The organism is Streptomyces sp. TRD_SC_5 (assembly GCF_056836825.1).
In genome coordinates, this window is sequence record NZ_JBWZZS010000001.1 from 5,567,717 (window position 1) to 5,683,059 (window position 115,343).

The 115,343-nt window shown below is 70.4% G+C and carries 98 protein-coding genes, 6 pseudogenes and 1 riboswitch (2 of these 105 running past the window's edge); of the genes and pseudogenes, 63 read left to right on the forward strand and 41 right to left on the reverse strand.

What is annotated here, in order from left to right:
* Positions 1-711: the 5' portion of a transcriptional repressor LexA gene (lexA, locus tag AC1P0E_RS25590; RefSeq protein WP_482744459.1), read on the reverse strand. 75 nt of this gene lie to the left of the window's left edge; only the first 711 of its 786 coding nucleotides appear in the window; the start codon lies at positions 709-711; its stop codon lies off the left edge, out of view.
* 422 nt (positions 712-1,133) lie between these two features.
* On the opposite strand from lexA, the gene nrdR reads away from it, so the two are divergent.
* The 3 genes from nrdR to AC1P0E_RS25605 all read left to right on the forward strand — a co-directional run bounded on the left by nrdR (position 1,134) and on the right by AC1P0E_RS25605 (position 5,669).
* Complete coding sequence (gene nrdR / locus AC1P0E_RS25595; protein ID WP_482744460.1) at positions 1,134-1,652, forward strand: transcriptional regulator NrdR; 519 nt, start codon at positions 1,134-1,136, stop codon at positions 1,650-1,652.
* 127 nt (positions 1,653-1,779) lie between these two features.
* Entirely contained in the window at positions 1,780-4,680 is a 2,901-nt protein-coding gene (locus tag AC1P0E_RS25600; RefSeq protein ID WP_482744461.1) for a vitamin B12-dependent ribonucleotide reductase, read from the forward strand.
* A gap of 248 nt (positions 4,681-4,928) precedes the next feature.
* Positions 4,929-5,669, forward strand: coding sequence for a class I SAM-dependent methyltransferase (locus AC1P0E_RS25605; RefSeq protein WP_482745896.1), 741 nt, complete (start codon positions 4,929-4,931; stop codon positions 5,667-5,669).
* A gap of 108 nt (positions 5,670-5,777) precedes the next feature.
* Here AC1P0E_RS25605 and AC1P0E_RS25610 read toward each other — a convergent pair whose 3' ends face one another.
* The gene (locus AC1P0E_RS25610; protein WP_482744462.1) at positions 5,778-6,308 is read right to left on the reverse strand and encodes a TerD family protein; all 531 of its coding nucleotides are present in this window, start codon (positions 6,306-6,308) and stop codon (positions 5,778-5,780) included.
* Between the two features lie 161 nt (positions 6,309-6,469).
* Between AC1P0E_RS25610 and AC1P0E_RS25615 the strand changes: the two genes are divergently transcribed.
* Positions 6,470-7,075, forward strand: a complete 606-nt coding sequence (locus AC1P0E_RS25615; protein ID WP_482744463.1) for a YdbC family protein — start codon at positions 6,470-6,472, stop codon at positions 7,073-7,075.
* On the opposite strand, the pseudogene AC1P0E_RS25620 reads toward AC1P0E_RS25615, so the two are convergent.
* Positions 7,076-7,686 (reverse strand): annotated as a pseudogene (locus tag AC1P0E_RS25620) (TetR/AcrR family transcriptional regulator); the annotation flags it as partial.
* A 402-nt stretch (positions 7,687-8,088) separates the two neighbouring features.
* Here AC1P0E_RS25620 and AC1P0E_RS25625 point away from each other — a divergent pair.
* The 4 genes from AC1P0E_RS25625 (at position 8,089) to AC1P0E_RS25640 (ending at position 12,496) form a co-directional block, all read left to right on the forward strand.
* A complete protein-coding gene (locus AC1P0E_RS25625) occupies positions 8,089-8,682 on the forward strand; it encodes an ATP-binding cassette domain-containing protein (RefSeq protein ID WP_482744464.1) in 594 nt (197 codons plus the stop codon).
* Between the two features lie 33 nt (positions 8,683-8,715).
* Positions 8,716-9,390, forward strand: a complete 675-nt coding sequence (locus tag AC1P0E_RS25630) for a histidine phosphatase family protein (RefSeq protein WP_482744465.1) — start codon at positions 8,716-8,718, stop codon at positions 9,388-9,390.
* Positions 9,387-10,295 (forward strand): ADP-ribosylglycohydrolase family protein, encoded by a 909-nt coding sequence (locus AC1P0E_RS25635; protein WP_482744466.1) that lies wholly within the window; start codon positions 9,387-9,389, stop codon positions 10,293-10,295. The genes AC1P0E_RS25630 and AC1P0E_RS25635 overlap by 4 nt, the downstream gene beginning before the upstream one ends.
* Positions 10,296-10,762: 467 nt before the next feature.
* Positions 10,763-12,496, forward strand: coding sequence for a DUF4153 domain-containing protein (locus AC1P0E_RS25640; protein ID WP_482744467.1), 1,734 nt, complete (start codon positions 10,763-10,765; stop codon positions 12,494-12,496).
* Positions 12,497-12,568: 72 nt separating this feature from the next.
* Here AC1P0E_RS25640 and AC1P0E_RS25645 read toward each other — a convergent pair.
* Positions 12,569-13,156 (reverse strand): annotated as a pseudogene (locus tag AC1P0E_RS25645) (MFS transporter); the annotation flags it as partial.
* Here AC1P0E_RS25645 and AC1P0E_RS25650 point away from each other — a divergent pair.
* The 3 genes and pseudogenes from AC1P0E_RS25650 to AC1P0E_RS25660 all read left to right on the forward strand — a co-directional run bounded on the left by AC1P0E_RS25650 (position 13,062) and on the right by AC1P0E_RS25660 (position 15,103).
* Positions 13,062-13,638: pseudogene (locus AC1P0E_RS25650) on the forward strand (TetR-like C-terminal domain-containing protein). The pseudogenes AC1P0E_RS25645 and AC1P0E_RS25650 sit on opposite strands and share 95 nt — an antisense overlap.
* 61 nt (positions 13,639-13,699) lie before the next feature.
* Positions 13,700-14,410, forward strand: coding sequence for a ribonuclease HII (locus AC1P0E_RS25655; protein WP_482744468.1), 711 nt, complete (start codon positions 13,700-13,702; stop codon positions 14,408-14,410).
* Between the two features lie 60 nt (positions 14,411-14,470).
* Complete coding sequence (locus AC1P0E_RS25660; RefSeq protein ID WP_482744469.1) at positions 14,471-15,103, forward strand: hypothetical protein; 633 nt, start codon at positions 14,471-14,473, stop codon at positions 15,101-15,103.
* A gap of 138 nt (positions 15,104-15,241) precedes the next feature.
* Here the strand turns inward: AC1P0E_RS25660 and AC1P0E_RS25665 are convergent, their stop codons facing one another.
* On the reverse strand, positions 15,242-15,871 hold the full coding sequence (locus AC1P0E_RS25665; RefSeq protein WP_482744470.1) for a hypothetical protein: 630 nt from the start codon (positions 15,869-15,871) through the stop codon (positions 15,242-15,244).
* Between the two features lie 250 nt (positions 15,872-16,121).
* Entirely contained in the window at positions 16,122-18,284 is a 2,163-nt protein-coding gene (locus tag AC1P0E_RS25670; protein WP_482744471.1) for a RecQ family ATP-dependent DNA helicase, read from the reverse strand.
* Between the two features lie 111 nt (positions 18,285-18,395).
* Here AC1P0E_RS25670 and AC1P0E_RS25675 point away from each other — a divergent pair, with 111 nt between their 5' ends.
* The 7 genes from AC1P0E_RS25675 (at position 18,396) to AC1P0E_RS25705 (ending at position 28,632) form a co-directional block, all read left to right on the forward strand.
* Positions 18,396-19,703, forward strand: coding sequence for a DUF4192 domain-containing protein (locus AC1P0E_RS25675; protein WP_482744472.1), 1,308 nt, complete (start codon positions 18,396-18,398; stop codon positions 19,701-19,703).
* A 108-nt stretch (positions 19,704-19,811) separates the two neighbouring features.
* Positions 19,812-21,812: a glycogen debranching N-terminal domain-containing protein gene (locus AC1P0E_RS25680; protein ID WP_482744473.1), complete on the forward strand. Its 2,001-nt coding sequence runs from the start codon at positions 19,812-19,814 to the stop codon at positions 21,810-21,812.
* 99 nt (positions 21,813-21,911) lie between these two features.
* Entirely contained in the window at positions 21,912-22,676 is a 765-nt protein-coding gene (locus AC1P0E_RS25685; RefSeq protein WP_482744474.1) for an NUDIX hydrolase, read from the forward strand.
* 197 nt (positions 22,677-22,873) lie between these two features.
* Positions 22,874-24,628 (forward strand): ATP-binding cassette domain-containing protein, encoded by a 1,755-nt coding sequence (locus AC1P0E_RS25690; protein ID WP_482744475.1) that lies wholly within the window; start codon positions 22,874-22,876, stop codon positions 24,626-24,628.
* Between the two features lie 160 nt (positions 24,629-24,788).
* Positions 24,789-25,676, forward strand: coding sequence for a FadR/GntR family transcriptional regulator (locus AC1P0E_RS25695; protein WP_482744476.1), 888 nt, complete (start codon positions 24,789-24,791; stop codon positions 25,674-25,676).
* Positions 25,677-26,072: 396 nt separating this feature from the next.
* Positions 26,073-27,647, forward strand: a complete 1,575-nt coding sequence (locus AC1P0E_RS25700) for an RNA polymerase sigma factor (protein ID WP_482744477.1) — start codon at positions 26,073-26,075, stop codon at positions 27,645-27,647.
* Positions 27,648-27,801: 154 nt separating this feature from the next.
* The gene (locus AC1P0E_RS25705) at positions 27,802-28,632 is read left to right on the forward strand and encodes a S1 family serine peptidase (RefSeq protein WP_482744478.1); all 831 of its coding nucleotides are present in this window, start codon (positions 27,802-27,804) and stop codon (positions 28,630-28,632) included.
* Positions 28,633-28,739: 107 nt separating this feature from the next.
* On the opposite strand, the gene AC1P0E_RS25710 is transcribed toward AC1P0E_RS25705, so the two are convergent.
* Positions 28,740-28,970: a DUF7455 domain-containing protein gene (locus AC1P0E_RS25710; protein ID WP_028814168.1), complete on the reverse strand. Its 231-nt coding sequence runs from the start codon at positions 28,968-28,970 to the stop codon at positions 28,740-28,742.
* 431 nt (positions 28,971-29,401) lie between these two features.
* Between AC1P0E_RS25710 and AC1P0E_RS25715 the strand changes: the two genes are divergently transcribed.
* The 5 genes and pseudogenes from AC1P0E_RS25715 (at position 29,402) to AC1P0E_RS25735 (ending at position 34,216) form a co-directional block, all read left to right on the forward strand.
* Positions 29,402-31,522 carry a DNA gyrase/topoisomerase IV subunit B gene (locus AC1P0E_RS25715; protein WP_482744479.1) on the forward strand — a complete coding sequence of 707 codons (2,121 nt, stop codon included), beginning with the start codon at positions 29,402-29,404 and terminating at the stop codon, positions 31,520-31,522.
* Between the two features lie 154 nt (positions 31,523-31,676).
* Positions 31,677-31,895 (forward strand): annotated as a pseudogene (locus AC1P0E_RS25720) (sensor histidine kinase); the annotation flags it as partial.
* Positions 31,896-31,903: 8 nt separating this feature from the next.
* A pseudogene (locus AC1P0E_RS25725) lies at positions 31,904-32,044 on the forward strand (LuxR C-terminal-related transcriptional regulator); the annotation flags it as partial.
* 97 nt (positions 32,045-32,141) lie between these two features.
* Entirely contained in the window at positions 32,142-32,627 is a 486-nt protein-coding gene (locus tag AC1P0E_RS25730) for a DUF485 domain-containing protein (protein WP_482744480.1), read from the forward strand.
* Entirely contained in the window at positions 32,624-34,216 is a 1,593-nt protein-coding gene (locus tag AC1P0E_RS25735; RefSeq protein ID WP_482744481.1) for a solute symporter family protein, read from the forward strand. Before AC1P0E_RS25730 ends, AC1P0E_RS25735 begins: the two co-directional genes overlap by 4 nt.
* 67 nt (positions 34,217-34,283) lie before the next feature.
* On the opposite strand, the gene AC1P0E_RS25740 is transcribed toward AC1P0E_RS25735, so the two are convergent.
* Both AC1P0E_RS25740 and AC1P0E_RS25745 read right to left on the reverse strand, forming a co-directional pair.
* Positions 34,284-34,964: a response regulator gene (locus tag AC1P0E_RS25740; protein WP_482744482.1), complete on the reverse strand. Its 681-nt coding sequence runs from the start codon at positions 34,962-34,964 to the stop codon at positions 34,284-34,286.
* A complete protein-coding gene (locus AC1P0E_RS25745; protein ID WP_482744483.1) occupies positions 34,961-36,760 on the reverse strand; it encodes a sensor histidine kinase in 1,800 nt (599 codons plus the stop codon). Before AC1P0E_RS25745 ends, AC1P0E_RS25740 begins: the two co-directional genes overlap by 4 nt.
* Before the next feature lie 139 nt (positions 36,761-36,899).
* Between AC1P0E_RS25745 and AC1P0E_RS25750 the strand changes: the two genes are divergently transcribed.
* Positions 36,900-38,009, forward strand: coding sequence for a CobW family GTP-binding protein (locus AC1P0E_RS25750; RefSeq protein WP_482744484.1), 1,110 nt, complete (start codon positions 36,900-36,902; stop codon positions 38,007-38,009).
* A 26-nt stretch (positions 38,010-38,035) separates the two neighbouring features.
* On the opposite strand, the gene AC1P0E_RS25755 is transcribed toward AC1P0E_RS25750, so the two are convergent.
* Entirely contained in the window at positions 38,036-40,492 is a 2,457-nt protein-coding gene (locus AC1P0E_RS25755; RefSeq protein ID WP_482744485.1) for a DNA gyrase/topoisomerase IV subunit A, read from the reverse strand.
* A 262-nt stretch (positions 40,493-40,754) separates the two neighbouring features.
* Here AC1P0E_RS25755 and AC1P0E_RS25760 point away from each other — a divergent pair, with 262 nt between their 5' ends.
* The 4 genes from AC1P0E_RS25760 (at position 40,755) to AC1P0E_RS25775 (ending at position 45,635) form a co-directional block, all read left to right on the forward strand.
* Positions 40,755-42,134, forward strand: coding sequence for a M16 family metallopeptidase (locus tag AC1P0E_RS25760; protein WP_482745897.1), 1,380 nt, complete (start codon positions 40,755-40,757; stop codon positions 42,132-42,134).
* A 20-nt stretch (positions 42,135-42,154) separates the two neighbouring features.
* A complete protein-coding gene (locus AC1P0E_RS25765; RefSeq protein WP_482745898.1) occupies positions 42,155-43,522 on the forward strand; it encodes a M16 family metallopeptidase in 1,368 nt (455 codons plus the stop codon).
* 223 nt (positions 43,523-43,745) lie between these two features.
* A riboswitch (cyclic di-AMP (ydaO/yuaA leader) is annotated at positions 43,746-43,914 on the forward strand.
* Between the two features lie 12 nt (positions 43,915-43,926).
* A complete protein-coding gene (locus AC1P0E_RS25770) occupies positions 43,927-44,754 on the forward strand; it encodes a M23 family metallopeptidase (RefSeq protein ID WP_482744486.1) in 828 nt (275 codons plus the stop codon).
* A gap of 167 nt (positions 44,755-44,921) precedes the next feature.
* Complete coding sequence (locus AC1P0E_RS25775) at positions 44,922-45,635, forward strand: GntR family transcriptional regulator (protein WP_482744487.1); 714 nt, start codon at positions 44,922-44,924, stop codon at positions 45,633-45,635.
* Positions 45,636-45,802: 167 nt separating this feature from the next.
* Here the strand turns inward: AC1P0E_RS25775 and AC1P0E_RS25780 are convergent, their stop codons facing one another.
* Positions 45,803-46,084: an HPr family phosphocarrier protein gene (locus AC1P0E_RS25780; RefSeq protein WP_482744488.1), complete on the reverse strand. Its 282-nt coding sequence runs from the start codon at positions 46,082-46,084 to the stop codon at positions 45,803-45,805.
* Positions 46,085-46,243: 159 nt separating this feature from the next.
* Between AC1P0E_RS25780 and AC1P0E_RS25785 the strand changes: the two genes are divergently transcribed.
* The 4 genes from AC1P0E_RS25785 (at position 46,244) to AC1P0E_RS25800 (ending at position 52,018) form a co-directional block, all read left to right on the forward strand.
* Positions 46,244-49,423, forward strand: coding sequence for a bifunctional acetate--CoA ligase family protein/GNAT family N-acetyltransferase (locus AC1P0E_RS25785; protein ID WP_482744489.1), 3,180 nt, complete (start codon positions 46,244-46,246; stop codon positions 49,421-49,423).
* A 73-nt stretch (positions 49,424-49,496) separates the two neighbouring features.
* Complete coding sequence (locus AC1P0E_RS25790) at positions 49,497-50,084, forward strand: DUF5998 family protein (protein WP_482744490.1); 588 nt, start codon at positions 49,497-49,499, stop codon at positions 50,082-50,084.
* Positions 50,084-51,271, forward strand: coding sequence for an alkaline phosphatase family protein (locus AC1P0E_RS25795; RefSeq protein WP_482744491.1), 1,188 nt, complete (start codon positions 50,084-50,086; stop codon positions 51,269-51,271). Before AC1P0E_RS25790 ends, AC1P0E_RS25795 begins: the two co-directional genes overlap by 1 nt.
* A gap of 54 nt (positions 51,272-51,325) precedes the next feature.
* Positions 51,326-52,018, forward strand: coding sequence for a thymidine kinase (locus AC1P0E_RS25800; RefSeq protein WP_482744492.1), 693 nt, complete (start codon positions 51,326-51,328; stop codon positions 52,016-52,018).
* Here AC1P0E_RS25800 and AC1P0E_RS25805 read toward each other — a convergent pair.
* Positions 51,990-52,781, reverse strand: coding sequence for a VOC family protein (locus AC1P0E_RS25805; protein WP_482744493.1), 792 nt, complete (start codon positions 52,779-52,781; stop codon positions 51,990-51,992). The two genes, AC1P0E_RS25800 and AC1P0E_RS25805, sit on opposite strands and share 29 nt — an antisense overlap.
* Before the next feature lie 243 nt (positions 52,782-53,024).
* On the opposite strand from AC1P0E_RS25805, the gene AC1P0E_RS25810 reads away from it, so the two are divergent.
* Positions 53,025-53,852, forward strand: coding sequence for a sulfurtransferase (locus AC1P0E_RS25810; protein WP_482744494.1), 828 nt, complete (start codon positions 53,025-53,027; stop codon positions 53,850-53,852).
* A 65-nt stretch (positions 53,853-53,917) separates the two neighbouring features.
* Here the strand turns inward: AC1P0E_RS25810 and sepH are convergent, their stop codons facing one another.
* Positions 53,918-54,979: a septation protein SepH gene (gene sepH, locus AC1P0E_RS25815; protein WP_482744495.1), complete on the reverse strand. Its 1,062-nt coding sequence runs from the start codon at positions 54,977-54,979 to the stop codon at positions 53,918-53,920.
* Between the two features lie 475 nt (positions 54,980-55,454).
* On the opposite strand from sepH, the gene AC1P0E_RS25820 reads away from it, so the two are divergent.
* The gene (locus AC1P0E_RS25820; RefSeq protein ID WP_482744496.1) at positions 55,455-56,312 is read left to right on the forward strand and encodes a hypothetical protein; all 858 of its coding nucleotides are present in this window, start codon (positions 55,455-55,457) and stop codon (positions 56,310-56,312) included.
* Between the two features lie 24 nt (positions 56,313-56,336).
* On the opposite strand, the gene AC1P0E_RS25825 is transcribed toward AC1P0E_RS25820, so the two are convergent.
* Together AC1P0E_RS25825 and AC1P0E_RS25830 are read right to left on the reverse strand one after the other, a co-directional pair.
* Positions 56,337-57,674 (reverse strand): D-arabinono-1,4-lactone oxidase, encoded by a 1,338-nt coding sequence (locus tag AC1P0E_RS25825; protein ID WP_482744497.1) that lies wholly within the window; start codon positions 57,672-57,674, stop codon positions 56,337-56,339.
* Positions 57,625-58,881 carry an MFS transporter gene (locus AC1P0E_RS25830; RefSeq protein WP_482744498.1) on the reverse strand — a complete coding sequence of 419 codons (1,257 nt, stop codon included), beginning with the start codon at positions 58,879-58,881 and terminating at the stop codon, positions 57,625-57,627. The genes AC1P0E_RS25825 and AC1P0E_RS25830 overlap by 50 nt, the downstream gene beginning before the upstream one ends.
* A 108-nt stretch (positions 58,882-58,989) precedes the next feature.
* Between AC1P0E_RS25830 and AC1P0E_RS25835 the strand changes: the two genes are divergently transcribed.
* Positions 58,990-60,120: a ferrochelatase gene (locus tag AC1P0E_RS25835; protein ID WP_482744499.1), complete on the forward strand. Its 1,131-nt coding sequence runs from the start codon at positions 58,990-58,992 to the stop codon at positions 60,118-60,120.
* Positions 60,121-60,134: 14 nt separating this feature from the next.
* Positions 60,135-60,935 (forward strand): inositol monophosphatase family protein, encoded by an 801-nt coding sequence (locus tag AC1P0E_RS25840; RefSeq protein WP_482744500.1) that lies wholly within the window; start codon positions 60,135-60,137, stop codon positions 60,933-60,935.
* 145 nt (positions 60,936-61,080) lie between these two features.
* Here AC1P0E_RS25840 and AC1P0E_RS25845 read toward each other — a convergent pair whose 3' ends face one another.
* Positions 61,081-61,254 (reverse strand): hypothetical protein, encoded by a 174-nt coding sequence (locus AC1P0E_RS25845; RefSeq protein ID WP_167518296.1) that lies wholly within the window; start codon positions 61,252-61,254, stop codon positions 61,081-61,083.
* Between the two features lie 301 nt (positions 61,255-61,555).
* Between AC1P0E_RS25845 and AC1P0E_RS25850 the strand changes: the two genes are divergently transcribed.
* From AC1P0E_RS25850 to AC1P0E_RS25865, 4 genes are all read left to right on the forward strand, one after another.
* On the forward strand, positions 61,556-62,209 hold the full coding sequence (locus tag AC1P0E_RS25850; protein WP_028814147.1) for a response regulator transcription factor: 654 nt from the start codon (positions 61,556-61,558) through the stop codon (positions 62,207-62,209).
* A 6-nt stretch (positions 62,210-62,215) separates the two neighbouring features.
* Positions 62,216-63,460, forward strand: a complete 1,245-nt coding sequence (locus tag AC1P0E_RS25855; protein WP_482744501.1) for a sensor histidine kinase — start codon at positions 62,216-62,218, stop codon at positions 63,458-63,460.
* Positions 63,461-63,853: 393 nt separating this feature from the next.
* On the forward strand, positions 63,854-64,150 hold the full coding sequence (locus AC1P0E_RS25860) for a DUF4193 domain-containing protein (RefSeq protein ID WP_482744502.1): 297 nt from the start codon (positions 63,854-63,856) through the stop codon (positions 64,148-64,150).
* A 12-nt stretch (positions 64,151-64,162) separates the two neighbouring features.
* Positions 64,163-65,026, forward strand: a complete 864-nt coding sequence (locus AC1P0E_RS25865; RefSeq protein ID WP_482744503.1) for a hypothetical protein — start codon at positions 64,163-64,165, stop codon at positions 65,024-65,026.
* Here the strand turns inward: AC1P0E_RS25865 and AC1P0E_RS25870 are convergent.
* Positions 65,023-65,481 (reverse strand): DUF3093 domain-containing protein, encoded by a 459-nt coding sequence (locus AC1P0E_RS25870; protein ID WP_482744504.1) that lies wholly within the window; start codon positions 65,479-65,481, stop codon positions 65,023-65,025. The genes AC1P0E_RS25865 and AC1P0E_RS25870 overlap by 4 nt on opposite strands.
* A gap of 124 nt (positions 65,482-65,605) precedes the next feature.
* Between AC1P0E_RS25870 and AC1P0E_RS25875 the strand changes: the two genes are divergently transcribed.
* From AC1P0E_RS25875 to AC1P0E_RS25915, 9 genes are all read left to right on the forward strand, one after another.
* Complete coding sequence (locus tag AC1P0E_RS25875; RefSeq protein ID WP_482745899.1) at positions 65,606-66,148, forward strand: PaaI family thioesterase; 543 nt, start codon at positions 65,606-65,608, stop codon at positions 66,146-66,148.
* Positions 66,145-66,660 carry a dUTP diphosphatase gene (gene dut / locus AC1P0E_RS25880; RefSeq protein ID WP_482744505.1) on the forward strand — a complete coding sequence of 172 codons (516 nt, stop codon included), beginning with the start codon at positions 66,145-66,147 and terminating at the stop codon, positions 66,658-66,660. The genes AC1P0E_RS25875 and dut overlap by 4 nt, the downstream gene beginning before the upstream one ends.
* Before the next feature lies 1 nt (position 66,661).
* Positions 66,662-67,432, forward strand: coding sequence for a DUF3710 domain-containing protein (locus tag AC1P0E_RS25885; RefSeq protein WP_482744506.1), 771 nt, complete (start codon positions 66,662-66,664; stop codon positions 67,430-67,432).
* A gap of 294 nt (positions 67,433-67,726) precedes the next feature.
* Positions 67,727-67,816 (forward strand): K(+)-transporting ATPase subunit F, encoded by a 90-nt coding sequence (gene kdpF, locus AC1P0E_RS25890; protein WP_482744507.1) that lies wholly within the window; start codon positions 67,727-67,729, stop codon positions 67,814-67,816.
* A gap of 92 nt (positions 67,817-67,908) precedes the next feature.
* Positions 67,909-68,553 (forward strand): potassium-transporting ATPase subunit C, encoded by a 645-nt coding sequence (locus AC1P0E_RS25895; protein ID WP_482745900.1) that lies wholly within the window; start codon positions 67,909-67,911, stop codon positions 68,551-68,553.
* 101 nt (positions 68,554-68,654) lie between these two features.
* Positions 68,655-71,198: an ATP-binding protein gene (locus AC1P0E_RS25900; RefSeq protein ID WP_482744508.1), complete on the forward strand. Its 2,544-nt coding sequence runs from the start codon at positions 68,655-68,657 to the stop codon at positions 71,196-71,198.
* A gap of 56 nt (positions 71,199-71,254) precedes the next feature.
* A complete protein-coding gene (locus AC1P0E_RS25905; RefSeq protein WP_482744509.1) occupies positions 71,255-71,938 on the forward strand; it encodes a response regulator in 684 nt (227 codons plus the stop codon).
* A gap of 34 nt (positions 71,939-71,972) precedes the next feature.
* On the forward strand, positions 71,973-72,371 hold the full coding sequence (locus AC1P0E_RS25910; protein ID WP_450262011.1) for an OB-fold nucleic acid binding domain-containing protein: 399 nt from the start codon (positions 71,973-71,975) through the stop codon (positions 72,369-72,371).
* Between the two features lie 3 nt (positions 72,372-72,374).
* A complete protein-coding gene (locus AC1P0E_RS25915) occupies positions 72,375-73,154 on the forward strand; it encodes a DUF3159 domain-containing protein (protein WP_482744510.1) in 780 nt (259 codons plus the stop codon).
* Between the two features lie 78 nt (positions 73,155-73,232).
* Here the strand turns inward: AC1P0E_RS25915 and AC1P0E_RS25920 are convergent, their stop codons facing one another.
* Both AC1P0E_RS25920 and AC1P0E_RS25925 read right to left on the reverse strand, forming a co-directional pair.
* Positions 73,233-73,910 (reverse strand): potassium channel family protein, encoded by a 678-nt coding sequence (locus AC1P0E_RS25920; protein WP_482744511.1) that lies wholly within the window; start codon positions 73,908-73,910, stop codon positions 73,233-73,235.
* Entirely contained in the window at positions 73,907-74,578 is a 672-nt protein-coding gene (locus tag AC1P0E_RS25925) for a potassium channel family protein (protein WP_482744512.1), read from the reverse strand. Before AC1P0E_RS25925 ends, AC1P0E_RS25920 begins: the two co-directional genes overlap by 4 nt.
* Positions 74,579-74,828: 250 nt before the next feature.
* On the opposite strand from AC1P0E_RS25925, the gene AC1P0E_RS25930 reads away from it, so the two are divergent.
* Positions 74,829-76,880, forward strand: a complete 2,052-nt coding sequence (locus AC1P0E_RS25930; protein WP_482744513.1) for an APC family permease — start codon at positions 74,829-74,831, stop codon at positions 76,878-76,880.
* A gap of 102 nt (positions 76,881-76,982) precedes the next feature.
* Positions 76,983-78,323 carry a class I SAM-dependent RNA methyltransferase gene (locus AC1P0E_RS25935; protein ID WP_482744514.1) on the forward strand — a complete coding sequence of 447 codons (1,341 nt, stop codon included), beginning with the start codon at positions 76,983-76,985 and terminating at the stop codon, positions 78,321-78,323.
* Between the two features lie 192 nt (positions 78,324-78,515).
* Here the strand turns inward: AC1P0E_RS25935 and AC1P0E_RS25940 are convergent, their stop codons facing one another.
* The gene (locus AC1P0E_RS25940) at positions 78,516-78,839 is read right to left on the reverse strand and encodes a hypothetical protein (protein WP_482744515.1); all 324 of its coding nucleotides are present in this window, start codon (positions 78,837-78,839) and stop codon (positions 78,516-78,518) included.
* Between the two features lie 402 nt (positions 78,840-79,241).
* Here AC1P0E_RS25940 and AC1P0E_RS25945 point away from each other — a divergent pair, with 402 nt between their 5' ends.
* Positions 79,242-81,437, forward strand: coding sequence for a hypothetical protein (locus AC1P0E_RS25945; RefSeq protein ID WP_482744516.1), 2,196 nt, complete (start codon positions 79,242-79,244; stop codon positions 81,435-81,437).
* Positions 81,438-81,503: 66 nt separating this feature from the next.
* Positions 81,504-87,680, forward strand: a complete 6,177-nt coding sequence (locus AC1P0E_RS25950) for a hypothetical protein (protein WP_482745901.1) — start codon at positions 81,504-81,506, stop codon at positions 87,678-87,680.
* 351 nt (positions 87,681-88,031) lie between these two features.
* Here AC1P0E_RS25950 and AC1P0E_RS25955 read toward each other — a convergent pair whose 3' ends face one another.
* Together AC1P0E_RS25955 and AC1P0E_RS25960 are read right to left on the reverse strand one after the other, a co-directional pair.
* Positions 88,032-88,700, reverse strand: a complete 669-nt coding sequence (locus tag AC1P0E_RS25955; protein ID WP_482745902.1) for a nucleotidyl transferase AbiEii/AbiGii toxin family protein — start codon at positions 88,698-88,700, stop codon at positions 88,032-88,034.
* A gap of 5 nt (positions 88,701-88,705) precedes the next feature.
* A complete protein-coding gene (locus AC1P0E_RS25960) occupies positions 88,706-89,098 on the reverse strand; it encodes a hypothetical protein (RefSeq protein ID WP_482744517.1) in 393 nt (130 codons plus the stop codon).
* A gap of 350 nt (positions 89,099-89,448) precedes the next feature.
* Here AC1P0E_RS25960 and AC1P0E_RS25965 point away from each other — a divergent pair.
* Positions 89,449-89,613 (forward strand): annotated as a pseudogene (locus AC1P0E_RS25965) (NlpC/P60 family protein); the annotation flags it as partial.
* Positions 89,614-89,713: 100 nt separating this feature from the next.
* Here the strand turns inward: AC1P0E_RS25965 and AC1P0E_RS25970 are convergent.
* The 13 genes from AC1P0E_RS25970 to AC1P0E_RS26030 form a co-directional block, all read right to left on the reverse strand.
* Complete coding sequence (locus AC1P0E_RS25970) at positions 89,714-90,409, reverse strand: AfsR/SARP family transcriptional regulator (protein WP_482744518.1); 696 nt, start codon at positions 90,407-90,409, stop codon at positions 89,714-89,716.
* A 118-nt stretch (positions 90,410-90,527) separates the two neighbouring features.
* Positions 90,528-92,330 carry an ABC transporter ATP-binding protein gene (locus tag AC1P0E_RS25975; RefSeq protein ID WP_482744519.1) on the reverse strand — a complete coding sequence of 601 codons (1,803 nt, stop codon included), beginning with the start codon at positions 92,328-92,330 and terminating at the stop codon, positions 90,528-90,530.
* A 47-nt stretch (positions 92,331-92,377) separates the two neighbouring features.
* Positions 92,378-92,809: an ester cyclase gene (locus tag AC1P0E_RS25980; RefSeq protein WP_482744520.1), complete on the reverse strand. Its 432-nt coding sequence runs from the start codon at positions 92,807-92,809 to the stop codon at positions 92,378-92,380.
* Positions 92,806-93,276, reverse strand: a complete 471-nt coding sequence (locus AC1P0E_RS25985; RefSeq protein ID WP_482744521.1) for an ester cyclase — start codon at positions 93,274-93,276, stop codon at positions 92,806-92,808. The genes AC1P0E_RS25980 and AC1P0E_RS25985 overlap by 4 nt, the downstream gene beginning before the upstream one ends.
* Positions 93,273-93,881, reverse strand: a complete 609-nt coding sequence (locus AC1P0E_RS25990; protein WP_482744522.1) for a flavoprotein — start codon at positions 93,879-93,881, stop codon at positions 93,273-93,275. The genes AC1P0E_RS25985 and AC1P0E_RS25990 overlap by 4 nt, the downstream gene beginning before the upstream one ends.
* On the reverse strand, positions 93,878-94,735 hold the full coding sequence (locus AC1P0E_RS25995; RefSeq protein ID WP_482744523.1) for a T3SS effector HopA1 family protein: 858 nt from the start codon (positions 94,733-94,735) through the stop codon (positions 93,878-93,880). The genes AC1P0E_RS25990 and AC1P0E_RS25995 overlap by 4 nt, the downstream gene beginning before the upstream one ends.
* Entirely contained in the window at positions 94,732-95,691 is a 960-nt protein-coding gene (locus AC1P0E_RS26000) for a phosphotransferase family protein (RefSeq protein ID WP_482744524.1), read from the reverse strand. The genes AC1P0E_RS25995 and AC1P0E_RS26000 overlap by 4 nt, the downstream gene beginning before the upstream one ends.
* A complete protein-coding gene (locus AC1P0E_RS26005; RefSeq protein WP_482744525.1) occupies positions 95,688-96,707 on the reverse strand; it encodes a methyltransferase in 1,020 nt (339 codons plus the stop codon). The genes AC1P0E_RS26000 and AC1P0E_RS26005 overlap by 4 nt, the downstream gene beginning before the upstream one ends.
* 143 nt (positions 96,708-96,850) lie before the next feature.
* Positions 96,851-97,024: a hypothetical protein gene (locus tag AC1P0E_RS26010; protein ID WP_170198261.1), complete on the reverse strand. Its 174-nt coding sequence runs from the start codon at positions 97,022-97,024 to the stop codon at positions 96,851-96,853.
* Positions 97,025-97,198: 174 nt separating this feature from the next.
* Positions 97,199-97,657 (reverse strand): MaoC family dehydratase, encoded by a 459-nt coding sequence (locus AC1P0E_RS26015; RefSeq protein ID WP_482744526.1) that lies wholly within the window; start codon positions 97,655-97,657, stop codon positions 97,199-97,201.
* Positions 97,658-97,696: 39 nt separating this feature from the next.
* The gene (locus tag AC1P0E_RS26020) at positions 97,697-99,259 is read right to left on the reverse strand and encodes an acyl-CoA synthetase (RefSeq protein ID WP_482744527.1); all 1,563 of its coding nucleotides are present in this window, start codon (positions 99,257-99,259) and stop codon (positions 97,697-97,699) included.
* Positions 99,260-99,269: 10 nt separating this feature from the next.
* Positions 99,270-100,157, reverse strand: a complete 888-nt coding sequence (locus tag AC1P0E_RS26025) for an amidohydrolase family protein (RefSeq protein WP_482744528.1) — start codon at positions 100,155-100,157, stop codon at positions 99,270-99,272.
* Between the two features lies 1 nt (position 100,158).
* A complete protein-coding gene (locus AC1P0E_RS26030) occupies positions 100,159-101,079 on the reverse strand; it encodes an SDR family oxidoreductase (protein ID WP_482744529.1) in 921 nt (306 codons plus the stop codon).
* Between the two features lie 159 nt (positions 101,080-101,238).
* On the opposite strand from AC1P0E_RS26030, the gene AC1P0E_RS26035 reads away from it, so the two are divergent.
* The gene (locus AC1P0E_RS26035; protein WP_482744530.1) at positions 101,239-101,694 is read left to right on the forward strand and encodes a MarR family winged helix-turn-helix transcriptional regulator; all 456 of its coding nucleotides are present in this window, start codon (positions 101,239-101,241) and stop codon (positions 101,692-101,694) included.
* A gap of 49 nt (positions 101,695-101,743) precedes the next feature.
* Here AC1P0E_RS26035 and AC1P0E_RS26040 read toward each other — a convergent pair whose 3' ends face one another.
* Positions 101,744-102,205 carry a DUF3237 domain-containing protein gene (locus AC1P0E_RS26040; protein WP_482744531.1) on the reverse strand — a complete coding sequence of 154 codons (462 nt, stop codon included), beginning with the start codon at positions 102,203-102,205 and terminating at the stop codon, positions 101,744-101,746.
* A gap of 423 nt (positions 102,206-102,628) precedes the next feature.
* On the opposite strand from AC1P0E_RS26040, the gene AC1P0E_RS26045 reads away from it, so the two are divergent.
* Positions 102,629-104,275 carry an ABC transporter substrate-binding protein gene (locus AC1P0E_RS26045; RefSeq protein ID WP_482744532.1) on the forward strand — a complete coding sequence of 549 codons (1,647 nt, stop codon included), beginning with the start codon at positions 102,629-102,631 and terminating at the stop codon, positions 104,273-104,275.
* Positions 104,276-104,306: 31 nt separating this feature from the next.
* Entirely contained in the window at positions 104,307-105,755 is a 1,449-nt protein-coding gene (locus AC1P0E_RS26050; protein ID WP_482744533.1) for an amidase, read from the forward strand.
* Positions 105,756-105,912: 157 nt separating this feature from the next.
* Here the strand turns inward: AC1P0E_RS26050 and AC1P0E_RS26055 are convergent, their stop codons facing one another.
* Genes AC1P0E_RS26055 through AC1P0E_RS26075 form a run of 5 tightly spaced genes read right to left on the reverse strand, consistent with a single transcriptional unit; the run spans position 105,913 to position 111,196 of the window.
* Positions 105,913-106,701 carry an ABC transporter ATP-binding protein gene (locus tag AC1P0E_RS26055; protein WP_482744534.1) on the reverse strand — a complete coding sequence of 263 codons (789 nt, stop codon included), beginning with the start codon at positions 106,699-106,701 and terminating at the stop codon, positions 105,913-105,915.
* Positions 106,694-107,689: an ABC transporter ATP-binding protein gene (locus AC1P0E_RS26060; protein WP_482744535.1), complete on the reverse strand. Its 996-nt coding sequence runs from the start codon at positions 107,687-107,689 to the stop codon at positions 106,694-106,696. The genes AC1P0E_RS26055 and AC1P0E_RS26060 overlap by 8 nt, the downstream gene beginning before the upstream one ends.
* Positions 107,686-108,567: an ABC transporter permease gene (locus AC1P0E_RS26065; RefSeq protein WP_482744536.1), complete on the reverse strand. Its 882-nt coding sequence runs from the start codon at positions 108,565-108,567 to the stop codon at positions 107,686-107,688. Before AC1P0E_RS26065 ends, AC1P0E_RS26060 begins: the two co-directional genes overlap by 4 nt.
* Complete coding sequence (locus tag AC1P0E_RS26070; RefSeq protein WP_482744537.1) at positions 108,564-109,514, reverse strand: ABC transporter permease; 951 nt, start codon at positions 109,512-109,514, stop codon at positions 108,564-108,566. Before AC1P0E_RS26070 ends, AC1P0E_RS26065 begins: the two co-directional genes overlap by 4 nt.
* Positions 109,511-111,196, reverse strand: a complete 1,686-nt coding sequence (locus AC1P0E_RS26075) for a CocE/NonD family hydrolase (RefSeq protein ID WP_482744538.1) — start codon at positions 111,194-111,196, stop codon at positions 109,511-109,513. The genes AC1P0E_RS26070 and AC1P0E_RS26075 overlap by 4 nt, the downstream gene beginning before the upstream one ends.
* A 100-nt stretch (positions 111,197-111,296) precedes the next feature.
* Between AC1P0E_RS26075 and AC1P0E_RS26080 the strand changes: the two genes are divergently transcribed.
* The 6 genes from AC1P0E_RS26080 to AC1P0E_RS26105 form a co-directional block, all read left to right on the forward strand.
* Positions 111,297-111,863 (forward strand): TetR/AcrR family transcriptional regulator, encoded by a 567-nt coding sequence (locus AC1P0E_RS26080; RefSeq protein WP_482744539.1) that lies wholly within the window; start codon positions 111,297-111,299, stop codon positions 111,861-111,863.
* 189 nt (positions 111,864-112,052) lie between these two features.
* Entirely contained in the window at positions 112,053-112,442 is a 390-nt protein-coding gene (locus AC1P0E_RS26085; protein ID WP_482744540.1) for a cell division protein SepF, read from the forward strand.
* Positions 112,443-112,497: 55 nt separating this feature from the next.
* A complete protein-coding gene (locus AC1P0E_RS26090; RefSeq protein WP_482744541.1) occupies positions 112,498-113,664 on the forward strand; it encodes an AAA family ATPase in 1,167 nt (388 codons plus the stop codon).
* Positions 113,661-114,011: a nucleotide pyrophosphohydrolase gene (locus AC1P0E_RS26095; RefSeq protein ID WP_482744542.1), complete on the forward strand. Its 351-nt coding sequence runs from the start codon at positions 113,661-113,663 to the stop codon at positions 114,009-114,011. Before AC1P0E_RS26090 ends, AC1P0E_RS26095 begins: the two co-directional genes overlap by 4 nt.
* Positions 114,012-114,151: 140 nt before the next feature.
* On the forward strand, positions 114,152-114,670 hold the full coding sequence (locus AC1P0E_RS26100; protein WP_482744543.1) for a DUF6099 family protein: 519 nt from the start codon (positions 114,152-114,154) through the stop codon (positions 114,668-114,670).
* Positions 114,671-114,839: 169 nt separating this feature from the next.
* Positions 114,840-115,343 carry the 5' portion of an LLM class F420-dependent oxidoreductase gene (locus AC1P0E_RS26105; RefSeq protein ID WP_482744544.1) on the forward strand. Its footprint extends 420 nt past the window's final position, so the window shows 504 of its 924 coding nt (coding positions 1-504); the start codon lies at positions 114,840-114,842; the stop codon falls past the right edge of the window.

Below are 115,343 nucleotides of genomic sequence, written 5' to 3' on the forward strand. Positions count from 1 at the left end.
GTTGTGCGGGAGCAGCCACACATGGCCGTCCTCGCGCTTGAACCGCTTCACCGTCGCCTCACCGTCCAGCATCGCGGCCACGATGTCGCCGTTCTCGGCGACGGGCTGGCGGCGAACCGTCACCCAGTCGCCGTCGCAGATCGCCGCCTCGATCATCGAGTCACCGACGACCTTGAGGCAGAACAGCTCTCCGTCGCCCACGAGCTGCCGGGGGAGCGGAAAGACGTCCTCCACCGACTCCTCGGCGAGGATCGGTCCGCCGGCCGCGATCCGGCCGATGAGGGGGACGTACGACGCGGCAGGCTTGCCGGTCGTGTCGGTGGGCTGGGTGCTCGGCTGGTCCGAGCCCCGCACCTCGTACGCCCGGGGGCGGTGCGGGTCACGGCGCAGGAAGCCCTTGCGCTCGAGGGCCATCAGCTGATGGGCCACGGAAGAGGTACTGGAGAGGCCCACCGCCTGACCGATCTCGCGCATGGACGGCGGGTATCCTCGCCGTTGCACCGAGTCCCTGATGACTTCGATGACTCGTCGTTGCCGATCAGTGAGGCCGGAACTGTCCGCCCGGATTCCTGGAGGTCGGCCGGGCAGCGAGCGTGAGGGCTTGGGGCCCTCAGGATGTGTGGCTGCTTCATTCATGGCATGCACCGGCTCGAGTCGGCTCTGGGATCGGTCCTGGGCAGTGATAGTTGCACTGTCAGCGGTGGTGGTCACGTCGGCCCCTCTCGAGATGTTCTCTCTCCCTGGTTGGACAACGGTAGTAGCTTTCGAAAGGTTGCGCCAAACACACGTTCGAGTGAAAAAGCGCAGAATGCCTTTCTCGAACGCGCAGCGGGGTGTATGAGGGGCCGTTTTGAGCCGAATGGCAATTCGGGCCATTACGGTAACGTTCCCGGCCGGGCCGGAAGGTGGCGGGGTGCCGTCAGCGTGTCGCCCGCGCGGCGGGCATCGCGACACGCGCGGAGTCTCAAGGGCGTACAGACCCAAGATCTAGTGGTCGCACGGCCGCAGCCACCCACATGTGGTCCCCAGTGCCATCAGGAGTCACGCGATCGCCTATGCTTGGGGCTGCTTCTGAGGGCCCAGGTGGGGCTGATGAGGCTATTCAGTCGTGCTGTGAAGGAGGGTTGGGATCCATGCACTGCCCCTTCTGCAGGCACCCCGACAGTCGCGTCGTCGACAGTCGCACCACCGACGACGGAACGTCGATCCGCAGGCGCCGTCAGTGTCCCGACTGCTCCCGCCGTTTCACCACGGTGGAGACCGCCTCACTGATGGTGATCAAGCGCAGCGGTGTCACGGAACCCTTCAGCCGTACCAAGGTCATCTCCGGCGTGCGCAAGGCGTGCCAGGGGCGGCCGGTCACCGAGGACGCCCTCGCCAAGCTCGGCCAGCGGGTCGAGGAAGCGGTGCGCGCCACCGGAAGCGCCGAGCTGACCACCCACGACGTGGGGCTGGCCATACTCGGCCCGTTGCGGGAACTCGATCTTGTCGCGTACCTGCGCTTCGCGTCCGTGTACCGGGCGTTCGACTCACTCGAAGACTTCGAGGCCGCCATCGCGGAGCTCCGCGAAGAGCGGCCGCCCGGAAGTGATTGTGGCTGCGGGCCCGGCGCGACCCCTGAGGTCCCCGTGCCCGCCGCTGCCGCCGACTGACCGATCGGCGGGAAGACCAGACCTGTTCCGGCCGCTGTTTTTGGGACGTCCGGAACATCAGACACACAACGTGCCCTGGGAAGAACTGGGCACGTCAGAGCGTTTTTGTACGTATATGGGAGGCGGCATGACAGAGACGGCGAGCGGCCCGGCACGAGGTTCTCGTACCAAGGGATCCAAAGCGGCTGCGGCTCGACAGGGCTTGCGCATCGAGCGCATCCACACCACGCCCGGCGTGCATCCGTACGACGAGGTGGTCTGGGAGCGCCGTGACGTCGTCATGACCAACTGGCGCGACGGCTCGGTCAATTTCGAGCAGCGTGGCGTCGAGTTCCCCGGCTTCTGGTCGGTGAACGCGGTCAACATCGTCACCAGCAAGTACTTCCGTGGGGCTGTAGGTACGCCTCAGCGCGAGACCGGTCTGCGGCAGCTGATCGACCGGATCGTGAAGACGTACCGGAAGGCCGGCGAGGAGTACGACTACTTCGCCTCTCCCGCGGACGCCGAGATCTTCGAGCACGAGCTGGCGTACGCCCTCCTGCACCAGGTCTTCAGCTTCAACTCGCCGGTCTGGTTCAACGTCGGTACGCCCCAGCCGCAGCAGGTCTCCGCCTGCTTCATCCTGGCCGTCGACGACTCCATGGAGTCGATCCTCGACTGGTACAAGGAAGAGGGCATGATCTTCAAGGGCGGCTCCGGCGCCGGCCTGAACCTCTCCCGTATCCGCTCCTCCAAGGAGCTCCTCTCCTCCGGCGGCAACGCCTCCGGTCCGGTGTCCTTCATGCGGGGCGCCGACGCCTCCGCAGGAACGATCAAGTCGGGCGGCGCCACCCGACGCGCGGCCAAGATGGTCGTTCTCGACGTCGATCACCCCGACATCGAGGACTTCATCGAGACCAAGGTCAAGGAGGAGGAGAAGATCCGCGCCCTGCGCGACGCGGGCTTCGACATGGACCTGGGCGGCGACGACATCACGTCCGTCCAGTACCAGAACGCCAACAACTCGGTCCGCGTGAACGACGAGTTCATGAACGCGGTCGAGGCCGGCGGCAAGTTCGGCCTCCGCGCCCGTATGACGGGTGAGGTCATCGAGGAGGTCGACGCCAAGTCGCTCTTCCGCAAGATGGCCGAGGCCGCCTGGGCCTGCGCCGACCCCGGCATCCAGTACGACGACACCATCAACAACTGGCACACCTGCCCCGAGTCCGGCCGGATCACCGCGTCGAACCCGTGCAGCGAGTACATGCACCTGGACAACACCTCGTGCAACCTGGCCTCGCTGAACCTGATGAAGTTCCTCAAGGACGACGGCAAGGGCAACCAGTCCTTCGAGGCCGAGCGCTTCGCCAAGGTCGTCGAGCTGGTCATCACCGCGATGGACATCTCGATCTGCTTCGCGGACTTCCCGACGCAGAAGATCGGTGAGAACACTCGCGCCTTCCGTCAGCTGGGCATCGGTTACGCCAACCTCGGCGCCCTGCTCATGGCGACCGGTCACGCGTACGACAGCGACGGCGGCCGTTCGCTCGCCGGCGCCATCACCTCGCTGATGACGGGTACGTCGTACAAGCGCTCCGCCGAGCTGGCCGCGGTCGTCGGTCCGTACGACGGCTACGCCCGCAACGCCGAGCCGCACAAGCGCGTCATGAAGCAGCACTCCGACGCCAACGCCACCGCCCCGCGCGTGGACGACCTGGACTCGCCGATCTGGGCGGCCGCCACGGAGTCCTGGCAGGACGTGCTGCGCCTCGGCGAGAAGAACGGCTTCCGCAACGCGCAGGCCTCGGTCATCGCGCCCACCGGCACCATCGGTCTCGCGATGTCGTGCGACACCACCGGTCTTGAGCCCGACCTCGCGCTGGTCAAGTTCAAGAAGCTGGTCGGCGGCGGCTCGATGCAGATCGTCAACGGCACGGTGCCGCAGGCGCTGCGTCGCATGGGCTACCAGGAGGAGCAGATCGAGGCGATCGTCGCCCACATCGCCGAGAACGGCAATGTGATCGACGCTCCCGGTCTGAAGCAGGAGCACTACGAGGTCTTCGACTGCGCGATGGGCGAGCGTTCCATCTCCGCGATGGGCCACGTCCGCATGATGGCGGCCATCCAGCCGTGGATCTCCGGCGCGCTCTCCAAGACGGTGAACCTGCCGGAGACGGCCACTGTCGAGGACGTCGAAGAGGTCTACTTCGAGGCGTGGAAGATGGGCGTCAAGGCGCTCGCGATCTACCGCGACAACTGCAAGGTCGGCCAGCCCCTCTCCGCCAAGAAGAAGGACGTCAAGGCCGAGGTCACGGCGAAGACCGAGGAAACGATCCGCGCCGCGGTCGAGAAGGTCGTCGAGTACCGCCCGGTGCGCAAGCGCCTTCCGAAGGGCCGCCCGGGGATCACCACCTCCTTCACGGTGGGTGGGGCCGAGGGTTACATGACCGCCAACTCCTACCCGGACGACGGTCTCGGCGAGGTCTTCCTGAAGATGTCCAAGCAGGGCTCGACCCTCGCGGGCATGATGGACGCCTTCTCGATCGCCGTCTCGGTCGGTCTGCAGTACGGCGTTCCGCTGGAGACGTACGTCTCGAAGTTCACGAACATGCGCTTCGAGCCGGCCGGTATGACGGACGACCCGGACGTGCGGATGGCGCAGTCGATCGTCGACTACATCTTCCGCCGCCTGGCGCTGGACTTCCTGCCCTTCGAGACCCGTTCGGCGCTCGGCATCCACTCCGCCGACGAGCGTCAGCGTCACCTTGAGACCGGTTCGTACGAGCCGTCGATGGAGGACGACGACGTGGACGTCGAGGCTCTGGCCCAGTCCGCCCCGCGCCAGACGGAGACGCTGAAGCCGGTCCCCGCCCCCAAGGCTGAGGCCGTGCCGGAGCAGCAGCAGGCGCACACCTCGGCGGAGCTCGTCGAGATGCAGCTCGGCATCAGCGCGGACGCGCCGCTGTGCTTCTCCTGCGGTACGAAGATGCAGCGTGCGGGCAGCTGCTACATCTGCGAGGGCTGCGGCTCGACCAGCGGTTGCAGCTGATACCAGCAGCTCACGAAGGGGACCGGCCGAAGGCCGGTCCCCTTCGTCGTGCCTGGCGGTCGTCCATCATCCGCCCGAACACGTACGCCCGCCTGTACAGGAGGCCGGGACGATGTCCGCATCTTTGTGGCTTCTGCCAGTACGACGGTCCGCCGGGGTACGGGAAGACTGCCCGCCAGAGGCAGCGGCGTGCCCCGGTGGCGGGGGCCGGGGCCAAGGACATGACGAAGCACCAGGGGGACAGCGCGATGAGCATGCAGCAGTACGACGAGATCGGTGAGGCGTTCGAGGGCTTCAAGGCCCTGCCGCTGGCGCGGTACGGGGAGGTGCCCAGCTTCCTGGCCATGGTCGGGGACGTGCGCGGCAAGTCGGTCCTCGACCTGGCCTCCGGCACCGGCTTCTACAGCAGGGAGTTCAAGCGGCGCGGCGCCGCGGAGGTACTCGGAGTCGACATCTCCGGTGGAATGGTCGCCGCAGCACGGGCGTTCGAGGAGCGCGATCCGCTGGGTGTCCGCTACGAGGTGGGGGATGTGTCCGAACTGCGGCCCCTCGGGCGGCGCTTCGACATTGCCGCGGGGGTTCAGCTGCTCAACTATGCGCAGGACATCGCCGCGATGGAGCGGATGTGCCGCAACGTGCACCGGAGCTTGGTGCCCGGCGCCGAGTTCTTCGTGTTCGCCCAGTCACCCGACTACCGCCTCGACGGGCCGTCCCTGGACAAGTACGGCTTTCTCTGCGAGCCGACCGGCGAGGAGATCGAGACCGGACCGCGAGTCCGGATCACGGCGCTGCTCGACCCGCCGATCTCGTTCGTCACCGCCTGCCCGCGCCGCGAGGTCTACGAACAGTGTCTGCGGGCGGCCGGATTCGGCGAGCTGACCTGGGTCCCGCTGGAGGTGTCCGACGCCGGCCTGCGCGAGTTCGGTGCGGACTTCTGGGCGGACTTCCTCGCCAACCCCCCACTGGAGATGCTGCGCTGCCGCGCCTGACGGACCGGCCGGACATCCCGGTAGCCCCGCCGGGGAGGCACGGAAGCGTAAGGGGCGGCGGGCCTGACGGGCTCGCCGCCCTTCCGCATTTCCGGGCGGGCGCGGCCGTCAGGTCAGGCTGCTTCCCATCGATCCTGCGAAGGAATCCGGGTCGGCGTCGAATCCCCGGACGACCTGGCGGAATTCCCAGCCTCCCGAGGCGTCTCTCGTGAACTCGGCGATGGTGGCCGCGGTCGAGGACGACACTTCGGCGAAGCCGCCCTCCGCGAGCACGGTGTAGCCCTCGCGAATGCGGTAGCCCGTATTCACTATTTCGCCGAACGTCGTCCTTCCCCCGCGCTGCTGAACGGCAATGCCCACCACCACCCGCGCGTACGCGGGTGCCAGCCGCTCGAACTCGAGGGTCATGGCCTCGTCGAAGCCGAAACCCTGGCCGTCCCGGCTGTCCCTGTTGAGGGTGATGGTGCCGTCCGGCGAGCGGCTGTTGAAGTGCACGATGTACGCGGGGCTGCCGTACGGGTCGTCGGCGGCGTACGTCGCGGCGATGATGTCCAGGTCGTGGGCCGGTTTGCCCAGGGGGGCGGGATCCCACCTGAGCGTCACTTCGACCTTGCCGACCCCTTTGTTGAGACTGCCCACCGGTCTTCCCCTCCCTCGGAACCCGGCCGGTTCCCACCGGCACGAGCTGTGCGAATGTGCACCTGGAACCAGGCTAGCCCCGAGCACCGACAACTCGGGCGGCGCCGAGGGCTTTTCACCGCTCGCGTGTGGCGTCGGGATCCTGGCCGTACGATGGCGCGGTGCTGGTCAAGTGGATTCGCTGCACAGTGATCGACCGTCGGGGTTTCGAGCGGGGGCAGCGGAAGTGGGCGGGGCTGCTGGGGGAGCCGGGGTTCCGGGGGCAGGGCGGCGGCTGGAGCCGTGAGAGGCAAGGAGTGGCGCACATCTTCTCCTTCTGGGAGAGCCGCGCGTTCTACGACTCGTTCATGGCGCGCTCGCACGACCGGCTCGCGGCTGCCCAGTCCGGTACGTACAAGAACATCCAAGTCGGGCTCTTCGACTACCGGTTCGACGTCAAGACGGGCTTCGAACCGCGGTTCACCGACGCCGACGTGGTGCGCGTCGCGCACTGCAAGGTGCATGAGGGCCGGGTCGAGCACTTCTCACTGATGCAGGAGAAGGTCTGGAATCCGGCGATGGCCGGGTCGCCGGGCATGCTGCGCGGGGTGTTCGGTGAGGCGCCCGGCAACGAGTTCCTGGTGCTGTCGATGTGGCAATCCGCCGCCGAGCACGGAAAGTACCGTGCCGAGCGGGTGGAGCGGCTGTCGCTGCGTGCGCAGACCGATGCCGACGTGGCGGAACTCGCGGGCGCGGTCGTTCAGCTGGAGCCGTCCTGGACGGTGTGATCACGCCGCACGGGCGGTCTTGTACGCACCGGCCCGGGCGGCGGCGGTCGTGGCGGCCGCGCACTGGTCGGCGAGTGCCTCGTCGACTGGTTCCCTCGTGATGTAGAGGCGGAAGAACAGCGGCGCGGAGACGGCTCGTACGAGGGCTGCCGCGTCGGTGTCGCTGGGCGTTTCGCCGCGCGCGATCGCCCGCTCCACGACCGCCTCGCAGCGGCTGAACCGCTCGGCGTAGAACGCCTGCAGGGCGTCTGCGGCGCGCTGTGACTGGAAGGCCGCCGCGATGAAGGCGGTGGGGGCGGCGGCCGCGGCCGGGTCGCTGAAGGAGTCGGTCACCTCGCGGGCGAGGGCACGCAGGTCCCCTTCGAGACTGCCGGTGTCGGGCGGGGTCCAGTCGTCCTCGCCGGCCAGGTCGAGTGCGTCGGCGACCAGACCTTCGAGGCTCCCCCAGCGGCGGTAGAGCGTCGTTTTGTGTACGCCGAGTGCTCGGCGACGTACTCCACGCTGAGGCCGGGGTAGCCGTGCTCGGACAGGCCGGTGAGGACGGCGTCTCGGACTGCCGCTCTGGTGCGGGCGGTGCGGCCGCCGGGGCGACGGGAGCCGGGGGCAGGGGCGAGGGCGGCGGACCTCGCGGTTTCGCACGACCGGTCTTCCTCGAACGGTTCGCCACCGCCGTCATCGAAGTCGACGCCGAACGTCGTACCGCAGTGCGCTACGGCGACGGGTACGCGGGGTTCCGCGCCGGGCAGGCCGCCGCGCGGGTGCGCTGGGAGCAGGCGTACGCGCAGTGGTGCGAGGAGACGGCCGGCCTCGAAAAGTTCGCGGCGGCCACCGCTCACGGCGTCGCAGCGGGCCGGGCGATCAAGGACGGCAACAAGATGGCGTACGACAGGGCGGGCGGCCGGGTGCAGGCATCGGTGTCGGGCCGCGTGCGCAACGCGCGGGAGCGGCTGCGCAGGCTGGGCGAGAGGCCCGTGCCGTAGCCGCCGGAGCCGCTTCGGTTCACCGCCCGGCCGGTGGCGGGTGCGGCACAGGGCGAGCTGGTCAGCTTGAAAGACGTCCGGGTGGGCGGCCGGCTGCGGGTGGGGGAGCTGAGCGTGGCGGCGGGGGAGAAGCTGCTCATCCACGGGGCCAATGGCGCGGGGAAGTCGACTCTTCTGCGGGTGATGGCGGGCGTGACCGAGCCGGACTCCGGATCGGTCGCCCGCAGAGGACGCATCGGATATCTGGCTCAGGAAATACCGGTGCACCGGCCGGCGGAGCGGGTGCTGGACGTGTTCGGCCGGGGGCTGGCTCTCGCGGAGGACGAGCGGGCGGAACTGCTCCTGTCGTACGGCCTGTTCCGCTCCGACGACCTGTCAGTCCCGGTGGGGTCGCTCTCCGCCGGGCAGCGCAGGCGACTGGCCCTCGCCCGACTGCTGGCACTCCCCGCCGATCTGTTGCTCCTCGACGAGCCGGCCAATCACCTGGCGCTCGGTCTGGTGGAGGAGCTGGAGGGGGCGCTCGCGCAGTGGCCCGGAGCGCTGGTGGTCGTCTCCCACGACCGCCTGCTGCGCAGGCGTTTCGACGGCCGGATACGCTGGATGGAGGCTGGGCGGTTGCCCGGCTGAGCCGCATCCGATCTCACGTTCTGGGGTTTCGGCATGGCACGACCGCGGCGCATCGTTCTCGTCCGGCACGGGGAGTCGGAGGGCAATGCCGACGACTCGGTGTACGAGCGTGAGCCCGACCACGCGCTCAGGCTCACCGAAGCCGGTCTGAGTCAGGCCCGGGAAACGGGAGTGCGGCTGCGTGAGCTCTTCGGGGAAGAGCGGGTCAGCGCGTACGTGTCGCCGTACCGTCGCACGCACGAGACCTTCGCCGCCTTCGGGCTCGACCCCGACCGGGCACGGGTGCGAGAGGAGCCGCGGCTGCGCGAGCAGGACTGGGGAAACTGGCAGGACAGGGACGACGTGAGGCTGCAGAAGGCATACCGGGACGCGTACGGGCACTTCTTCTACCGCTTTGCCCAGGGCGAGTCCGGGGCGGATGTGTATGACCGGGTCGGGGCGTTCCTGGAGAGCCTGTACCGGAGCTTCGAGGCGCCCGACCACCCGCCGAACGTGCTGATCGTCACCCATGGTCTGACCATGCGGCTGTTCTGCATGCGCTGGTTCCACTGGACGGTGGCGGATTTCGAGTCGCTGTGCAATCCGGGCAATGGCGAAACCCGGTCCCTGCTGCTGGGGAAGGACGGGCGCTACACCCTTGACCGGCCGTTCGAGCGCTGGCGGGCTGCCGAGCCGTACGGCTGTCCGGATAGAGTGGCGGAGCGATGACCGCTGACTCCTCCACCGTCCGGCGCTTCGAACGCGCCCTGGCCAGCCTGCGTGGGCTGTCCCTGGGAGACGCCCTGGGCTCCCAGTTCTTTGTACCCGCGAACTATCCGCTGCTCAAAAGGCGCGAGCTGCCGCCCGCTCCCTGGCAGTGGACCGACGACACCGAGATGGCCTGCTCCGTGCTGGCCGTGCTCGCCGAACACGGCCGGATCGACCAGGACGCGCTCGCGCGTTCCTTCGCCGAGCACCACGACTTCGACCGTGGCTACGGCCCCGCCGTCAACCGGATGCTCCGGCTGATCAGGGAGGGCGGCGACTGGCGTGAGCTCGCGGCCGCGCTCTTCAAGGGCCAGGGCTCCTGGGGCAACGGCGCGGCGATGCGCATCGCCCCACTCGGCGCCTGGTACGCGGACGACCCCGAGCAAGCCACCCACCAGGCGGAAATCTCGGCGTACGTCACGCACCAGCACCGTGAGGCCGTCGTCGGCGCCATGGCCGTTGCCGCTGCTGCCGCGCTTGCCGCCGATCCTGCGGGGCCACCGACGCCGACGGGGCTGCTGGACGGCGTGATCGCGCTGGTGCCGCGCAGCGCCGTGGGCGCCGGGCTTCGCCGCGCCCGCGACATGCTGGACTACGGCGACGCCGGGACAGTGGCCGCGGTGCTGGGCTGTGGGCGGCGTACGAGTGCGCACGACACCGTGCCGTTCGCCCTCTGGTCGGCAGCCCGGGCGCTCGGCGACTTCGAGCAGGGCTTCTGGGTCACGGCTCAGGTGGGCGGAGACGTGGACACGACCTGCGCCATCTTCGGCGGAGTCGTCGCCGCGGGGAAGGCCGGAACCCCGCCGGCCGCCTGGCTGGAGCACACGGAAGAGCTGCCCGGATGGACTCCGGCACAGGCGATCTGACACCGGCCGGCGCCTGACACCAGGCTGATGCCCGAAACCGGCTGGCGCCTGGGACCGGCCGATGCCTGAAACCGGCTGCGGCCTGGCACCGGATGCCTGCCAACGGCTGACGCCTGCCATTGGCCGATGCCTGCCACCGGCTCGTCGTAGTGGTCGGCCGTCGCGGGGCCGCCGGCCGGCGTCGGCGCCCCCCAGGAAGCCGACCGCTGCCCAGTACTGCCCGCCGCGTGACACGCCCCGACGGCCGTTGCCGGCCGCCCTCGCCGCATCCGCCGACCGCCGGATGCGGCGGTTCCGAGACTGTCACGGTCCTGCCACAGCCCGGTCCTGGCGGCGCCGAGAGGGTACGCCAGAGCTAGTCTGACGGGCCACGCCGCCCTGTTGATCATGTCGGGCGTGCGCCGACGAGACACCGGGCTCCGGCAGCGGCACCCTGCCGTCTCCCCGCCCGGTCGGGAGGGGGTCCCGTGTCCGACACACCGTCCAAGCCGTCCACACCATCCGCGTCCGCGTCACCCACGCCGTCCACACCGCCCAAGCAGCCCGGTACGACCGGCGACGGTCCGGGACCCGAGCCGCAGGACACAGTTCCGCGGCCGGCGGCGACAACGTCGTACCGGGAGCAGCACAGCAGGGCGACGCAGCCGCAGCGCCACCAGCCCTGGCCGCCGCCACCGGCCGCACGGAGACCACCGGCCGGCCCCCCGAAGTGGCTGACCGACGTACGGCCCGAACCGCCGGCCGCAACCCGTCCCGCCACGTTCGTGGCGGCCTTGGCCACCGCCCTGCTGAGCGCCCTGCTGCTCGGCGAGGGGCTGGGCCTGAACCTGCTGGTCGTAGCGGTCCCGGCCGCGCTCGCCGCGTACTTCGCCGCCCGGGCGGCAGGCCGTCGCCCCCGCCCCTGGACGCTCGTCTGGGCCGTCGGCGGCCTGGCCCTGCTGGCCGTTCCGGCCCTGCGCGACGCGGGTTGGCCGACGTTCCTCGCCGGCATCTCCGCGCTGGCGCTCGGCTCGCTGGCCCTCCACGGCAACCGCACCTGGGCCGGCGTCCTCGTCGGCTCCCTCGGCATCTTCGGATCGCTCGGATCCGGTACGGCCTGGGCCTGGCGCGGCCTGCGCGAGCGGGCGGAAGCGTCCCGAGGCCGCTGGGCGCCCATGGTGCGTACGACCCTTGTAGCCGTCGTACTTCTGATCGTCTTCGGTGCGCTCTTCGCCTCCGCCGACGCCGCCTTCGCCGATCTGCTCGGCGGCCTCGCGCCGGATGTCTCCGTCGCGGAGGGCCCCTGGCGGACATTCCTCTTCGCGCTCGGCCTGCTGGGCGCCCTCGCCGCTGCCCGCACCGCCGCCGCGCCGATGCGCTGGGACCGCCTCGAAATACGTCCGGGGCGTGCGCGCGGTCGCGCGGAATGGGCACTTCCGCTGGTCGTGCTCAACCTCCTCTTCGCCGCGTTCATCGCGCTCCAGCTCGCCGTCTTGTTCGGCGGTTACAGCAACGTGTACAGCGAAACCGGCCTGACGAACGCCGAGTACGCGCGGCAGGGTTTCTGGCAGCTGCTCTGGGCCACCCTGCTGGTCCTCCTGGTCATCGCCCTCGCCCTGCGCTGGTCCCCGCGCGGCGGAGACCGCGACCGCACCCTGGTCCGCTCGGTGCTCGGCACCCTGTGCGTCCTCACGCTGGTCGTCGTCGCGTCCGCGCTGCGTCGCATGGATCTGTACGTCGACGCCTACGGCCTGACCCGGCTGCGCATCTCGGTGGCGGCGGTCGAGCTCTGGCTCGGCCTCGTGATCGTACTGATCATGGTGGCCGGGGTCCTGGGAGCCCGCTGGCTGCCGCGCGCGGTCGCCGCGAGCGCGGCTGCTGCCGTCCTGGCGTTCGGCCTGGTCTCGCCGGACGGACTGGTCGCCGAGCAGAACGTGGCGCGCTACGAGCGCGACCCCGAGAAGCTCGACGTGCACTACTTCCAGGATCTGTCGGCCGACGCCGTACCGGCACTGGACAAGTTGCCGGAGCCGCAGCGGTCCTGTGCGCTGGTGGGCATCGCGGACCGGCTGGATGACCGCAACGAGCCCTGGTACGCCACGAGCCTGGGGGTGGCTAGGGCGCGCGAAATCCTCGAAGACCGCCCGCTGGAGGTCGACGAGACCGAGTGCCGGAAGCTCGGCACGTACGGCGACGGGCGTGGGTTGTACGACGAGTACTGACCGGCCGCGTGGGGCCGACGGGCCAGGGGCGGAGCCGAACCGCGGCTCCGCCCCTGGCTGTTTCCGGCTCGCTCAGGCCGCTCCGGGCCCTGCGGCGCCCGCCGTCCCGCTCCGCGCCTCCAGGTCGCTCTTGCGCACCCGGATGACGAACAGCGCGATGAGCACGGCGAGCGCGACCGGGCCGATGCCCGTCCAGAACGCCGTCGCAATGCCCTCGGCGAGGACATGGTGACCCCAAGGGGCGGGGAGTTCATGGGACTTGGCGAAAGCTTCCTGCTGGGCCGGTGTCGCCTCCTTGAGGAACGACGGCAGCTGCCGCGCCGCCTCGTCGCGGCAGGCGGTCCCGAAGACGGTCATAAGAATCGACAGCCCCAGGGAACCACCCACCATCTGAGTGGCGTTGAGCAGACTGGAGGCCGCGCCCGACTCCTGCTGCTCCACACCGGACACTGCCGTCAGCGTCGCCGTGACGAAGACCAGACCCATGCCGAAGCCGAAGAGCAACATCGGACCGAGCACACCGCCCAGGTACGAACTCGCCGGATCGATCGCGGTCAGTCAGGCCATGCCCGATCCCGCGAACACCGCGCCCGCCACCAGGAACGGCTTCGGACCGAGCACCGGCAGCAGCTTCGAGGAGAGACCGGCTGCCGTCACGATCTGGAACGCGCTGACCATGGAGGGCGTCGCGGCCGATACGCAGACCGGCAAGGCCGCGGTCTACCGCCGCTGACGCCCTGCGGGCCGGGCTGCCGGATCTCGACGATGCGCCGGACCGGGGCAGCATCCGCGAAGATCTTTACCAGCTCTGCCGGCAGGTGCGCGGAGCGATGTATTCCAAGCCCGGCTTCGCGCTGCGCTCGGTGCTTTACGAATGCGACAGCGAGGTGGCCGAGCGGTTCCACAGAGTGATCGTGCGGCAAGTGATCGAGCCCTCGACCCGGCTCTTCTGTGAGGTCGTAGGCCGGGGGATCGAGCGGGGTGACGTCCGCCCCGACGCCACCGGCGACCCGGTCTTCGATGTGATCCCGGGCCTGATGATGTACCGCTCGAATGTGTGCGGCAGCGAATGGCCGGACGAGGAGATCGCCGAGATCATCGACGGGATCATGGTGCCGCTCCTGCGGCCGGTGGACGGCTGAACGCGAGGGGTGGCCCCGCGGTGTCGCCGACGGGCCGCGGCGGCGTAACCTGGCAAGCGCCATGCCGTACGAACCACCCACCCACACCGTCGAGCGCTCACTGCGCGCCACCACCGGTGCCAAGATCATCGCAGGCGTCGACGAAGTCGGGCGCGGAGCCTGGGCCGGACCCGTCACTGTGTGCGCGGCTGTCACCGGTCTGCGCCGCCCGCCCGACGGGCTCACCGACTCCAAACTGATCAGCCCGAAGCGCCGTACGGAGCTGGCCGCCGTCCTGGAGGGGTGGGTCACCTCGCACGCCCTCGGACACTCCTCGCCCGAGGAGATCGACGAGCTCGGCATGACCGCCGCCCTGCGGCTCGCCGCAGTACGCGCCCTTGAGGCGCTGCCGGTGCGGCCGGACGCGGTGATCCTCGACGGGAAGCACAACTATCTCGGGCAGCCCTGGAAGGTCCGCACGGTGATCAAGGGCGACCAGTCCTGCATCGCTGTCGCGGCCGCCTCGGTGATCGCCAAGGTGCGGCGGGACGCGATGATGGCCGAACTGGACAATGAGTCCGAGGACTTGGCCGCCTACGCTTTCTCGGCCAACGCGGGCTATCCCTCACCTGTGCACAAGGCGGCGCTGGCGGAACGTGGGCCCTCCCCGTACCACCGGCTTTCGTGGATCTATCTCGACGCGCTGCCTCAGTGGGCGCACCTCAAGAAGACCCGGATCTCGGCGGAGGCCGCAGCTCTGGAAAGCGGGGGCCAACTCGGCTTCGATTTCTGATCGCACGCGTGTACCCACCCACTGCTGCGCTCAGCGGTGGGATTTGATAGAAATCCACTCATGCCTCTCTCCCCCGAGGAGCCTCAGATTCACGAGAGCGCCCAGGGTCCCCGCGTCACTTCGGCCACCGGCCGTCCCGCGTCGACCCCCCGTCCCGCACCCGTACCCGGCCCGCGCACCGCGGCCACGCCGCGTCCCGGACGGCCCGTACCCGGCCCCGGCCCGGTCAGGCCCGCGCCCGCCGCGCAGCGGTCGCACACGCCCGGTGGCCGGTCCCCGTCCTCCCGGCAGGAAAATCGTTCCGCGCCGCAGATCCAGCTGATCCCCGCTCCTGCCGGCGGCGCGCTCGACGCCGCCGACGAGGCGGTCGACGTACTGCTCGACGCGGGCCGCGCGCCGGGCGGCATCCTGGTGCTCACCACCGGTGAGCAGCACCCGTGGGCCGCCCATGAGCTGTCCTTCGGCGAAGGCGCCTACTGGGCCCAGCACGATGCCCGTGACGACGTCTTCTACGCGGACGCCGCCGTCGCGGAGCGAACTGCAGGCCGGCCCGTGGTCGTTGTCGCGGTCAACGGCGAGGGCGACGACGCGGTGAACCGTGCGCTGCCGCTGGCGAAGGCCCGGGCGGGCGCGCTGATGATCGTGTGCGGAGACCCGCAGCGGGTCAACTCCGCGCTCGGCGTGGGTGTCTGAGCCGCGTACCTTCGTTCGCCCACAGTGGGCGCTTCGTTCGCCCTCAGTGCGCGCCGTACGATCCGTGCTCTCCTCACGCTCCGTGCGGGGCGCGTGGGACGTGAGGTGCGGGAGGGACGCGTAGGCCGGCGGGCCGCTTCAGCGGGCCGCCGCCCGCCGCAGCGCGTCCGCCGCCCCGCCACCTGTGCGCGGCGGTGGCAGCTCGGCCCCGGCGGTGGCTTCCGCCAGGCCGGACGGGCGTGATCCGGTGCTCGGGCGACGGCCGCCGCGGCCCTCGCCCAGCACCTGCCAGCCGCCGTGCGTCAGCGTGATGTACGCGCCGCAGCGCAGTCCGTGCAGGGTGCAGGCGTCCCGCAGGCCCCACATCCACGCCCCGTCCTCCTCCGTCCAGCGCTCGTCCCCGTCGCGGCAGTAGAGCAGCACCGCGGTCCGTACGGGCGTGCGGCGGCGCAGGTCGTGCGGGATGACGCGGCGCAGGTGCGCGAGCAGGGCGTTGCGCAACTCCCAGCCGTCGGCCGGGACGGAGCGCCGGGCGAACGAGGCGCTGGCGGTGAGCCGTTCCTCGGCGTCGAGGACGGCGACGACTGCCGTGGCCGGTTCCGGGTGATGCCGGGCGTGCAGTCCGCTGACGACTTCACGCGGATTGCGGAGCAGCGGTATACCCGCGGCAGCCCACTCGGACGGTTCGAGCGTCCGGCCCAGACGGCTGATGGCGTCGGCCGGTGTCGGGTTCGACGAGCCGGCGGACGGAGCGAATCCGAAGGTCACGGTCCTCCCTTCGCATACGCGCCCACTGTGTGGGCAGGGTCGGTTGGGGCGCGCCGCGGCACAGCCTTTCCGGTCCGCAGCGGGCCGTGCGGGGAGCGGTCCAATTCTCGCTGCCCCGTGGGGTGTGCGGCAACGAGCAATTGACGCGGCCGACTGAAATCTGCGGGTATGGCTTGGATATCCCTGCCCAGTCCGACCGCCCGCGATGCCTCCCGTCAGGTCGGCGAGGCCTTCCCGCCGATCATGCGGGTCAGCTCTGCACGGCCAGCACGAGCGGCAGCACCGCCTGGGCGCCCGCCTGCCGCAGAAGCCGCGCCGCCACCGCCAACGTCCAGCCCGTTTCCGTGAAGTCGTCCACCACGAGCACCGGGCCTTCGGCACCGGCCAGTGCCGAAGCCAGCTGAGGCGGCACAGTGAAGGCGCCTTCCAGCGCACGCAGGCGCTGCGCGCTGTTACTGCGATGCGGGGCTGTGACCTCGGCCGCCGCCGTGTACTCCAGTGAGCCGAACAACGGCATCCGGCCGATTTCGGCAATCTTGGCGCCCAGTGTGTGGATCAACTCGGGCCTTGTACGCGAGGCCACGGTGACCACTCCGACCGGGCGCGCAGGCGCGTCCGGATCGCCCGATGCCCAGCCTCCCGGCCCCTTCGCCCAGTCGGCCAGTACCCCCACCACGGCCTGTGCCACCGCCTCCGGCACCGGCCCGTCGGCAGCGCCCGGCGACAGCATCGGCCGCAGCCGGTTGCCCCAGCCGATGTCCGAGAGCCGCCCCAGGGCCCGTCCCGGCAGCGCCTGTTCGCCCGCCGGGATACGGCCCTTGCGGTCGATGCCGACCGCGCCGAGTCCGGTCGGCCACATGCGGCGCGGTTCCACTTCGACGCCCGCGCGGCCCAGTTCACCGCGCGCCGTGTCCAACGCCTCCGGCGACAGACCGGCGGTGAACCGGGGCTGCGCGCAGTTGTCGCAGCGGCCGCACGCCGCCGCGCCTTCGTCGTCCAGCTGGCGCTGCAGGAACTCCATCCGGCAGCCGGTCGTCGTGGCGTAGTCCCGCATGGCCTGTTGCTCGGCCGCGCGCTGGCGCGCCACCCAGGCGTACCGCTCGGCGTCGTACGCCCAGGGCTGACCGGTGGCGGTCCAGCCGCCCTTCACCCGCCTGACCGCACCGTCCACATCGAGGACCTTGAGCATCATCTCCAGGCGGGAGCGGCGCAGCTCCACCAGTGGCTCCAGCGCGGGCAGCGACAGCGGCTTCGCCGCGCGGGCGAGCACATCGAGAGTGCGCCGGACCAGCTCCTCGGGCGGGAACGCGACCGAGGCGAAGTACTGCCAGATCGCCTCGTCCTCCTTGCCCGGCAGCAGCAGTACCTCCGCGTGGTCCACGGCACGGCCCGCGCGTCCGACCTGCTGGTAGTACGCGATGGGTGAGGAGGGGGAACCGAGGTGGACGACGAAGCCGAGGTCGGGTTTGTCGAAGCCCATGCCCAGCGCGGAGGTGGCGACAAGAGCCTTGACACGGTTGGCGAGCAGGTCCTCCTCGGCCTGCTGGCGGTCGGCGTTCTCGGTCTTGCCCGTGTACGAGGCGACGGTGTGCCCGCGTTGGCGCAGGAAGGCGGTGACCTCCTCGGCGGCGGCCACGGTCAAGGTGTAGATGATCCCGGAGCCGGGGAGTTCGCCCAGGTGGTCGGCGAGCCAGGCCAGCCGGTGTGCTGCATCGGGGAGGCGCAGTACACCCAGGCTGAGACTGTCCCGGTTGAGCGGCCCACGCAGCACCAGGGCGTCGGAGCCACCGCCCGTGCCCAGCTGATCGGCGACGTCGGCGGTCACGCGCGCGTTGGCTGTCGCCGTGGTGGCGAGAACCGGCACATCGGGCGGCAGGTCGGCGAGCATGGTGCGCAGCCGCCGGTAGTCGGGCCGGAAGTCGTGACCCCAGTCCGAGATGCAGTGCGCCTCGTCCACCACGAGCAGGCCGGTGGCGGCGGACAGCTTGGGAAGCACCTCGTCGCGGAAGTCGGGATTGTTGAGGCGCTCGGGGCTGACCAGGAGCACGTCCACCTCGCCCGCGGCGACCTCGGCCTGGACCGTGTCCCACTCCTCGGTGTTGGAGGAGTTGATGCTCCGGGCGCGGATGCCGGCGCGGGCCGCGGCCTCGACCTGGTTGCGCATGAGCGCGAGGAGCGGCGAGACGATCACGGTGGGGCCCGCGCCGCGCTCGCGCAGCAGCGCGGTGGCCACGAAGTACACGGCGGACTTGCCCCAGCCGGTGCGCTGCACGACCAGCGCCCGGCGCTTGTCCGCGACGAGAGCCTCGATGGCCAGCCATTGGTCCTCGCGCAGCCGGGCCGCGCCGGTGGTGTCTCCGACAAGGCGGGCGAGTACGGAATCGGCCGAGGACCTGAGCTCTGCGTTGGTCATGCCCCCATGCAACCTGATGACTCGTACATTGTGCGAATGCGACCTCCGGCCTGTGGATAACTTTATCCACAGGGTTGGCGGAGCGGGCGGTGTCTGCGGGACCGTCGAGCCATGAACAAGCACCACGAACCCACAGGCCCCTCCGCCGGCGACCAGATCACCCTGCGTGGCCCCGCCGAACTGGCCGACGCCCTTCCGTATCTGATGGGCTTCCATCCGACCGACAGCGTGGTGATGGTAGCGCTGCACGGCCGCCGGGGCCGGTTCGGCGGACGGCTCAGGCTGGGCATCCCCCGCTCGCCGCGGGAATGGCCGTTCGTCTCCGACCAGCTCGCCGACTGCCTGGTGAGCGGCAGTGAGCGCCGAGGAGGCCGTCCCGACGGCATCGTCGTCTTCCTCTGCCAGGACCCGGCCGACGGGGAGTCGGGCAAGCAGGTGATGGAGCGGCTGCGCCCCTTCGCGCAGCGGCTGCGAACCGCGTGCGGCGCGCTCGATGTGCCCGTGTTCGAAGCGCTGTGCATTTCCGACGGGAGGTACTGGTCCTACTGCTGCCCCGATGAGCGCTGCTGCCCGCCCGAGGGCAACGTACTGGCCCTGCCGGGCACCTCGGTGATGGCCGCCGCCGCGGCCTACGCCGGTATCCAGGTTCAGGGATCCCTGCGGGACATGGAGGCGAGGCTCGCGCCCCGGCAGCCCGTCGACCAGGAGCAGGTGCGGGCTCTGGACGCGGCGGGGCTCGCGCTGGTGCCCCGGATCCTCGGCGGGGCCGAGCGTGAGGAGGTCGCAGCCGAGACGCTCGGGCTGGTGCGCCGGCTCATGAAGCGCCTTGGTGAGAATCCGCCGGCGTCGGCGGGCCGGCCGGACGCGGACGCCGGGGACGACGCGCTCATCTCCCATGACGAGGCTGCCGCCGTCATCCTCGGACTTCAGGACCGGGAGACGAGGGACCGGGCCGCGGAATGGATGGAAGGCCCGGACGCCGAGCCCGCACTACGGCTCTGGCGGGCGCTCGCCCGTCGGTGCGCGGGAGCGTACGAAACCCATGCCGCCGCCCCGCTCACGCTCGCGGGATGGGTCGCCTGGTCGAGCGGCGACGAGCCGGGGGCACGGGTCGCCCTCGGCCGAGCCCTGCGGTCCGACCCCGAGTACACCTTCGCGCAGCTCCTGCACCAGGCGTGCAACGAGGGTCTCGATCCCGAAGCGCTACGGCGCTGTCTGCGCCAGGAGCGCGCGGAGCGCAAGCGGCCCGGCCCCCGCGCTCTGCGTACGCGTCCGGCCACTCGTTCGGCCACTCGTTCGGTACGGCAGCAGGCAGCCGCCAAGCAGAGCGCACCGCCCGCCAAGGCGCGGCCCGGTGCGGCCGCCGCACGCGGCCGCACGCGCCGACAGGACGGGCAGCGCCGCAGGAGCGAGCGATGACGGCCGTGACCAGGGTGCCGATGTGGACGTTCACACCGGTGGCGGTACCCCGAACGCCCCGCGCCATCTCGACCGGTGCGGCTGTCACGAGCGCAGAGGAGGCACCGTATGACCCTTACCGCCCCGCCCCCCGCCGCGGGAAGGCCGCTCGCGGGAGGTGCCAGGGCTCCCGGTGAGCTGCCCTCGGTACATGCCCTGCTGATCTGCGCCGACCTGCCGGGATTCGCGCTGTCCGCCGAACACGGGCAGCTCACCGGTCACGGCCTGGAGGGCTTCTACCAGTCGGGGCGCCGTCTGCTCGCCCGCTGCCACTTGCGGGTCGCGGATCGCGAACCGGTCGCCGTGCAGGGCCGGCTGATCTCGGCAGGGCGTGCCCGGTTCGTGGGTGTGGTGCGTACGCCGGCCGGCACCGGGCCGGACCCCGAGATCGCCGTGGAGCGGCTGCGGCACGCCGAGGGCACGGAACGGATCACCCTGCGCAGCTCGGCGCGCCGAACGCTGCGGCTCCGGGTGGAGATCGGACTTGGCACCGATCTCGCGGACCTCGGCGCCGTCGCGGCCGGCCGCGCGGGGCCCGAGCTGCCCGCCAGCGTGCACGCCTCGGGTATGCGCTGGTCGGCGGCGGGCGCCCAGGCGGTGGTCACCGCCGATCCGCCTCCCCAGGACGCGATCGCCTCCGCCGGTCTGCTGCGCTGGGAGATCGAGCTGCTGCCCGGCGCCTCGCGCACCATCGAGCTGCGGATCCGTACGGACCGTGGTGCCCGGCCGCCGGTGAAAACCGGGACGGGGCCGCTCTCCGAGGCGACGGCGGAGGGTGACGATCCGCGGGTACGGGAGCTGCTGCGGACCAGCCTCGACGATCTGCGGGCCCTGCTGATGCGCGACCCCCGCAACCCGGCGGACGTATACCTGGCGGCGGGAGTGCCCTGGCGGTGCGGGCTCGCGCCCGCCGAGGCGCTGTGGGCGGCGCGGATGGCGCTGCCGCTCGGCACTCGGCTCGCCGCGTCCACCCTGCGCGCTCTCGCCCGTACCCAGCTGACGGGCCCTGGACCCCTCCAGGGGCGGCTCCCGGGCCCGCTCAGGGACGCGGGACCGCATCTCCCGCCCAGTTGCACGGGGGTGGAGGCGACGCTGGCCTTCCCGGTCGTCCTCGCGGAGGCGCGGCGGTGGGGGCTCCCGGAGCAGGACCTGGAGGAGCTGCTTCCGGTGGCCGAACGCTGTCTGCTCTGGCTGCGCAGAGCCGCGGACGACGACGGGTGCCTGCGGGAAGGCCCCAACGGGCCGCGGCGCAGCGAAACCCAGGCGCATGCCCACCGCGCGGCCGTGCTCGGCGCCGACCTGCTGGCCGAGTGCGGCAGGCCGGGCGCCGAAGGATGGCGCGAGTGGGCGGCCACGCTGCGCCGCACGTTCCGGGAGGGTTTCTGGATCGACGACCGAGCGGGCGGCCGGCCGGCGGCGGCAGGCACCGCCGGGGGGCGGCTCGTCCCGCACCTCGGCGCCGCCGCCGCGCACCTCCTGGACACCGGCCTGCTCGGCGGGGGCAGACAGGCGCCGGGCCTGCTGGACAAGGTGCAGACCGAGCAGGTGGCGAGACTGCTCGGCGGCCCCGCGATGGACTCGGGCTGGGGGCTGCGCAGCCTCGGCGCCAAGGAGCCGGGGCACAACCCCTTCGGCCACCGCGGCGGCGCGGTGCGCGTCCACGAAACCGCCGTCGCCGTCGCGGGACTCGCGGCGGCGGGGTACGAGCGGGAGGCGGCCGCCCTCCTGCGCGGGGTCCTCGACGCGGCGGGAGCCTTCGGCAACCGGCTGCCGGAGATGTACGCCGGCGAGCAGCGCACCGCGGACAGCCTTCCCGTCCCGCACCCGGCCGCGTGCCGGCCCGCGGCGGTGGCCGCCGCTGCCGGAATCCACCTGCTCACCGTGCTCGCGGGCATCCGCCCGGACGCCCCGGCGGGCACGGTCGCGCTGTTCCCCGTGCGCAGCGCGCCGCTCGGCGCGGTGCAGTTCTCCGGCCTGCGCGTGGCGGGTGAACCCTTCGCCGTACGGATCAGCAGGCTCGGCCTCGGCATGGTCGAGGAAGCGGCCGGCGCACTCCAGTTGGGGGTCTGAACCGTGGATGCCGACGAGTGGGGTGAAGAGGTCGGCCGGGACGGTGGCTTCCCCGGCAGGAGGACTGTTTATCGTCAGGCAGACGACTATGATCGCGGCATGTCGCCCTACGACCCATCGGCCTTTCCTCCCTTCGCCGTCACCGTGGATCTGGTCGTACTCACCGTGCGCCGTCACGCGCTGTGCGCACTGGTCGTACGCCGCGGGGAGCAGCCCTATCAGGGCCGCTGGGCGCTGCCCGGAGGCTTCGTGCGGGCGGAGGAGGACCTCGGTGCGGCGGCGGCCCGTGAACTCGCCGAGGAGACGGGGCTGTGCGCGCACGAGCCCGGCACACCCTCGATCGGGAACGGGGCGCACCTCGAACAGCTCGCCACGTACGGAGACCCGAAACGGGACCCCCGGATGCGCGTGGTGAGCGTGGCCCACCTCGTGCTCGCGCCGGATCTGCCCGCCCCGCGGGCCGGCGGCGACGCGCACAGCGCGCGCTGGGCGCCGGTGGAAGCCCTGCTTGACCAGGGTGGCGACTACAGCCGCGAGGACGAGCCTCCGGCGCCGCTCGCCTTCGACCATGCCCAGATCCTCGCGGACGGCGTGGAGCGCGCCCGTTCCAAGATCGAGTACTCGTCGCTCGCGACCGCCTTCTGCCCTCCGGAGTTCACGGTCGGCGAGTTGCGCCGGGTGTACGAAGCCGTGTGGGGCGTCGCACTCGACCCCCGGAATTTCCACCGCAAGGTCACCGGTACCCCTGGGTTCCTCGTCCCCTCGGGCGGGACCACGACCCGGCAGGGCGGCAGGCCCGCACAGCTGTTCCGGGCGGGCGGCGCGACGCTGCTCAATCCGCCGATGCTGCGTCCCGAGGTCTGACGCAGAGGCCCGGTACGGAGGTCGGCCCGGAGGTCGGTCCGAGTACGACGCGGAGGCCGGCGCCGGGTCCGAACGCCGGTCCGGCAGCCGACCTCTGACACCCGAGCGGTCCGCGCTGCACAAAAAGTCGGATATGTCGCGTTATCTTGCTGCGTACCGCCCTGCCGCCGGGCGGCCCCTCTTCCGCGAGAGAAGCGATGCTCCAGGCCATTGGACTCACCAGCGCCCCCCGCCGCGAACTCCCGCCCGCCGTCGACGATCTCACCTTCGAGGCCCGGCCGGGGCAGGTCACGGCGCTCCTCGGTGCGGCCGGTTCCGGCAAGACCACGGCGCTCAGGCTGATGCTCGACCTCGCACCCGGCCGCGGCGTCACGTATTTCCGCGGCCGCCCCCTGTACCGGATCGCACACCCCGCCCGCGAGGTCGGGGCGCTCCTCGGTGATGTCCCGGGCCACCCCGCGCGTACCGCCCGCGGCCAGCTGCGCATGCTGTGCGCCGCGGTCGGCGTGCCCGCCGCCCGCGCGAACGACATGCTCGACCTCGTCGGCCTGGCAGCGCTCGCCGACCAGCGCCTCAGTACGCTCTCCCTCGGCATGGACCGCCGACTCGGCCTCGCCTCCTCCCTGTTGGGTGACCCGCACACGCTCCTCCTCGACGAGCCCGCCAAGGGCCTGTCGCCGCGCGAGAACAGCTGGCTGTTCGGGCTGCTGCGCGGCCACGCGGCCCAGGGCGGCACCGTGCTCTACACCACGAGCGACGCCCGGGAGGCGGCCCGTACCGCCGACCGGGTCGTCACCATCGATGGCGGCCGCCTCGTCGCCGATCAGGATGCCGCCGAGTTCGCAATGACCAGGCTCCGTCCCCGCGTCGCCGTCAGGACTCCGCACGCCGCCCGCCTCGGCGCCCTGGTCACCCGGGAGGCCCGCGCCGCCCGGCGTTCGGTCGAAGTCGTCGCCGAGAGCGGCACCCGCCTCTCCGTCTACGGCAGCGACTGCGCGCAGGTCGGCGAGACCGCCTTCCGGCACGGCATCCCGGTCCACCGGCTCGCCGACGAGACCGGCGACACGGGCCCGGTTCCCGCCCCGGAGCGGCAGCCCGCCCCCGCCGTCTCCAAGCGGCCCGGGGAGTCCGCCGTCAGGGTTTCCGTGCCGGCCCTGACGTCGCAGTACCGGCGTCCGTCCCGCAGCCCGCTCCGCCCCCTGCGCTACGAACTGCACCGCCTCCTCGGTACGCGGACGACCCTCCTCGTCGCCGCCGCCGTCCTGGTCGCCTCCGTGACGATCTCCGTGCTGCTGGCCCGCGTCGGCAGCACCCCTGTGCCCGCACTTCTCGCCGCCTGGCCGGACCTCCTGCCCCTGCCGCCGGCCGCGTTCGGCGCCGGGCTGCTCGGCGCGATCGCCTTCGGTGAGGAGTTCCGCTACCCGGCCCTCGCGGCCGCCCGCGGCACGGTTCCCCGCCGTGTGGGACTGCTCCTCGCCAAGCTGACCGTCTCCGCCACCGCCGCGCTCCTGCTGGGCCTGCTCGTCGTGGTGGCCGACGCCCAGGCCCTGAGGCTCGTGTACGGCGAGGACTTGATGCGCGTACCGGAGAAATGGGCCGCCATGGCGGCCAGTTGGTCAGCCCTGACCGTCGGCTGCGCCTGGGCCGGGCTGCTCGGCGCCGGGGTCTTCCGCGCGACGGCCGCCGGAGTGGCCGCGGTGCTCGCCGTGCCGGTCCTGGTGGCGCCGGTCGCGCAGCGGGTGGTGGTGGGCCCGTCCGCACGTTCGGTGGCCGGACTCCCGGGCAGGCTGCGCGAGGTGGCGTGGTTGCAGTGGCCGTACGAGATCGATCCCTGGCTGGTGGCCGCGATGAGGCTCGCGGCCCAACCGGTCGGTGCGGCACTGACATTGTCGCTCTGTGCCCTGCTTTGCGCGTATCTGTTCACTGGCCTTCGCCGCCGGACCTATTGGTGACCGGCTCGGGCTGTGCAGGCAGACGCCCGCTCACAACTCCCCGCAGAACGCCCGTTTCTTTCCGATAAGTCGTCAATTGCGGGGCGGGCGGCGATCACCCTTTCGTGTGCTTTTCACCAAAGACCTCAAGGGTCGCGGGAGTCCCGCCGACAAAGGATCCGTGAGTACCCTTGCGCACACCATGATGACCGCCTCCCGCCCCGCCGATTCCGGCCTCGCCGGGCCGGGTGAACTCGACCGCTACCCCTACGCGGAGGCGCCGGGCGCCGATCGCGTCGGCGTGCCCTCCTGGGACGGGGCCGACACGGACCTGGGCCGGATGGGCCGCCGCTCGGCGGGCAGCCGGGGCCGCGGGCTCCACGGCCAACTCGTCCAGCAGCTCGGCCAGATGATCGTCTCCGGCGACCTCGGCGCCGACCGTCCGCTCGTACCCGAGGAGATCGGCCAGCGCTTCGAGGTCTCCCGTACCGTCGTACGCGAATCCCTGCGCGTACTCGAGGCGAAGGGCCTGGTCAGCGCTCGGCCCAACGTTGGGACCCGGGTCCGCCCCGTCTGTGACTGGAACCTGCTGGACCCCGACATCATCGAATGGCGGGCCTTCGGTCCGCAGCGCGACGACCAGCGCCGTGAACTGGGCGAACTGCGGTGGATGATCGAGCCGCTCGCCGCCCGCCTCGCGGCCGGGCACGGACGCGAGGACCTCCAGCAGCGGCTCGGTGACATGGTCGAGATCATGGGCCACGCCCTCACGCAGGGCGACTCCCTGACGTTCTCCCGCGCCGACTCCGAGTTCCACTCCCTGCTCATCCAGCTCGCAGGCAACCGGATGCTCGAGCATCTCTCCGGCATCGTCTCCGCCGCCCTCCAGGTGTCCGGCGGCCCTGTCACCGGCTGTGACCGCCCCACCGAGGCCGCGCTCGTTTACCACTCCCGCACGGTCGACGCGCTCGCCACGGGCGACGCCATGGCCGCCGAGAACGCCATGCGTCAACTGCTCACCGTTCACCCGGAAGTGGAGCGTGTGGTGCCTGCGCCGCGCGAGCACTGACTGCGGACCACGGCCAGGGTGGGTGCCCAGGGTGTGTGTGCCTTGCGGCCCGGCTGCGCTGAAGGAACGCTGAGGAAGCTGAGAACCTGTGTCGCCGGATCCCATGGGGTCCGGCGACACGATTGTGAGCTGGCCGCGAGCCGATGTCCCTTCTGTTCCTCCTCATTTGGTACGGGGTGTGACTTGGGCCACGCAGATTGGGCGTAACACTCCGCGGGACTACGCGATGACCTAAGAGGTGACAGCCGAAGAAGGAATACAGCCGCTGAACGTGGCGCTGTAACCAGTCCGAGGTTCAACCCGCGCCGTCGGTACACCCCCAGCCCGATGTCGTCGGTCGTGGCCCGTACTCAGGGCGAGGCCGGAAGCCGTTTCCATCGTTCCGAGAGGTTGTTCGTGTCGGCCAGCACATCCCGTACGCTCCCGCCGGATATCGCCGAGTCCGAGTCTGTGATGGCGCTCATCGAGCGGGGAAAGGCTGATGGGCAGATCGCGGGCGATGACGTGCGCCAGGCATTCTTGGCCGACCAGATTCCGGCGGCCCAGTGGAAGAACGTTCTGCGCAGCCTCAACCAGATCCTCGAGGAAGAGGGTGTGACGCTGATGGTCACTGCCGCGGAGTCGCCCAAGCGCCCCCGCAAGAGCGTCGCAGCGAAGAGCCCGGCCAAGCGCACCGCCACCAAGGCCGTTGCGGCCAACGCGGCCGCGGCGGCCCCCGCCCAGACGGTCGCGGCAACGGCCGCACCGGCATCGGAAACATCGGAAACCGTGGACGCCGTGGCCGACGACGACGTCGTCTCCCCGGAGCCGGAGAAGAAGGCCGCCGCGAAGAAGGCGGCAGCCAAGAAGACCACCGCGAAGAAGACCGCGGCCAAGAAGACGGCCGCCAAGAAGACCTCCGCCAAGAAGGACTCCGACGAGTCGGCAGACGGTGAGGACTCCACCGAGGAGACCCCGGTCAAGGCGGGCACCGACGATGAGGAAGAGGGCGGGGAGAAGGGCTTCGTTCTCTCCGACGAGGACGAGGACGACGCGCCCGCGCAGCAGGTCGCTGTCGCCGGCGCCACCGCCGACCCCGTCAAGGACTACCTCAAGCAGATCGGCAAGGTCCCCCTCCTCAACGCCGAGCAGGAGGTGGAACTCGCCAAGCGCATCGAAGCGGGCCTGTTCGCCGAGGACAAGCTGGCCAACAGCGACAAGCTCGCGCCGAAGCTCAAGCGCGAGCTGGAGATCATCGCCGAGGACGGCCGGCGCGCCAAGAACCACCTGCTGGAGGCCAACCTCCGCCTGGTGGTCTCGCTGGCCAAGCGCTACACCGGCCGCGGCATGCTCTTCCTGGACCTGATCCAGGAGGGCAACCTGGGTCTGATCCGGGCCGTCGAGAAGTTCGACTACACCAAGGGCTACAAGTTCTCGACGTACGCCACCTGGTGGATCCGTCAGGCGATCACCCGCGCGATGGCCGACCAGGCCCGCACCATCCGTATCCCGGTGCACATGGTCGAGGTCATCAACAAGCTGGCCCGCGTCCAGCGCCAGATGCTCCAGGACCTGGGCCGCGAGCCCACCCCGGAGGAGCTCGCCAAGGAGCTCGACATGACCCCCGAGAAGGTCATCGAGGTCCAGAAGTACGGCCGCGAGCCCATCTCGCTGCACACCCCGCTCGGCGAGGACGGCGACAGCGAGTTCGGTGACCTCATCGAGGACTCCGAGGCGGTCGTCCCGGCCGACGCGGTCTCCTTCACGCTCCTGCAGGAGCAGCTGCACTCGGTCCTCGACACCCTCTCGGAGCGCGAGGCGGGTGTCGTGTCCATGCGGTTCGGTCTCACCGACGGTCAGCCGAAGACGCTGGACGAGATCGGCAAGGTCTACGGCGTGACGCGTGAGCGCATCCGTCAGATCGAGTCGAAGACGATGTCGAAGCTGCGCCACCCGTCGCGCTCGCAGGTCCTGCGCGACTACCTCGACTAGGACGCGGCCGGCGTACCTGTGGTCGTTCACCCGCTCGGGCCGGGCCCCGGAGTCTCACGTACGAGACTCCGGGGCCCCGGCTTTTCGCGGGTGCGGCGCGCAGGTGTCCGGCTGAGGCTGAGGGTGCCATTGCAGCACCGAGCCAGGAGGCCGTATGCGTCGCTCTTTTGCCGGATCACTGACAGGGGCGCTGGCCCTGACGGCCATGGCCGTTGCGGCGCCACAGGCCTCAGGCGGTACCGCCACCCCGGACGGTGTGGTCATCGGGGGCCAGCCGGTACAGATCTCGCAGTCACCGTGGGTGGTGGCCCTCTCCAGCCGTGACCGGTTCGGAGGTACGCGGGCGGGGCAATTCTGCGGCGGAGTGCTGGTGGCGCCCGCCAAGGTGCTGACGGCGGCACACTGCGTGAGCTCGGATGTACTGGGCGTACCCCTCGGGCAGGTGCGCGACCTGGCCGTCATCTCGGGCCGCAGCGAGCTGAAGGGCGCGGGCGGCCGGGAGACCGCGGTCAGTGGCGTCCAGCTCAATCCGGCGTACGACGACAAGACGAACGCCGGAGACTTCGCGCTGCTGACCCTGTCGACCCCGCTTCCCGCGGATGACGCCATCAAGGCGGCCGGGGCGGGCCACGCGGCGTACAACCCGGGCACGAGCGCCGTCGTCTACGGCTGGGGCGACACGACCGGCGCCGGGGCCTACGCGGACGAGCTACGGGCCGCGCCGGTGAAGGTGCTGCCCGACAGCACCTGCGAGCGGGCTTATCCCGGACGCCCGGACGGCACGTACCGGGCGGACACGATGCTGTGCGCCGGGGACGAGAAAGGGGGGCACGATGCCTGTCAGGGGGACAGCGGCGGACCGCTGGTGGCCGAGGGCCGGCTGATCGGGCTCGTCTCCTGGGGGAGCGGCTGCGGTCAGGCGGAGAACCCCGGTGTGTACGCACGCCTCTCAGCCGCCCCTGAAACCTGGACCGAAAGAAGCTGATTACGCTTGCAGCGTACGAGTACGGGCGGCCTCCCCCGACCTAGCGGGGAGACCGCCCGTCGGCCGGTCGGAACCGGCCCTTGGCTCGTCGTGGTCGCGAGGACGTGTCAGCGTTCCTCGTCTTCTGGGGACGGCGGCACGGGGGTCAGCCGGTCGGTCTCGTCCTGTATTTCAGCGGCGATCTTCTTGAGTTCCGGCTCGAACTTACGTCCGTGGTGGGCGCAAAAGAGCAGTTCGCCGCCGCTGGCCAGGACAACGCGCAGGTAGGCCTGGGCGCCGCAGCGGTCGCATCGGTCAGCGGCCGTCAGGGGGCTCGCGGGGGTCAGAACAGTAGTCACGTCGCCTCTTCTCTAGCTCGACGAGCTGTCGTACCAGGGTCAACATCCAACCAGGCCGAAAACGTTCCCGCTCGTGGCTTTTCCTTGAAAATTCTTCCGAGGTGGCTGTCTGCTGCCGGTTAGCGGCGAAGGAGCCGTATTGCGTCGCTCTACGGTTTCGCGTCGATTGTTGGGTATTTGCCTCCCGGCTGGCTTGCCGGTTGTTCATGAGGACGTGCCCGGAGCCTAAATGGTTCATGCCTAGAAGGGAACGTGATGTCCACGTCACCCCATCGAGGGATCGAACGTGCATACGACTCTGGACTAGCATGAGTTTTCCTGAGGGTGGCGTTACATCGGCTCTACCAGGCCTCGGTACCCTCTGACCGGCGACCCACGCCGGGCCCGTACCCCATCGGGACACATTTGAAATTCAGCGAGGAGCGAACCGCGTGACCGCCGAGACGTCCGTGCCGTCCACTGCGCTTCTGACCGGTGCAGACCGTGACGGCTCCAACTACACCGCGCGGCACCTCCTCGTACTCGAGGGGCTCGAGGCCGTCCGCAAGCGCCCCGGTATGTACATCGGGTCCACCGACAGCCGCGGTCTCATGCACTGCCTCTGGGAGATCATCGACAACTCCGTCGACGAGGCCCTCGGCGGTTACTGCGACCACATCGAGGTCATCCTCCACGACGACGACTCGGTCGAGGTCCGTGACAACGGCCGGGGCATCCCGGTCGACGTGGAGCCCAAGACGGGCCTGTCCGGCGTCGAGGTCGTGATGACCAAGCTGCACGCCGGCGGAAAATTCGGCGGCGGCTCGTACGCCGCCTCCGGCGGCCTGCACGGCGTGGGCGCATCGGTCGTCAACGCCCTCTCCGCCCGCCTGGACGTCGAGGTCGACCGCAATAGCGCGACGCACGGCATCAGCTTCCGGCGCGGCGTCCCCGGCATGTTCACCGAGTCGGGCCCGGACTCGCCCTTCGACCCGGCGAACGGGCTGCGCAAGAGCAAGCGGGTCCCCAAGACGCGCACCGGCACGCGCGTGCGTTACTGGACCGACCACCAGATCTTCCTCAAGGACGCCAAGCTCAACCTGGAGACGCTGTACCAGCGCGCCCGCCAGACGGCCTTCCTCGTGCCCGGCCTGACCATCGTCGTACGCGACGAGCGCGCCATAGAGGGCGGGGGCAAGACCGAGGAGGTCTTCCGCTTCGACGGCGGCATCAGCGAGTTCTGCGAGTACCTCGCCCAGGACAAGGCCGTCTGCGACGTCCTGCGGCTGAGTGGACAGGGCACCTTCAAGGAGACCGTGCCGGTCCTCGACGACCGCGGCCACATGACGGCCACCGAGGTCACCCGCGAGCTGGGCGTGGACATCGCGCTGCGCTGGGGCACGGGGTACGACACCACCGTCAGGTCCTTCGTCAACATCATCGCCACCCCCAAGGGCGGCACCCACATCTCCGGCTTCGAGCGGTCCCTCACCAAGACCGTCAACGAAGCGCTGCGCTCCGCCAAGCTGCTGCGGGTGGCGGAGGACGACGTCGTCAAGGACGACGCCATGGAGGGCCTCACCGCGGTCGTCACGGTGCGTCTCGCGGAGCCGCAGTTCGAGGGCCAGACCAAGGAAGTCCTCGGTACGTCGGCGGCCGCGCGGATCGTCGGCAATGTCGTCGCCAAGGAGCTCAAGGGCTTCCTGACCTCCACCAAGCGCGACGCGAAGCAGCAGGCGCGCTCCGTCATGGAGAAGGTCGTCGCCGCGGCGCGCACGCGCATCGCGGCCCGCCAGCACAAGGAGGCGCAGCGCCGCAAGACCGCGCTGGAGTCCTCCTCGCTGCCGGCCAAGCTCGCCGACTGCCGCAGCGACGACGTGGAGCGCAGCGAGCTCTTCATCGTCGAGGGAGACTCCGCACTCGGTACGGCCAAGCTCGCCCGGAACTCCGAGTTCCAGGCGCTGCTCCCCATCCGTGGCAAGATCCTCAACGTCCAGAAGTCGTCCGTCTCGGACATGCTCAAGAACGCCGAGTGCGGCGCCATCATCCAGGTCATAGGAGCGGGGTCGGGCCGGACCTTCGACATCGACGCCGCTCGCTACGGCAAGATCGTGCTGCTGGTCGACGCCGACGTCGACGGCGCGCACATCCGCTGCCTGCTGCTGACGCTCTTCCAGCGCTACATGCGTCCGATGGTGGAGGCGGGACGCGTTTTCGCCGCCGTACCGCCGCTGCACCGGATCGAGCTCGTCCAGCCCAAGAAGGGCCAGGACAAGTACGTCTACACGTACTCGGACAGCGAGCTGCGGCAGACGCTGCTGGAGTACCAGCGCAAGAACGTGCGCTACAAGGACTCCATCCAGCGCTACAAGGGCCTCGGCGAGATGGACGCGGACCAGCTGGCGGAGACCACGATGGACCCGCGCCATCGCACGCTGCGCCGGATCAACATCGGTGACCTGGAATCCTCCGAGCAGGTCTTCGACCTGCTGATGGGCAACGAGGTCGCGCCGCGCAAGGAGTTCATCACCAGCTCCGCGGCCACGCTGGACCGCTCGCGCATCGACGCCTGAGTCAACCGGGATCCCGGAATTCACCCGTGGGTGGAGCGCGCAGCTCCACTCACGCTCCGTTCCCGGGCGGGATCGGCGGCTGGACGGCATGGCCTTCCCAGGAGGCCCTGACGCGGCTCGGGGTTCCACGGGTGCGGATGATCATTGACACGACGACGTACTGGCGCACAGCCTCTCGGCGCAGATGGTGCGCCTGGAGGCCGCGCAGATCCTGGAGCGCGTCGTGGCGGCGCACGGCATGGCCCGCGAGCGGCTCGCGGAGACCCGTCAGGCGCTCTCCGCGCTGCGCGGTGAGTGGTGGGCCGTGGAAGCCTTCCTGCGGGAACTGGTGGTGCCTTCAGGGGACGCGACGGTCGATGTGCCGGGGGATCGCCCCGCGTCGCGCTGCGCATCGGCACGGCCACCGTGCAGAAGCACATCAACAACCTCTTCGCCAAGGCTGGAGTGCGCGACCGGGCGCAGGCGGTGCGGTACGCCCACCGGCACGGGCTCGCACAGCCGCCCGGGGCCTCCGTCACCTGAAGGGGTGAAGTGCGGGGATTGAAGAGTCCTGGATCTTCCCGGTCTGTCCATCCTTGGGCACGCGGACAATTCGTTCGCGGACAAGGAGAGTTGTTCGGTGGAGAAGCAGGAAGGGCGCGAGGCCGCAGCGGTGCGGATCGACGACCCCTGGTACGACGCGCTTGCCTCCGGCTGGGGTGAACTCGACGGTACGGGAGCGCCCGCGCCGCTCACGCCTCCCGCGCCCACGGGCCCCGAGCCCGGTCCCAGTGCAGCCGAGATCTATCTGGAGGTGCAGCGCAGCGCCGCCTTCCAGGAAGTGCGCAGCCGCTACCGGCGGTTCGTCGTGCCCGCGTCCCTCGCCTTCTTCACCTGGTACGTCGCCTACGTCGTCGCGGCGACCACCGCGCACGACCTGATGGCCCGCCCCGTCGCCGGCGCGGTGAACGTCGCGATGGTCGCCGGACTCGGCCAGTTCCTCACCACCTTCCTGCTGACCTGGGCGTACGCACGTCACGCGCGGCTGCGCAGGGACCGCGCGGCGCTCGATCTGCGCTGGGACACCCAGGAACTGACCCGTGGCATCAGGGGGACCGAGCGGTGACCGACGACCACCAGACACTCGCGCTGCTGCTGTTCTGCGTGTTCGTCGCGGCGACCCTGGCGATCACGACGTGGGTGAGCCGCAACCGGCGCGGCTCCGCAGAGGAGTTCTACGCGGGGGGACGGCTGTTCTCGCCCATGGAGAACGGTTTCGCCATCGCCGGCGACTACATGTCCGCCGCGTCCTTCCTCGGCATCTCCGGGCTGATCGCGCTCTTCGGCTATGACGGCATGCTGTACTCCGTCGGCTTCCTCGTCGCGTGGCTCGTCGTACTGCTGCTCGTCGCCGAACTCGTTCGTAACTGCGGCCGCTTCACGCTCGCCGATGTCGTCGCGGCGCGGATGAGGGAGCGGCCTGTCCGTATCGCGGCGGGAACTTCCTCGGTCACCGTGTCCGTTCTCTATCTGGTGGCGCAGATGGTGGGGGCGGGCAGCCTGGTCGCGCTGCTGCTGGGCGGGAGCAGCGAAGCCGCGCGCTCCTGGACGGTCATCGGCGTGGGCGCGCTGATGGTGATCTACGTATCGCTGGGAGGGATGCGGGCCACCACCTGGATCCAGATCGTCAAGGCAGTGCTGCTCATGGCGGGCACGGTCGCGCTCACCGTGCTCGTACTGGTGCGCTTCCACGGCGACTTCAACCAGCTGCTGCTCTCCGCCGCCGAGCGCAGCGGCCACGGCAAGGACTTCCTGTCTCCCGGTCTGCGGTACGGCGGGGACTGGACGGCCCGCTTCGACTTCATCAGCCTCGGTCTCGCGCTCGTCCTCGGCACGGCCGGCCTGCCGCACATCCTGTCCCGCTTCTACACCGTGCCGACCGCGCGAGCCGCCCGCCGCTCGGTCGTCTGGTCCATCGGTCTCATCGGGAGCTTCTACCTGATGACGATCGTGCTCGGCTTCGGCGCGGCGGCGGTGGTCGGCACCGACGAGGTACGGGCGTCCAACGCGGCGGGGAACACGGCGGTTCCGCTGCTCGCCCTCGACCTGGGCGGCGGCGCGGGTTCCACAGGAGGAACGGTTCTGTTCGCCGTCGTCGCAGCCATCGCCTTCGCCACCATCCTCGCGGTCGTGGCCGGTATCACGCTGGCTTCGTCCGCCTCAGTGGCTCATGATCTGTACGCCTCGCTCAGGCGCCGCCACGCCAAGCAGTACAGCGAGGTGGCGGTGGCCCGGGTCGCCGCGGCCGGCATCGGCGCCGTGGCCATCGCCCTCGGTCTGCTCGCCCGCGACCTGAACGTCGCGTTCCTCGTCGGCCTGGCTTTCGCGGTCGCCGCGTCCGCCAACCTGCCGGTGCTGCTCTACTCGCTGTTCTGGCGGAACTTCACCACTCGCGGCGCGGTCTGGTCGGTGTACGGCGGCCTGATCCCGGCGGTGCTGCTCGTGCTGCTTTCGCCGGTCGTCTCCGGCAGCCCCGAAGCGCTGTTCCCCGGCGTCGACTTCCAGCTGTTCCCGCTGCAGAACCCGGGCCTGGTCTCGATCCCGCTGGGCTTCCTCGCGGGCTGGGCAGGAACGGCACTGTCGCCCGAACCGCCGGACGCGGCCGGACACGCGGAGACGGAGGTCCGCTCGCTGACGGGCGCGGGGGCGGTCTGACCGACCTGGCCCGGGAGGCGCACGCGCTCGGGGGCTCCACCCGCTCGCCCCCGGCCGCTCCATGCCCTCAGCCGCTGCTCGCCGTCCAGGCGTAACGGTGTTCCGGGCGGCCCGTCTCGCCGTACTTGAGGCTGAGCCGTACCCGCCCGGACCGCTCCAGCAGTTTCAGATAGCGCTGCGCGGTCTGCCGGCTCATGCCCGCCCGCTCCGCGATCTCCTGGGCGGACAGCGGCCCTCCGGCCGCCAGCAGCACCTGCCGGACCATGGCGGCTGTGGTGGGCGAGTGTCCCTTGGGGAGGTCGGGGGAGCCGGTCACGGAGAGCGCTCCGAAGATGCGGTCCACCTCGGCCTGCTCCGCCTCGCCGCCCCCGTCGAGCGTCCGGCGCAGCGCGGCGTACGCCTCCAGCTTGGTGCGCAGTCCGGCGAAGTTGAAGGGCTTCACCAGGTACTGGAGAGCTCCCTGGCGCATCGCCGCCTGCACGGTCCCGATGTCGCGCGCCGCCGTCACCATGATCACGTCGGTCTCAAGACCGAGGGCGCGCAGCTCCTGGACGAGCGCGAGCCCGTTCCGGTCCGGCAGATAGTGGTCCAAGAGCACGAGGTCGACGTGGGCGGCCTGGAGTTGGGCCAGGGCGTCGGCGGCGGAATGCGCCCGGCCGACGACGCGGAAGCCCGCGACCTTGGCCACGTACGCGGCGTTGATCTCCGCGACGCGGACGTCGTCGTCCACCACCAGTACGTCGATCATCGCGTCTCTCCCGCCGCGGCCGACGCCGCTGTGTCCGGCCCCGAGCCCGTCCCGGCCGTACCAGTGGCCGACCCCATGTGTGCCGGCCCGGTGTGCGCCGGTCCCGTTCCGGCCCGCCCCGAGCCGGCGAACCCCGGCTCACCCGGCGCCGTATCGCTCAGGCCGGCGTCGGTGAGCGCCTTCGGCGTGAGCGCCTCCGGCAGTACGACGGTGAATTCGGCGCCGCCCTCGGCCGCCTCGCCGACCCGGGCGCTGCCGCCCTGCCGCTCCGCGAGCCTGCGCACCATCGCGAGGCCGAGGCCGCGCTTGCCGTGGGCCGGCAGCTCCTTGGTCGACCACCCCTCCGTGAAGATCAGCTCGCGCTGCTCGGCCGGGACACCGGGCCCGCTGTCCGTCACCCGCAGCACGGCCGTCCGCCCGCGCGCCCGCAGCTCGACCTCGACCACGGCGTCCAGGGACCCGGCCGACGCGTCCAGCGCGTTGTCCACCAGGTTGCCGACGACGGTCACCAGACCGCGCGGGTCCACCAGCCGGTCGGGCAGCAGCGTCGCGTCGGAGAGCCGCAGCGCGACCCCGCGCTCCGCCGCGACGGTGGCCTTACCGACCAGCAGCGCCGCCAGCATCGGGTCGTGGATCTTCTCGGTGATCTGCTCGGCAGTGGCGCGGTGCACTTCCGCGACCTCCGTCACGAACTCCACCGCCTCCTCGTGCATGCCGAGCTCCAGCAGCCCCAGGAGCGTGTGCATCCGGTTGGCGTGCTCGTGGTCCTGCGCGCGCAGGGCGTCGATCAGACCCCGCGTCGAGTCCAGCTCGCGGCCGAGCCGCTCCAGCTCGGTACGGTCGCGCAGAGTCGCCACGGCGCCGCCGTCGTCCGTCGGCATCCGGTTGGTCACAAGCACACGCTGCCCGCGCACGGTCAGCAGGTCGTCGCCGGTCACCCGCCCCGCCAGCACATCGGCGGTACGTCCTTCGCCCAGCACTTCGTCGAGCGGCCGCCCCGTGGCCTCGGTGCCGAGGCCGAGCAGCCGCTGGGCCTCGTCGTTCATCAGCCGGATCCTGCCCGCGGCATCGAGGGCGACGACGCCTTCGCGGATGCCGTGCAGCATCGCCTCGCGCTCGGCCAGCAACGCGGAGATGTCGGAGAAGGCCAGGTCGTGGGTCTGCCGCTGGAGTCTTCGGGAGATGAGGTACGCCGCCACCGCGCCGACGGCGAGAGCGCCGCCCGCGTACGCCAGCAGCCCGGGGATCGCCGCCAGCAGCCGGGCGCGGACGCTGTCGTACTCGATGCCGACCGACACCGCGCCGACGATCTCGCCGCCGGCCTCGCGCAGCGGGACCTTGCCGCGGGCGGAGCGGCCGAGCGTACCCTCGTCGATCTCCATGACCTCGCGGCCGCCGAGCGCCTCGCTGGGGTCGGTGGAGACGACCTTGCCGATCTGGCGGGGGTCGGTGTGGGACCAGCGGACGCCCCGCTCGTCCATGATCACGACGTACTCGGCGCCGGTGGAGCGCCTGATGCGCTCCGCCTCCGCCTGTACGGGCCCTTCGACGGCGGGCCGCGACCCGGCCACCGCGCCGGCGAGCTGCGGCTGGGCCGCCGTGGTCTGCGCGATCGCGAGCGCCCGCCGCATCGCCTCCTGGTCGAGCTGAGCACTGAGCGGGGCGAGGAAGAGGCCGGTGGCGAGCACGGTGACGCCGGTGGCGATGGCCAGCTGCATGAGGAGCACCTGCGAGAAGACGCGCTGGGGCCAGCCCAGACGAAGTCGTCTGCCGGAGGTGTTGGGTGCGGCGCTCATGTCTACGAACGGTAAAGCGCCGGGCACACCTTTCCGAAATCCCACGCTCCGGCCCGTACGGCTCCTGCGGCCGTCCGGAGCGCCGAGCTCGCCAATATCCTGGGGCGGCCCGTTCCCGTGCCAAGCGAAAGGCCCCCTGGTGAGCAAGAAGCAGATCCCGGTCATCGTCCTCGCGGGCTTCCTGGGGTCCGGCAAGACGACCCTGCTCAATCACCTGCTCGCGCAGAGCCGGGGCACCAGGATCGGCGTGATCGTCAATGACTTCGGGGCCATCGAGATCGACGCCATGGCGGTAGCCGGGCAGCTCGGGGACTCCACCGTTTCGCTCGGCAACGGATGCCTGTGCTGCGCCGTCGACGCGAGTGAGCTCGACGAGTACCTGGAGAAGCTGGCCCGGCCCGCCGCCCGGCTCGATGTGATCGTCATCGAAGCGAGCGGGCTCGCCGAGCCGCAGGAGCTTGTCCGGATGGTGCTGGCCAGTGAGAACGAGCGGATCGTGTACGGAGGGCTTGCCGAGGTCGTCGATGCCGTCGAGTTCGACGCGACGCGGGAGCGACATCCGGAGATGGACCGGCATCTCGCCGTCGCCGACCTCGTGGTGCTGAACAAGACGGACCGGGTGGGGGAGGAGCAGCTCGAGCGCGTCCTCGACACCGTCGGGGGTCTCAGCGGCGGTACGGCCGTCGTCCGCGCGTCGTACGGACGGATCGATCCGGAGCTGCTCTTCGACCCGGCGGTGCGGCCGGACGGCGAGGAGAAGGTGCGGCAGCTGTCGTTCGACGACCTGCGGGGCGAGGGGGACGCGCACGACTCCGACTGCCACGGCGATCATCTGCACGCGGCGTACGAAAGCGTCTCCTTCACCTCCGAGGTGCCCATGGACCCGCGCCGGCTCATGGAGTTCCTCGACACCAGGCCGGAGGGGCTCTACCGGATCAAGGGGTACGTCGACTTCGGTGCGGCCGACGCACGCAACAGGTACGGCGTGCATGCCGTCGGGCGGTTCCTGCGCTTCTACCCCGAGCCCTGGGGGCGCGACGAGCGGAGGATCACGCAGCTCGTACTCATCGGGTCCGGGACCGACGGTGACGCGCTGGGCAAGGAGCTCGCGGAATGCCGGGCCGGCCGCCCGCAGGACGACGGCTCGCAGAACGCCGGCGCCCGGGACGACGACGCGCAGGACGCCCCCGCCGCTGCCGACGAGCACAGCATGTGGGGCGTCCTGCGGTACGTACAGGGCGAGGGCTGACCCTTACGGGGCCAGGCCTTACGGGGCTAGACCGGGCCCGCCAGCGCCGCCACCGGCGTCGTCAGCGGGGTGCCCGAGCCGTCGCGGCGCGGGTCCTGCTCCGGCAGCTCCACCGGTGCGCCGTTCTTCGCCGTCGCGCGCGCCGGAGCCGTGCCCGCCCAGGCCAGGATGAGGATGTCCTCGCCCTTGAGGAACCGCTGGCAGCGCACGCCGCCGGTGGCCCGGCCCTTGCGCGGGTACTGGTCGAACGGCGTCAGCTTCGCCGACGTCTCCGTGTCGCCCAGCAGCGTGCCCGCCGTACCGGCCACCGTGAAGACCACCGCGTCCGCCGCCGGGTCCACAACCGTGAAGGAAATCACCTTGGCGCCCTCGGCGAGCTTGATGCCCGCCATACCGCCCGCGGCCCGGCCCTGCGGCCTGACCTGCCCCGCCGGGTAGCGCAGCAGCTGGGCGTCGTCCGTGATGAAGACCAGGTCCTCGTCGCCGGTGCGCAGCTCGGCCCCGCCGACGATCCGGTCACCGTCCTTGAGGGTGATGACCTCCAGCTCGTCCTTGTTGGCCGGGTAATCGGGGACCACCCGCTTGACCACACCCTGTTCGGTACCGAGCGCGAGCCCCGGCGAGGACTCGTCGAGCGTGGTGAGGCAGATCAGCGACTCGTCCGGCTCAAGGGAGGACAGGAACTCCGTGACCGGCGCCCCGCCCGAGAGGTTCGGCGCGGACGCGGTGTCGGGCAGCTGGGGCAGGTCGATCACCGCCAGCCGCAGCAGCCGGCCGGACGACGTCACCGCGCCCACGTCGCCGCGCGCCGTGGCGGGCACGGCCGAGACGATCACGTCGTGCTTGGTGCGCCGGGCGTCGTCCACGGCGAGGGGCTCGCCGTTGGCCGTACGGGCCAGCAGGCCGGTCGAGGACAGGAGGACCCGGCAGGGGTCGTCCGCGACCTCCAGCGGCACCGCGGCGACCGGCGAACTTCCCGACTCCAGCAGCACGGTGCGCCGGTCGGTGCCGAACTTCTTCGCCACCGCCGCCAGTTCTGCCGAGACCAGCTTGCGCAGCTCGGCGTCCGAGTCCAGGATCCCGGTCAGCTCGTCGATCTCGCCGGTCAGCCGGTCCCGCTCGGCCTCGAGCTCGATCTTGTCGAACCTGGTGAGCCGGCGCAGCGGCGTGTCCAGGATGTACTGCGTCTGGATCTCGCTCAGCGAGAAGTGCTCGATGAGCCGCTCCTTCGCCTGCGCCGAGTTGTCGCTGGAACGGATGAGGCGGATGACCTCGTCGATGTCGAGCAGCGCGACGAGCAGGCCCAGGACCAGGTGCAGCCGGTCACGCCGCTTGGTACGGCGGAACTCGCTGCGGCGGCGTACGACCTCGAATCGGTGGTCGAGATAGACCTCCAGCAGCTCCTTCAGCCCCAGCGTCAGCGGCTGGCCGTCAACCAGCGCCACGTTGTTGATGCCGAAGGTCTCCTCCATCGGCGTCAGCTTGTAGAGCTGCTCCAGAACGGCCTCGGGGACGAAACCGTTCTTGATCTCGATCACCAGACGCAGGCCGTGCATGCGGTCCGTGAGGTCCTTGACGTCCGCGATGCCCTGGAGCTTCTTCGACGAGACCAGGTCCTTGATCTTGGCGATCACCTTCTCCGGACCCACGGTGAAGGGCAGTTCGGTGACGACCAGGCCCTTGCGGCGCGCCGTCACGTTCTCCACGGTGGCCGTCGAGCGGATCTTGAAGGTGCCGCGGCCGTTCTCGTACGCGTCCTTGATGCCGCCGAGGCCGACGATGCGGCCGCCGGTCGGCAGGTCGGGACCGGGCACGAACCGCATCAGCGTCTCGAGGTCCGCGCCGGGATGCTTGATCAGGTGCCGGGCGGCGGCGACGACCTCACCCAGGTTGTGCGGCGGCATGTTCGTCGCCATGCCGACGGCGATCCCCGACGCGCCGTTGACCAGCAGGTTCGGGTACGCCGCGGGAAGCGCGACGGGCTCGCGCTCCTGCCCGTCGTAGTTCGGGTTGAAGTCGACCGTGTCCTCGTCGATCGACTCGGTCATCAGCGACGTGGCGTCGGCCATCCGGCATTCGGTGTACCGCATGGCGGCCGGCGGGTCGTCGTTGCCGAGCGATCCGAAGTTGCCGTGCCCGTCGACGAGCGGCAGGCGCATCGAGAAGGGCTGCGCCATGCGCACGAGCGCGTCGTAGATCGAAGCGTCGCCGTGCGGGTGCAGCTTGCCCATCACCTCGCCGACGACGCGGGCGCACTTCACGTAGCCGCGGTCGGGCCGCAGCCCCATCTCGTTCATCTGGTAGACGATGCGTCGGTGCACCGGCTTCATGCCGTCGCGGGCGTCGGGCAGCGCTCGCGAGTAGATCACCGAGTACGCGTACTCGAGGAAGGAGCCCTGCATTTCGTCGACGACGTCGACATCGAGGATCTTCTCCTCGAACGCATCGTCCGGCGGCGGGGTCTTCGTGCTGCGGCGGGCCATCGCGGCTGCGGCTCCTTCGCGGTTCTGTAGGGCGAGTTCTTGGGGCTGTACTGAGGTCTGTACTTGGGTCTGTGCTTGGGTCTGTTCTCGGGTCTGACGCCGACCATTGTGGACCGGCGCACTGACAACGCCGACCTCGACCCGTCCGTAGCGCCTACTCGGGCGTTCCCTGAGGGCGTACACCGGCCGGGAACTTCGCCAGGTGTCAGTGCGCTTGCATACAGTGGCAGGACTTCTCCATATCGCGATCGAAGGGACGTACATGCCCATGGGTCACACGGCCACAGCGCAGGCCGGTTCCGGCGGCCTGACAGCGACTGAGCACCGGCTGGCCAACGGCCTGCGCGTGGTGCTCTCCGAGGACCACCTGACCCCGGTCGCCGCGGTCTGCCTCTGGTACGACGTAGGTTCGCGCCACGAGGTCAAGGGCCGTACGGGCCTTGCTCACCTTTTCGAGCACCTGATGTTCCAGGGCTCGGCTCAGGTCAAGGGCAACGGTCACTTCGAGCTGGTGCAGGGTGCGGGCGGTTCGCTCAACGGCACGACCAGCTTCGAGCGCACCAACTACTTCGAGACGATGCCCGCCCACCAGGTGGAGCTGGCTCTGTGGCTGGAAGCCGACCGGATGGGCTCGCTGCTCTCCGCGCTCGACGAGGAGTCCATGGAGAACCAGCGCGACGTCGTCAAGAACGAGCGCCGCCAGCGGTACGACAACGTCCCGTACGGTACCGCGTTCGAGAAGCTGACCGCCCTCTCCTACCCGGAGGGCCACCCGTACCACCACACGCCGATCGGCTCGATGGCCGACCTGGACGCCGCGACCCTCGAAGACGCGCGTGCCTTCTTCCGTACGTACTACGCGCCGAACAACGCGGTGATCTCGGTCGTCGGCGACATCGACCCGGAGCAGACGCTCGCCTGGATCGAGAAGTACTTCGGCTCCATCCCGTCCCACGACGGCAAGCAGCCGCCGCGCGACGGCACACTGCCCGACATCATCGGCCAGGAGCTGCGCGAGGAGATCCGCGAAGAGGTCCCGGCCCGCGCGCTGATGGCCGCCTACCGGCTGCCGCACGACGGCACCCGCGAGGCCGACGCCGCCGACCTGGCACTCACCGTCCTCGGCGGCGGCGAGTCCTCCCGGCTGCACAACCGCCTGGTCCGCCGCGACCGTACGGCCGTCGCCGCCGGCTTCGGGCTGCTGCGCCTGTCCGGCGCGCCCTCGCTCGGCTGGCTGGACGTCAAGACGTCGGCCGGCGTCGAGGTGCCCGACATCGAGCGCGCCGTCGACGAGGAGCTGGCCCGCTTCGCCGCCGAGGGCCCGACGCCCGAGGAGATGGAGCGCGCGCAGGCCCAGTTGGAGCGCGAGTGGCTCGACCGGCTCGGTACGGTCGCGGGCCGCGCCGACGAACTGTGCCGGTACGCCGTCCTGTTCGGCGACCCCCAGCTCGCGCTGACCGCCGTCGGGCGCGTCCTGGAGATCACGGCGGAGGAGGTCCAGGCGGCCGCCAAGGCCCGCCTGCGCCCGGACAACCGCGCGGTCCTGGTGTACGAGCCGACCCACGCGGCCGGCGAAGCCGACGCCGACGACACCACCGCTGCCGCCGGTGAGACCGCGACGCAGGAAGGGACGGACAAGTGACCGACACCGCAGCCGTGAACATGAAGTTCCACCCGCAGCCGCAGGGCGGTACCCCCACGCCGTGGGCCTTCCCCGCCCCCGAGCGCGGCTCCCTGCCCAACGGCCTGACCGTACTGCGCTGCCACCGCCCCGGCCAGCAGGTGGTGGCCGTCGAGGTCTTCCTCGCCGCCCCCCTGGAGGCCGAGCCGGCCGGCCTCGACGGCGTGGCCACGATCATGGCGCGGGCCTTCTCCGAGGGCACCGACAAGCACTCCGCCGAGGAGTTCGCCGCCGAGCTGGAGCGCTGCGGCGCCACACTCGACGCGTACGCCGACCATCCGGGCGTCCGGGTCTCCCTGGAAGTCCCCGTCTCCCGGCTGCCCAAGGCGCTCGGCCTGCTCGCCGACGCGCTGCGCGCCCCCGCCTTCGCGGAGAGCGAGATCGAGCGCCTGGTGGCCAACCGGCTCGACGAGATCCCGCACGAGACGGCCAACCCGTCCCGCCGCGCGGCCAAGCAGCTCTCCAAGGAGCTCTTCCCGGCCACCTCGCGCATGTCGCGTCCGCGCCAGGGCACCGAGGAGACGGTGGGGCAGATCGACTCCGGCGCCGTGCGGGGCTTCTACGCGGCGCACGTGCGCCCCGCGACCGCCACCGCCGTGGTCGTCGGCGACCTCGAGGGAACGGACCTGGACGCGATCCTGGCCGACACCCTGGGCGCGTGGAAGGGCGACACCGCCGAACCCCGCCCCGTACCGCCGGTGACCGCCGACGACACGGGCCGTGTGGTCATCGTGGACCGTCCCGGCGCGGTCCAGACGCAGCTGCTCATCGGCCGGATCGGACCCGACCGGCACGACAGCGTCTGGCCGGCCCAGGTCCTCGGCACCTACTGCCTGGGCGGCACGCTCACCTCCCGCCTCGACCGCGTCCTGCGCGAGGAGAAGGGGTACACGTACGGCGTGCGCGCCTTCGGCCAGGTGCTGCGCTCCGCCGCCGACGGGTCGGGCGCGTCGATGCTGGCGATCAGCGGCTCGGTGGACACGGAGTCCACGGGCCCGGCGCTCGAAGACCTCTGGAAGGTGCTGCGCACCCTCGCGGCCGAGGGCCTCACGGACGCCGAGCGGGATGTCGCCGTACAGAACCTGGTGGGTGTCGCGCCGCTCAAGTACGAGACGGCCGCGGCCGTCGCCGGCACGCTCGCCGATCAGGTCGAGCAGCACCTGCCGGACGACTTCCAGGCCCGGATGTACGCCCGCCTCGCGGAGACGGGCACCGTGGAGGCCACCGCGGCGGCCGTCAGCGCCTTCCCCGAGGACCACCTGGTCACGGTGCTCGTCGGGGACGCGTCGCAGATCGAGGAGCCCGTGAGGGCGCTGGGCATCGGTGACGTGACGGTGGTCAGCGGCTGACCTGCCGGAGCCAGACGCACAACTCATCCCAAAGCGGTGGATAGAGGGGCCCCGGAAGCCGAAAGGCTGCCGGGGTCCTTCTCTTATGTCCGTTTTGTTGTGGAGGTTGCCTGTCTGGCCTGTGGGGTGCGTTACAAAACGCCCTGTCTGTTTGGTGATTAAAAGATGTCCCGTTTAGCGTCTGTCCGGCTGTCCGTCAGCAGTGAGCCGCATCCGCGGCACCGGACAGTCATCGCCGAGTCCCCGTCAGGCGCGAGCCTGGGGAGCCGGGGACCCAATCAGTCCCTGGGGTGAATCGGACGTCCTTCGTGCGCACGTGCGACAGGGGTCCGTAGGAGACCTTCCTGCTCCGAACCCGTCAGCTAACCCGGTAGGCGAGAAGGAAGGAAAGGATCAGCCACTCCATGGCGTTCACCCGTGCCACCGGGAAGCACCGTCGTCCCAGCCGTCTGACGCGCAAGAGCGCGAACATGGCGGGCGTCGCAGCCCTCGCGACCACCGGCGTCATCGGAGGCCTGGCCTCTCCGGCCCTCGCCGCCGAAACGGCCGTTGCCGCCGAGGACACCGGCCTCACCCAGGCCATCGTCATCGGCGACTCCCTCGCCGACCAGATCGCCGCCCAGGCCGAGGCGCAGCAGCACGCCGCCGACAAGGCGGAGGCCGAGCGCAAGGCCGAGGCGAAGCGCAAGGCGGAAGCGAAGCGCAAGGCGGAGGCCAAGGCCAAGGCGGAGGCCGAGGCGGAGGCCGAGGCGCGGGCCAGGAAGGAGCGCGAGGAGCGCGCGGCCAAGGAGCGCGCCGCCCGCGAGGCGGAGCGCAAGCGCCTCAACGGCTACACCCTTCCCGTCGCCGGCTCCGCCGTGACCACCGGCTACAAGACCGGCGGCAACCTCTGGTCCTCCGGCAGCCACTCCGGCGTCGACTTCCGCGCCGCGTCCGGCAGTTCCGTCGTCTCCGTCGGTGCGGGCACCGTCGTCGAGGCCGGCTGGGGCGGGGCGTACGGCAACAACATCGTCATCCGGATGAACGACGGCACGTACACGCAGTACGGCCACCTGTCGTCCCTCGGCGTCTCGGTCGGCCAGTCCGTCGCGTCGGGCCAGCAGATAGGCATCTCGGGCTCGACCGGCAACTCGACCGGGCCGCACCTGCACTTCGAGGCGCGCACGTCCCCCGAGTACGGCTCCGACATGGACCCGGTCGCGTACCTGCGCGCGCACGGCGTGAACGTCTGACGGACAGTCGTACGGAAGGCCCCGGTTTCCCCGCCGGGGCCTTCCGCATGTCCAAAAGCCGTCCATTGATTCCGGCCTCCCGTCGGAAATCGCGGAATGCTGCAATAGAGTCACCGAACAAGCGTCGGTCGACCGCGTTTCGCGGGGATTAAGGCGGAGGTCCGGTCATGCGCATTCCCGCGCAATCGGTATGCACAGCAATCCGTGACGACATCGTTTCCGGTGTCTTCGCGCGGGGCAGCAGGCTCACCGAAGAGCTGCTGGCACGCCGTTACGGTGTCTCGCGTGTCCCGGTGCGCGAGGCGCTGCGCACGCTGGAGTCCGAGGGATTCGTCACCACCCGCCGGCACGCGGGCGCCTGCGTGGCCGAGCCCACCGAGCAGGAGGCCGCCGACCTGCTGGAGGTACGGACGCTGCTCGAGCCGCTGAGCGCGGCCCGCGCCGCCCAGCGGCGCAACGAGGCCCATCTCAAGGTGCTGCGGGGCCTGGTGAGGCTCGGCCAGGAGCGGGCCCGCAGGGGCGAGGGTGAGGATCTGCGCTCGCTGGGCAGCTGGTTCCACGAGACGCTCGTGCAGGCCTCGGGCAGTCCTGGGCTCACCGCCCTGCTCATCCAGCTCCGGCACAAGATCGCCTGGATGTACGCCGTCGAGCACCCGGCCCGCCCCGCCGAGGCATGGGCCGAACACGGCGCGATCGTCGACGCCGTGGCGCGCGGCGATGCCGAACGGGCCCGCGCCCTGACGGCCCTGCACGCCGAACGCGCGGTGGCCGCGCACCGGTTGCGGCGCCCGGGTCCGGGTCCGGCGCGTGAGCGCGAGCGCGGGCAGGCACGCGTGAGGACTTCGCAACATGCCGTAAACACCGTGGGCGGCCGCCATTAACAGCGGCGCCGTATACAAAGAGGGTGAATTGGCGGGGGCTGATTTCCGCTGCCCGCATTTCGAGTCGTATGCCGTCGCGTAAAGCGAAAAAGAGCCGCGGCGCCCCGAATTCGGGGGCCACGGCTCCTTCGTGTGCGGTATGCGTCAGAATTCGCCCGTCCGAGTGGTCAGACGGTCTCGGGAAGCTCGTCCAGACCTTCGGAGACCAGCTTCGCCAGGCGGTCGAGAGCGGCGTCCGAGCCGTCGGCCTCGGAAGCGAGCACGAGCTCTTCGCCACCCTGCGCGCCCAGGCCGAGCACCGCGAGCATGGAGGCGGCGTTGACCGGCTTGCCGTCGGCCTTGGCGACCGTCACGGGAACACCCGAGGCGGTCGCGGCGCGAACGAAGATGGAGGCGGGCCGGGCGTGCAGGCCTTCGGCCCAGCCGACGGTGACACGGCGCTCAACCATGGTGTTGCCCTTCATGTTTTTGTCTAGACCAGCCTGACGGTTGTCTAGACCAGTCTCTCATGTCGCGCGGGGCGGCCGGCCCCCGGCTCTGTGCCGGCCCCGCGCCGCGGCCTCAGCCTGCCTTGCCCCGAGCGGGCCCGCGACCCGTAGGCTTTCGTCATGCAGCCCTCGCAGGAGCAGGCCTCGCCGGACCGCAGCGGGCACCACGCGTACCCGGCTCACTGGGAAGCCGATGTGGTCCTGCGCGACGGAGGTACGGCGCGGATCCGCCCCATCACCGCCGACGACGCGCAGCGCCTGGTCAGCTTCTACGAGCAGGTGTCGGACGAGTCGAAGTACTACCGCTTCTTCGCACCGTACCCCCGCCTTTCCGACAAGGACGTCCACCGCTTCACCCACCACGACTACGTGGACCGGGTGGGCTTGGCGGCGACGGTGAGCGGCGAGTTCATCGCCACCGTCCGGTTCGACCGCATCAACGCGCAGGGGCGCCCGTCCTCCGGCCCCGACGCCGACCTGGCCGAGGTCGCGTTCCTCGTCCAGGACGCCCATCAGGGCCGCGGCGTCGCCTCCGCTCTCCTCGAACACATCGGCGCGGTCGCGAGGGAGCGCGGGATCCGGCGCTTCGTGGCGGAGGTGCTGCCCGCCAACTCCAAGATGATCAAGGTCTTCACGGACGCGGGCTACACGCAGAAGCGCAGCTTCGAGGACGGCGTCGTCCACCTCGAATTCGACCTGGAGCCGACCGACCGCTCCGTCGCCGTGCAGCGCGCCCGCGAACACCGCGCGGAGTCCCGTTCGGTGCAGCGCCTGCTCGGCCCCGGCTCGGTCGCGATCGTCGGGACGGGGCGCGCGCCGGGCGGGGTGGGGCGTACGGTCCTGCGCAATCTGCTCGCCGCCGGGTTCACGGGTCGTACGTACGCCGTGAACCGGGCCTTCCCCGAGGACCTCACCGAGTTCGACGGCGTGCCCGCTCACCGCTCGGTGGCCGGGATCGGCGAGGCCGTCGACCTCGCGGTCGTCGCCGTACCGGCCGAACGGGTGCCGGAGGTGGTCGCGGACTGCGGCGAGAGCGGCGTCCAGGGGCTGGTCGTCCTCTCCGCCGGGTACGCCGAGAGCGGCGCCGAGGGGCGGGCGCGGCAGCGCGAACTGGTTCGGCAGGCCCGTTCGTACGGCATGCGGATCATCGGCCCGAACGCCTTCGGCGTCATCAACACGTCGGACGCGGTACGCCTCAACGCCTCCCTCGCGCCGGAGCCGCCCGCGCGGGGCCGCATCGGCCTGTTCACGCAGTCGGGCGCGATCGGCATCGCGCTGCTGTCGGGGCTGTACCGGCGGGGCGCGGGCCTTTCGTCGTTCATTTCGTCAGGAAACCGGGCGGACGTGTCCGGCAACGACTTCCTCCAGTACTGGTACGACGATCCGGACACCGACGTCGTCCTCCTCTACCTGGAGTCGATCGGCAACCCGCGCAAATTCACCCGCCTCGCCCGGCGGACGGCCGCGGCGAAGCCGGTCGTGGTGGTCAAGGGGGCGCGCCACAGCGGGAGTACGCCGCCGGGGCACGCGGTGCCCGCCACGCGCATCCCCGACGCGACGGTGTCCGCGCTGCTGCGGCAGGCGGGCGTGATCCGCGTCGACACGGTCACCGAGCTCGTCGACGCGGGGCTGCTGCTGGCCGGCCAGCCGCTGCCGGCCGGGCCGCGGGTCGCGATCCTGGGCAACTCGGAGTCCCTCGGCCTCCTCACCTACGACGCCTGCCTGGCGGAAGGCCTTCGCCCGCTGCCGCCGCTGGACCTGACGACGGCCGCGACGCCGGCGGACTTCCGCGCGGCGCTGGCCGGGGCGCTGGCGAACGGGGCGTGCGACGCGGTGGTGGTCACGGCGATCCCGTGGGTCGGCGAGGGCGGAGTGACGGAGTCGGGCGACGGGGAGGTGCTGGCGGGAGCGCTTCAGGAGGCGGCGGCATCGGGGCCGGCGAAGCCGGTGGCGGTGGTCCACGTGGAAATGGGCGCGCTGGCGGACGCGCTCGCCGCGGCGACGAGCACGGCCCGCCCTATGCCTACGGCGCCGGGGCCGGGTTCGGCAGCGGGGGATCGCGAGCCGGGGACCGCTGCGCGGAGCTCTTCCCCTACCCGACCCTTCCCGAACCGGGGCGCTGCCCCGGACCCCGGTCCTCAAACGCCGGACGGGCTGGATTCGGCCACGGTACGAGGTCTGCGTGCGGACATGGACGCCCCTGCGGGGCGGGATGCGCCCGCCGACCCGGAGAATCGAGCCCGTCCGGCGATTGAGGACACGCCCGAAGGGCGGCCGGGGGCCCGGGGGCATGCCCCCTCACGCGGCGGAGCCGCAAATGTCGCAGCCGGGAAGGGACGGGGTGGGGAACAAGCCGCCTCGGCCGGGTCGCAGCCCGCCGACACCCGCCGCATCCCCGCCTACCCCGCCGCCGAACGCGCGGTGCGCGCCCTCGCCGAGGCCGTCAAGTACGCGCAGTGGCGGCGGCAGGCCGCCGACCCCGGGCGGGTGCCCGAGTACGACGACATCGACGAGGCCGGGACCGCCGGCCAGATCCGCGCGCTGCTGGGCGAGGGCGGAGGCGAGGGAGTGGCGCAGGGCAAAGGCATCGGCGTGGGTGGCGCCCGGCCCCGCTCCATTGCCCTGGCCGACGACGCCGCCCGTGAACTCCTCGGGCGGTACGGGATCGACGTACGCCCGACCCTGCCCGCACCACGCCCCGACGACGCCGTCGCCGCGGCAGCCCGGCTCGGTTACCCCGTCGCGCTCAAGACCACCGCCCCGCACCTGCGCCACCGCCCCGACCTCGGCGCCGTACGCCTCGACCTGGCCGACGAGCCGGAACTGAGGCGGGCGTACCGAGAATTGACCGACGCCCTCGGCAAGCCGGAAGAGCTCCAGCTCGTCGTCCAGGCCATGGCCCCCCGAGGCGTCGACACCGTCGTCAAGGCCTCCATCGACGCCGCGGCGGGCGCCGTGCTCTCCTTCGGGCTCGCCGGAGCCGCCTCCGAGCTGCTCGGCGACATCGCTCACCGGCTGGTTCCGGCCACCGACCGGGACGCCGCCGAGCTCATCAGGTCGATCCGGACCGCCCCCCTCCTCTTCGGCTGGCGCGGTTCGGACCCGGTCGACACCGCCGCGCTCGAAGAGCTCCTGCTGCGCGTCTCACGGCTCGTCGACGATCACCCGGAAGTGGTCGGCATCGCCCTTGAGCCCGTGGTCGTGGCCCCGCACGGCCTGTCCGTCCTCGGCGCGACCGTACGCCTCGCGCCCCCGCCCGCCCGCGACGACCTCGGCCCCCGCCGCCTCCCCAGTTACTGAGCCGTCCCACAGTCAGCCGCGGTCATCCACAGACCCGGCATCGCGGCCCCCGGCGCCCCGTAGGATGGAGGGCATGGCGAAGACCGGTACGACGACCCAGGGGCTGCGCGCGGCGATCGAGCGCAGCGGCTACTACCCGGCCCTTGTGGCCGAAGCGGTGGAGGCCGCTGTCGGCGGCGAGCCGGTCTCTTCATTTCTGGTGCACCAGGAGACGACCTTCGACTCCAACGAGGTCCGCCGCCACGTCACCGTGCTCGTCCTGACCGGCAACCGCTTCATCGTCAGCCACACCGACGAGCAGGCCGCCGACACCACCTCCCCGGCTCCGTACGCCACCACCTCCACCGAGTCGGTCAAGCTCGACCGCATCTCGTCGGTCGTGGTCAGCCGCGTCGTCGCCAACCCGGAGAAGTACGTGCCGGGCACACTGCCCCGCGAGGTCGTCCTGACCATCGGCTGGGGCGCCGTATCCCGTATCGACCTGGAGCCCGCCGCCTGCGGCGACCCCAACTGCGAGGCGGACCACGGCTACACCGGCAACACCACCGCCGACGACCTGAGCCTGCGCGTCAGCGAGGCCGGCGACGGTCCGGACACCGTCCGCCAGACGCTCGCGTTCGCCCAGGCGCTCTCCGAAGCGACCGCCGCGGCCGACCGCTGATGGCGCAGCCCGCCTGGTCCGACCCGGTTCCGCTCGCCCTGGACACCGCGCCCGTCCCCGAGTACGGCACCGGCTCGCTCGCGGACCTCCTGCCGACCCTCGCGGCAGGCATGGGCGTACCCGGCATGAGTGCCACGATCCCCGAGCTCGAGCCCGCCGACCGCAACTGCGTGTTCCTGATCGACGGTCTCGGCTGGGAGCAGATCAAGGCGCACCCGGAAGAGGCCCCGTACCTCCACTCCCTGCTCGGCAGCTCGCGCGGCGGCACCGGCCGCCCCCTGACAGCGGGTTTCCCCGCCACCACCGCGACCTCGCTCGCCTCGGTCGGCACCGGCCTGCCTCCCGGCGCGCACGGCCTGCCCGGCTACACCGTCCGCGACCCGGACACCGGCGCGCTGATGAACCAGCTGCGCTGGAAGCCGTGGACCGACCCGCACGTCTGGCAGCCGTACCCCACGGTCTTCCAGCTCGCCGACGCCGCGGGCGTGCACACCGCGCAGGTGTCCGCACCGGACTTCCAGCACACCCCGCTCACCAAGATCGCGTTGAGCGGCGGCACCTTCCGCGGCAAGCTGACCGGCGAGGACCGGATGGACCTGGCCGCCGCCGAACTGGCCGCCGGCGACCGCTCGCTCGTCTACACGTACTACAGCGAGGTCGACGGCAAGGGCCACCGCTTCGGCATCGACTCCGACGCCTGGCGCGGCCAGCTGATGTACGTCGACCGGCTCGCCCAGCGCCTCGCCGAGCAGCTGCCGCCCCGCGCGGCGCTGTACATCACCGCCGACCACGGCATGATCGACATCCCCTTCGACGAGGAGTCGCGCATCGACTTCGACGAGGACTGGGAGCTGGGCGCGGGAGTCGCCCTGCTGGGCGGCGAGGGCCGGGCCCGTCATGTGTACGCCGTCCCGGGCGCCCGGACCGACGTGCTCACCGTCTGGCGCGAGGTGCTCGGCGAGCAGTTCTGGGTGGCGAGCAGGGACGAGGCGATCGCGGCCGGCTGGTTCGGCCCGGTGGTCGACGAACGGGTGCACGGACGCATCGGCGACGTCGTCGCCGCGGCCCACGACGACGTGGTGATCACCGCGTCGCGCCGTGAGCCGCACGAGTCCGCGATGGTGGGGATGCACGGCTCCATGACGGCCGCCGAGCAGCTCGTCCCGCTCCTCGAAGTCCGTTCGTAACCCCAGCGACGCCACGCCCCACCCCGCACCGAACCGAAAGGCCCTCAACCCCTCATGCCCGAGCTGGTGTTCTTCTCCGGAACGATGGACTGCGGAAAGAGCACCCTCGCTCTTCAGATCGAGCACAACCGGTCGACCCGCGGCCTCCAGGGCATGATTTTCACCCGCGACGACCGGGCGGGCGAGGGCAAGCTCTCCTCCCGCCTCGGCCTGGTCACCGACGCGGTCGAGGCCGCCGAGGGCTTCGACTTCTACGCGTACCTCGTCGCCCACCTCTCCCAGGGCAACCGCGCCGACTACGTGATCGTGGACGAGGCGCAGTTCCTCGCCGGCGAGCAGATCGACCAGCTGGCCCGCGTCGTCGACGACCTGGAGCTGGACGTCTTCGCCTTCGGCATCACCACCGACTTCCGCTCCAAGCTCTTCCCCGGCTCGCAGCGCCTGGTCGAACTCGCCGACCGGGTGGAAGTGCTCCAGGTCGAGGCGCTGTGCTGGTGCGGCGCGCGGGCCACGCACAACGCCCGCACGATAGGCGGCGAGATGGTTGTCGAGGGCGCCCAGGTCGTCGTCGGTGACGTCAACCAGGCGCCGGACGAGGTCGGTTACGAGGTGCTGTGCCGCCGTCACCACCGCCGCCGGATGACCGCCGCGGCCGCGCACGCCGGGGCGCTCTCTCCCGACGTGCTGCCCGTCGACCCGTCCTCGTTCACCGACTCCGTCAGCCGGGCGTCGTCGTCACGATCGTGAACACCGCGCCCTCCGGGTCCGATACGGTCGCCACCCGGCCGGTCGCCGCGTCGTGGGGCGGCCGCAGCACATGTCCACCGAGCTCGGTCACCACACGGGCCGACTCGTCGCTGTTCTCGACCTCGAAGTACGTCATCCAGTGCGCACCCCTGTCGCGCGGCAGGGCCTGGCCCACGCCACGCACCGAGGCCACCGGGCGGCCGTCGAGGCGCAGCGTCAGACGGTCGAGGTCGCCAGGGGCCGCGGTCGGGGTCTCCGCTTCCACGTCGAAGCCGAAGACAGCCGCGTAGAACTTGCCGACCGTCGACGTCTCGCGCGTCATCAGCTCGTTCCAGACCGGAGTGCCATGGGTTCCGGCGAGCGCCGTGCCCAGATGGGACGCGGCCTGCCAGACGCCGAAGACCGCGCCCGCCGGGTCCGAGCCGATCGCCATCCGGCCGGCGTCGCCCGCGTCGAGCGGCCCGACCCCGACGGTGCCGCCGTGGCTCCTGATCGACTCGGCCGTGACATCGGCGTCCTCGGCGGCGAGGTACGGCGTCCAGGCGATGGGCAGATGCCGGTCGGGCGGCAGTTGCCCGATGCCCGCGATCTCCTTGCCGTCGAGCATGGCCCGTACGTACGGGCCGAGCTGCTGCGGTCCCGGCTGGAACTCCCAGCCGAACAGCGCTCCGTAGAAATCCTGGGTGGTGGCCAGGCCGTGCACCATCAGGCTCACCCAGCAGGGCGCACCGGGCGTCCGCCGCCGGGTCGCTGCCTCGGTCATCGTCACTCTCTCCTCGGACCATCGTGGTGGTCGTGCGGGAACGGGCGCCCCGTTGCAAAGCCGTGAAGCCGTGAAGGGGCGCGCCCGTGCAGATGCTTGCACCACCTGTCGTGCCGCGCGTCCCGGCCGCGCCGCTTTCTCTGGGTTCCCGCAGGAGAATGCCCGAATTGGCATTTCCCATCCGCTTCGGCGCCGTGGCCGTACGGTGTCGGTCGCACTGAAGGCTGCGCGAGGATGGCACTTATGAATGCCATCATCACCGCAGCCGAACTCGCCGGCGAGCTGACGGAAGACAGGCCGCCGGTCCTCCTGGACGTCCGCTACGAGATGGGCGGACCGCACGGCCGCGCCGCCTACGAGGCCGGCCACATCCCGGGAGCGGTCTTCGTCGACCTCGAAGCGGAACTCGCCGATCCGCCGGGGCCCCGAGGCCGCCACCCGCTCCCCGATGTCGAGGCCTTCGGCGCCGTCATGCGCCGCGCGGGCGTTTCCCAGGGCGCCCCTGTCGTCGTGTACGACGGCGGGCAGGGCTGGGCCGCGGCGCGTGCCTGGTGGATGCTGCGCTGGACCGGCCACCCCGACGTACGGGTTCTGGACGGTGGCCTGGCGCAGTGGACGGGCCCGGTCGAGTCGCAATTGCCCACCCCGGCCCCAGGCGATTTCCGGCCAGTCCCGGGGTCCGTACGGCTCCTCGAAGCCGACGACGCAGCCGAACTGGCCCGTACCGGGCTGCTGCTCGACGCGCGGGCGGGCGAGCGGTACCGGGGGGAGGTGGAGCCGATCGACAAGGTCGCCGGCCACATCCCGGGCGCCGTGTCCGCTCCGACCATGGAGAACGTCGGGCCCGACGGCCGCCTGCTGCCCGCGCCCGAGCTGGCCGCCCGCTTCAAGTCGCTGGGCGCCGGCGAGGACCGGCCGGTCGGCGTCTACTGCGGCTCGGGCGTCTCCGCGGCCCAGCAGGTGCTGGCGCTGGAGGTCGCGGGCATCCCGGCGGCGCTGTACGTGGGGTCGTGGTCGGAGTGGTCGGCCGACGAGTCCCGTCCCGTGGCCACCGGGGCGGACCCCCGGTAACTCCCGTAACTCCGCATGCGCAGAGGCCCGTACACCATCCGTACGGGCCCCTGGGCGCAAAGCGTCTAGTCCTGCTTCTTGCGACGCGTACCGAACACGATCTCGTCCCAGCTCGGTACGGCCGCCCGCCGCCCGGGACGGACCCCGTCGGCCTCGGCCTGGCGGTCCGTCGTACCGGTGAGCCGGTCGCGATGACCTGCGACGGCGCGCGGCATGAGCACATCGGCGTACGCCGCACCGGCTCCCGAGGCGGCGGACGCGGCGGGCTCCTCGGCCTCCGGCTCCTCGGCCGATACGGGCTCGGTCGTCGGTGGCTCGGGCGGCGGCGCGGGCCGCTCGGGCACGACCATGTCGCCGCGGAAGCTCGGCACCGCCTCCAGCAGGCTGGTCAGCGAATCCCGCTCACTGCCGACGGACTCGTCCGGCTCGGGCGCGGTGGGCCGCTCCAGCTGCCGGTCGAGCGCGCGGTCCAGCGGCCGGTCCCTGGGCAGCCGGGCGATCCGCGGTACGAACGGGAAGCTCGGCTCGGGCGCGGCCGCCATGGCCGTGTCGTCCGTCTCACCGATCAACGCGCGCGCCTCGTCGTCCACGGCCTGTACGAGCCGCCGGGGCGGGTCGTACGTCCAGCTCGCGGAGTGGGGCTCGCCCGCGACGCGGTAGACCAGCAGCACTTCCCACGTACCGTCGTCGCGCCGCCAGGAGTCCCACAGAACGGTTTCCTTGTCGGCGCCGCGCAGCAACAGCCGCTCCTGCACGGCCTCACCGAGCTGGGGCCCGGTCCCGGTGTTCTCTCCGGGGCGGCGTACCGGTGTCTTCCTGGCGCGTTCGGCCATGAAGGCGCGTTCGGCGAGCACGGGTCCTTCGAAGCGGCGCACGCGGTCGACGGGGATACCGGCGTGCTGAGCGACCTCCTCGGCGGAGGCACCGGCGCGTATACGCGCCTGGATGTCGCGAGGGCGGAGGTGGCTCTCCACCTCGATCTCGATCTGGCCGAGACGGGCGCGGTCGTTGCGCACCGCGGCACGCAGCCGCTCATCGATCGGAAGCGTGTACTCCGTGCTGTCAGCAGCCTTCAGCACCAGTCGTGTGCCGTCATTCGAGACGGCCACGACACGCAGTTCGGGCATGGGAACCTCCCGGGTGGTGCCTGCCGACGTCACGTGCGTCGCTGCTTCCGCTAGTCGAGTGTGGCCTGCCCGGGTGCAGCCTGCCACAACCTTGCCCAGTTGCCCGGCGTGTCGGGCATCAGCCCGGGAACGCCGTTATGGCACGGTTACCATTTCGCCACTCATAGTGACTGCCTCGTCACTGTGTGCGGCGGGCGTCCGCGATGGAGGCCGGACCCAGGGCTCGCCACAGTACTCCATTCGGGCCATGGGGGTGGACCGGCGCGCCACCGAAGTTCTCGTGGGGTACGGGAGTTGAGTCCGCCGGTTCGCCGCCGCGACCCCTCCCACGTGGCCTGCTTCACAGATTCTCCGGAAACGGAACTATCCCCTTCGCCCAAATGTCCCTTCATGTTGCGGGGTGGAACAGATAGGCCAGATGGGTGAGATGGGTAATCAGAGGCTGAGCACGGACGGGAAGCGGGAGACCGGCCCGGTGACCGACAGGGAGGAGCCGAAGAATCCGCGACTCGACTTGAGCGTGGCGCAGGTAGCGGGGAGCGCGGTGGCCGCGGTCGTGGCGGCGGTGCTGGCCTCCAAGCTCGGCGTGTACGGGACGATCATCGGCGCGGGAGTGGTCAGTGTCGTCGCGACCAGCGGCGGCACGGTCTTCCAGCATCTCTTCCGGCGCACCGGGGAACAGATCCGCGAGGTCACGGTCCACGCGAAGCCGAAGGTGGCCGGCGCCCGTCAGGTGACGGGGACTCGGGTGCTGCGCCGGGTCGCGGTGCCGACGGGCCTCGCGAAGGGGGAGTTGAGCGAGGAGTTCGGCGAGGCCACTACGCACGGCACGCGGGTGCGGGGCTGGAAGCGCTCCGTCATCGCGGCGGTCGTCGTCTTCGTCGTGGCCATGGGTGGCATCACGGCGTACGAGCTGCTCTCGGGCGGCGACCTCAGCGGCGGCAAGGGCAGCACGGTCGGGAACGTCTTCCGCGGCGCCGACCAGCACCGCCGGAAGACCCCGCCGGCGGATGCGCCTGCGCCATCGGCGGACACCCCTGGCGGTGGCGGCTCGGCGACGCCGGGGCCAGAGACCCCGGACCAGCGGCCCGGCGCCTCTGGCGCGGGCACCGGAGGCGCCGGCACCTCACCCGACCCCGGCGGGACGCCGCCCACGACGCCGGACGACAGCGGCGGCGCGACCGAGGAGGCGACCCCGGCACCGACACCGACTCCTACTCCGCCGGCGTCCGGCAGTGCCGGTGATGAAACCGGCGCAGGCTCGGGCGATGACCCGTCGACGGGCGGCGTCGGTGGCGGCGACGACGCGCCGGCGAAAACCCCTGCCCCGTAGGCCGGGGCAGGGGTTCGCGGGGTCTCAGTCGCCCAGCACGCGGCGCAGGTAGTCGTTGGCGAAGAGGCGCTGCGGGTCCAGCCGGTCGCGCAGCGCCGTGAACTCGGCGAAGCGCGGGTAGACCCCGGCAAGGTACTCCGCGTCGCGCGTGTGCACCTTGCCCCAGTGCGGCCGCCCGCCGTGCGCGGTCATGATCCGCTCCACCGCGGTGAAGTACGCCTGGTAGGGCGTGCCCCGGTAGAGGTGCACCGCGATGTACGCCGTGTCCCTGCCCGACGCCGTGGAGAGCGTGATGTCGTCCGCCGGAGCCGTGCGTACCTCCACCGGGAAACCGACACGCAGGCGCGAGCGCTCGATCAGCGCCTTCACCTCGCGCAGCGCCGCCACCGCCGCCTCGCGCGGAACGGCGTACTCCATCTCCATGAAGCGCACCCGGCGGGGGCTTGTGAAGACCTTGTAGGGAATGTCCGTGTACGTACGGGCGGACAGCGCGCGGCTGGAGACCTTGGCGATCGTGGGGACGGCCGCCGGAAACGCCCGGCCCACCGAACAGGCCACCTGGAAGAGGCCGTTGGAGAGAAGTTCGTCCTCGACCCAGGCGCTGACCCTGCCGGGAGGGGCCGCCGGGCCCGCGCTGCGGTTGTTGCGCTTGGTGTTGCAGTTGCCGGTGTGGGGGAACCAGTAGAACTCGAAGTGCTCGTTCTCGGCATGCAGCGCGTCGAAGTCGGCCGTGACCCGGTCGAACGTCATCGGCTCCTCGCGCGCCGTCAGCAGGAAGATCGGCTCCACGGTGAACGTGATGGCCGTGACCACGCCCAGCGCGCCGAGCCCGACCCTGGCCGCCGCGAAGACGGCTCGCTCTTCGGCGGTCCCCTTCTCGGAGCACGTGAGCAGCGTGCCGTCCGCCAGCACCAGTTCCAGCGCCACGATCTGCGCCGCCGTCGCGGCCGAGTCGCGGCCCGTGCCGTGCGTCCCGGTGCTGGTCGCGCCGGCCACCGTCTGCTCCATGATGTCGCCCATGTTGGTGAGCGACAGGCCCTCCCGGGCGAGCGCCACGTTCAGGCGCTTGAGCGGAGTACCGGCTTCCACGGTCACGGTCCCGGCCGCCCGGTCGATCCGGCGAATGCCGGTCAGCAGGTCGGGGCGTATCAGCACGCCATCGGTCGCGGCGGCCGCCGTGAACGAGTGGCCCGTGCCGACCGGCTTCACCCTCAGGCCGTCCGCCGCGGCCCTGCGTACCGCCTCGGCGAGCTCCTCGGCCGAGGCGGGGGACACTTCCCGCACCGGACGGGCGGTGACGTTCCCCGCCCAGTTACGCCACGTGCTGGCTCTCCTGGACGCCGTCCTCGATGTGCCGGCCATCTGTCCCGTGCCCTCCCCGCGTCGGCGCCGGCGTGCGAAGCCGGCGATACCCCAGGAACGCCACGACGGCCGCGAGAGCTCCCGCCGCGACGGGCACCGCGTACCCCGCGTCCGCCCCCGCCGCGTCGACCACCCAGCCTGCGGCCGAGGAACCGAGAGCGACGCCGACGGCGAGCCCGGTCCCTGTCCAGGTCATGCCCTCGGTCAGTTTGGTGCGCGGTACGTGCTGCTCGATGAGAGCCATGGTCGTCACCATCGTCGGTGCGATGGAAAGGCCCGCGACAAAGAGCGCCACGGCCAGCAACGGCAAGTTCCCGGCCAGTAGGAGGGGGATCATACTCACGGCCATCGCGCAGACGCCCACCAGCCACCTGGTGGACGCCCGCCCCTTGAGATGCAGCAGCCCGAAGACCGCTCCCGCGAGGCAGGAACCGAGCGCGTACACGGCGAGGACGAGACTGGCCGCGGCCTTGTGGCCCTGCTCGTCCGCGAATGCCACCGTCACCACGTCGATCGACCCGAAGATCGCGCCGACGGCCACGAAGGTGGCCACCAGCACCTGGAGCCCGCGGGAGGCCAGCGCGGAGCCTCCCGTGTGCTGGTCGCGCGGATACGGAACGGGCTCGGTGGCACGCTGGGCGGTCAGCCAGAAGACGCCGATCGTCAGGAACACGGCGGCGAGCAGCGGTCCGGCCTCCGGGAACCACGCGGTCGACAGCCCGATGGCGAGGATCGGGCCGAAAATGAAGCAGACCTCGTCGGCGATCGACTCCCAGGAGTACGCCGTGTGCAGCTCGCGCGGGGAGCCCCGGTAGATCTCCGCCCAGCGGGCCCTGACCATCGAGCCGACGCTCGGTACGCATCCGGCCCCCGCCGCGAACACGAACAGCGTCCACTCGGGCGCGCCCTGCTGGGCGCAGATCAGCAGGCCCGCGACCGCCGCGACCGCGACCAGGGTGGCGGGGCGCAGAACGCGCCGCTGCCCGTACCGGTCGACGTAACGCGATATCTGGGGGCCCATCACGGCGGCCGCCATGGCGAGCGTCGCGGAAAGGGCGCCCGCCAGCCCGTACCGGCCGGTGATCTGGGAAATCATGGTGACGATGCCGATGCCCATCATGGAAATCGGTATTCGGCCGAAGAAACCGGCGACGGAGAACGCCTTGGCGCCGGGGGCGGCGAAGATCGCGCGGTAAGGACTGGGCAAGGGGCGCTCCGGTAAGGCGTATAGATGGGACTTGCATCTTACGGCCGCCCGACGGCGGGCCGCACGGCGGTTTCACCGCCGCCGCGCGCGGGTGGCAGGATCGTTCCCATGCCCGATCAGCGCGATCCCGCCCCTTACGACGCCCTGCTGCTTCTCTCCTTCGGCGGCCCCGAAGGCCCGGACGACGTGGTCCCGTTCCTGGAGAACGTCACCCGCGGCCGCGGCATCCCCAAGGAGCGGCTCAAGGAGGTGGGGCAGCACTACTTCCTCTTCGGCGGAGTCAGCCCGATCAACGAGCAGAACCGCTCGCTGATCGACGCCCTGCGCAAGGACCTCGCCGAGCACGCTCCGGACGGCCTGCCCGTCTACTGGGGCAACCGCAACTGGGCGCCGTACCTCGTCGACACCCTGCGCGAGATGGCCGCCGACGGCCGCCGCCGGATCGCCGTGCTCGCCACGAGCGCGTACGCCTCGTACTCCGGCTGCCGCCAGTACCGCGAGAACCTCGCCGAGGCGCTCGCGACGCTGGAGGCCGAGGGGATCGAGCCGCCGCGCGTCGACAAGCTGCGGCACTACTTCAACCATCCCGGTTTCGTACGGCCGATGGTCGACGGGGTCGTCAAGTCCCTGGCGGAGCTGGACGAGAGCGTACGGGCGGGCGCGCACCTCGCCTTCACGACGCATTCCATCCCGACCGCCGCGGCGGACACCTCCGGGCCGGTGGAGGGGCACGGTGACGGTGGTGCGTACGTCGCCGAGCACCTGGACGTGGCGCGGGTGATCGCCGAGGCGGTGCGCGAGGAGACCGGCGTCGCGCACCCCTGGCAGCTCGTCTACCAGTCGCGCAGCGGGGCGCCGCACATCCCGTGGCTGGAGCCGGACATCTGTGACCACCTGGAGGAGCGCCACGCGGCGGGCGCGCCGGCGGTGGTGATGGTGCCGATCGGCTTCGTCTCGGACCACATGGAGGTGTTGTACGACCTCGACACCGAGGCCACCGCCAAGGCCGCCGAACTCGGCCTGCCCGTGCGGCGGTCCGCGACCGTCGGCGCCGACCCGCGCTTCGCCGCCGCCGTCCGCGAGCTGTTGCTCGAGCGGGCGGCCGCCGAGCGGGGGCTTCCGGTGGAGCGGTGCGCGCTGGGGGCGCTCGGCCCCAGCCACGACCTCTGCCCGGTCGGGTGCTGCCCGGCCCGGGCCCCCAAGCCCGCGGCAGCGGGCGCCGACAGTCCGTACGCCTGACTCTGGGAGAGCCCGTGACCGACCCCCTCTTGTCCGAGCTGCTCGAACTCGCCCTGGAGGCCGCGCGGCGGGCCGGCGCGCTGCTGCGGGACGGGCGGCCGGCCGACCTCGGTGTGGCCGCGACCAAATCCAGTCCCATCGATGTCGTCACCGAGATGGACATCGCCGCCGAGAAGCTGATCACCGGCTTCCTCGCCGAACACCGGCCCGACGACGGCGTCCTGGGGGAGGAGGGCGCGAGCAGCGAGGGCACGAGCGGGGTGCGGTGGGTGATCGACCCGCTCGACGGCACGGTGAATTACCTGTACGGGCTGCCTACTTGGGCGGTGTCCATCGCGGCCGAGCTGGGCGGCGAGACGGTGGCCGGGGTCGTGGAGGCGCCGATGCGGGGGGAGACGTACCAGGCGGTGCGCGGCGGTGGCGCGTATGCCAACGGCGTCGCGCTGCGTGTGCGGCCCGCGCCGCCGCTCGACCAGGCTCTGGTCTCCACCGGCTTCAACTACGTCGCCACGGTGCGCAGCCACCAGGCGGACGTCGTGCAGCGGCTGATTCCGAGGCTGCGGGACATCCGGCGCAGTGGCTCGGCGGCCATCGACCTGAGCGATGTGGCCGCGGGGCGGCTGGACGGGTACTACGAGCGCGGGCTCAGTCCGTGGGATCTGGCCGCGGGGGATCTGATCGCGCGGGAAGCGGGGGCCGTGACCGGTGGGCGGCCGGGTGAGCGTCCGTCCGGGGCGCTGACGGTCGCGGCGTCGCCGGGCGTGTTCGAGCCGCTGCAGGCGCTCCTGGAGGACTTCGGCGCCTGGCACGACTAGGGCCGGGTGGCCTGCGGGGTTCTTCCCCACCCCACCCCACCCCTTCCCGGCCCTGGGGCAAGCCCCGGCAGGGACGCGCAAGGCCCCGGTGCCTTCCCCTGGCACCGGGGCCCTTCTGCACTCCGTACGGTCGACCGGCAGGAGGTTACGCGCTCGCGGCGGTGACCTGTACGCCGTGTTCCGCGGCGAGCCGGTGCAGGTCCTCCAGCTCCGCCTGCTCCACCTCCGCCAGGAAGTCGTCGCCCGTTTCACGAGCCATCGTGAGGTCGGATTCCGTGGCCTTTATGCGCTGCAGCAGGCCTGCGGTGAAAGCGTCCATGGGTTGCGCCCCCTCGTCATGGGTCGGTGGCACGGGGGTGTGCCGAGGGTGGGTGGATCGATCACGTGGCGTGCCGAATACAGGGCGTGATCGCGGGGTGTGCAGTCGTCCTCCCCACAGGCCGCCTCAGGAAAACCTCAACTCGCCCAGGAATCATGGAAATCCCCACTCATGGCCGCTCTGCGGCACCTGCCGCCCGTACCGCCTTACCGCCGGTTTATGGCCGAAAGGGGCAGGATGGCAGCACACAGTCAATGGCACAGACCTGCCCGCATGGGCAGATCAACGGAAGGAATGCGACGTGCGCGTACTCGTCGTCGAGGACGAGCAGCTGCTCGCCGATGCGGTTGCCACCGGACTGCGCCGGGAGGCCATGGCCGTCGACGTCGTGTACGACGGAGCGGCCGCCCTGGAACGTATCGGGGTGAACGACTACGACGTCGTCGTGCTGGACCGTGACCTTCCACTGGTCCACGGTGACGACGTCTGCCGGAAGATCGTCGAGCTGGGCATGCCCACCCGCGTCCTGATGCTCACCGCCTCCGGTGACGTCAGCGACCGCGTGGAGGGGCTGGAGATCGGCGCCGACGACTATCTGCCCAAGCCCTTCGCCTTCAGCGAGCTGACCGCGCGGGTACGGGCCCTCGGGCGCCGTACGACCGTGGCCCTGCCGCCCGTCCTGGAGCGCTCCGGCATCAAGCTCGACCCGAACCGCCGCGAGGTCTTCCGCGACGGCCAGGAGATCCAGCTGGCGCCGAAGGAGTTCGCGGTGCTGGAGGTGCTGATGCGCAGTGAGGGCGCCGTCGTGTCGGCCGAGCAGCTGCTCGAAAAGGCGTGGGACGAGAACACCGACCCGTTCACGAACGTCGTCCGCGTCACCGTCATGACGCTGCGCCGCAAGCTCGGCGAGCCGCCGGTCATCGTCACGGTGCCCGGCTCCGGCTACCGGATCTGACGCGCCATGGCCTCCACTCCGGTGCCGCCCGCGGCGCCGCCGAAACCGACCTGGGACCCGAGGGAGCAGGAACCCTCGTTCCCCTGGCTGCGCCCGACCATCCGGATACGGCTCACCCTGCTGTACGGCGGCATGTTCCTGATCGCGGGCATTCTGCTGCTCTCGATCATCTACCTGCTCGCCGCCCAGGCGCTCACGGTCGGCAGCGACCTGCCCTTCAAGATCGTCAGCGGCAGCGTCGAGAGCGCGGTGTGCAGCAACCTGCGGGAGCTGCCCAGCAACCCCTCGCCGGAGCAGTTCAACGCGGCCATGAACGCCTGCGTCAACCACCAGCGCCAGCAGGCGCTCGACCAGCTGCTCAGCCGCTCGCTGCTCGCCCTGCTCGGGCTGAGCATCATCGCCTTCGCGTTCGGTTACGCGATGGCGGGCCGCGTCCTCTCGCCGCTGGGCAGGATCACCCGTACCGCTCGCAGGGTGGCCGGCAGCGACCTGACCCGGCGGATCGAGCTGGACGGCCCCGACGACGAGCTCAAGGAGCTCGCCGACACCTTCGACGAGATGCTGGACCGCCTGGAGCGGGCGTTCACCGCTCAGCAGCGGTTCGTGGGCAACGCGTCGCACGAGCTGCGCACGCCGCTCGCGATCAACAGGACGCTGCTGGAGGTCCACCTCTCCGACCCCGGCGCGCCCCCCGAGCTCCAGCAGCTCGGCAAGACGCTCCTGGCCACCAACGAGCGCAGCGAGCAGCTCGTGGAGGGGCTGCTGCTGCTCGCCCGCAGCGACAACCAGATCGTCGAGCGCAAGCCGGTGGACCTGGCCGAGGTCGCCTCGCGCGCCATCGACCAGGCGCACGGCGAGGCGGCGGCGAAGGGCGTCGAGATCCGCGGCGAGCGCGCGCCCGCCGTCGTGCAGGGCAATGGCGTACTGCTGGAGCGGATCGCCCTCAACCTGGTGCAGAATGCCGTGCGCTACAACGTCCCGCAGGACGGCTGGGTCGAGGTCACCACCGAGAGCCGGCACGGCCAGGCACTCCTGGTGGTCTCGAACACGGGGCCAGTGGTTCCCGCGTACGAGATCGACAACCTCTTCGAGCCGTTCCGGCGCCTGCGCACGGAGCGCACCGGCAGCGACAAGGGCGTAGGTCTCGGCCTCTCGATCGCGCGTAGCGTCGCGAGGGCCCACGGAGGCCGTATCATCGCGGAGCCCCGCGAGGGCGGTGGCCTCGTGATGCGTGTGACGCTCCCGGTCTGAGACGTTTCGCGCAGCCACGCGGTTGTTCGCTTTAAGCGGAATTTTCTGGACCCGGCACGAGTCGGTCTGTGTGTGATCGATCACAGACTCGATTTTCCGGCCATCCACTCTCCGTGATCGCGGACCTCCCCGGAAAACCGGGAAAAGTCCGGGTTTCCTGGGGGTGAGATAACGGGAAGTACACGAGGTGGCGCTCGTGAAGTGCGACATTCGGACCGTGTACGGTCCCGATCGCCATCCAAACCGATCACTCCTGAGGGGATCGGTTGGGTGTCGATTGAGTAACAGACCTTGATGTGAGGCAAAATCTCCGCCTCAGGTCGGGCACAAGTCCGGCCTCTCACGCGTTACGTGCGCTGAGACACCGCAACTACCCAGAGGGGGAGAGCGACAGTGGCAACGGATTACGACACCCCACGCAAGACCGATGACGACGTCGAATCGGACAGCCTTGAAGAGCTCAAGGGACGTCGGAACGACAAGTCGACATCGGCCGTCGACGTGGACGAATTCGAGGCGGCGGAAGGGCTTGAACTGCCCGGCGCCGACCTTTCCAACGAAGAGCTCGCCGTTCGCGTCCTGCCCAAGCAGGCCGACGAGTTCACCTGCATGACCTGCTTCCTGGTGCACCACCGCTCCCAGCTGGCCAGGGAGAAGAACGGTCAGCCGATCTGCCGCGACTGCGACTAGGCGGGGCCGGCCGTGGCAGGCGCGACACCGCCCAGGAGGAAGCGCTTCCGGCGCAAGGATTCCCCGGAGGCGCCGCAAGGCGTGAGCGCGGCCGTCGGCGCACGTGACGACGAGCGGGGCCCGACGGCCTCGCTCGAAGCGGCGGAAGGGCCCACTGTGCGGGCCCGGCGTCTGGCGGCTGTCAGGCAGGGCGTACGGAAGGGCGGCCAGGGCGCGAAAGCCGGCATCGGCTATCTCGCCGACCGGGTCATCGACCTCGCGCCGCGCGTTCCCGTGCGCGACCTGCCGACCCTGCGCAAGCAGTTCCCGGGCCTCGGCCCGGAGCAGCTCGCCGACAAACTGGTGGCGGGTGCGGCCAACGGCACCTCCACCGTGGGGGCGGGCATCGGCGCGGCGGCCATGCTGCCCGTACCCCCCGCGATGCCGGCCGAGCTGGCTGCCGAGGTCACCGGCGTCGCCGCGATCGAGCTGAAGCTCATCGCGGAGTTGCACGAGGTCTACGGCATGCGGCCGCCCGGCGGGCTCGCCCAGCGCAGCACCGCCTACCTCACCTCCTGGACACAGGAGCGAGGGATCGACGTGACCAAACCGGCCACGTACAACACGGCGCTCGGCACTCAGATGAAGCGCCAGCTGCGCCAGCAGATCATGAAACGCATGGTCCGCAATCTGCCGAACCTCATGCCGTTCATGGTCGGCGCCGCCGTCGGCGCCGTGATGAACCGCCGCGACACCAGAAAGCTCGCCGAGCGCATCCGCAAGGACCTGCGCGACATGCAGGTCCCCTGGGACGCGCTGCCCGAGCTGCCGCCCCTGGAACCGCCCATGGAGCCTCGGGCCGAGCCGAAGCCCGGCCGCAAGGAGCTGGGAAGCTAGCCCGCCCGTACGGCCGCGAGAGCCGCCGCCAGGCCCTCGGGGTCGCGCGTCGAGAGGTAGAGGTACGGCGTCGGGTCGGCCGGGTCGGTGACCTCCACGCGCAGCGCCCCCGGGATGTAGCTGCGCAGCAGCATGTGGGCGCGCGTATCGGCCTTGTACGACCGCCAGGCGCGGGCCTCGTCGGCGTCCAGCACCTCGGCCTCGCCGAGCGCGGAGACCGGGATACGGGCGTCGCCGACGATCAGCGCGTCCCCGACCACCCGGATCCGCTGGGAGCCGTACGAACTCACCCCGGCCGCGGCGAGCGCGCCCGCCGCGACGATCCCGCCCAGCATCGGCAGGAGACCCAGGGGCATCAGTATCAGCCCGCCCGAGACACCGATGAGTCCGGCGATGATCCACCAGGAGCGGGGCGCGGTGAGACGTTCTGCGTACTGCGGGGCGGAAGGCTGCATGAAACCAAGCTTGGCACGGCGCGACCTGCGCGTACCCGCGCGGGTAAGGTCTGCGCCTGTGAGTACTGAGAACTCCCGGGAGACGGCCCCCGGGCCCGCGGCCCTCAAGCCCCCGGCCGACGCCATAGCCCCGGTCAGGCACCCCGACGCACCGCCGCCCGGCGAGCTGCTCGGCGCGCACTACGAGCACTGCTTCGGCTGCGGCGGGGGCCAGCCCCACGGGCTGCACCTCCAGGCCCGCGCCGGTGAGGGCGTGCGCGTCTCGGCCGAGTTCACGGTCAAGGCCGCCCACCAGGGCGCCCCCGGCCTCGCACACGGCGGCGTACTGGCCACGGCGCTCGACGAGACGCTCGGCTCGCTGAACTGGCTGCTGCGGGTCATCGCGGTGACCGGCCGGCTGGAGACCGATTTCGTACGTCCCGTGCCGGTGGACACCGTGCTGCACCTCGACGCCGAGGTGACCGCGGTGCACGGCCGCAAGATCTACTCCACGGCGACCGGACGGATCGGCGGCCCCGACGGCCCCGTGGCGGTCCGCGCCGACGCCCTCTTCATCGAAGTCAAGGTCGACCACTTCATCGAGAACGGACGCCCGGAGGAGATCCGGGCGGCGATGGCCGACCCCGATCAGGTCAGGCGCACCCGCGCCTTCGAGGTGAACCCGTGACCCGTAATCCTGTCGACGTGCTGATCCGCCGGGTCGACCCCGACGTACCCCTTCCTTCGTACGGACATCCGGGCGACGCGGGAGCCGACCTGGTCACCACGGAGGCCGCCGAACTCGCTCCCGGTGAGCGTGCGGTGCTTCCGACCGGGGTGTCTGTCGCGCTGCCTGACGGGTACGCGGCCTTCGTGCACCCGCGATCCGGTCTCGCCGCCCGCTGTGGAGTCGCCCTCGTGAATGCCCCGGGGACGGTGGATGCCGGGTACCGTGGGGAAATCAAGGTGATCGTGGTCAATCTCGACCCGCGTGAAAGCGTGCGGTTCGAGCGCTTCGACCGGATTGCCCAACTGGTCGTCCAACAGGTCGAGAAGGTGCGCTTCCACGAGGTCGCGGAGCTTCCCGGCTCGGCGCGGGCCGAGGGGGGCTTCGGTTCCACCGGCGGTCATGCCGCCGTGGACGGCCGGGCGGGTGGGAATCGATACGCATCGGTCGTATCCGACCGGGAAGGACAGTGACGTGTTCGGACGTCGCAAGAAGAGCGAATCCGCCACGGATGTGGCGGGCGAGGCCGAGCAGGTCGTCGACGACGTCGAGCCTGACGAGGCCGCGGACGGCGACGGGTCGGTACGCAGGGTGAACCTGCCACCGGCACCCCGCCCGGACGGTCCGTGGGACGTGTCCGAGGTGATGGAACCCGGCGAGGGCCGGGTCGACCTGGGCGGCATGTTCGTGCCCGGGGTCGAGGGCATGGAACTGCGGGTCGAGGTCGCGGGCGACGCGATCGTCGCGGCGACGGTCGTACTGCGCGACAGCGCCGTACAGCTCCAGGCCTTCGCGGCGCCCAAGAAGGAAGGCATCTGGGGCGAGGTCCGCGAGGAGATCGCGTCGGGCATCACCCAGCAGGGCGGCGTCATCGACGAGATCGAGGGTCCGCTGGGCTGGGAGCTGCGGGCCCAGGTGCCCGTACAGCTGCCGGACGGCACGGGCGGCGTGCAGATGGTGCGCTTCGTCGGTGTCGACGGGCCGCGCTGGTTCCTGCGCGGAGTGATCTCCGGTCAGGGCGCGGTGCAGCCGGAGGCCGCGGGCGTGCTGGAGCACGTTTTCAAGGACACCGTGGTCGTACGGGGCGAGGGGCCGATGGCCCCGCGTGACCCGATCGTCCTCAAGCTGCCGGACGACGCGCAGATGGTGCCCGAGGGCGTCCAGCAGGAGGAGCAGGAAGGCTCGCGCTTCTCCGGCGGGATGGGACAGCTGCAGCGCGGTCCGGAGATCACGGAAGTGCACTGACCCGGGGCTGACCCGAAACTGACGTGGCCGGTGGGCCGCACTCCCCTTTGGGAGTGCGGCCCACCGGCTTTTCTGCTGGTCGGAGCGGTTCCGTATGGATCACGTCAAGGCGGCGCCCGTGGCCGTAAGGGAGGCGTCAACACAGGGCCCGGGCGCTTTTGGAGGAGGTTTCCTCGGGAGGTCAGACAATCCGTAACTCTTCTAGGAGCACACGATGGCCGACGTGGCCTTCGTCGTCACCGCGCTCACGGTCTTCGCGCTGGTGGCAGTCATCGCCAAGGGGGTGGCGAAGGTGTGACAGCCGAGAACATCGTCGGCCTGGTCGTGGCCGTCTCCCTGCTGGGCTGTCTCGTCCTCGCCCTTGTGTACCCGGAGAGGTTCTGAGCCCCGCCATGAGTCCTGTCCTCGCCGGCGTACTCCAGCTGCTCGCGCTCGTCGTGGCGCTGGGCCTGGTGTACCGGCCCCTCGGTGATCACATGGCCCGCGTCTACTCCTCGCCGAAGCATCTGCGGGCCGAGAGCGGTGTCGGCTACCCGCTCGTCGTCACCGGCGCCGCGCAGGCCCTGTTCCCCGACAAGGCCAACGGCTCCGAGGTCACGTCCGGGGGCAGGGTCGTCGGCTCCGAGCTGATCGGGCAGCGGTACGACCTGCCGCTGCGGGAGGCTCAGGAGACGCCCGGCCCGGACCTGAGGTGGTTCCAGCCGCGCCCGTCCAACGGGCTCGGTGCCAACAGCGTCAACACCCCGTACAAGCTCATCGTTTCCGGGGCGACCAACCGCTCCGGCGACAACAAGGAGCTGATCGCCTGGGTCAAGGACGCGAAGGCGGCCGTCGTCAGGGACAACTCCACGGCCGGCCACCGGGTCGACCCCTCGGACGTGCCGGCCGAGGCCGTCACTTCGTCCGGCTCCGGGCTCGACCCGCACATCTCACCGCAGTACGCCGCCCTCCAGGCGCACCGGGTCGCGGAGAGGAACGGGCTCGACGCCGGGCGGGTCGAGAAGCTGGTCGCGGACCACACCGAAGGGCGGACCCTCGGCTTCATGGGGGAGCCCCGGGTGAACGTTCTCGCACTCAACATCGCGCTCAAGGAGCTCGCGGCCGCTCGGGCCAAGGACTGACTACGTCGGATGGCGGCGGCGGGCGTCAGAGTTGCGTCAATACGCACCTGAAGTCTGCCCCCGCGTCCGTTTTGCCTGGAGACAGCGCAGACAATGGGGCCATGGGACGCGGCAAGCTTCGGATATACCTGGGTGCGGCGCCCGGTGTCGGCAAGACGTACGCCATGCTGTCCGAGGCCCACCGGCGCGTGGAGCGCGGCACCGACTGCGTCGTCGCCTTCGTCGAGCACCACGACAGGCCGCGTACCGAAGTGATGCTGAACGGCTTGGAGCAGGTCCGGCGGCGCGAGATCGAATACCGCGGCTCCGTCTTCGCCGAGATGGACGTCGATACCGCCCTCGAACGCCGACCCGCCGTCGCCCTGGTCGACGAACTCGCCCACACCAACGTCCCCGGATCGCGCAACGCCAAGCGCTGGCAGGACGTCGAAGAACTGCTCCAGGCCGGCATCGACGTCATCTCGACCGTCAACATCCAGCACCTCGAGTCCCTCGGCGACGTCGTCGAGTCGATAACCGGCGTACGGCAGCGCGAGACCGTACCCGACGAGGTCGTACGGCGCGCCGACCAGATCGAGCTGGTCGACATGTCGCCCCAGGCCCTGCGCCGCCGCATGGCCCACGGCAACATCTACAAGCCCGACAAGCTCGACGCCGCCCTGTCCCACTACTTCAGGCCCGGCAACCTCACCGCACTGCGCGAGCTGGCGCTCCTGTGGGTCGCCGACCGCGTCGACGAATACCTCCAGCAGTACCGCGGCGAGCACAACATCCGCTCCACCTGGCAGGCCCGCGAGCGCATCGTCGTCGGCCTCACCGGCGGACCCGAGGGCCGTACGCTCATCCGCCGCGCCTCGCGCATGGCCGCCAAGGGCTCCGGCAGCGAGATCCTCGCCGTCTACATCGCCCGCAGCGACGGCCTGACCTCCGCCTCGCCCAAGGAACTCGCCGTACAGCGGACTCTCGTCGAGGACCTCGGCGGAACCTTCCACCACGTCATAGGCGACGACGTGCCCTCCGCACTGCTGGAGTTCGCGCGTGGCGTCAACGCCACCCAGATCGTGCTCGGCTCCAGCCGCCGCAAGGCCTGGCAGTACATCTTCGGGCCCGGCGTCGGCGCCACCGTGGCCCGCGAGTCCGGGCCCGACCTGGACGTCCACATCGTCACCCACGACCACGTCGCCAAGGGGCGCGGCCTGCCGGTCGCCCGCGGTGCCCGCCTGGGGCGGGCCCGGATCGTCTCCGGCTGGCTGGTCGGCGTGGCCGCGCCCGTCATGCTCTCCCTACTGCTCACGAGCATGGAGCACGGCCCGGGGCTCGCCAACAACGTGCTCCTCTTCCTCTTCCTCACCGTGGTCGCAGCCCTCCTCGGCGGGCTGCTGCCCGCGCTCGCGTCGGCCGCCGTGGGATCGCTGCTGCTGAACTACTACTTCACGCCGCCCACCCACACCCTGACGATCAACGACCCGAAGAACCTCGTCGCCATCGTGATCTTCTTCGCGGTGGCCGTCTCGGTCGCCTCCGTGGTCGACCTGGCGGCCCGTCGCACCCACCAGGCCGCCCGGCTGCGCGCCGAGTCCGAGATCCTCTCCTTCCTCGCGGGCAGCGTCCTGCGCGGCGAGACCACCCTGGACGCCCTGCTGGAGCGGGTCCGCGAGACCTTCGCCATGGAGTCGGTGGGGCTGCTCGAACGCGCGAGTGACGTCGATCCCTGGACCTGCGCCGGCAGCGTCGGTCCCCGGCCCGTCGCCCGCCCCGAGGACGCCGACGTGGACATGCCCGTCGGCGACCACATGGCGCTCGCGCTCTCCGGGCGCGTGCTGCCGGCGGAGGACCGGCGGGTACTCGGCGCCTTCGCCGCCCAGGCGGCCGTCGTACTGGACAGACAGCGCCTGGTGGGGGAGGCCGAGGGGGCGCGCAAGCTCGCCGAGGGCAACCGCATCCGCACCGCCCTGCTCGCCGCCGTCAGCCATGACCTGCGTACGCCGCTGGCCGCAATCAAGGCCGCCGTGTCGTCCCTGCGCTCCGACGACGTGGCCTGGTCGGAGGCGGACGAGGCCGAACTGCTCGCGGGCATCGAGGACGGCGCGGACCGCCTCGACCACCTCGTCGGCAATCTCCTCGACATGTCGAGGCTCCAGACCGGGACCGTGACCCCGCTCATCCGCGAGACCGACCTCGACGAAGTCGTCCCGATGGCGCTCGTCGGCGTACCCGCCGAGAGCGTCGGCCTCGACATCCCGGAGAGCCTTCCCATGGTGGCCGTCGACCGTGGGCTGCTGGAGCGGGCCGTCGCCAACATCGTCGAGAACGCCGTCAAGTACAGCCCCGGCGACGCCCCCGTCTCCGTCGCCGCCAGCGCGCTCGGCGACCGGGTCGAGCTGCGCGTCGCGGACCGCGGGCCCGGCGTCCCCGACGACGGCAAAGACCGGATATTCGAACCGTTCCAGCGCTACGGGGACGCCCCGCGCGGCGCCGGCGTGGGCCTCGGCCTCGCCGTCGCCCGCGGCTTCGTCGAGTCCATGGGCGGGACCCTGACCGCAGAGGACACGCCCGGGGGCGGCATGACGATGGTCCTCACGCTCAAGGCGGTCCGCGGGCACGTGCCGCTGCGCCCGGAACCGCCCGCCCGGGTCACCTCGTGAACGTGACCCCGCCCGTCATTTCGTTCCGTACACCCCCGCAGAAAGGCAGGCACTCCATGACCCGGGTGCTCGTGGTCGACGACGAGCCGCAGATCGTACGCGCCCTCGTGATCAACCTGAAGGCGCGCAAGTACGAAGTCGACGCGGCCCCCGACGGCGCGACCGCGCTCCGGCTCGCCGCCGCCCGGCATCCCGACGTGGTCGTCCTGGACCTCGGCCTGCCCGACATGGACGGTGTGGAGGTGATCAAGGGGCTGCGCGGCTGGACCCGCGTACCGATCCTCGTGCTCTCCGCCCGCCACACCTCCGACGAGAAGGTCGAGGCGCTCGACGCCGGGGCCGACGACTACGTCACCAAGCCGTTCGGCATGGACGAGCTGCTGGCCAGGCTTCGCGCGGCGGTCCGCAGGGCCGAGCCGGCCGGCGCCGCCGAGGACGACGTGATAGTCGACGCGGGCGACTTCACCGTCGACCTGGCCGCGAAGAAGGTGCACCGGGAGGGAAAGGACGTACGGCTGACTCCCACCGAATGGCACCTGCTGGAGGTGCTCGTACGCAATACGGGCCGCCTCGTCAGCCAGAAGCAGCTCCTCCAGGAGGTCTGGGGCCCCTCGTACGGCACCGAGACCAACTACCTGCGGGTCTACATGGCGCAGCTGCGCCGCAAGCTGGAGGCCGACCCCTCGCACCCCAGGCACTTCGTCACCGAACCCGGCATGGGATACCGCTTCGAACGGTGATCCGTGCGGGCCCTCTCCCCGGTACCCTTCGTGTATGAGTGCCGTACCACGTTCGGAGAAGCCCGCGGGCCGGTTCCGCCGGATGCTCGACCGGCTGTCCACCTCGCAGGAGGACCTGCATTCCGCGGAGCTGCAGGAGGACGCCCAGGCCGCGGGATGCTCACGCATCTGCGACTGCGACGACCGGCAGGTGGTGAAGGTGACTGGTACGTTGCGCACGGTCACCCTGCGTCCGCGGGCCGGTGTGCCCGCCCTCGAGGCGGAGCTGTTCGACGGCACGGCGCCCCTGGACGTCGTGTGGCTGGGCCGCCGTTCCATCGTGGGCATAGAACCGGGCCGCAGACTCATAGCCTCCGGCCGGGTCTCCATGAGCCACGGCCGCCGGGTGCTTTTCAATCCCAAATACGAGCTCCGACCGCTCGGACAGGAGTAGCGGGTGACGTCTCTCGACAAGCCGACCGCGACGGATCAGATCAGCGAACAGACCGAAGCAGGAGCCGGAGCCCCTCATGACGCGAAGGCCGTGACGGAGGCCGCGCTGTTCGAGGCCTTCGGCGGCCTGCGGGGCATGGTGGAGACCGTGCTCCCCGGTCTGCTGTTCGTCACGATCTTCACGATCAACAAGGACCTGCACATCTCGGCCATCGCGGCGCTCGCGGTGTCCTTGGTGCTCGTCGCCGTACGGTTGATCCGCCGGGACACGGTCAAGCACGCCTTCAGCGGTGTCTTCGGCGTCGCCTTCGGTGTCGTCTTCGCGATGATGACCGGCAACGCCAAGGACTTCTACCTGCCGGGCATGATCTACACCCTGGGCCTCGCCCTCGCGTACATCGTGACCACGCTCGCGGGCGTCCCGCTGATCGGCCTGATCCTCGGCCCGATCTTCAAGGAGAACCTCTCCTGGCGTACGCGCAATCCGGGACGCAAGAAGGCGTACGCCAAGGCGAGCTGGGCCTGGGGCCTGATCCTGCTCGGCAAGTGCGCGATCCTCTTCCCGCTGTACTGGTGGGCCGACACCACCCAGCTCGGCTGGGTCCTGGTCGCGCTGAAGATCCCGCCGTTCCTGCTCGCGGTGTACCTGACGTGGGTCTTCCTGGCGAAGGCTCCGCCGCCCATCGACGTGTTCGCGGAGATGGAGGCGCAGGAGAAGGCCGAGAAGGCCGAGAAGGAGCGCAAGGCGGCGGCCGCTGCCGCCGCGGCGCAGCGCGAGGTCTGATTTCCCGTACGTATGTGAGTGGGGCCCGGAACCGTCAACGGTTCCGGGCCCCACTCACATACTCGGTACGTACCGCCGTCAGCTCGCCGCGTCTTCCTTGCGGACCGACAGCAGGTCCTCCAGCTGCTCCTCGCGCGCCTGGGCTGCCACGAACAGCAGCTCGTCGCCCGCTTCCAGGGTCTCCTCAGGGCTCGGCGTCAGCACGCGCGAACCGCGGATGATGGTGACCAGCGAGGTGTCCTCGGGCCAGTCGACGTCCCCGACCTGCGTGCCGGCCAGTGCCGACTCGGGCGGCAGCGTCAGCTCGACGAGGTTGGCGTCGCCGTGGCTGAAGCGGAGCAGCCGTACGAGATCGCCCACGCTCACCGCCTCCTCGACCAGCGCCGACATCAGGCGCGGAGTCGAGACCGCGACGTCGACGCCCCAGGCCTCGGTGAACAGCCACTCGTTCTTGGGGTTGTTGACGCGGGCGACGACCCTCGGCACGCCGTACTCGGTCTTCGCGAGCAGCGAGACGACCAGGTTGACCTTGTCGTCACCGGTCGCCGCGATCACCACGTTGCAGCGCTGGAGCGCCGCCTCGTCGAGCGAGGTGATCTCGCAGGCGTCGGCCAGCAGCCACTCGGCGAGCGGTACGCGCTCCACCGAGATGGCGGTCGGCGCCTTGTCGATGAGCAGGATCTCGTGGCCGTTCTCCAGCAGCTCGCCCGCGATGGAACGCCCCACCGCTCCGGCTCCGGCAATAGCGACCCTCATGCGTGACCGCCTTCCTCGGGGCCCTGCGAGCAGGCCGCCTCGACCTTCGCGATCTCTTCCGTACGCATCATCACGTGGACGAGATCGCCCTCCTGGAGCACGGTCTGGGAAGTCGGCAGTACGGCCTCGCCCAGCCGGGTGAGGAAGGCGACGCGTACGCCGGTCTCCTCCTGGAGCCGGCTGATCTTGTGCCCGATCCAGGCGGGGGAGGTGTGCACCTCGGCGAGCTGGACACCGCCGCTCGGGTCGCGCCACAGCGGCTCGGCCCCCGACGGCAGCAGCCGGCGCATCATCTGGTCGGCGGTCCAGCGGACCGTGGCGACCGTGGGGATGCCCAGGCGCTGGTAGACCTCGGCGCGGCGCGGGTCGTAGATACGGGCCGCGACGTTCTCGATGGCGAACATCTCGCGGGCCACCCGGGCCGCGATGATGTTGGAGTTGTCGCCGCTGCTCACCGCCGCGAAGGCGCCGGCGTCCTCGATGCCCGCCTCGCGGAGGGTGTCCTGGTCGAAGCCGACCCCGGTGACCCGGCGGCCGCCGAAACCGGAACCCAGGCGGCGGAAGGCCGTGGGGTCCTGGTCGATGACCGCGACCGTGTGCCCCTGTTGCTCCAAGTTCTGCGCGAGAGCGGCTCCCACTCGCCCGCAGCCCATGATGACGACGTGCATCGTCCCGTTACCCCGCACTCCTGGTCGCCCGGCTGACCTGCCCAAACACCCTGCTCACATCTTCCTTCTCGGCTCACCGGGGGTGGCGCGGACACCAGTGCCCGCACTGCCTCGCCCCTGTCTTCGTCCACCGTAGCGGCAACGCCGAACGTGCCATCGATCACGTCCGGCCTGAGCCGCGCGTTCAGGTTCCGTAAAAGTGGGGGTGGTGGTTGGGCGGTGTCCTTTTCGAACGCTTACGATCCTCTCCGTGTCCAAACTGACCGACGTGCCCAAACGGATCCTGATCGGCCGGGCGCTGCGCAGCGACAGGCTGGGAGAAACCCTCCTCCCCAAGCGCATCGCACTTCCCGTCTTCGCCTCCGACCCGCTCTCATCCGTGGCGTACGCACCGGGAGAAGTACTTCTGGTGCTCTCCATCGCGGGTGTGTCGGCCTACCACTTCAGCCCATGGATCGCGGTCGCCGTCGTGGTGCTCATGTTCACCGTGGTGGCCTCGTATCGCCAGAACGTGCACGCCTACCCGAGCGGGGGCGGCGACTACGAGGTCGCCAACACCAACCTCGGCCCCAAGGCGGGACTGACCGTCGCCAGCGCCCTGCTCGTCGACTACGTCCTCACGGTCGCCGTGTCGATCTCGTCGGGAGTGGAAAACCTCGGTTCGGCGATCCCCTTCGTCGTCGAGAACAAGGTGCTGTGCGCCATCGGCATAATCGTGCTGCTGACGCTCATGAACCTGCGCGGTGTGAAGGAGTCGGGCAAGCTCTTCGCGATCCCGACGTACGTCTTCGTGTCGGGCGTCTTCATCATGATCGCCTGGGGTGCGTACCGCTCCGTCGTCATGGGCGACACCATGCACGCGCCGACCTCCGACTTCGAGATCAAGCCCGAGCACCAGGGCCTGGCCGGCTTCGCCCTCGTCTTCCTGCTGCTGCGCGCCTTCTCGTCCGGCTGTGCGGCGCTCACGGGTGTCGAGGCGATCAGCAACGGTGTGCCCGCCTTCCGCAAGCCGAAGAGCAAGAACGCCGCCTCGACGCTCGCCCTGATGGGCGCTCTGGCCGTCACGATGTTCTGCGGCATCATCGGGCTCGCCATGGCCACCGACGTGAAGATGGCCGAGAACCCGGCGAAGGATCTGATCCACAATGGCGTCGCCGTGGGCGCGGGCTATGTCCAGGACCCGGTGATCTCGCAGGTCGCGGCCGCCGTGTTCGGTGACGGCACGTTCTTCTTCATCCTGCTCGCGGCGGCCACCGCGCTCGTTCTCTTCCTGGCCGCCAACACGGCGTACAACGGCTTCCCGCTGCTCGGCTCGATCCTCGCGCAGGACCGCTACCTGCCGCGCCAGCTGCACACCCGCGGCGACCGCCTCGCCTTCTCGAACGGCATCGTGCTGCTCGCGGGCGCGGCCATCCTGCTCGTCTGGATCTACGGCGCCGACTCGACCAAGCTGATCCAGCTCTACATCGTCGGCGTCTTCGTCTCCTTCACGCTCAGCCAGATCGGCATGGTCCGGCACTGGAACCGCCACCTGAGGACCGAGAAGGACCAGGCCAAGCGGCGCCGCATGATCCGCTCGCGCGCGATCAACACCTTCGGCGCCTTCTTCACGGGCCTGGTGCTCGTCGTCGTACTGGCCACCAAGTTCACGCACGGCGCGTGGGTAGCGCTGCTCGGCATGGTGATCTTCTACGGGACGATGAGCGCGATCCGTAAGCACTACGACCGCGTCTCCGAGGAGATCGCGGCCGACGAGGGCCCGTCCGACGACAGTGTGCGCCCCTCGCGCGTCCACTCCATCGTCCTGGTCTCCAAGGTCCACAAGCCGACGCTGCGGGCGCTGGCCTTCGCCAAGCTGACGCGCTCCGACCGGCTGGAGGCGCTCAGCATCAGCGTCGACCCGGCCGAGACGAAGGCGCTCAAGGAGGAGTGGGAGCGGCGCGGCATCAATGTGCCGCTGAAGATCCTGGACTCGCCGTACCGCGAGATCACGCGACCGATCATCGATTACGTGAAGAGCCTGCGGCGGGAGAGCCCGCGGGACGCGATCAGCGTCTACATCCCGGAGTACGTGGTCGGCCACTGGTACGAGCACCTGCTGCACAACCAGAGCGCGCTGCGGCTCAAGGGCCGGCTGCTGTTCACGCCGGGTGTGATGGTGACCTCGGTGCCGTACCAGCTCCAGTCGTCGGAGCTCGCGAAGGCGCGGGCGAAGAAGCGCCAGGACTGGAACGCGCCCGGTGCGGTGCGGCGGGGTCCGGTGGACGACCGCCGCCCGAAGGAGCCCAGCGCCAAGCGCTGACACCTCCTCTCACTTCGCTGTGGTGAACGGCCGGACGACACCCACGTAGACTGGTGGGCTGAAGTCCGGCCGTACCCCTTTGATCTCTGGAGCCACCCCGTCATGCAGTCAGAATCCAAGGAAACGGCCGACAACTCCCTTGTCGGCACCGAGTACGAGGTCGAGGTCGGCCCGGTCGCCCACGGCGGTCACTGCATCGCCCGTACCGACGAGGGCCGGGTGCTGTTCGTACGGCACACGCTGCCCGGCGAGAAGGTCCGCGCCCGCGTGACGGACGGCGGCGAGACCTCCCGCTACCTGCGCGCCGACGCGGTCGAGGTCATAGAGGCGTCGAAGGACCGCATCGAGGCGCCGTGCCCGTACGCCGGACCCGGCATGTGCGGCGGCTGCGACTGGCAGCACGCCAAGCCGGGCGCCCAGCGACGGCTCAAGGGCGAGGTCGTCGCGGAGCAGCTCATGCGGCTCGCCGGCCTCACGCCGGAGGAGGCGGGCTGGGACGGCACCGTCATGCCGGCCCCCGGCGACAAGCTGCCCCAGGGCGAGGTGCCGGCGTGGCGCACGCGCGTGCAGTACGCCATCGACTCCGACGGCCGGGCCGGACTGCGCAAGCACCGCTCGCACGACGTACAGCCCATCGACCACTGCATGATCGCCGCACCGGGCGTCAGCGAGCTGGGCATCGAGAAGCAGGACTGGCCCCAGATGGCGTCGGTCGAGGCGATCGCCGCCACCGGCTCGAACGACCGCCAGGTCGTCCTCACGCCGCAGCCCGGCGGCCGGCTCCCGCTCGTCGAGCTGGACAAGCCGGTCTCGGTCCTGCGCGTCGAGGAGAAGGACGGCGGGGTACACCGGGTGCACGGCCGCGCCTTCACGCGCGAGCGGGCGGACGGCCGTACGTACCGCGTCGGCATGGGCGGCTTCTGGCAGGTCCACCCGCAGGGTCCCGACACCCTGATCAAGGCCGTCATGCAGGGCCTGATGCCGAGGAAGGGCGAGTCCGCGCTCGACCTGTACTGCGGCGTGGGCCTCTTCGCGGGCGCGATCGCCGAACGCATCGGCGACAAGGGCGCGGTGCTCGGCATCGAGACCTCCAAGCGCGCGGTCGAGGACGCCAGGCACAACCTGCAGGACATGGAGTACGTACGCATCGAGCAGGGCAAGGTCGAGCAGGTGCTGCCGCGCACGGGCATCACCGAGACCGACCTGATCGTCCTGGACCCGCCGCGCGCGGGCGCGGGCAAGCAGACGGTGAAGCACCTGGCGTCGCTGGGCGCCCGCCGCATCGCGTACGTCGCGTGCGACCCGGCGGCGCTGGCCCGGGACCTGGCGTACTTCCGCGAGGCGGGCTACAAGCCGCGCACGCTGCGGGCGTTCGACCTGTTTCCGATGACGCACCACGTGGAGTGCGTGGCGATTCTGGAGCCGGTCCGAGAGGGCGTCTGACCTGCAGTTTTTGGGGAATGACCGTCGGTTCAACCTGTTTCCGGTGGTCGCAACAGGTGGACGTGGAGAACGCTGCCTGAGCTGCGGTTTCCGGTGCTCCGGTGGCGGTTTGCGCGCGGGCGGCAGCGATTCCTGACGCACGGATGACGCACGTCCTGATGGGGTGTCAGCTGCGATTCGAGTGCTGCTGGTTCATGGCTGGCTGCTGGCCGGTTTCGGCAGCCGGGCTGCGTGTTGACGTGGGTCAGCCGCTCTCCAGAGGTGCGGCCGGGAGGTTGTCGAGAACACTGAGACCGTCAGTGTCGGCGTGTGCTCCGAGGTGTCGAGCCGGAGCCCGATGCGCGGAGTCTCCGCCCGCAAGGCGTGGTCGAGTGCCTCGGCCGTCCAGGCGCCGTACCCGGCCTTCGGGCGCGCGGCCTCTCTGGCCCGCACGACCGCGATCGCGGGGGCCAGCACGACGACGAACAGCGGTCGGGTGTGCACCTTGGCGACATACCGGGTCAGGGCGCGGGTCATCCACGCGCAGTTGGAAGTGCCAGGCCATCTTGCCCTTTGAGGTGAGGCGATGGCTGTGGCTTCCGCGAGCTGCCAAGTGCTGGTGAAAAGGACGTTGACCTGCCCAGCTCCTGCCATCTGAGCTCGGTCTGATGTCGGCACGCGGGTGTGCCCGATATGAGTCACTGCCCATCATCGCAAAGTGACGAAAGTGCTTCCGGAATGTTCCGTGTCGGCGTACCCTGCGGGAATTACCGCACGTCAGACCGCAGCGGTCTGAAGCGCGGCGGAGGTGTCATGGGTGGGGACCCGTATGTAGCAGCAACGGTTGACGAACGTGGGGGGCCGGAGGTGTCATCGACGCCCCGCGATAGGGCGCTCGTGCCTCATCCGTACGGTGACCGGCCTCTGTTGACCTCTGCAATGACGCAAGGCTATGACGCCGTACCCGACGAAGAACGGGATCGGTTGCGGCGCTATCTGGAAGCGGTTGTCGTGGCCCGCCCGGCGCCCGTGCACACTGCCGTTGCCTTCAACGCCGTGTACTTCGGGTACGACCTCGGCGGCGACGGCTACGGCGGCAGCCCGCTCTGTCTCGACGACTTCCCTGTGATCACCTTCGGCGAGTGCGCCCCCGTGCTCCCGGTCGGTGCAATGGTGTGTGTCGCCACCGGGTCGGACCCGTTGTACGCCGAGATCGTCTATCGGGAGGGTGCCCACCCAGAGGCGGGCACCCTCGGTGACGTACCCGCCTGGGTGTCGGGGGCGCCTGCAGGGGCCGAGGGTCCAGGGAGGCCGGGAGGCGGCGCCGCGCCACGGCGAAGGGAGCTCCTGGTCCCGGATCTCCATGCCTTCGGCCCGGCTCTGAGCCTGTCATCGGCCCAGCTCCTCCGCTTACGCACGCGCCGGCGCTGGATCAACGAGGACGGGCATGTCGTCGTCTACGTCTGCTACCCGTCTCCGGAGGCGGCATGGCGCGACGACCTGACGGCCTATGCGGAGCATCTCCTGACGACGGCACGGGAGCAACTGCTCAGCCCTTTCGTCCCCGTGTCCCTCGCTGCACTGGTGGGCAGCGCGCACGACGACGACCTGCGAGCGGGGTTGCACGGTCTCCTTGGCACGGTGAAGGGTGCGCTCAACTCCAGTGCGGTCTTACGCACATGGCGTGACTACACCATGACCCGGAGCTCCCTCGCGGACTGCTGGCGGGACACCGGGCCGCTGGGCGGCGACGACCTCAGGTCGCTTGCCGCAGCGGTCGAACGCGCGGCCACCCCGGGGAGGCGCCGCTACGGCCTCACCACGCCTGTCACCGTGTACACAGCGGTTGGACCGCGGCTTCGCGGGTTCCCGGGAGCGACGGAAGTGCTCAGGGGAGTGGGGTACGCCGCAGCGGTGTGCCGGGCGAACGTGGCCCTCGCCGACGTCGTCCAAGGAGACAGCGACCAGGGCCTGTTCGAGAACGGCTCCCGGATCACGCTCGACGACGCCTTCGAGGGCGGAGGCGTGTGGCGGTCCCATCATCCCGGTGACGCAAAAGCGCACGGAGATCCCCTGGCCCCGGCCGGACGCGGCTGGACGTCCACGTTGCCCGCGACATCGGAGCCAGAGCCGGAAACAGAGTTGGCCCCGGTCGATCTGCCTCTGGGCGACGACGCCTCTCTCGGCACCGGTGAACTCCTCCGGAGCGACGCACAGGAGATCGTCTGGCGGGCACCCCTGCGGCTGTCCCAGCTCATCGACGGCTGGTTTCCCTTACATCCGTACGTCGTCGAGGAACTTCGCCGGTCTCATGGTGAGCGCCCCACGGTTCGCCTCGAACTCAACCATGCTGGCGAGGCGTTGGACGAGAAGGAGGCAGTGCAGGGCGTCATCGCCGAACTCGTTGACACTTCGGGCCGTTTGACCGGGATCGTCTGGCCCGGCGACTTCTTCCCCGGCCTGATGCTTGAGCTGCGCGGCCTCCGCGGCGGCTCGGTGATCCGCATGGCCACGACGTCGCTCGAGCAGCGCGTGCTGGTCGGCGACCGTGACACTGGGCATTGTTATGACCCTCGTGTGCTCACCAGGGAGGACGTCCCGGGAAGTGACCGCCACGGTGACAGCGCGGTCGGACTGGGCCCCCGGCAGCTGGTGATGCGCACGGTGCGCCGTTGCGGTCTGCTCACCCTGGACGGCCATGCCCTTATGGACCGTTCGGTCCTGCCGAGCGCGGTCTACGGGCGTCGGCCGGCCCGGTCACAGGCCGCCGCCCTGGAATCGGCCGTTGCGGAACTGCTCGCGGAACGGCTTCTGGAACCGGCGCTCGGCAGCCGAGACGCCTGGGGTCAGCCTCATTTCCCGCCGCGCGACGGACAGCGGACCATTCCTCTCATCGGCTACCGCCCCGCGCGGCCGCGGGTGATACGTCCCTGGGGCGGCACCGAACCGGGCGGCGAGGGGCTTCGGGGGATCCAGTTCGTCCCCGGTCATTTGCGCCGCCTGCGACCGGGGTGCGTGCCCAGCGTCGTTCAGCGTGCGGCCTTTCGGGAGCACTGCCGCAGGCTCGGCAAGGCGGACGGCTGGGAACTGCCCTACGGATACACGTTCGTCACCGAGCACACGCGCGGCCGCTGATTCATCACGCGGGTCCGGCCAGCCTCTCCCGACTCCTTGGTGTCCACAGAAATGGAGTACGCGTACATGCAGGACCGCTACCGCGTCGTCACGGGGCCGCCGTGGTCCCCGTCGAGCGTCTCGGCCCAGGACCTCGAAGGCCTGGCCGCCGCGCTCAACGCCTTGGACCACCCAGCCGTCACCGCCCTCAACGACCTCACGGCCGACATGGTGGAACTGGCCTTCAACTCCCTGCGTCCGAAGGAACGGCAGGCGTTGCTCGGCAGGCTGGGCATCCGCATAGCGGCCCCCCGACGGGTGAGCAACGCCCTGTGCCAGGACGTTCTCGCCAGGCTGCGGCGTGAGGCACGGCAGCACACCTGCACATGTGGAATCAAAGAACTCACGGTCACCGTGATGAATCAGGTGGGCAGCTTCGTCATCGCGCAGGACGGCGAGACGGTTTCCGACCCCGTTGCCCGGTGGGGTGCGACGCTTGTCCGGGCCACGGTGTTCGCGTGGTGCAACGCCTCCGTCACCGACGCCCACATCCTCGCGTGGGCGGCGGAGCAGGACTGGTTCGCGGTGACGGCCGATGACAAGGAGACGGCTCAGCTCGCCGCTGTCGGTGCCGCGGCGCGGTCCATCGTGGAGGCGAACCCGGACGTCGCCCCCGGAGCAGCGGAAGGCGACGAACCGCCGGTCGCGGGCGACGGGAATCCTGTGCGCGCTGCCGTCGCCGACCGGCCAAGCACACTTACCCCCACTCCCGGGATCGTGGTACCCGGCCCCCGCACCTCTCACGAGACGACCGCGACGGCGTCCGACAGCGCCCGAACCGATGAGGGGACGGATCCGGAATCGGCCTGCCGACAGTTGCAGTCGGCCCTCGCGCAAGCCCGGCAAGCCGCGGAGAAGGTGACCAGTGCGATCCGGGACGGCTGCCCCCCGCAGGAGGAGGACCTGGCCCCGCTGGCCGCGCTAGGTGCCGCCTTCGACCGCGTCGACGCGGTGCTCCGCACGGCGGGAATCGAGGGGGTGCCTCGCCGCATGGAGGATATGACGTGCGCCGTACGCGCGCACCGGGCTGCGCACGAGCGCGATCTCCGGGCACGGGAGCCACTGCGGGAACTGTTGGATGTCGCCCCCCGCTCGGACAGCTCCGCCGCTGCCGCCTCTGCGGCTGAGGCCGTGCGCGGCGCGGCCCGCCGCCTGCTGGACACACCGGTGTGGGAGGAGCCGCAACGGGAGGAAAGCGCAGCGCTGGCCGCCTTGGCCCGGCTCATCAGGCTGGGCCGACAGGCGGAGGCCGCGGCGGAAATCCTGGTTCTGCAAGAGCAGGTCGTGCGGGTGCTGCCTACGTGTGCCATGGCGGTGGTCATGGCCCCAGAGCTGACGTTGGCTCAGCCGGAGGACGCCGGCCGCGAACCCACGGGGGCTGGGGCGGACGGAACCCCTCAGCGCGCCGACGCCGAGACGACCGTGGAGTACGCGGCCGTACCGCCGGCCGGGCAAACGGCGGAGAGCGTTGGCCGATCCACCAAGGAGACCGCGCCCGAGCATGCCTCCAAGCCGGAAGCCGCGACGGCCCCTGAGCCGGCCTATGCCCACGACGCAGAGGCTGCGCCACCTGCGGACACCGACCCGGTACCGCTCACGGACCCGGAAGCGCCCGCCCTGACAACGGCCCGGGAGCCGGTCCACGCTGCCGATGCGCATGCCACGCCTCCCGCCGCGAGCGACCCGGCACCCCTCACGGGCCCGGGCGGGCCCGTCTCGGTGTCCGCCGCACCTACCACCTGTCTCAAGGAGGACACGCCCGTCCGGGAAGCGGGGCCAGCCGTGGGTGACGCCTCCGACGACGCCGTAGCCGAGCGGGCGTTGGCGCAGCTGGTCGCGGATCGACGCTTTGGACTCGCCCACCATCTGGCGCGGGCCACCGGCCACCCCGAGCCCCAAGTGGCGGCGCTCCGCCTGGCAGGTGGCGCCGCGCTGCTCACATCCGGTGACAGCCAGGGCGCCCGGCTGACGGCGGACCTGCTCCAGCAGTACGGCGGATACGCGGGCCACCACACCGAGGGCAACGAACTCCTCGTGCTACCTGCCCTGCTGCGTACCGCACTGATCACCGGCGACCACTCGGCAGGCGCTCAGCTCAAGGCGCTGGCACCCCGACTCCCGGACCGGCTCGCGGAGGCGGCGACCACCGTCGCGGACCGTGCCCTCAGCGGTGCCCTGATGATCGGTTCCCCGCTGGTCGCCGACGTCGCTGAGACGGAGGTCCGGCTGCGGGAGCTGCGTGAGCAGAGCCGTGCCCTGCTCGTGCCACAGAGGCTGCGGTTCGCGCGGGCGACGGAGATCGCCAAGCGTTGGCTCGCCCCCGACGACGGGATGCTCGGATCGCTGCTCATGACCGTCGTCGGCGACAACCGCGACGCGATACAGCGGGTGCGGGAGCAGGCCGAGCGGCTGGCGAAACTGGCCGAGGTCAACAGCGAGATCGACCGCATGGACCGCAGACACCGCTCGCCCAGCGGCAAGCCGCTGCAGGGCTCAGGGCGGCATGATCTGGTGCACTTGGTGGAGCGCGCCGTCAGCCTGGTCAAGGAGTGGTGCCTGGCGGTCGAAGGTACCCGTCGCGGCCACCGTTCCGACGGCAACCGGGCGGCCAAGGAGATCTCCTCCCTGCGCCAGTCCCTGCTGGACGGCAGGGAGGCTGCGCTGAGCGAGCTGGAGCAGATGGCGCGGCGCGCGGGCGCCATCGCCGCCGCAACGGCCTGGGCGGCCCGCGCATCAATGGAGGAACTGTTCGCGATGCTGGCTGGTGGCACCGTGACCAGGCGTTCCGGCGCTCCGGTCGACCCAGAAATCGTCCTGGACGCGGAACTGCTGAAGGTGTGTGACACCTGTGACGAGCGGCCGTCGCTCGACGAGCTGCTGACCGCGGTCGACAGGAGCTGGCAGGACGCCCTCGACGAGCGACTCTCCCACGACGCCTTCACCGCGGTCCGTAGCATCGTAGAGCTGGCCGGACAAGAGTTGCTGCCCGCCGCCCGGGCTGGTGAGTTCGTCCCGCCCGCGGACGCTGAGATCGACGACCGGGAAGCCGTCCGGCGCACGGAGTTGCGGAAGACACACGCCGAACTCGTCGCCGAGGTGCACCGCGCGCAGGCCGACGGTGCCGTGACCGAGGATCAGGACTTGGGCCTACAGGAGCTGCTGGCCGACGCCCATGACCGCCTCGAAGGCGGCGACCGGCACGACCTGCTGGACGTGCGGCGGGCGCTCGACACGGTGCGAAGTGACCTGCCCGCCTTCCGGCAGCAAGCGTCCGACCGGATCCGCGCCCGGCTCGATGCCCTGGACCCCACCGCGGAGGAGCGGGCCCAGGTGCTGCGGCGCCTGGAGACGAACGACCTGGCTACCGCCGCCGACCTCGTCTACTTCCTGGAAATCGGCGAACCCGTCCCGGAGATCGAGGGAGGCGAGTCCCACCTGCCCGACTTCTTCCCGGCTGTGCCCGACGGCCTGCCGGGAGGCATCGACCATGACCTCGTCGAACTGGTCCGGTCCGGCGGTAAGCATCCGACGCTTCCCGTCCTGGACTACGGCGGCCTCTCCACAGACGAGGCGGCACTCGCGGCCGAGGCCCTCGACGAGTGGCGCGCGCTGGCCGCCGTCGAGCGGAAGGACCGGCTCCAAGTGGCTCCGACGAGACAGGTGCCCCCGCTCCTCAAGCTCCTCGGGTACGACGCCAAGAGCGCCAGGCCGCTTGACGACAGGTCCCAGCACCGGCGGGAATACCGTCTCTTCGAAGCTACCGGAGTGGAGATCAACGGCAGGGCGAAGGCGCCCGCGTTCGGCTCACAGATCAGGGAGCAGGGCGGCAACCTGCGGGTGATGATGGTCTGGGGCAAACCGCCTGCCAAGGTCGTCATGAGCTGGGCAGAGCGCGACACCAGCGATGCGAGCCTCCTCGTCGTCTACTTCGGCACGCTGAGCCGCGAGGCCCGCGTCGAACTCGCTGTCGGCTCAAGCCGGTTGCAGCCGCTGCTGGTCGTGGACGACGCCGCCCTCGCCTATCTCGCTGCCCGCGGCAATCGCCAGGTCAGCACCGCCACGCAGACACTGCTGCCCTTCTCGGGCGTCAACCCGTACATCAGGGAGAAGCGCGGCCGGATCGGCGGCGAGATGTTCTACGGCCGTGACGCCGAACGCAAGAGCATCCTCGACCCGCGCGGCACCCAGGTCATCTACGGCGGCCGGGGACTCGGTAAGTCGGCACTGCTCGCCGACGCCGGGGAACGGTTCACGGAGCAACGCCCCGGCTACCACCAGGCGGTGTACGTCAACCTCGACCAGGAGAACATCGGCAAAGGCAGCTCGTTCGGTCCGGTGACGCTGTGGAGCGTCCTGGAGCGGGAGCTGACCGAGGCGCAGGTACTCGACGACCGGCCGCAGGGGCGAAGGAAACGGCAGGAGATCTCCGAGCGGGTACGCGTCGGCATCCGCACATGGCTGGACGGGGACTCGCGCCGCCGTCTGCTGGTCCTGCTCGATGAGTGCGACCAGTTCTTCGAGGCGGACGCCCCGCGCTTCGATCAGACCAAGAAACTCAAGGGCCTCGGGTCCGACACAAAGGACCGCGCCAAGGTCGTCTTCGCCGGACTGCACTCCGTGCAGCGCTTCTCCAAACTCGCGAGCAACGGGCCGTTCGGCCACCTCGCGCAGACCCCGAAGGTGATCGGTCCGCTGGCTCCCCAGTCCGCGGCCGAGCTGCTGGTCGAGCCGATGCGGGCGCTCGGGTTCGAGTTCAAGAACCTCGATCTCGTCAACCGGGTGCTCGGCTACTGCTCCTACCAGCCCTTCCTGCTCCAGATGTTCGGGCACCGGCTGGTCGAGCTGATGCACCGCAAGCGGGCGCGGCGCGGAGCCGAGGGACCCCCTTATGAGGTAGAGGTGACCGACATCGAGGTCGTGGAGTCGGACGCCGCGCTCAGAGACGGCATCTCGGCGGCTTTCAAGGACACGCTGAGCCTTGACCACCGCTACGACGTGATCGCCAACGTGCTGGCGTACCACGCCCGCCATCACGGCCTTGAGGTGCGGCTGAGCGACACCGAGCTGCGCGAGGAGTGCGAGACATACTGGCGCATGGGGTTCGAACAGCTCGACACCGAGGGTTTCCGCGCGTACCTCTCCGAGATGGTCGGCCTCGGTATCCTCGCGCCCAACCACGACGGCCTGGGCTGGCATCTGCGCGGACCCAACGCCCTGCGCATGATCGGGACCTCCCACGAGGTGGAGGCCCGCCTGCTCAGGGCCGAACAGGACTGTGAACTCCAGGAAAGCATCGTGCAGGAAGGCCGCCCAGAACTCCCCGACGGCCAGCCGGCTCCGCTGACCAACACTCAGCTCGACGACCTCCTGGGCGAGCGGTCCAGCCGGACCAGGGTCGTCCTCGGCACATCTGCTACCGGAGTCACCGACGTCGCCCGGACCTTGCGTACGATCGCCGGACCGATCGATGGCTGGACGCTGCCGCCCGTCGGCAAGCCCAGCGTCTACAAGCAGGAGCTCACCGGAGGGCGCCCTCGCGAACGACGTGTCGTCATCAGTGACTTCGTCAACTACCGGGACCCGGTGCGGCCTGAGACGTGCCGGGAGGCCGTCGACCTGGCCGAGATGCTGCTGCCCGTCACCCCGGGAGTCACCCGCGCGGTCGTCCTCGTCACCGACACCAACCAACTGGCCCTGTGGCGGACCCTACTGACGGGAACCGAACCCACCTCGGCCGCCCCGGTGGTCCTGCGCCGTCACGACCGCCGCAGCCTGCGGGGCTGGACTCAGCGTGTCAACATGTTCCACACGGAGGACCGCCTGGACCGTCTCCACGAGCTGACCGGCGGCTGGCCGCTCTTGGTCAGCCGAGCACATCTCCTGCATGGCGAACTGGGCGACCCCGACGAGGTGTTGCGCCGCCTGGCAAACCTACGCACGGACCGGGCCGAGGCCCGGGCCTTGGCCGAGGCGACCGGCGTGTACGCGGACCCGCTGCTTGCCGCCGGGTACCGGGCCCTCGACGACGAGTTCAAGGACGGCCCTTTCGATCTGGAGGCCGCGGTGACTGCTGTGGCGCTCAAGATCGAGGACGAGGGGCGGTGGATCGTCAACTGCCTCGACGCTCTTCAGGTGTTCGACCACGAGGACACCCAATTGCGCCTGGAACCGCTGTTGCGCCAGTGCGTGGCGTTCCGCATGTGACGGTGCGTGACACCGGTCCGGCCGCCCGCATGTCCGGGCGGCCGGTCGCCTTCCACGGTCGCCTTGCCGATAACCGACCGGACACGGCGAGGCAGACTCTGGACTGCCAGGGCCGTCCCATGACGGGCCGCGCGTTCGGCTGACGCCGGACCCGACGTACGTATCCCCGCGACGCTCTGCCCTGTTCATGCCGCCTTCACTACAGCCGAGGCCCTGGAGACCAGGTTCATAGGCGCGCACGAGGGATGACCCCAGTTGGTCACCCGCCCCGATGGGGCCGCAGCTTGCCCGGCGTGCTTGGTGTGACAAGCTCGCGACCTCGTTTGCAGCTGTGATCTCGTCCGGACGCGATCAGTCGATGTCCGGATCACCAGCCTCTTCAAGGAGCCGGGACGCGAGGTCTTCGGCCCACTCCAAGGCCCATGTGCGGAGAGCACTGATGGTGGCCTCGTCCAGGCCGTAGGCAGTGAAGGCTTCGTCGTCGGTCCACTCGGCGCCCGTGAGGTTCGACTGCAGATCCTCACGCTCGAAGCGGCCACGCGCGTGGCGGCGGCCGAACTCCTCGAGCTCGGCATTGCTCCAGCGGCGGGAGGCCGCGAACACGTCGATCAGGTCGCGGGGCGCCCCGCGGTCGGCGAGGGCGCGGACTTTGGTCCCGATCACGTCCTCCTCCGCGAGGACGGGCCCGTACCGGCTTTGGGTGACCGGCCGCCAGAAGATCTCCTTGAGAATGTCGACCTCACATTCCTGCCCGGTGGCCGGGTCCGTCACGGTGAAGCGGGCGGACAGCGGGGCGGTCTCCAGCGCGTGCACCTTCCAGCCGCGGGCTTCCAGGCCGGCGCGGAGCGTGGCGGCGATGTCGGCCATGGGCGCCGGGTTCTCGGTGGCGACATCGAGGTCCTGGCTCGGGCGGTTCACGAGGCGGTGCGCCCGCACGGCATACCCGCCGGTGAGAACCAGGGGATACGGGGAGCCGAGAGCGATCACATCCGCCAGGAGCCGTGCGTGCAGCTCCGGCATGTCTGTCACGCGGCCGCCCGGGTGCGGGACGCCAGCTTAGGGAAGGCGTCTTCCCACACGGCGCGCACGGTACGGCCGACGAGTGTTCGCAGCACCGGCCACAACTGGAGGAGCAGATCCTGGTTGAGGTACCGGGGCAGGTCATCGCGCAGACCCTCGTGCAGGACAGTGCGGTACAGGCCCATGCGCTGGCGAGGCTTGCTCATGTCGTACGAGGTCATCCCCGACCAAGCCATGTGCAGTGGCAGCTCCACGACCCCCTGGGTCGGGCCATGCAACTCGTTTAGCGACTCCGGCAGCCGGAGCCGAAACTTCTCCCGGTACAGCGCGAGGTCCTCGGCGACTGCGCCCGAGATGTCGCTCGGCGTGGGTGAGGCGGGCTGTGAGCTGGAGGGCATGACTCCATTATGGCGGTCTGAGAAGCGGTGCGGGTCATGATGTTCGAGCCTGCGTCCAGAGCGAGCGGGAGCGGGCTTGTGCAGGTGAGCTGGTCGTGGCGGCCTCTTCCGCCCGAAGAGGAGGGATGGACTGTTGGTCATGACGCTCTGGGCGCCGGCACCCGGAACAGAGAGTCGATATCCGGCTCTGACCTGGGCTTTTCTGTGACTCGCCCAGGCCGACATCTTCCCGATGACGCACCACGTGGAGTGCGTGGCGATTCTGGAGCCGGTGAAGAAGGACGACTGACCTGCGGCTTCGTGGGTGTGCTTTACGTGCGGTGCGGGCGTTGCGGGCGGAATTCTGATGTTGGAACTGCTCGGGCCTGACGCAGGCGGCCTGGAAGGCGGGCGTCTTCCTCTGCTCCGGCATCAGCCACGTTGGCCTCTGCATCGGCAACGGCCAGAGGATCCACGCCCCGCGCCCCGGCGCGCCGGTCCGGGTGGCCCCGATCGGCCGGATGCCGTTCGCGGGGCGACCCGGCCGGCGTGGGCAGGGCGGGGTGGGCGGCTCAAGCAGGGCAGGCGTACGTACGCACGCGTCTGCGCGGTTCAGGCGGGTGGCCGGAGGTGTGATCAGACTTTGATGCGGGCTGCCAGTGCCTGGTATTCGTCGCTCGGGGTGAGGTCCAGTTCTGTGCCGATGAACCGCGCGTACTCCTGATACACGCGCCATGCGGTGGCGTTGTCGTTGCGTTCGAGGAACGCGGCGGTCACGGTCCGGTAAGGGGACTCGTGGAGGTGGTCGATCTTGGTCGCAGCGACTGCCATCTCGATCGACAGGAGCGTGTTGTCAGCGGCGAGAAGGACCGCCGCAAGGGCGTCGAGGGCGAGGAGACGGGTGTGGTTCCATTCCGTCTGCAGTGTGTGGACCTCGTCCGACGACTCGCCGACGAGGACGGGTGTCTTCAACGGCTGCCACCGCTCGGGCGGCGAATCCGCGATCTCCTGCTTCGACAGGGTTTGACGGAGGACGGAGTCGGCAACGTCCCAGGCGGTGTACAGGTCCACGCTCCCTGCCTCCCGGGAGAGGCCGACGCGGCCCTGAGAGACGGTCAGTACCGCTTCGTGGGGGAACATGTGGTTGATTCGCCACAGCAGGTTCCGCAGTCGTTTCAGGCGCGGCACCTCCGGCACGTCGGGCCATAAGCGGGCCGCGAGTGCGGCACGCGGCATGGGATGCCGTTCCAGAGCGACGAGGATGATCGCGGTGCGTGGCAGCTCGGGTACGGGTTGAGGTCTCTGATCGCGGGTGAATTGAAAACTCGGCATGAGCTGAATGTCGATCACGCGGCCCCCATGTGTTGTGCATACCGGGGGTGGTCACTCCCCGGCGTGGAAGGCCGGCAGGGTGGTCAGCCTTCCTGGCCCTCCACGTTGATGGTGTGGTTCAGCCCTGCGCCAGAAGCTGCCCGCGGGCCAGCTCCCGGTAGAACTCGTCTGTGTCCATGAGTTCGGCGTGAGTGCCGACGGACCGGACGCCTCCACCGGCAAGGACGATGATCCGGTCCGACGCTACAACGGTGGACAGCCGGTGGGCGACCACAATGGTTGTCGCCCGGTCGGCCACGGCGTCGAACGCCTCCTGCAAGGCCTGCTCGTTGGGGGAGTCGAGTTGCGAGGTGGCTTCGTCGAGGAGGATGAGGCCTGGGCGGCGCAGGAGGAGGCGGGCGGCGGCGACACGCTGGCGTTCCCCGCCGGAGAGTTGTGAACCGCGTTCCCCTACGGGGGAATCGAGGCCATCGGGAAGACCGCGCACGATGTGGTCGAGACGCACAGCGCGGACGACCTCCGCCAACTCCTCCGCCGGTACGTCCCGGTGGGTGCCGTACAGCAGGTTCTCACGGAGGGTTCCGGCGAGGACGGGCGCAGCCTGTTCCACATACCCGATGCGGGCGCGAAGCGGGTTGAGGGGGAGGGTGGCGAGGTCCTGGCCGTCGAGGAGTATGCGGCCGGCGGTGGGGTCGTAGAAGCGTTCCAGCAGGTTGAGAACGGTGGTCTTGCCGACACCGGAGGGGCCGACGATCGCCGTCTTCATTCCCGCGTCGATGCGGAACGACACCTCGGACAACACAGGCTCGTCGGTGCGGTAGGTGAAGGTGACCCGGTCGAACTCCACACTCGGCGGTGACCCCTCGCGCCCTGCCTCTTGCCGGGGTGAGCGTTCGGTCACGGTCACCGTCTCGGGGCTGGTGACGGTGACGGTGTCCGGAAACTCGGTGTCCATCGTGTCCGCCTCCATGATGCGAGCGGCGGCCGCGAACGCCTTCTGCAACTGCGACACCGCGGCGGTGATCACCATGAGCGGGGAGCCGAGATACATGACGTAGAGGAGGAAGGCGATGAGGTCGGCGGCAGGCAGAGTGCCGCTGGCGACGCGGTAGCCGCCGACGCCGAGGACGACGAGGAAGGAGAGCTGCATGGCCAACGCGGTGCCGACGCTGATGAACGCGTCGAGTTTCACGGTGCGGACACCGGCGGTGTAGGCACTCTGGGCGTGGCCTCCGATGCGGCCCGCCTCGGTGTCCTGCATCACCCCTGCCTTCACCGTACGAATGGCGCTGAGGGCGCGTTCGAGGGAGGAGGTCATGTGGCCGACATGTTCCTGCGCCGTGTGTGTCGAATCCCTGATACGGCTCAGGGCGGGCGCGACGACAAGGGTGACGACGGCGATGACGGCGAGTACCACGACCAGGAGGATCCAGTCGAGGTAGACCATGAGGGCGATCGCCCCGATGACGGTCACGACGCCGGGCAGGGCGTCGAGGACATTGGCGGTGAGGACCGAGCGCAACAGCGTGGTGTCCGAGCCGGCTTTGGACAGCAGGTCACCGGTCTGCCTGCGGTCGTACTCCGCCACCTTGAGGTGGAGGAGACGCTGGATGAGGCGCAGACGGAGGCCGAGAACCATGCGCTCCCCGGCGCGTTCGAGGATGAAGAGCTGAAGGCCCGACATGACAGCGCCGGCGAGAACGAGGGCGATGAGGGTCAGCATCGGCCCCATCAGGCCGTTCTTGTCGGCGACCGCGTCGAGGATTATGCGAGCGGCCATGGGCTGGGCAAGGGCGCCGAGGGAGCCGGCCAGGCCGAGGAAGAGGCCAAAGATGATGGACTTCCGGTGCGGGCGGGCCAGTCGCAGCAGGACTTTCAGCCCGATGTCCTGTTCCTCTTCCTCGGCATTGTTCGTATCCACGTCGTTCCCCGCCTCTTCCACAGTCCCCTCCTTCGCGGCCGACACCGTCATACGGGCATGAGGAGCCGGATGCGGCGGTTGGTCACCTTGATCTGCCAGACCCAGGCCATGAGGTCCATGACGCCGTCACGGAATACAATCCTGCCGTCCCGGACCCGCCAGTAGGTGAAGCCCTTGGCATCGACGGGGAAGCTGCCCCGGTCGTCGTGGAAGGTGCCGGTCAGACGCCATTCCCACACGACCTGCTCGCCCTCAACGATCACCTGTCCGACGGTCAGGTGGTGGTCGGGGATGCGGGTCAGTACGTCGGCGACGCGTTCCACCAGCTCGGCGCGGGTGGCTTGGGTGACGTTCTCGTCCCCGCCGAACTCCGTCACGTCCGGGGCGTATTCGGCGACGGCGGACGTGTCGTGATCGTTCCACACCCGCTGCGCATAGTCATGAACGATGCGCCGCACATCGTCGGCCGTGTGGTTCATGCGTGGCCACCGTCCTGCGGCATCTGCGGGGTGGGGTAGCCGATCTGCTTCAAGAACTCCGCAACGTCACTCTGTGTCGTCTCTTCTACGATCTTCCCGTCCTGGACGGTACTGATCGTCATGCCGGCCACCGATATCTGCGCCAACTGCGGTATTTCCCGCGCCAACTGCCGCATGTTCGGCATCAGCATGCCGGTGTCGGCAATGGTTCCGCTGAGCGTCCAGTGCCAGGCGACACGGTCGTCCTCCGACACCGTGCTCAAAACCGTCATCGTCGCGTCGGCGTACATGCCGCGCCAGCGCGCGGTCTCCTGCCGCAGCGTCTCCAGCCCGATGATGGGAGGTTCCCCGCCGAGCCCGTACATGCGGACATCGGGGGCCATGAACCGGCCGAGCTGGTCGATCTGCCCCTTGTTCCAGATGGTTTCGGCGTAGTCATGGATCAACTCGGCGTTTCTGTACGTCATTTACGCTTTTCCGATCCCTTGGTGCTGATGTTCCGCGGTGCCGGGCTTCCCAGGCCGTGGAGGCTGAGGAGCTTGATCAGGTCCTCCATCGGCGCCGGCCCTCCCTCCTCCACCTGCCCACTGGTGACGCTGAGCGCCTTGCCGGAGGACGCGACGACGTATCCGTCGGAGTGGAGGGTCTGCAGGATCCGGCGCGTAGCCGGCTTGTTCACCGCGCCGGTCGGTATGGACGGAGCCAGAACGACGGTGGTACCTGCCGAAAGGATGACGGAGGTGGCGAGGTCGTCGGAGATCCCCGCGGCGAGTTTGGCGCAGAAGTTGAGAGTGGCGGGGAAGACAAGGAGCGTGTCCGCCCAGCCCGCCAGTCGGACGTGCTCTGCTCCACCACTCTGGTCATCGTCCCACTCCGGGCCGTGGACCCGCTGCCCGCTAATGGCCGAAAGGGCATGGGCGGACACCATCGTGGACGCCTGCCGGGTGAGGACGATGCGCACCTCGGCCCGGAAGTGTTCACGGAGAATGGTCGTCCACATGGGGCTGTCCGCCGCGGCGATGCCACCGGTGACGATGTAGAGCAGGCGGCGGGGCCGGTCGGTGCCGGTCATATTCCGGCATCCCTCAGCAAGCCGGCGACCTGTGCGTCCTGCAGTTGCAGGACGCGCGCCACCTCGGCTACCGCCTCTTCGCCACGCCTGCCGTCGGCCAGCGCCTTCACGATCGTCTCGGCGCGGCGCATGCCCATACTCGCCTGCGGGTCCTCGCCCTCCTGGGGCACCGCCACACTGACCCCCTCGGACACGGCGACGGCGAATCCGGCAGTGTGGGCACCCAACTCGGCGGCCGGCAGCACTCGCGCGGTCTCCGTGAGGAGGCCGGGGAGATCATGGGGACGGCAGTACAGCACGACGCCGTCGGGCCGGCCGCGTTCCGCCGCACGGCGGATGATTTTGGAGGAGAACACGTACGCCAGTTCGTCGAGGCGGGCCACCAAGGCGCTCCACCACCGCCCCCGCTCCTGTCCGGGCAGCGACAGGTAGATGCGAACGGTCAGGTCTTCGTCGTCTCCGGGCCGGTTACGGCCGTGAAACCAAAGCCAGCCGTTCATGACCCCGGGCTCCAGACCGGGCAGCCGCAGCGTTACCCGCCCGGCGTCCACCCTCTCGATGTCGCCGAACGCGGCGGTCACGGTCAGGCCGTCATCGCGCCGCAACACCCACCGCCCGTCGCCGAGGGCGGCATGGTACGTCCAGCCGGTGGAGGACCGGTAGCGGTCGGCCAAGCATGCACGGGCCGTGTCCAGCAGGGTTGCGTCGTCGCCATGGCCGGCGTCCGCGGGGACGGTGCCGGCGAGGTGGAAGCGCCGGTATATCTCCCCCCTTGCCTCCGCCTCCTCCCTGGCTGCGAGGTCGTCCAGCACGTCGGGGGTGTTCAGGATCCGTGAAATGACCGCGGCTGTCATGTGAACCTCCCAAGGAATACGTGCGGCCGTGCGGCCATGTTGGAGGCGACCTTCACCAGCAGTTTGGGCAGCCGGTCGAACTCGAAGGTCGTCTGCGTATACGACAGTGCGCGGCACAGGAGGGCGTAGGCGGTCATATGGGCCATGCGGCGCGGGTCCACACCGGGGGCGGACGAAACGGTGCGGTAGGCGGTGAGGAAGGCGGCAATCGCCGACCACGCCTTCTGCGTCCCCTCGTCCACGCGCTCCAGCAACTCCCGCGCCTCACCACCCGCCTCCCGGACAACGGCGCGCCGGATCGTCTCGGTGAGGAGGGAACCGGCCAGGGCGCCCAGATCGTGTTCGGGCATGCCCCGGCCAGCGCACTCCCAGTCGATGAGACGTACGACCGTCCCGTCAGCGGTGGCCAGGATGTTGTCGAACTTCAAGTCGCCGTGCAGGAAGACCTGCCGGTCCTCCACCGCGTCGAGGGTGTCAGCGAGAAGTACGTCGAAGCCGTGGTGGTGGATACGCGCCGCCAAATCAACTGTTCCGGCAGAGAGTTCACCAAGAGAGCGTACGGGGATCGGATCCAGCGGTGGATGTTCCCCCGCCGCCTTCGGCAGCCACGCCCACTCGTCCCCCGACATATCCTGCCCGTGCAACTCCCCGACGGCCCTGCCCGCCGCCGCCGCGGCCATGTTGAGGGTGCCGGGGGAGTCGAGAAGCGCGTCCAGCGTTTGTTCGGCGTAGAAGGCCGTAGTGAGGCAGTCACTGGTACACGACAACGGGGCTGCCACCGGCGCGGTCGCCTCCGCCGGGTAGCAGGCGGCGGCCGCGGATTGGAGGGCTGCCTCGACGAACAGACCGCGCCGGGTCACCTCCCCGTCCGCGCGGTGGTTCTTCACCACCACGTTCACCCCCGACTCGACCCGGCGCCGCACATGAGGCCGGTTGCCGAGGATGTCACCGGTCAACGAACTGCCTTGAACTCGATCACCGAACGCACCTCCGACACTCGCGCCTGTCCGGTCACGTCGAGCCCGGCGGCCCTGCCGAGGGACTTCAGGTCGTCGACGGTGCGGTCCGGATGTCCCATACTCGCCTCGATCCACAGGGCCGCCATGGACCGCTCCACCGCATCCCCCTCCACGGGTGGCGCCAGATGGATCTCGGCCAGAAGGACGCGTCCGGCGGGGCCGGCCGCGGTGGCGCAGTTCCGCAAAATGTCGACCGCCTGCTCATCACTCCAGTCGGCGAGGATGGCGGACAGGAGGTAGACGTCCTTCCCTGTCGGCAGAGGGTCGAAGAAGCTGGCGCCCACCACCGTTGACCGCTCGCCGAGCCCCGCCTCACGCAGGTTGTGGGCGGCCATGTCCGCGAATTTGGGGAGGTCGAGGAGAGTGCCGTGGAGATGCGGATGGGCTTCAAGGAGGGCTTGGAGGAGCGCGCCGCTGTTTCCCCCCACATCCACCACGCTGTTCACCGCGGACCACTCGTAGCCGTCGATGACGAGTTCGGAACCGAAGCTCGCCGTGTTCCTTTCGAACGCCTCAAGCCCGGCCACGGGTACGGAAGTCTCGTTGAGGTCGTCCCACACGGTCCTCCCCCGCGCCCCCTCATATGCCGCCTGCCCCGTCCGCACGGTGTGCAGAAGGTGCGTGATCGACATCTCCGTACGCCCGGCGATGTTGTCGAGGTCGAACATGGGGCGGATGCCGAGTTCGTCCCACTCACTCAGCAGCGGGGTGGCGAGGTCGTTGAGCGCATACCGGCCCTGGTCGCAACGCATGACGCCGAGAGCGGCCAAGTGGTCCATCACCTTCCCCAACGGCCGTCCAAGACACCCCGTGGCACGGGCCAGGGCAGGGACCGTATCGACCCCCGCGGCGACATGGTCGGCCAGGTGGAGTGTGGCGGCGACACGCAAGGCCATGGGGGTGATGAGATCTGCCATCTGCAACAGCTGGTCGCTGCTCGCCTCTACTGACACGGACCAATATCCCTTCCCACACCGGCAACCCCGCCCCACGGGCGTGCGTCACCGGCTGCGAGCCGTTGTTGAAGAGCTGACCGGACCCGGTCCAACGGGTCCGGCCAACCGTTCGCTACCTGCTACCTGCTACCAGTCAGTGGTCAGCACTTGCGGACGACGGATATACGGGTCGCGGTGCCCGCGCACGGGAGGGTCGTCATGACCATTCCGTCGTTGTCGTTGATGCTGACCGGCTCAGTCATCCCGTCAAGCTGCTCCTCCATGTCACCGAAGAGAGCTTCCAAGTTCGTGATGTCCGTCTGAATTGCCTGCATGGTCAGTTCCTTCCATCGAGGACTGTGCTCCGGCCAAAGGAGGCCACGGCACGAATGTCTCTGATCAGGGACACAGGTCGGATTCAAACAATCTGCCGTCGCGCAGCTGCCCCTCCAGCGACGCACGGGGGCCTCAGAGGTGTCATATGCGCAGGTCAGCCGACATGAGGTACGTCAGGCGTAGTGGCGGTAGAGCGCCTCGGCCACGCAGGCGGGCTTGTCGCTGCCCTCGACTTCCACTGTGAAGGTCAGCCGCATCTGTACGCCGTTGCCCTTCACCTCCTCCACAGAGCCGACCGCGCCGTGCAGGCGGATCTTTGCGCCGACCGGCACGGGGCTCGGGAAACGAACCTTGTCCAAGCCGTAGTTGACGCTCATGGAGACACCGGTGATGTCCAGCAGCTCGGTGAAGAGCGGGATGATCAGGGACAGCGTCAGGTAGCCGTGGGCTATGGGGCCGCCGAAAGGCCCCTTCTTGGCCTTCTCCGGGTCGGTGTGGATCCATTGGTGGTCATCGGTGGCGTCGGCGAAGGTGTTCACCCGGTCCTGGGTGATCTCTCGCCAGCCTGTGCGGCCGAGGTCGGCTCCGCTGAGGGACTTGAGCTCGTCGAGGCCGTTGGCGGTGGTGGGCATGGCAGTGCCTTTCGATGGCGTGGAAGAGATGGGGGCCGATCACGGACTGGTGCGGCCCGTGGGTCCGTCGGCGTAGGTGTCCCGCACGGCGGGTTTGACGATCTTTCCGGAGGCCGTACGGGGAAGAGAGCCGGTGAAGACGACGGACTTCGGGATCTTGTACTTGGCGAGCCGCCCCCGCAGGTGGCCGAGGATGTCGCCCTCGGCGGCGCCGGAGTCCGTGGCGGCGCCCGGACTGAGGACGACGACCGCGCGGCCGACTTCGCCCCAGACCTCGTCGGGGACACCGATGACCGCGCACTCGCCGACGGCGGGGTGGCTCAGGATCGCGTTCTCGACCTCGGCCGGGTAGACGTTCTCCCCTCCCGAGACGAACATGTCCTTGACCCGGTCGACGATGTAGGCGTAACCGTCGCCGTCGGTCCGGGCGACGTCGCCGGTGCGCAGCCAGCCGTCGTCGGTGAAGGCTGCTGAGGTGTCGTCCGGGCGGCGCCAGTAACCCGTCATGACGTTGGGGCCGCTGACCAGGATTTCGCCGCTCTGCTCCGGTGCGGCCTCGCGGCCGTCGGGCAGTACCACGCGGGTGTCGGTGAAGAAGTGCGGTACGCCCGCGGAACCGGCCTTGGCCGAGGTCTGCTCCCGGTCCAGGTAGAGGACTCCGGGCGACGCCTCGGTCAGGCCGTAACCCTGACTGAAGGCCAGGTCACGGGCCAGGTAGGCGGCGATGGTGCGCGCGGGGACCGGTGCGCCGCCGCAGTTGAGCGTACGCAGGCTGGACAGGTCCGTGTCCGCCCACCGCGGCCGGGCGGCCATGGCGTCGTACATGGTGGGAACGCCGAACATGCAGGTCACGCGCCGGGTCTCGATGAGCTCCAGTACGCGGTCGGGGTCGAAGGCGCCGAGCAGCACCACGCGGCCGCCCTTGAGGAAGGTGGGCAGGCATGTCATGTTCAGCCCCGCGGTGTGGAACAGCGGGGCGACGGCCAGCGTGACCTCGTCGCCGGCCAGGTCGGTGTCGACGAGGACGTTGACGCTGTTCCAGACGATGTTGGCGTGGGAGAGGACGGCGCCCTTGGGGCGGCCCGTGGTCCCGGAGGTGTACATGATCATGCAGGGGTCGTCCTGGGCGACGGTCTCGTCCAGCGGTTCGGTTCCGCCGCCGGCGAGCAGGTCTTCGTAGCCGATGGCCCCGCCCTCGGCCCCGGCTCCGTCGAGAGCTACGCGGTGGCGCACTCCCGCCTCGGCGGCGGCCGCACCGGCGACCTCGGACTGTTCGGGCGCGTGGACGAGGACGGTGCTGCCCGAGTCGGTGAGGTTGTAGGCCAACTCCGGTGCTGTCAGACGGGTGTTGAGCGGGACGAATACCGCACCGAGCGCGCCGGCGGCGAACAGCGTTTCGAGGAAGGCCGGGTGGTTGGGGCCGAGATACGCGACCCGGTCGCCACGGCCCGTGCCCAGGGCGCGCAGAGCGTGGGCCAGGCGCAGAACCCGCTGGTTCAGGTCCCGGTACGTCCACGTACGGTCCTCGTGTACGACGGCGACCCGCTCCGGGGTCTTGCGGGCCCGGCGCGCCGGCCAGGAGCCGATGCCTTGGTTCAACACGGCGACTCCTTCAGTCCTTCAGCAGGCCGAGCAGGCGGGCGGCGTTGTCCTTGAGGATCTTCGGCCGGACTTCGGGCTTGATGTCCAGCTTGTCGAAGTCCGCCAGCCACCGGTCGGGGGTGATGACGGGGTAGTCGGAGCCGAAGAGGACCTTGTCCTTGAGGAGCGTGTTGGCGTACCGCACCAGCTGCGGCGGGAAGTACTTCGGTGACCAGCCGGACAGGTCGATGTACACGTGCGGCTTGTGGGTGGCCACCGCCAGCGCCTCGTCCTGCCAGGGGAAGGACGGGTGGGCCAGGATGATCCGCAACTGCGGGAAGTCAACGGCGACATCGTCGACCAGCATGGGGTTGGAGTACTTCAGACGGATGCCGCCGCCACCGGGGACGCCGGCACCGATGCCGGTCTGACCGGTGTGGAACAGCGCGGGTACGCCCAGTTCCTCGATGGCCTCGTACAGCGGGTAGGCGAGCGGATCGTTCGGGGCGAAGGCCTGGATGCTGGGGTGGAACTTGAAGCCGCGTACGCCGTGCTCCTCCACCAGGCGGCGGGCTTCGCGCACGCCGGCCCGGCCCTTGTGCGGATCGACACTGGCGAAGGGGATGAGTACGTCGGGGTGGGCGGCGCAGCTTTCGGCGATCTCCTCGTTGGCGATGCGCGGGTGCCCGGTGGCGTGCTCGGCGTCCACGGTGAACACCACTGCGGCCATGTGGCGTTCGCGGTAGTGGGCGGCCATCTCGTCGATCGTCGGCTGCCGGTGGCCATGGGCTTTGAAGTACTTCTCGGAGGCGCCGAACAGCTCCGGGCTCAACGCTCCGTGGCCGTCCTTGGAGATCTCCGCATGGGTGTGTACGTCGATGGCGGTCAGGTTGTCGAGGTCGAGGGCGAGGTCGCTCATCTCAGGCCTCCGGTGCCTTGGGGGCCGGGATGCCGTAGGTCTCCGGCTCGGAGCCGACGCCGTCGTGCCACTGCGCGGCGATCGCGTCGGCGTTCCAGCCGCCGGCGGTGAAGGCGACCGTCTTCTCCTTGGGGTGGGCCCACAGGGCCAGTCGGTCGCCACCGACGCCGATGGCCTGCCCGGTGACGCCCTTGGAGGAGTCCGAGGCGAGGAAGGTGATCAGTCCGGCGACGTCCTCGACCGTACCCAGGCCCTCGTCCTTGCGCAGCCAGTCCGGCAGTGGGTCGCCGGTGCGCTCGGATTCGGCGATGACCGGCGCGAAGGCCGGAATGGTCCTGGTCATCTCAGTGGCAGCGACGGGAACGACGGCGTTGACGGTGATGTCGGCCTTGGCCAGCTCCATGGCCCAGGTCCGCGCCATCGCGACGATGCCGGCCTTGGCGGCGGCGTAGTTGGTCTGGCCGAAGTTGCCCCGCTGGCCGGCCGGGGAGGAGATGAGGACGATGCGGCCCCCGGTCGCCTGCTCCCGCATCCGGACCGCGGCTGCCCGGGCGCATGTGAACGTACCGCGCAGGTGAACCTTCACGACGGCGTCGAAGTCCTCGTCGGTCATCTTCCACAGCACGCGGTCGCGAAGGATGCCCGCGTTGGTGACGAGCACGTCCAGGCGTCCGAATTCCCGCACCGCCGTCTCGACCAGCTGCTCGGCCGCCTCGCTGTCGCCGACCGCGGCTACGACACCGGTGGCCTTGCCGCCTGCCGAGGTGATGGCGGCGACGGCGGCGTCGACCACGTCGCGGTCGACGTCGTTGACGACGACCGCGGCTCCGGCCCCGGCGAGGGCCCGAGCGTAACCCAGGCCGAGCCCGCGTCCGCTCCCGGTGACGACGGCGACTTTCCCGTGCAGGTCCATTTCTTGCACCTCTCTGGTGGTCTGTGGATGGGCGTGCGGACACGGTGGACCGCCCAAGCAATCAACAGGAATCCTGATAGTCCGGAGTGTTGTCGATTCTCAGGATTCCTGTCAATGGCCTAGGGTGGGCGCACTGAAAACCCGGTTGGTGACTCGTGGAGGCGTGGCGTGGAGAGACCTGCGGAGGCCGTGACGGCGAGAGGGGCGGCGGCAAGTCCCTCGCTGCTCTATCTGGTCAAGCGGTCCGAACTGGTGATCCGCGCGCGGCTCGAAGAGCTGCTCAAACCGGCCGGCATCACGGCGCTTCAGTACACGGCCCTTACGGTCCTGGAGCGCCACGACGGACTGTCCGGCGCACAGCTCGCCCGTGACTCGTTCGTCACGGCGCAGTCCATGGCCGACATGGTCCGCACTCTGGAGGGCCGCGGTGTGATCCGCCGCGAGCCCAACCCCTACAACCGCCGCGAGAAGATCGTCCTCCTCACCGACGCGGGCCGTCGGCTGCTGGCCGAGTACGCGGAGCCGGCGCGGCGGCTCGAGGAACGGATGGTCGGGGATCTCAGTCATGAGGAGATCGCCCGGTTCCGCGACACCTTGAACCGTGCGTGGCGGGCGCTGTCCTGACCCGGGCACACGCCCGCCCCCCGGGTCGCCGTTCACCGGCGTAACGTCCCTACTGGACCGCGTACATGCGAATGGCGACTACGTCCTCGCCCTCGGGGCGAGCGAGTCCCACGAACACCGTCTCGGCGAGCCACCGGTGGGCGGGCGCGTCCGTCCGGAAGACCGGGGACGTGCGGTAGTAGTGACCGGCTTCGGAGACCTGGAGGTCTTCGTCGTACTGGTCAGGGCTGTCCGCCTTCGGCCGGTAGAAGCCGCGGTTGGCGATGTCGATCACCGCGCCGTCGTCGGCCCGGATGAGGTAGCGCGCGTCGAGTTCGCAGACCTCGCCCCGGGTGCTGCTCCAGTCGCCCCCGCCCGCCAGCACCTCTCCGCGCAGGAGCGGTCCCTCCACGCTGCCTCCGACGATGGGGGTGAACTCGGTCTTCTCCCCATCCCCGTGGCCGATGTGGAGTGTCTCGGTGACGTGGGCTCGAATCTCGAACGCGAAGACGAGAGCAGGAGTGAAGGACATGGTGGGACTCCGTTCGGTGGGTGGGGTGCTTAGCGCTCGCCGGCGTTGGGCGAGGGTGCGCCCCAGGAGCAGGGGCGCGTAACAGGGGTCAGCTGCTCAATACGGCAGCTCGCTCTGCCTTGGCAGGGCATCGTCGCTGCTCAGAAGCCGCGTCGCGGCTCGGTGGCGCCTGGCCGCCCGGCGCGGCAGGGCGGGTGGACGGAGAAGTTACCGGTCGCTGCGCGGCTGCGCCACCCCCTTCGTGGCGGGCCCGGCCGTATCCCCGGAGAAGACGGCTCAGGGTCTTGACTCGTTTGCCCGCCAGGTGCAAGCGTGTCATGCAACAACGTTATATGACGTTCGTTTATGACGGCTTGCCGCCACTCTTCCACCTCGACGGCGAGCGCCCCTCTCCCTCCCTTCCTCCGGCAAGGAGCATCAGCCATGGCTGCAAGAAGACAGGTGCTGACGGTGCTCATCAGCGTGGGTCTGCTGGCCACAGCGTCCTGCACGTCCGCGCCCAGCGGAGGCAACGGCACGCCCCGGCCCCCTCGGCTCACCACCACCACCCCGCCCGGTACCGCCGCCGTCGATCGCGTCACCTGGGCGCTGCCTTACGGGGAGCCGACGACCCTTGACCCGGCGAAAGTCGGCGACTACTCGCCCCAGACGGTCGGAGCGAACCTCTGCGACACCCTGATGCGGATGAACGCGGACTTCTCCCTGAGTCCCGGCCTGGCCCGGAAGGCGACGTGGACCGACAAGCGCACCCTGGTGCTCGATCTCCGCGCCGGCGTGAAGTTCTGGGACGGCTCCCGCATGACACCGGCGGACGTGGTCCACAGCCTGGAACGGCAGCGAGACCCCAAGACGCAGGCGCTGTACGGGAACTACCTGTCCGCGGTGACGTCGATCAAGGCCACGGGGCCCCACCAGGTGACACTGCGCACCAAGACGTACGACCAGACCCTGCCCAAGGCGCTGTCGACCTCGTTCGGCGCGGTCAGTCAGCAGTCGTACGCCGAGAAGGCCGGCGCCGCCTACGGCACCGCCAAGGGCGGACTCATGTGCACCGGACCGTTCGAGCTGGCGTCCTGGAAGCCCGGCGACAGCATCACCCTTGAACGCAATGACGCCTACTGGGACTCCCGGCTCAAGCCGAAGGCCGGCCAGGTCGTCTTCAAGTTCATCACCAACAGCAACACGCTCACCAGCGCACTTCTCTCCGGCGAGGTGGACGGCACGTACGAGCTGCCGCCCAGCAGCGCCACGGCGCTCGCCACGGCACAAAGCGGCGCGACGTACCTCGGGCCGTCCACCCAGAACGTGCTGCTGATTCCCGGCAGCGGCAAGTCCCCCGCCGCGGACCGCCGGCTCCTGGACGCACTGTCACTCGCCGTGGACCGGAACGCGCTGATCAAGAACGTGTTCGGTGGCGATGCCACCACCCTGAAGTCGCTCGTACCGCCGCTCACCTGGCGCGGCGATCCTGCCGCCGACCGGTTCGACGCCGCGTACGAAGCGCTGCCGGCTGTACCGAAGCCCGACCTGGAGCGGGCCAAGAAGCTGATGGACCAAGTGGGTTCCGTGCCACGGCCCCTGGTCGCGGCGATCCCGGCGGGCGACCAGAAGGGACTGCAGACTCTGACGTTCATCCAGGCCGCCGCCAAGAAGCTGGGCGTGGACATACGGATCCGGCAGCTTCAGCCCACCGAGATGTCCTCGCTCTTCTACGATCCGTCGATCCGCCAGGGCATCGACCTGGTTCTCACCTTCGGTTACGTCGGCATGCCGGACCCGTCGTCCTACGTGTCCGAGATGGTCACTCCACGGGGGCTGTTCAACTGGACGAACTACGAGAACGCAGACGTGACCCGGCTGCTCGAGCAGGCACGTACGGCCTCGGACCCCGCCGCGTCGGCCAAGGCGTACACCGAGGCCCAGGCCCTGTTCACCCCCGACGTCCCGGTGGTCTACCTCGCCAGCACTCACGAACGGATGTTCATGAGCAAGCGCATCAGCGGCGCGCCCACCTCCTTCGCCTACACCGGTATGCCGTGGGCCGCTTACATCGGCGGCACCAAGAAGTGACCCGCGCCCCCTCATATCTCAGGAGAAAACGATGACCAACACCCCGGGCGAGAAGCCGCTGTGGGACCGCTCAGCCGCTGAGCTGGCAGCCGGAATCCGCGACAGGGTCTTCTCCGCGACCGAGGTCGCGCAGGCCTTCCTGCAGCGGATCGACGAAACGAACCCGGCCGTCAACGCGCTCGTGGACGTCCGCCCCGAGGAGGCGCTCGCCCAGGCCGCGGCGGCGGACAAGGCGGTCGCCGCCGGTGAGGCGCTGGAGCCGCTGCACGGGGTGCCGGTCTCCACGAAGATCAATACCGCGCAGCGCGGTTACGCCAGCTCGCACGGCGTCCCGGCGTGGGCCGACGCCGTCGCTCCGCAGGACGCGGCCTGCGTGGCGGCGCTGCGCGGGGCGGGCGCGAACCTCATGGGCCGCAGCAACAGCCCGGCGTTCGGCGTACGGTGGTTCACCGGCAACGACCTGCACGGCAAGACGCTCAACCCGTGGAGCAGCGCACATGGCCCGGGCGGGTCCTCCGGCGGCGCCGCCGCCGCGATCGCGTCCGGGATGGTGCCGATCGCCCAGGGCAACGACATCGGCGGTTCCCTCAGGTTTCCGGCGTACTGCTGCGGCGTGGTCGGCCTGCGGCCCACGACCGGCCTCATCTCCGCCTCCGAACCGGGCGCGGGAGGGGAATTCGACGCTCCGCTCTCCTTCCAGACCATGGCGGTGCACGGTCCGATGGGCTGGACGGTCGACGACGTACGACTGGCCTTGCACGCCATGGTGACACCGGACCTGAGCGATCCGGTCGGCCTGCCGATGCGCCCGCCGCTCGGTGAACCGCGCCCGGTGAAGGTCGCGGTCGTCCGCGATGTCGGGCTGGCCAAGTCCCACGCCGCCGTGGAGGCAGCCATCGACGACGCCGCCGGCTGGCTCAGTGAGGCCGGCTACGAGGTGGAGGAGGTCGAACTGCCGCTGCTGGGCGAGGCGGCCCAGCTGTGGTCGCTGCTGCTGTACGAGGAGCTGCGCACGATGATGCCGGAGATCGAACGGTTCGGTGACGACACGGTGAGGGTGTCCCTCGCGTCCTCGTTCGCCGCCGCCGCCGAGACATGGGGCGAGCGCCCGACGCTGGACGCCTACATCAAGGGATACGCGCGGCGCGGGACCCTCATCACCCGTCTCCAGCAGTATCTCGGCGGCGAGCGGCTCCTGCTGACACCCGTGTCGGCGGAGCGCCCGTTCGAACAGGACGCGGACCTCGCCGGCGACGGCCGCGTACGGGAACTGCTCGCCGCGCAGTGGCCCATGCAGGCTGTCCCGGTGCTCGGATTCCCGGCGATCTCGGTACCGACGGGCATCAGGGACGGCCTTCCGTCCGGCGTACAGCTGATCGGCGGACGCTTCCGCGAGAACCTGCTGTTCCACGCGGCCACGGCGATCGAAGCCCGGGCGGACCGCCCCCGCCCGTCACTGTCCTGGTCCCACGCCGGCTGAGCCGGACGTCGGCCGCGGCGCGTACGTCCGCCCCCTCGGCAGCCTCCGGGCTGCCGAGGGGGCGGGGCTGTTTCCGGTGCCGGAGCATGGCGAGACCACGCATGCCAAGACGCTTGTCCGGCCCCCCGGCCCGGACAAGCGTCTGTGACGGCCCCGCTCAGGCGGCAGCCCGCTGCGTCCTTCTGCGCGGCTTCCAGCCCGGCTTGGGGATGGACTCGATGAGGCGCCGCGTGTACGCGTCCTGCGGCTGGTCGAGGACGGATGTGATCGGGCCGTACTCGACGACTTTCCCGGCCCGCATCACCAGGACTTCCTCACTGACGTGCCGGACGGCGCCGAGGTCGTGCGTGATGAACAGCAGGGCTGTCCCCGTACTCGCCCGGATATGCGCCAGCAGGCCCAGAATCTGAGCCTGGATCGACACGTCGAGCGCCGCGATCGCCTCGTCCAGGATCAGCACCCGAGGTTCGGCGGCCAACGCGCGTGCGATGGCGACGCGTTGACGCTGGCCGCCGGACAGCGCCTTCGGCAGAGACCTCGCCTGGCGGTCGTCCAGCCCGACCATGTCGAACAGTTCCGAGACACGGGCCCGCAGTGCGTCCGCCGGCAGATCGCGGTGCAGCATGACCGCCTCCGCGACGGCGTCGCAGACCCGCTGGCGCCGGTCGAGCGAGGAGTAGGGGTCCTGAAACACCATCTGGATCTGCCGGCCACGGGCTCGCCGCTCCTTCGCCCGTACGCGTCCGCGCCGGCGCTCGCTTCCCGCAACGACGATCTGCCCTCTGCTGGGTGCTTCGAGTCCGGCGATCATGCGTGCGGTGGTTGTCTTGCCGGATCCCGACTCGCCGACGACCGCCAGCGATCCCTGCTCGGGAAGAGAGAACGTGACGTCCTCGACGGCGATGAAATCGCCGAAGACCTTGCGCAGTTTCCGTACCTCAAGCATGCCTGCCGACCTCCTCGGGCGAGAGCGTGTGGGGAAAGTGGCAGGCCGCTGTGGACTCGCCGGCAGAACGCGGTCGCGGCCGGTCGCTGCGGCACAGCTCCTGCACACCGGGGCATCGGTCGCTGAACGCGCACCCCGGGGGTACTTCGAAGCCGGACAGTGGCCTGCCGGCGATGGCGCGCAGCTCGGTGTGCGTGTCGCCGACGGCCGGCCGGGAGGCGAGCAGGGCGCGCGTGTACGGATGCGCGGCGTGGTGGCGCAGCAAGGTGGCCGGAAGCTCCTCGACGGTCGTACCCGCGTACATCACCACGACCCGGTCGCACACGGCGGCGGCCAGTTCCAGGTCGTGCGTGATGAACAGCATGGAGAGGCCGCGGGCTTCACGGGCCTCGCCGATGATGGCCATCACCTCCTCCTGCGTGGTCACGTCGAGCGCGGTGGTCGGCTCGTCGGCGAGCAGCAGCCGGGGTTCGGCGGCCAGCGCGGCGGCGATCATCACGCGTTGCAGCAGGCCGCCGGACAACTCGTGGGGCCGTTGTCGCATGCGCCGTTCGGCATCGCCGATACCGACTTCCCGCAGGATGCTCGTGACCTTGGCGACGGCCTCGGCGGTGGGGACACCGCGCGCGGTCGTCAGGCCCTCCACCAGGAAGTCGCCCACGCTGCGTGCGGGGTTGATGTGAGCGCGCGGGTCCTGGAACACCATGGCGACGTCGCCCGCGCGGAACTCACGCAGCCGTTCCCGGGTCATGTCCGGCACGGACTCGCCCGCGAACAGCAACTCCCCGTGCGTACGGGCGCCCTCCGGCAGCAGTCGCAGGATGGAACGGGCCGTCAGCGACTTTCCCGATCCGGACTCGCCGACCAGGGCGACGGCCAGCCCTTCGGCGATACTCACATCCGCGCGGTGGACGACGGTCCGCGTGGTCCCGTCGAGGGGCAGGTCGATCCTCAGCCCGTTGATGTGGAGCAGCGGTGATGATGTCATGCGTCTTCTCCGAGCAGGCGTCGGGACAGCCCCGTTCCCAGCAGGTTGAACGCGACCACCACCACCAGGATGACGAGGCCCGCGTACAGCGACTGCTGGGGTTGGCCGGCGAGGATCGAGGGGGCCCCGTTGGACACCATGAGCCCCCATTCGGGGTCCGGTGGCTGGCTGCCGAGCCCGAGGAACGAGATTGCCGCCACGTCGAGAAGGGCGTACCCGAAACCGATGGTGGCCTGGACGAGGACGAGGGGCAGCAGGTTCGGCAGGAGGTGCCGGAACCAGATGCGACGGGTGGGAGCCCCGAGGAGCTGGAGCGCGGCGACGTACGGCAGATTGCGTTCCTTGAGCGCGGCCGAACGCACGACGCGCGTGATCAGTGGCAGGTAGGCGATCGACAGGGCCACGATCGGCGCGGTGAGGCCCGCCCCGAAGACGGCGGCGGCGAGCACAGCCATGATCAGGCCGGGGAATCCGAACACGACGTCCAGGGCGCCGGAGACCAACCGGTCGAGCCACCCCCCGGTCCAGGCGGCGGCCAGCGCCAGCAGGGTGCCGAGGGTGGTGGATACCAGGATCACCACAGCAGGGGCGGCGAGGCTGGAGCGGGTACCGCAGATGAGCCTGGACAGGATGTCGCGTCCGGTGTCGTCGGTGCCGAGCAGGTGGGCTCCGGAAGGTCCGGCGTTGACGCCCAGCGGATCGACGGCGTTCGGGTCGTGCGGGGCGATCAGTGGGCCCAGCGCCGCGAGCAGGACGAACAGGGCGATCACGCACGCGGCACCGAGGGTCACATGGTGGCGTGTGAGTCCGGTCCGGGCCCGGGGCCGGGTCTTGGGGCGGGGGATACGGGCGGTGCGGCCGAACAGGGTGGTGCTCATCGGGTCCCCTTCCGCGCGGCTCGCGGGTCGAGTGCGGTGCTGACCAGGTCGACGACGGTGTTGATGACGACGAACGCGACCACGAAGACCAGTGACACGGCCTGGACCACGGCCATGTCCTGCTTGGACGCCGCCTCGATCATGAGGGCTCCGAGACCACCGGTCCCGAACGCCTGCTCGGCGACGGCGGCAGTGGCGATGAGGCCTGCGATACCGACGCCGGACACCGCGAAGACCGGGCCGGAGGCGTTGTGCAGCACGTGCCGTCTGATCACGGTCGCTTCGGGTACGCCGCGGCTGCGGGCGGTGTCCACGTGCTCCGAGCGCATCTCCGCGCGTACGGCGGTCCTGGTGACCTGGGCGACGTAACCGACCCAGGTCACCGCCAGCCCGAGGGCCGGCAGCGTCAGGTGCGAGACCGTACCGGTGAACCCCTCGCCCGAGCCGTACACCGGGAACCACGGCAACTGGACGGCGAACACCCAGATGAGCAGGACCGACATGATGAAGGTCGGGACCGCCATCGCGCCCGCCGTGAGTGTCGTGGCCAGCATTTCGGTCCGGCCGCCGCGCAGTGCGGCGACGGTGCCGATGAGCGTGCCGGCGACGAGCACCAGGACGGAGGCGTAGGCGACGAGTGCGAGGGTGTCGCCCGCGCGTGCGCCGATGAGACTGGCGACGGTGTCGCGGTATACGAGGGATTTCCCGAAGTCCCCCTGAAGACAGCCGCTCAGCCAGTGCCAATAGCCCTCGAGGAACGGATCGTCCAGGTGGTATTCGCGGTGGATCCGGTCCAGCACGGCCGGGTCGGGGTTCCGGCTGCCGCCGACGAGCAGTGTGGCGGGGTCGCCCGGCGTCAGGAACATGGCGCCGTAGATCGCCAGGCTGGAGGCGAGGACGGTCACCACGAGGGTGGCCAGTCGGGTGGCGACGAACCGGAGCGTCATCGCGGATCACCGCCCGTGCCGCTTCCGGGCAGGACGGTGAGGCGCAGGCGCGACGGACGGCCGGATCCGGTACGAAGCCTCTGGACGCTCGCCTTGGGCGTGGTCGTCAGCCAAGGGTCCTCGTGCGTACCGGAGTTGGGCAGGTGGTTCGGGAAGTCGCTGCCGGTCACCATCAGCGCGAGACGGTGGCCCGGGCGCATCCGGTAACCGGTGTGGCCGAGAGCGATCTCCACCTCGCCCGGCGCGTCCGCCTGGACACAGCCGCGGACGATCAGTCGTGCCGCGCCGTCCGGGGCGAGGTCGAGGAGCCGGACGAAAACGTCGAACGTGGGCGCCGTGCTGTCGACATGCAGCACCGCGTGTACGGGACCGGCCAGGTCGAGCGGGGCGTCGCAGGCCGGTCCCGTGAAGACGAGTACGTCGTCCCGGTCCGCCGTGCGGCGCTCGTCGGGGTGGTCGCGCAACACCATGAAGGTGTCCGTTACGGCGGACGGCACCAGGTCGTCCGGGTCGTACCGCCACTCCACGGACTCGGCGCCCGGCGCCGGGGCGGCGGTGAGCCGGCCGCCGGGCACCGGGCCGGTCGCGGCTCCCGCATCCCCCAGGTACAGCTCGATCCCTGTCGCCTCCGGAGGAGGCCAGGCCGTCGACGTACGCCAGCCGACGTGTGCGAGCTTCCACCGCACGCGCGGAAGCGACTCCGGCCGGGCGGAGCCCTTCAGGAAGACCTCGAAGAACTCCAGTGCCGGGCCGGTGTACGTGTCGAGCATGCGGTCGAGAGCGGCCTCGTTGGCCAGGTGATCCGTCTCCGGGGACACCGGGGCGTTCTCCAGGAAGTAGTTCTCGTGGTCGGTCGTGTCGGCGATCAGGTACTGGACCGCCGCCCAGCCGGGGCGGCGGTCCAGTTCGGTGTAGTCACGCATGTGGGCGATGCCGAGATTGTCGAACCAGCCCACACAGTGCAGGACGGGAACGGGACGCGCGTCGTAGGGATGCGGTCCGTTGTACGGGGGCAGGCGGATGCCGCCGACGACGAGGTCGAAGCCCGCCGAGCGTTTTCCCGCGGCCTCGAACGCCTCCTCGTACGCCGCGATCAGGGGGCGCTTGGTGAGGTCGGGGTCGAACTCGTAGCTGTCGTTGTCCATCCAGACGTGCGCCTGATAGTCGGCGCCCTCCAGCCACAGGGGCTGCCGGCCGGACCCGACGTCGTAACTGGCCACACCAGGGGCGTTGTTGGTGCACGTCACCCGGGGGACGATCGCGCGGAGGGCGGGGTGCTGGCTGGAGACCGCCGACCACTGGGTGAAGCCGTAGTACGAGTCGCCGAACATTCCCACGAGCCCGTTGGACCACGGCTGACGCGTGATCCACTCGATGGTGTCGTACCCGTCGTCCACCTCGCCGGTCCAGCCCAGCGTGCCGCCCTGCGAGCGGAACTTGCCGCGGACGTCCTGGACCACCATCACGTAGCCGCGCGCCGTGAACCGCTGCGCGGCCTTCTCGAAGAAGACGTATCGGCTGTTCTTGTCGTACGGCAGCCGGACGAGCACGGCCGGGGCGGGTTCGGGGCCGGCGCCGTAGACGTCGGTGGCCAGCATCACTCCGTCCCGCATCCGGACCATGTGCTGCTGCGCGTCTTGAGGGACGGGCTGGGGAGTTACGCGCTCAACGGCAAGGCTCACGGGCCCTCCACACAGAAGGAACTTTGAGAAAACAATGTGATATAACAGCGTTGCATCTCAAAGACCGCAGCGTCAACCCCCACTGAGCTAGGTTGCCTTCATGCCGATCGACGTCGACGAAGTCCAGCGCCGCAGGGAAATCGCCCAGGCCACCCTTGCCGTCGCGGCCCGTGACGGGGCACGCGCGGTCACCATCCGCGCCGTGGCCAAGGAACTGGGCGGCTCGACGGCGATGGTCACCAACTACGTGCCGACGCGGATCGCCCTGATCATCAACGCCGTCCGCGCTGCCGAGTCCCGCTGGCGCGCCGACTTGGAAGCCGGCCTGGGCGACCTGGAGGGCAAGGAACGCCTGCGGACCACGGTGGAGTGGAATCTCAGCACCGAGCCGGACGACCTGCTGCTGCGCGCGCTGTGGATCGAGATGCTCTCCTCGACGCACACCGATCCGAACGGGGCCGACCGCCGCGAACCGCGTGAATCACGGCAGGAGTTCTTCGACGCGGCCATGGCGGCAGGGGTGCCCGACGCGGAGCTGGCCGCCGACATCCTCTTCATGCTGACCCGCGGTTACTTCGTCTCCACCGTGGAAGACCCGGACTACTGGACCGCCGAGCGGGCCGGCCGGGTCGCCCGCGCCGTCGTCGACGCGCTCGTGGGGCAGTGAAGTGCGCCGGCCACCGACCGCGCCCCAGGGCTGACTGAAAGCCGGACGGGAAGCCGCGTCCCGGCCAGAGGCGCGTCCGGCGGATCAGGACATTCCGCGGAGTATCCCGTCCGTGTCGCTGTTGGGCCGAACGGGTGAGGCGCGGGAGGATGGCCGGATGCAGACACAGCACGTGAGCGGGGTGGTCCGGTGAGCAGGTACGACGTCACCGACGAACAGTGGGCCGGGCTCGCTCAAGTCGTGCCCCTGCGCAGCAGGAACGAGTGGCCTTCCAGAGTCGATCACCGCACGATGCCGCAGGACGAGGCGGCCGCCGAGCAGCGGCGGATGATCGTGCTGCGCGTGCAGGTGTTCTCCGACGCGCGTGAGGTCGCGGAGTACCTGATCGCGCAAGTACCGGTACTCCTGGACCTGACCGCGGCGGACACCGATGTGGCCAAACGCATCCTTGACTTCAGCAGCGGTGTGGTCTTCGGGCTCGGCAGCGGCATGCACAGGGTCGACCGGAACGTCTTCCTGCTGTCGCCGGCCGGCATGGAGGTCGAGGGGGCGGAGGCGGCAGCCGTCCCTCAATCGTAGGAAGGTCCTTCAGGCGTAACGGTTCACCGGCCGGGGTGCTGCGTACCGTCCGGTCATGACTCTGGTTTCCCCGGGGACGCGCCCCGGACCTCCGGCCGACGACCGTGGCGTCCCCACGGTCACCGAACTGCGGCTCTCGGCCTTCAGATCGCACCGCGGAGCGGTCTTCCCGCTCGGTCCGGTGACGTTGTTCGCGGGTGCCAGCGGCAGTGGCAAGTCCACCGTCCTGGAGGTGTACGACGCGCTGGCCCGCCTCGGCGGGGGCGCCGAGCTGGGCGCGGTCTTCCGGGACCCGGGAGGATGCGTGCCGGAGCGGGCGGGGCCGGACGCCCAGGGGCGGCGGGGGTTCAGGATCGGCTGCACCGTCGACGGGCCCGCCGGCCCCGTCAGGCTCGACCTCGCCGTACAGGCCGAACCCGAACTGCGCATCGTCGGCGAGCGGCTGACCTGCGACGGGCAGACGCTGCTGACCACGGCGCTGCGCGATCCGGGGCGCAGTACGGTCCAGGCGGCCTGGTACACGGCCGGCACCGCGCCGGTGACGCGGGCGCCGCTGCCCGACGACTTACTGGGTACGGCGCTGCTGCCGCTGCGCGTGGCCGGCAAGACGCCGGGGCAGCAGCGGGTACTGGCGGCCGCGGAACAGGTGGTTCTGGCGCTGCGTTCGGTGTTCGCGTGCGACCCGCAGCCCGCGCGCATGCGGGAGCCGGCGGCGTTGGGCGACGGCCGGCTGCGGCGCGGCTGCGACAACCTGGCGGAAGTGCTGTGGCGTACGCACCACCAGTGCGCGAAGCGCCATGCGCGGCTCGCGGCGACGGTGCGGTCGGGGTGCGCGGGCCCGGTGGAGGCGCTGACCGTGGAGGAGCTCGCGGACGGGAAGGTGCGGGCGCTGGTGGGCCGGGGCGGACAGCGGGCCACGCCTGTGGGGCGGCTGGGGGACGGCGAGCTGAGGTATCTGGCGCTCGCGCTGGTACTGCTGACCGGGCCGGGCGTGCTGGCCATGGACACGGTCGCCGAAGTGCCGTCCGCGATGCAGGCGCTGACGGTTCTCGCGGACGGCTTCGACCGGTCCCTGGACGGGCGGCAGACGCGGGAACTCGTGGCGCTGGCGGCGGCGGTCTGCGCCGAGGGGCACATCAGGCTGGTGGGGACGGTCACGGAAGCGTCCGCGTCGTACGCGCGCGAGGTGGACGGGGTGGCGGTGGTAGACCTTGGGCCGTGACTGAACTCGATGTAGCGGGACTGCAGCGGCGGCTGGCCGAATTCGCGGCGGCGCGGGGCTGGGAGCCGTACCACACGCCCAAGAACCTGGCCGTGGCGCTGAGCGTGGAAGCGTCCGAACTGGTGGAGATCTTCCAGTGGCTGACGCCCGAGGAGTCGGCACGGGTGATGGAGGATCCACGGTCCGCGCACCGGGTGGCGGACGAGGTCGCTGATGTCCTCGCGTACTTGCTGCAGTTCAGTGAGGTGCTCGGGATCGATGTGCTGGCGGCCCTGGCGGCCAAGATCGACCGTAACGAGCTGCGTTTCCCGGTGCCGAAAAGCAGGGATCGTCACTCTTCGGAGTGATGGGTATTTCCAAAACCGCATTTCTGTCCACAGATTTCGCCATAGCCCTGGCTTTCCGGGCCCCATACCCTCACTCTGGGTAGTGGATGGGAGAACGGTGCGCGAAAGAAGCGGGCCATGGTGTGGACGGGGGGCGGCACATGGACGCGGTAAGGCTCATCGGGCAGAGCCGGCACGCACTCGCGCAGAGCCGGGCGGCACGGGACATCCTGGCGGAGGCCTGGCAGGCACAGGCCTTGACCCAGGCGATCGGCGGGCAGCTGGCCCTGACCGGTCCGGCGGAGCTGAGAGGTGAGGCGCGCGGGCTCAGTGAGACGGGCGGGCGGGGCTGCGGGGTGCTCGACATCCCGGCGCTGTGGGCGGACGACGTCGGCCGGCCGCCTCTGGACGCCCGGCCGCGGGCGGCGCAGCTGTCCCAGGTGGCGGACGCGCGGGCGGCGTTGACCGGGCTGGGCGCTCTTCTCGGAGAGGTGGGAATCGCCCTCGTCGGGGTCGCGTGCGCCACCGACGAGGAGGGCCTCTACTGGCAGTGCATCGAGGGCATCGACGCCGCCGACGAGTCGAGTGACCGGGTGCGCGGGATATTACGCCGGCTCACGGTGCGGGAGGAGGACAGGTTGCGCAGCGCCGCTCGCGACTCGGCGGCGGAGCCGTTATGACGCCGTCAGCCGCAGGTGCCGCCGGCCGGGGCGCTGGTGCCGCCGTCGCGCCGGTCACCGGCGAGGCCGGGCGCCGGCCGCCGGCCGGCGGAAGTTCACCCGACCGGGCAGGCGCGGGCCGGGGGCGGGAGGTGGGGTTGACGGCAGTTCGACGGTGCAGGATGGGGGTATGGATCTTCGAATCTTCACCGAGCCCCAGCAAGGGGCGAGCTACGACACCCTGCTGACCGTCGCCAAGGCCACCGAGGACCTGGGCTTCGACGCCTTCTACCGCTCGGACCACTATCTGCGCATGGGGTCGGGCGACGGTCTCCCCGGGCCGACCGACGCCTGGATCACGTTGGCGGGGCTCGCCCGCGAGACCAAGCGGATCCGGCTCGGCACGCTGATGACCGCGGGCACCTTCCGGCTGCCGGGCGTGCTGGCCATCCAGGTCGCGCAGGTCGACCAGATGTCGGGCGGCCGGGTCGAACTGGGCCTGGGCGCCGGCTGGTTCGAGGAGGAGCACCGGGCATACGGGATCCCGTTCCCCAAGGAGAAGTTCGGGCGGCTCGAGGAGCAGCTCGCCATCGTCACCGGGCTGTGGGCGACGGAGAGCGGCAAGACGTTCAGCTACGACGGCACGTACTACCAGCTGACCGACTCGCCCGCGCTGCCGAAGCCCGCGCAGGCC

Coding starts and splice junctions, on each gene's coding strand:
- AC1P0E_RS26100 (WP_482744543.1), top strand. CDS start 114,152: ATGGACGCGGTAAGGCTCATCGGGCAGAGCCGGCACGCACTCGCGCAG.
- AC1P0E_RS25855 (WP_482744501.1), top strand. CDS start 62,216: ATGGCCTCCACTCCGGTGCCGCCCGCGGCGCCGCCGAAACCGACCTGG.
- AC1P0E_RS25775 (WP_482744487.1), top strand. CDS start 44,922: ATGCGCATTCCCGCGCAATCGGTATGCACAGCAATCCGTGACGACATC.
- AC1P0E_RS25980 (WP_482744520.1), bottom strand. CDS start 92,809: ATGAACCACACGGCCGACGATGTGCGGCGCATCGTTCATGACTATGCG.
- AC1P0E_RS25600 (WP_482744461.1), top strand. CDS start 1,780: ATGACAGAGACGGCGAGCGGCCCGGCACGAGGTTCTCGTACCAAGGGA.
- AC1P0E_RS25770 (WP_482744486.1), top strand. CDS start 43,927: ATGGCGTTCACCCGTGCCACCGGGAAGCACCGTCGTCCCAGCCGTCTG.
- AC1P0E_RS26050 (WP_482744533.1), top strand. CDS start 104,307: ATGACCAACACCCCGGGCGAGAAGCCGCTGTGGGACCGCTCAGCCGCT.
- AC1P0E_RS25680 (WP_482744473.1), top strand. CDS start 19,812: ATGACCCTTACCGCCCCGCCCCCCGCCGCGGGAAGGCCGCTCGCGGGA.
- AC1P0E_RS26015 (WP_482744526.1), bottom strand. CDS start 97,657: ATGCCCACCACCGCCAACGGCCTCGACGAGCTCAAGTCCCTCAGCGGA.
- AC1P0E_RS25990 (WP_482744522.1), bottom strand. CDS start 93,881: ATGACCGGCACCGACCGGCCCCGCCGCCTGCTCTACATCGTCACCGGT.
- AC1P0E_RS25945 (WP_482744516.1), top strand. CDS start 79,242: ATGACGCAAGGCTATGACGCCGTACCCGACGAAGAACGGGATCGGTTG.
- AC1P0E_RS26090 (WP_482744541.1), top strand. CDS start 112,498: ATGACTCTGGTTTCCCCGGGGACGCGCCCCGGACCTCCGGCCGACGAC.
- AC1P0E_RS25690 (WP_482744475.1), top strand. CDS start 22,874: ATGCTCCAGGCCATTGGACTCACCAGCGCCCCCCGCCGCGAACTCCCG.
- AC1P0E_RS25800 (WP_482744492.1), top strand. CDS start 51,326: ATGCCCGAGCTGGTGTTCTTCTCCGGAACGATGGACTGCGGAAAGAGC.
- AC1P0E_RS25630 (WP_482744465.1), top strand. CDS start 8,716: ATGGCACGACCGCGGCGCATCGTTCTCGTCCGGCACGGGGAGTCGGAG.
- AC1P0E_RS25785 (WP_482744489.1), top strand. CDS start 46,244: ATGCAGCCCTCGCAGGAGCAGGCCTCGCCGGACCGCAGCGGGCACCAC.
- AC1P0E_RS26040 (WP_482744531.1), bottom strand. CDS start 102,205: ATGTCCTTCACTCCTGCTCTCGTCTTCGCGTTCGAGATTCGAGCCCAC.
- AC1P0E_RS25685 (WP_482744474.1), top strand. CDS start 21,912: ATGTCGCCCTACGACCCATCGGCCTTTCCTCCCTTCGCCGTCACCGTG.
- AC1P0E_RS26010 (WP_170198261.1), bottom strand. CDS start 97,024: ATGCAGGCAATTCAGACGGACATCACGAACTTGGAAGCTCTCTTCGGT.
- AC1P0E_RS25810 (WP_482744494.1), top strand. CDS start 53,025: ATGAATGCCATCATCACCGCAGCCGAACTCGCCGGCGAGCTGACGGAA.
- AC1P0E_RS25925 (WP_482744512.1), bottom strand. CDS start 74,578: ATGCACGTCGTCATCATGGGCTGCGGGCGAGTGGGAGCCGCTCTCGCG.
- nrdR (WP_482744460.1), top strand. CDS start 1,134: ATGCACTGCCCCTTCTGCAGGCACCCCGACAGTCGCGTCGTCGACAGT.
- AC1P0E_RS25935 (WP_482744514.1), top strand. CDS start 76,983: ATGCAGTCAGAATCCAAGGAAACGGCCGACAACTCCCTTGTCGGCACC.
- AC1P0E_RS25845 (WP_167518296.1), bottom strand. CDS start 61,254: ATGGACGCTTTCACCGCAGGCCTGCTGCAGCGCATAAAGGCCACGGAA.
- sepH (WP_482744495.1), bottom strand. CDS start 54,979: ATGCCCGAACTGCGTGTCGTGGCCGTCTCGAATGACGGCACACGACTG.
- AC1P0E_RS25950 (WP_482745901.1), top strand. CDS start 81,504: ATGCAGGACCGCTACCGCGTCGTCACGGGGCCGCCGTGGTCCCCGTCG.
- AC1P0E_RS25740 (WP_482744482.1), bottom strand. CDS start 34,964: ATGATCGACGTACTGGTGGTGGACGACGACGTCCGCGTCGCGGAGATC.
- AC1P0E_RS25910 (WP_450262011.1), top strand. CDS start 71,973: ATGAGTGCCGTACCACGTTCGGAGAAGCCCGCGGGCCGGTTCCGCCGG.
- AC1P0E_RS25605 (WP_482745896.1), top strand. CDS start 4,929: ATGAGCATGCAGCAGTACGACGAGATCGGTGAGGCGTTCGAGGGCTTC.
- AC1P0E_RS25675 (WP_482744472.1), top strand. CDS start 18,396: ATGAACAAGCACCACGAACCCACAGGCCCCTCCGCCGGCGACCAGATC.
- AC1P0E_RS25970 (WP_482744518.1), bottom strand. CDS start 90,409: ATGCCGAGTTTTCAATTCACCCGCGATCAGAGACCTCAACCCGTACCC.
- AC1P0E_RS25660 (WP_482744469.1), top strand. CDS start 14,471: ATGCCTCTCTCCCCCGAGGAGCCTCAGATTCACGAGAGCGCCCAGGGT.
- AC1P0E_RS25755 (WP_482744485.1), bottom strand. CDS start 40,492: ATGGCCCGCCGCAGCACGAAGACCCCGCCGCCGGACGATGCGTTCGAG.
- AC1P0E_RS25870 (WP_482744504.1), bottom strand. CDS start 65,481: ATGCAGCCTTCCGCCCCGCAGTACGCAGAACGTCTCACCGCGCCCCGC.
- AC1P0E_RS26070 (WP_482744537.1), bottom strand. CDS start 109,514: ATGACGCTCCGGTTCGTCGCCACCCGACTGGCCACCCTCGTGGTGACC.
- AC1P0E_RS26065 (WP_482744536.1), bottom strand. CDS start 108,567: ATGAGCACCACCCTGTTCGGCCGCACCGCCCGTATCCCCCGCCCCAAG.
- AC1P0E_RS25780 (WP_482744488.1), bottom strand. CDS start 46,084: ATGGTTGAGCGCCGTGTCACCGTCGGCTGGGCCGAAGGCCTGCACGCC.
- AC1P0E_RS25635 (WP_482744466.1), top strand. CDS start 9,387: ATGACCGCTGACTCCTCCACCGTCCGGCGCTTCGAACGCGCCCTGGCC.
- AC1P0E_RS25765 (WP_482745898.1), top strand. CDS start 42,155: ATGAAGTTCCACCCGCAGCCGCAGGGCGGTACCCCCACGCCGTGGGCC.
- AC1P0E_RS25790 (WP_482744490.1), top strand. CDS start 49,497: ATGGCGAAGACCGGTACGACGACCCAGGGGCTGCGCGCGGCGATCGAG.
- AC1P0E_RS26060 (WP_482744535.1), bottom strand. CDS start 107,689: ATGACATCATCACCGCTGCTCCACATCAACGGGCTGAGGATCGACCTG.
- AC1P0E_RS26045 (WP_482744532.1), top strand. CDS start 102,629: ATGGCTGCAAGAAGACAGGTGCTGACGGTGCTCATCAGCGTGGGTCTG.
- AC1P0E_RS25795 (WP_482744491.1), top strand. CDS start 50,084: ATGGCGCAGCCCGCCTGGTCCGACCCGGTTCCGCTCGCCCTGGACACC.
- AC1P0E_RS25940 (WP_482744515.1), bottom strand. CDS start 78,839: ATGACCCGCGCCCTGACCCGGTATGTCGCCAAGGTGCACACCCGACCG.
- AC1P0E_RS25760 (WP_482745897.1), top strand. CDS start 40,755: ATGCCCATGGGTCACACGGCCACAGCGCAGGCCGGTTCCGGCGGCCTG.
- AC1P0E_RS26055 (WP_482744534.1), bottom strand. CDS start 106,701: ATGCTTGAGGTACGGAAACTGCGCAAGGTCTTCGGCGATTTCATCGCC.
- AC1P0E_RS26025 (WP_482744528.1), bottom strand. CDS start 100,157: ATGAGCGACCTCGCCCTCGACCTCGACAACCTGACCGCCATCGACGTA.
- AC1P0E_RS25835 (WP_482744499.1), top strand. CDS start 58,990: ATGCCCGATCAGCGCGATCCCGCCCCTTACGACGCCCTGCTGCTTCTC.
- AC1P0E_RS25905 (WP_482744509.1), top strand. CDS start 71,255: ATGACCCGGGTGCTCGTGGTCGACGACGAGCCGCAGATCGTACGCGCC.
- AC1P0E_RS25825 (WP_482744497.1), bottom strand. CDS start 57,674: ATGGCCGGCACATCGAGGACGGCGTCCAGGAGAGCCAGCACGTGGCGT.
- AC1P0E_RS25995 (WP_482744523.1), bottom strand. CDS start 94,735: ATGACAGCCGCGGTCATTTCACGGATCCTGAACACCCCCGACGTGCTG.
- AC1P0E_RS25745 (WP_482744483.1), bottom strand. CDS start 36,760: ATGAGCGCCGCACCCAACACCTCCGGCAGACGACTTCGTCTGGGCTGG.
- AC1P0E_RS25985 (WP_482744521.1), bottom strand. CDS start 93,276: ATGACGTACAGAAACGCCGAGTTGATCCATGACTACGCCGAAACCATC.
- AC1P0E_RS26080 (WP_482744539.1), top strand. CDS start 111,297: ATGCCGATCGACGTCGACGAAGTCCAGCGCCGCAGGGAAATCGCCCAG.
- AC1P0E_RS25900 (WP_482744508.1), top strand. CDS start 68,655: ATGGGACGCGGCAAGCTTCGGATATACCTGGGTGCGGCGCCCGGTGTC.
- AC1P0E_RS25920 (WP_482744511.1), bottom strand. CDS start 73,910: ATGAGGGTCGCTATTGCCGGAGCCGGAGCGGTGGGGCGTTCCATCGCG.
- AC1P0E_RS25960 (WP_482744517.1), bottom strand. CDS start 89,098: ATGCCCTCCAGCTCACAGCCCGCCTCACCCACGCCGAGCGACATCTCG.
- AC1P0E_RS25955 (WP_482745902.1), bottom strand. CDS start 88,700: ATGCCGGAGCTGCACGCACGGCTCCTGGCGGATGTGATCGCTCTCGGC.
- AC1P0E_RS25670 (WP_482744471.1), bottom strand. CDS start 18,284: ATGACCAACGCAGAGCTCAGGTCCTCGGCCGATTCCGTACTCGCCCGC.
- AC1P0E_RS25655 (WP_482744468.1), top strand. CDS start 13,700: ATGCCGTACGAACCACCCACCCACACCGTCGAGCGCTCACTGCGCGCC.
- AC1P0E_RS25895 (WP_482745900.1), top strand. CDS start 67,909: ATGGCCCGCGTCTACTCCTCGCCGAAGCATCTGCGGGCCGAGAGCGGT.
- AC1P0E_RS25705 (WP_482744478.1), top strand. CDS start 27,802: ATGCGTCGCTCTTTTGCCGGATCACTGACAGGGGCGCTGGCCCTGACG.
- AC1P0E_RS25805 (WP_482744493.1), bottom strand. CDS start 52,781: ATGACCGAGGCAGCGACCCGGCGGCGGACGCCCGGTGCGCCCTGCTGG.